Source organism: Micromonospora sp. WMMD734, assembly GCF_049178975.1.
GTDB classification, from domain to species: domain Bacteria; phylum Actinomycetota; class Actinomycetes; order Mycobacteriales; family Micromonosporaceae; genus Micromonospora; species Micromonospora wenchangensis.
Map to the genome: position 1 here is coordinate 5121260 of NZ_JBMHMK010000001.1, position 112656 is coordinate 5233915.

At 73.3% G+C, this 112656-nt stretch carries 109 protein-coding genes, 1 pseudogene and 1 riboswitch (2 of these 111 only partly in view); of the genes and pseudogenes, 44 read left to right on the forward strand and 66 right to left on the reverse strand.

The genetic code is table 11. The annotated features are described in order from the left end of the window. Both ACN267_RS21895 and ACN267_RS21900 read right to left on the reverse strand, forming a co-directional pair. Positions 1-923, reverse strand: partial view of a hypothetical protein gene (locus tag ACN267_RS21895; protein ID WP_421489547.1) — the 5' portion only. The gene continues 319 nt to the left of window position 1, outside the view; 923 of the gene's 1242 nt are visible here — the first part of the coding sequence; it begins with the start codon at positions 921-923; its stop codon lies beyond the left edge, outside the window. Further along, on the reverse strand, positions 910-1443 hold the full coding sequence (locus ACN267_RS21900) for a SigE family RNA polymerase sigma factor (RefSeq protein WP_204958876.1): 534 nt from the start codon (positions 1441-1443) through the stop codon (positions 910-912). The genes ACN267_RS21895 and ACN267_RS21900 overlap by 14 nt, the downstream gene beginning before the upstream one ends. 182 nt (positions 1444-1625) lie before the next feature. On the opposite strand from ACN267_RS21900, the gene ACN267_RS21905 reads away from it, so the two are divergent. Together ACN267_RS21905 and ACN267_RS21910 are read left to right on the forward strand one after the other, a co-directional pair. Next, the gene (locus tag ACN267_RS21905) at positions 1626-2915 is read left to right on the forward strand and encodes a sensor histidine kinase (RefSeq protein WP_281900874.1); all 1290 of its coding nucleotides are present in this window, start codon (positions 1626-1628) and stop codon (positions 2913-2915) included. Next, positions 2903-3568 (forward strand): response regulator transcription factor, encoded by a 666-nt coding sequence (locus tag ACN267_RS21910; RefSeq protein ID WP_204958874.1) that lies wholly within the window; start codon positions 2903-2905, stop codon positions 3566-3568. The genes ACN267_RS21905 and ACN267_RS21910 overlap by 13 nt, the downstream gene beginning before the upstream one ends. Here ACN267_RS21910 and ACN267_RS21915 read toward each other — a convergent pair. The 11 genes from ACN267_RS21915 to ACN267_RS21965 form a co-directional block, all read right to left on the reverse strand. Further along, complete coding sequence (locus tag ACN267_RS21915; protein ID WP_204958873.1) at positions 3537-4277, reverse strand: ABC transporter ATP-binding protein; 741 nt, start codon at positions 4275-4277, stop codon at positions 3537-3539. The two genes, ACN267_RS21910 and ACN267_RS21915, sit on opposite strands and share 32 nt — an antisense overlap. After that, on the reverse strand, positions 4274-5281 hold the full coding sequence (locus ACN267_RS21920; RefSeq protein WP_421489548.1) for an ABC transporter ATP-binding protein: 1008 nt from the start codon (positions 5279-5281) through the stop codon (positions 4274-4276). The genes ACN267_RS21915 and ACN267_RS21920 overlap by 4 nt, the downstream gene beginning before the upstream one ends. Further along, the gene (locus tag ACN267_RS21925; protein ID WP_421489549.1) at positions 5278-6177 is read right to left on the reverse strand and encodes an ABC transporter permease; all 900 of its coding nucleotides are present in this window, start codon (positions 6175-6177) and stop codon (positions 5278-5280) included. Before ACN267_RS21925 ends, ACN267_RS21920 begins: the two co-directional genes overlap by 4 nt. Then, positions 6170-7171, reverse strand: a complete 1002-nt coding sequence (locus tag ACN267_RS21930) for an ABC transporter permease (protein ID WP_421489550.1) — start codon at positions 7169-7171, stop codon at positions 6170-6172. Before ACN267_RS21930 ends, ACN267_RS21925 begins: the two co-directional genes overlap by 8 nt. Next, the gene (locus ACN267_RS21935; protein ID WP_421489551.1) at positions 7168-8763 is read right to left on the reverse strand and encodes an ABC transporter substrate-binding protein; all 1596 of its coding nucleotides are present in this window, start codon (positions 8761-8763) and stop codon (positions 7168-7170) included. The genes ACN267_RS21930 and ACN267_RS21935 overlap by 4 nt, the downstream gene beginning before the upstream one ends. A gap of 77 nt (positions 8764-8840) precedes the next feature. Next, positions 8841-9101 carry a superoxide dismutase gene (locus tag ACN267_RS21940; protein ID WP_204958870.1) on the reverse strand — a complete coding sequence of 87 codons (261 nt, stop codon included), beginning with the start codon at positions 9099-9101 and terminating at the stop codon, positions 8841-8843. Between the two features lie 5 nt (positions 9102-9106). Further along, positions 9107-9721: a superoxide dismutase gene (locus tag ACN267_RS21945; RefSeq protein ID WP_204958983.1), complete on the reverse strand. Its 615-nt coding sequence runs from the start codon at positions 9719-9721 to the stop codon at positions 9107-9109. Between the two features lie 225 nt (positions 9722-9946). After that, complete coding sequence (locus ACN267_RS21950; protein ID WP_239485294.1) at positions 9947-11266, reverse strand: cellulose binding domain-containing protein; 1320 nt, start codon at positions 11264-11266, stop codon at positions 9947-9949. A gap of 726 nt (positions 11267-11992) precedes the next feature. Further along, positions 11993-13252 (reverse strand): ABC transporter permease, encoded by a 1260-nt coding sequence (locus tag ACN267_RS21955; protein WP_421489552.1) that lies wholly within the window; start codon positions 13250-13252, stop codon positions 11993-11995. Next, entirely contained in the window at positions 13249-13905 is a 657-nt protein-coding gene (locus tag ACN267_RS21960) for an ABC transporter ATP-binding protein (protein WP_088643779.1), read from the reverse strand. Before ACN267_RS21960 ends, ACN267_RS21955 begins: the two co-directional genes overlap by 4 nt. Positions 13906-13931: 26 nt before the next feature. Continuing rightward, positions 13932-15176, reverse strand: a complete 1245-nt coding sequence (locus ACN267_RS21965) for a hypothetical protein (protein WP_421489553.1) — start codon at positions 15174-15176, stop codon at positions 13932-13934. Positions 15177-15265: 89 nt separating this feature from the next. Between ACN267_RS21965 and ACN267_RS21970 the strand changes: the two genes are divergently transcribed. The 3 genes from ACN267_RS21970 (at position 15266) to ACN267_RS21980 (ending at position 17830) form a co-directional block, all read left to right on the forward strand. Continuing rightward, the gene (locus tag ACN267_RS21970; protein WP_204958866.1) at positions 15266-15832 is read left to right on the forward strand and encodes a hypothetical protein; all 567 of its coding nucleotides are present in this window, start codon (positions 15266-15268) and stop codon (positions 15830-15832) included. An 85-nt stretch (positions 15833-15917) separates the two neighbouring features. Continuing rightward, positions 15918-16469 (forward strand): hypothetical protein, encoded by a 552-nt coding sequence (locus tag ACN267_RS21975; RefSeq protein ID WP_281900894.1) that lies wholly within the window; start codon positions 15918-15920, stop codon positions 16467-16469. A 113-nt stretch (positions 16470-16582) separates the two neighbouring features. Then, on the forward strand, positions 16583-17830 hold the full coding sequence (locus ACN267_RS21980; RefSeq protein WP_421489554.1) for a PP2C family protein-serine/threonine phosphatase: 1248 nt from the start codon (positions 16583-16585) through the stop codon (positions 17828-17830). Positions 17831-17837: 7 nt separating this feature from the next. On the opposite strand, the gene ACN267_RS21985 is transcribed toward ACN267_RS21980, so the two are convergent. Then, positions 17838-18185, reverse strand: coding sequence for an STAS domain-containing protein (locus tag ACN267_RS21985; RefSeq protein WP_204958863.1), 348 nt, complete (start codon positions 18183-18185; stop codon positions 17838-17840). A gap of 339 nt (positions 18186-18524) precedes the next feature. On the opposite strand from ACN267_RS21985, the gene ACN267_RS21990 reads away from it, so the two are divergent. Further along, positions 18525-21074, forward strand: a complete 2550-nt coding sequence (locus ACN267_RS21990) for an FIMAH domain-containing protein (RefSeq protein WP_421489555.1) — start codon at positions 18525-18527, stop codon at positions 21072-21074. Positions 21075-21233: 159 nt separating this feature from the next. Here ACN267_RS21990 and ACN267_RS21995 read toward each other — a convergent pair whose 3' ends face one another. Then, positions 21234-21905: a DUF305 domain-containing protein gene (locus ACN267_RS21995; protein ID WP_421489556.1), complete on the reverse strand. Its 672-nt coding sequence runs from the start codon at positions 21903-21905 to the stop codon at positions 21234-21236. 260 nt (positions 21906-22165) lie between these two features. Here ACN267_RS21995 and ACN267_RS22000 point away from each other — a divergent pair, with 260 nt between their 5' ends. Next, positions 22166-25162, forward strand: coding sequence for a family 16 glycoside hydrolase (locus tag ACN267_RS22000; RefSeq protein ID WP_421489557.1), 2997 nt, complete (start codon positions 22166-22168; stop codon positions 25160-25162). A gap of 251 nt (positions 25163-25413) precedes the next feature. Next, positions 25414-26193, forward strand: coding sequence for a hypothetical protein (locus tag ACN267_RS22005; RefSeq protein WP_421489558.1), 780 nt, complete (start codon positions 25414-25416; stop codon positions 26191-26193). Positions 26194-26233: 40 nt separating this feature from the next. Here the strand turns inward: ACN267_RS22005 and ACN267_RS22010 are convergent, their stop codons facing one another. Beyond that, positions 26234-27448 (reverse strand): PP2C family protein-serine/threonine phosphatase, encoded by a 1215-nt coding sequence (locus tag ACN267_RS22010; RefSeq protein ID WP_281900909.1) that lies wholly within the window; start codon positions 27446-27448, stop codon positions 26234-26236. A 93-nt stretch (positions 27449-27541) separates the two neighbouring features. Between ACN267_RS22010 and ACN267_RS22015 the strand changes: the two genes are divergently transcribed. Next, entirely contained in the window at positions 27542-27973 is a 432-nt protein-coding gene (locus ACN267_RS22015) for a DUF1304 domain-containing protein (RefSeq protein ID WP_281900911.1), read from the forward strand. 47 nt (positions 27974-28020) lie between these two features. On the opposite strand, the gene ACN267_RS22020 is transcribed toward ACN267_RS22015, so the two are convergent. The 3 genes from ACN267_RS22020 to ACN267_RS22030 form a co-directional block, all read right to left on the reverse strand. Continuing rightward, positions 28021-28704, reverse strand: coding sequence for a response regulator (locus ACN267_RS22020; protein ID WP_204958859.1), 684 nt, complete (start codon positions 28702-28704; stop codon positions 28021-28023). Next, positions 28701-31241 (reverse strand): DUF4118 domain-containing protein, encoded by a 2541-nt coding sequence (locus tag ACN267_RS22025; RefSeq protein WP_421489559.1) that lies wholly within the window; start codon positions 31239-31241, stop codon positions 28701-28703. Before ACN267_RS22025 ends, ACN267_RS22020 begins: the two co-directional genes overlap by 4 nt. Before the next feature lie 134 nt (positions 31242-31375). Next, entirely contained in the window at positions 31376-32911 is a 1536-nt protein-coding gene (locus ACN267_RS22030; protein WP_281900917.1) for a glycosyltransferase family A protein, read from the reverse strand. A gap of 358 nt (positions 32912-33269) precedes the next feature. Here ACN267_RS22030 and ACN267_RS22035 point away from each other — a divergent pair, with 358 nt between their 5' ends. After that, the gene (locus ACN267_RS22035) at positions 33270-33698 is read left to right on the forward strand and encodes an ATP-binding protein (protein ID WP_204958856.1); all 429 of its coding nucleotides are present in this window, start codon (positions 33270-33272) and stop codon (positions 33696-33698) included. Positions 33699-33823: 125 nt separating this feature from the next. On the opposite strand, the gene ACN267_RS22040 is transcribed toward ACN267_RS22035, so the two are convergent. Further along, the gene (locus ACN267_RS22040) at positions 33824-34711 is read right to left on the reverse strand and encodes a DUF3152 domain-containing protein (RefSeq protein WP_281900919.1); all 888 of its coding nucleotides are present in this window, start codon (positions 34709-34711) and stop codon (positions 33824-33826) included. A gap of 165 nt (positions 34712-34876) precedes the next feature. Between ACN267_RS22040 and ACN267_RS22045 the strand changes: the two genes are divergently transcribed. Next, a complete protein-coding gene (locus ACN267_RS22045) occupies positions 34877-36154 on the forward strand; it encodes a DUF2786 domain-containing protein (protein WP_421489560.1) in 1278 nt (425 codons plus the stop codon). 26 nt (positions 36155-36180) lie between these two features. On the opposite strand, the gene ACN267_RS22050 is transcribed toward ACN267_RS22045, so the two are convergent. The 5 genes from ACN267_RS22050 to ACN267_RS22070 form a co-directional block, all read right to left on the reverse strand. Next, a complete protein-coding gene (locus tag ACN267_RS22050) occupies positions 36181-36690 on the reverse strand; it encodes a hypothetical protein (RefSeq protein ID WP_421489561.1) in 510 nt (169 codons plus the stop codon). A gap of 133 nt (positions 36691-36823) precedes the next feature. Further along, positions 36824-36997, reverse strand: coding sequence for a CsbD family protein (locus ACN267_RS22055; protein WP_088643694.1), 174 nt, complete (start codon positions 36995-36997; stop codon positions 36824-36826). Between the two features lie 144 nt (positions 36998-37141). Further along, positions 37142-39430, reverse strand: a complete 2289-nt coding sequence (locus tag ACN267_RS22060) for a heavy metal translocating P-type ATPase (RefSeq protein ID WP_421489562.1) — start codon at positions 39428-39430, stop codon at positions 37142-37144. A 14-nt stretch (positions 39431-39444) separates the two neighbouring features. Beyond that, complete coding sequence (locus ACN267_RS22065; protein WP_204958998.1) at positions 39445-39654, reverse strand: hypothetical protein; 210 nt, start codon at positions 39652-39654, stop codon at positions 39445-39447. A 16-nt stretch (positions 39655-39670) separates the two neighbouring features. Beyond that, positions 39671-39877: a heavy-metal-associated domain-containing protein gene (locus ACN267_RS22070; RefSeq protein ID WP_204958852.1), complete on the reverse strand. Its 207-nt coding sequence runs from the start codon at positions 39875-39877 to the stop codon at positions 39671-39673. Positions 39878-39971: 94 nt separating this feature from the next. Here ACN267_RS22070 and ACN267_RS22075 point away from each other — a divergent pair, with 94 nt between their 5' ends. Further along, positions 39972-40271, forward strand: coding sequence for a metal-sensitive transcriptional regulator (locus tag ACN267_RS22075; RefSeq protein WP_091244878.1), 300 nt, complete (start codon positions 39972-39974; stop codon positions 40269-40271). A 111-nt stretch (positions 40272-40382) separates the two neighbouring features. On the opposite strand, the gene ACN267_RS22080 is transcribed toward ACN267_RS22075, so the two are convergent. From ACN267_RS22080 to ACN267_RS22090, 3 genes are all read right to left on the reverse strand, one after another. After that, positions 40383-41003, reverse strand: coding sequence for a DUF305 domain-containing protein (locus ACN267_RS22080; RefSeq protein WP_281900934.1), 621 nt, complete (start codon positions 41001-41003; stop codon positions 40383-40385). A 69-nt stretch (positions 41004-41072) separates the two neighbouring features. Continuing rightward, positions 41073-41618, reverse strand: a complete 546-nt coding sequence (locus tag ACN267_RS22085) for a hypothetical protein (protein ID WP_421489563.1) — start codon at positions 41616-41618, stop codon at positions 41073-41075. A 44-nt stretch (positions 41619-41662) separates the two neighbouring features. Then, entirely contained in the window at positions 41663-43783 is a 2121-nt protein-coding gene (locus tag ACN267_RS22090; protein WP_421489564.1) for a heavy metal translocating P-type ATPase, read from the reverse strand. 161 nt (positions 43784-43944) lie between these two features. Between ACN267_RS22090 and ACN267_RS22095 the strand changes: the two genes are divergently transcribed. Next, entirely contained in the window at positions 43945-45288 is a 1344-nt protein-coding gene (locus ACN267_RS22095; RefSeq protein WP_204958848.1) for a YibE/F family protein, read from the forward strand. Between the two features lie 166 nt (positions 45289-45454). Then, positions 45455-45586, forward strand: a riboswitch (cyclic di-AMP (ydaO/yuaA leader). A 3-nt stretch (positions 45587-45589) separates the two neighbouring features. Continuing rightward, entirely contained in the window at positions 45590-46615 is a 1026-nt protein-coding gene (locus ACN267_RS22100; protein WP_204958847.1) for a coiled-coil domain-containing protein, read from the forward strand. A gap of 131 nt (positions 46616-46746) precedes the next feature. Here the strand turns inward: ACN267_RS22100 and ACN267_RS22105 are convergent, their stop codons facing one another. Next, the gene (locus tag ACN267_RS22105; RefSeq protein ID WP_204958846.1) at positions 46747-47421 is read right to left on the reverse strand and encodes a carbonic anhydrase; all 675 of its coding nucleotides are present in this window, start codon (positions 47419-47421) and stop codon (positions 46747-46749) included. Between the two features lie 256 nt (positions 47422-47677). On the opposite strand from ACN267_RS22105, the gene ACN267_RS22110 reads away from it, so the two are divergent. After that, positions 47678-48004, forward strand: coding sequence for a helix-turn-helix transcriptional regulator (locus tag ACN267_RS22110; protein WP_372444599.1), 327 nt, complete (start codon positions 47678-47680; stop codon positions 48002-48004). Between the two features lie 103 nt (positions 48005-48107). Here the strand turns inward: ACN267_RS22110 and ACN267_RS22115 are convergent, their stop codons facing one another. Next, positions 48108-48710 carry a lipocalin family protein gene (locus ACN267_RS22115; RefSeq protein ID WP_421489565.1) on the reverse strand — a complete coding sequence of 201 codons (603 nt, stop codon included), beginning with the start codon at positions 48708-48710 and terminating at the stop codon, positions 48108-48110. A 239-nt stretch (positions 48711-48949) separates the two neighbouring features. On the opposite strand from ACN267_RS22115, the gene ACN267_RS22120 reads away from it, so the two are divergent. The 5 genes and pseudogenes from ACN267_RS22120 to ACN267_RS22140 all read left to right on the forward strand — a co-directional run bounded on the left by ACN267_RS22120 (position 48950) and on the right by ACN267_RS22140 (position 52086). Next, positions 48950-49321 carry a hypothetical protein gene (locus tag ACN267_RS22120; RefSeq protein ID WP_421489566.1) on the forward strand — a complete coding sequence of 124 codons (372 nt, stop codon included), beginning with the start codon at positions 48950-48952 and terminating at the stop codon, positions 49319-49321. Positions 49322-49567: 246 nt separating this feature from the next. Then, positions 49568-50365 (forward strand): hypothetical protein, encoded by a 798-nt coding sequence (locus ACN267_RS22125; RefSeq protein WP_421489567.1) that lies wholly within the window; start codon positions 49568-49570, stop codon positions 50363-50365. A gap of 82 nt (positions 50366-50447) precedes the next feature. Then, complete coding sequence (locus ACN267_RS22130) at positions 50448-50798, forward strand: YkvA family protein (RefSeq protein WP_204958842.1); 351 nt, start codon at positions 50448-50450, stop codon at positions 50796-50798. Positions 50799-50844: 46 nt separating this feature from the next. Continuing rightward, positions 50845-51252, forward strand: a pseudogene (locus tag ACN267_RS22135) (TIGR03618 family F420-dependent PPOX class oxidoreductase); the annotation flags it as partial. Between the two features lie 231 nt (positions 51253-51483). Then, on the forward strand, positions 51484-52086 hold the full coding sequence (locus ACN267_RS22140) for a hemerythrin domain-containing protein (protein WP_204958840.1): 603 nt from the start codon (positions 51484-51486) through the stop codon (positions 52084-52086). A 44-nt stretch (positions 52087-52130) separates the two neighbouring features. Here ACN267_RS22140 and ACN267_RS22145 read toward each other — a convergent pair whose 3' ends face one another. Together ACN267_RS22145 and ACN267_RS22150 are read right to left on the reverse strand one after the other, a co-directional pair. Then, positions 52131-52361 (reverse strand): ferredoxin, encoded by a 231-nt coding sequence (locus tag ACN267_RS22145; protein WP_204958839.1) that lies wholly within the window; start codon positions 52359-52361, stop codon positions 52131-52133. Positions 52362-52382: 21 nt separating this feature from the next. Further along, positions 52383-53591: a cytochrome P450 gene (locus ACN267_RS22150; RefSeq protein ID WP_281900953.1), complete on the reverse strand. Its 1209-nt coding sequence runs from the start codon at positions 53589-53591 to the stop codon at positions 52383-52385. Between the two features lie 329 nt (positions 53592-53920). Between ACN267_RS22150 and ACN267_RS22155 the strand changes: the two genes are divergently transcribed. Continuing rightward, positions 53921-55087: an AI-2E family transporter gene (locus ACN267_RS22155; RefSeq protein WP_421489568.1), complete on the forward strand. Its 1167-nt coding sequence runs from the start codon at positions 53921-53923 to the stop codon at positions 55085-55087. Positions 55088-55205: 118 nt separating this feature from the next. Here ACN267_RS22155 and ACN267_RS22160 read toward each other — a convergent pair whose 3' ends face one another. Then, positions 55206-55862 carry a dienelactone hydrolase family protein gene (locus tag ACN267_RS22160; RefSeq protein WP_204958837.1) on the reverse strand — a complete coding sequence of 219 codons (657 nt, stop codon included), beginning with the start codon at positions 55860-55862 and terminating at the stop codon, positions 55206-55208. Positions 55863-55987: 125 nt separating this feature from the next. Between ACN267_RS22160 and ACN267_RS22165 the strand changes: the two genes are divergently transcribed. The 3 genes from ACN267_RS22165 to ACN267_RS22175 all read left to right on the forward strand — a co-directional run bounded on the left by ACN267_RS22165 (position 55988) and on the right by ACN267_RS22175 (position 56973). Continuing rightward, on the forward strand, positions 55988-56380 hold the full coding sequence (locus ACN267_RS22165; protein ID WP_204958836.1) for a MerR family transcriptional regulator: 393 nt from the start codon (positions 55988-55990) through the stop codon (positions 56378-56380). After that, entirely contained in the window at positions 56350-56697 is a 348-nt protein-coding gene (locus ACN267_RS22170) for a thioredoxin family protein (RefSeq protein WP_281900958.1), read from the forward strand. The genes ACN267_RS22165 and ACN267_RS22170 overlap by 31 nt, the downstream gene beginning before the upstream one ends. A gap of 96 nt (positions 56698-56793) precedes the next feature. Further along, positions 56794-56973: a hypothetical protein gene (locus ACN267_RS22175; protein ID WP_204958835.1), complete on the forward strand. Its 180-nt coding sequence runs from the start codon at positions 56794-56796 to the stop codon at positions 56971-56973. 56 nt (positions 56974-57029) lie between these two features. On the opposite strand, the gene ACN267_RS22180 is transcribed toward ACN267_RS22175, so the two are convergent. From ACN267_RS22180 to ACN267_RS22220, 9 genes are all read right to left on the reverse strand, one after another. Continuing rightward, positions 57030-59402, reverse strand: coding sequence for a glycoside hydrolase family 65 protein (locus tag ACN267_RS22180; RefSeq protein ID WP_204958834.1), 2373 nt, complete (start codon positions 59400-59402; stop codon positions 57030-57032). Next, on the reverse strand, positions 59399-60148 hold the full coding sequence (locus ACN267_RS22185; protein ID WP_421489569.1) for a beta-phosphoglucomutase family hydrolase: 750 nt from the start codon (positions 60146-60148) through the stop codon (positions 59399-59401). The genes ACN267_RS22180 and ACN267_RS22185 overlap by 4 nt, the downstream gene beginning before the upstream one ends. Before the next feature lie 48 nt (positions 60149-60196). Then, on the reverse strand, positions 60197-60664 hold the full coding sequence (locus tag ACN267_RS22190; protein ID WP_204958832.1) for a DUF4442 domain-containing protein: 468 nt from the start codon (positions 60662-60664) through the stop codon (positions 60197-60199). 142 nt (positions 60665-60806) lie between these two features. Then, the gene (locus tag ACN267_RS22195) at positions 60807-62111 is read right to left on the reverse strand and encodes an ABC transporter ATP-binding protein (RefSeq protein WP_204958831.1); all 1305 of its coding nucleotides are present in this window, start codon (positions 62109-62111) and stop codon (positions 60807-60809) included. A gap of 134 nt (positions 62112-62245) precedes the next feature. Next, positions 62246-64420 carry a bifunctional glycosyltransferase/CDP-glycerol:glycerophosphate glycerophosphotransferase gene (locus ACN267_RS22200; RefSeq protein WP_421489570.1) on the reverse strand — a complete coding sequence of 725 codons (2175 nt, stop codon included), beginning with the start codon at positions 64418-64420 and terminating at the stop codon, positions 62246-62248. A 17-nt stretch (positions 64421-64437) separates the two neighbouring features. Next, positions 64438-66402: a DUF5941 domain-containing protein gene (locus tag ACN267_RS22205; protein WP_281900969.1), complete on the reverse strand. Its 1965-nt coding sequence runs from the start codon at positions 66400-66402 to the stop codon at positions 64438-64440. Next, positions 66399-67139, reverse strand: a complete 741-nt coding sequence (locus ACN267_RS22210; protein WP_204958828.1) for an ABC transporter ATP-binding protein — start codon at positions 67137-67139, stop codon at positions 66399-66401. The genes ACN267_RS22205 and ACN267_RS22210 overlap by 4 nt, the downstream gene beginning before the upstream one ends. Next, entirely contained in the window at positions 67140-67967 is an 828-nt protein-coding gene (locus ACN267_RS22215) for an ABC transporter permease (RefSeq protein WP_204958827.1), read from the reverse strand. It lies immediately after the preceding gene. A gap of 59 nt (positions 67968-68026) precedes the next feature. Continuing rightward, positions 68027-69397 (reverse strand): L-serine ammonia-lyase, encoded by a 1371-nt coding sequence (locus ACN267_RS22220; RefSeq protein ID WP_421489571.1) that lies wholly within the window; start codon positions 69395-69397, stop codon positions 68027-68029. Positions 69398-69706: 309 nt separating this feature from the next. On the opposite strand from ACN267_RS22220, the gene ACN267_RS22225 reads away from it, so the two are divergent. After that, positions 69707-69913, forward strand: a complete 207-nt coding sequence (locus ACN267_RS22225; RefSeq protein ID WP_204958825.1) for a PspC domain-containing protein — start codon at positions 69707-69709, stop codon at positions 69911-69913. Between the two features lie 123 nt (positions 69914-70036). Here ACN267_RS22225 and ACN267_RS22230 read toward each other — a convergent pair whose 3' ends face one another. The 7 genes from ACN267_RS22230 to pdxH all read right to left on the reverse strand — a co-directional run bounded on the left by ACN267_RS22230 (position 70037) and on the right by pdxH (position 76108). After that, a complete protein-coding gene (locus tag ACN267_RS22230) occupies positions 70037-70804 on the reverse strand; it encodes a DUF4230 domain-containing protein (RefSeq protein ID WP_204958824.1) in 768 nt (255 codons plus the stop codon). A gap of 101 nt (positions 70805-70905) precedes the next feature. Beyond that, positions 70906-72069 (reverse strand): acyl-CoA dehydrogenase family protein, encoded by a 1164-nt coding sequence (locus ACN267_RS22235; protein ID WP_204958823.1) that lies wholly within the window; start codon positions 72067-72069, stop codon positions 70906-70908. 32 nt (positions 72070-72101) lie between these two features. Then, positions 72102-72407 (reverse strand): type II toxin-antitoxin system VapB family antitoxin, encoded by a 306-nt coding sequence (locus tag ACN267_RS22240; protein ID WP_145917627.1) that lies wholly within the window; start codon positions 72405-72407, stop codon positions 72102-72104. Between the two features lie 179 nt (positions 72408-72586). Then, a complete protein-coding gene (locus ACN267_RS22245) occupies positions 72587-73189 on the reverse strand; it encodes a nitroreductase family protein (RefSeq protein ID WP_204958822.1) in 603 nt (200 codons plus the stop codon). Positions 73190-73191: 2 nt separating this feature from the next. Further along, on the reverse strand, positions 73192-74121 hold the full coding sequence (locus ACN267_RS22250) for an aldose 1-epimerase family protein (RefSeq protein WP_281900982.1): 930 nt from the start codon (positions 74119-74121) through the stop codon (positions 73192-73194). A gap of 68 nt (positions 74122-74189) precedes the next feature. After that, positions 74190-75482: an MFS transporter gene (locus tag ACN267_RS22255; protein ID WP_421489572.1), complete on the reverse strand. Its 1293-nt coding sequence runs from the start codon at positions 75480-75482 to the stop codon at positions 74190-74192. After that, a complete protein-coding gene (pdxH, locus tag ACN267_RS22260) occupies positions 75479-76108 on the reverse strand; it encodes a pyridoxamine 5'-phosphate oxidase (protein WP_204958976.1) in 630 nt (209 codons plus the stop codon). Before pdxH ends, ACN267_RS22255 begins: the two co-directional genes overlap by 4 nt. Before the next feature lie 271 nt (positions 76109-76379). On the opposite strand from pdxH, the gene ACN267_RS22265 reads away from it, so the two are divergent. From ACN267_RS22265 to ACN267_RS22280, 4 genes are all read left to right on the forward strand, one after another. Further along, a complete protein-coding gene (locus ACN267_RS22265; protein WP_204958819.1) occupies positions 76380-77486 on the forward strand; it encodes a citrate synthase 2 in 1107 nt (368 codons plus the stop codon). A 263-nt stretch (positions 77487-77749) separates the two neighbouring features. After that, a complete protein-coding gene (serC, locus tag ACN267_RS22270) occupies positions 77750-78877 on the forward strand; it encodes a phosphoserine transaminase (protein WP_204958818.1) in 1128 nt (375 codons plus the stop codon). Between the two features lie 188 nt (positions 78878-79065). Then, complete coding sequence (gene sepH, locus ACN267_RS22275) at positions 79066-80148, forward strand: septation protein SepH (RefSeq protein WP_204958817.1); 1083 nt, start codon at positions 79066-79068, stop codon at positions 80146-80148. A 60-nt stretch (positions 80149-80208) separates the two neighbouring features. Then, positions 80209-81195, forward strand: a complete 987-nt coding sequence (locus ACN267_RS22280; protein WP_204958816.1) for an aldo/keto reductase — start codon at positions 80209-80211, stop codon at positions 81193-81195. 120 nt (positions 81196-81315) lie between these two features. Here the strand turns inward: ACN267_RS22280 and thpR are convergent, their stop codons facing one another. The 5 genes from thpR to ACN267_RS22305 all read right to left on the reverse strand — a co-directional run bounded on the left by thpR (position 81316) and on the right by ACN267_RS22305 (position 85916). Further along, the gene (gene thpR / locus ACN267_RS22285) at positions 81316-81888 is read right to left on the reverse strand and encodes an RNA 2',3'-cyclic phosphodiesterase (protein WP_281900987.1); all 573 of its coding nucleotides are present in this window, start codon (positions 81886-81888) and stop codon (positions 81316-81318) included. Further along, positions 81885-82400, reverse strand: coding sequence for a hypothetical protein (locus ACN267_RS22290; RefSeq protein ID WP_372445978.1), 516 nt, complete (start codon positions 82398-82400; stop codon positions 81885-81887). The genes thpR and ACN267_RS22290 overlap by 4 nt, the downstream gene beginning before the upstream one ends. Positions 82401-82490: 90 nt before the next feature. After that, positions 82491-83795, reverse strand: a complete 1305-nt coding sequence (locus tag ACN267_RS22295; RefSeq protein ID WP_204958814.1) for an MFS transporter — start codon at positions 83793-83795, stop codon at positions 82491-82493. A 66-nt stretch (positions 83796-83861) separates the two neighbouring features. After that, complete coding sequence (locus tag ACN267_RS22300; RefSeq protein ID WP_204958813.1) at positions 83862-84311, reverse strand: MarR family winged helix-turn-helix transcriptional regulator; 450 nt, start codon at positions 84309-84311, stop codon at positions 83862-83864. Between the two features lie 126 nt (positions 84312-84437). Then, positions 84438-85916 (reverse strand): NCS2 family permease, encoded by a 1479-nt coding sequence (locus ACN267_RS22305; protein WP_204958812.1) that lies wholly within the window; start codon positions 85914-85916, stop codon positions 84438-84440. An 89-nt stretch (positions 85917-86005) separates the two neighbouring features. Here ACN267_RS22305 and ACN267_RS22310 point away from each other — a divergent pair, with 89 nt between their 5' ends. Then, positions 86006-86269 (forward strand): DUF2530 domain-containing protein, encoded by a 264-nt coding sequence (locus tag ACN267_RS22310; RefSeq protein ID WP_204958811.1) that lies wholly within the window; start codon positions 86006-86008, stop codon positions 86267-86269. A gap of 4 nt (positions 86270-86273) precedes the next feature. On the opposite strand, the gene ACN267_RS22315 is transcribed toward ACN267_RS22310, so the two are convergent. Beyond that, a complete protein-coding gene (locus tag ACN267_RS22315; RefSeq protein ID WP_204958810.1) occupies positions 86274-87110 on the reverse strand; it encodes a DUF3027 domain-containing protein in 837 nt (278 codons plus the stop codon). A gap of 85 nt (positions 87111-87195) precedes the next feature. Between ACN267_RS22315 and ACN267_RS22320 the strand changes: the two genes are divergently transcribed. Further along, positions 87196-88884, forward strand: coding sequence for an MFS transporter (locus ACN267_RS22320; protein WP_421489573.1), 1689 nt, complete (start codon positions 87196-87198; stop codon positions 88882-88884). Beyond that, entirely contained in the window at positions 88881-89531 is a 651-nt protein-coding gene (locus ACN267_RS22325) for a futalosine hydrolase (protein WP_204958808.1), read from the forward strand. The genes ACN267_RS22320 and ACN267_RS22325 overlap by 4 nt, the downstream gene beginning before the upstream one ends. Positions 89532-89596: 65 nt before the next feature. Here the strand turns inward: ACN267_RS22325 and ACN267_RS22330 are convergent, their stop codons facing one another. Next, positions 89597-90559 carry a GNAT family N-acetyltransferase gene (locus tag ACN267_RS22330; RefSeq protein ID WP_421489574.1) on the reverse strand — a complete coding sequence of 321 codons (963 nt, stop codon included), beginning with the start codon at positions 90557-90559 and terminating at the stop codon, positions 89597-89599. Positions 90560-91209: 650 nt separating this feature from the next. Between ACN267_RS22330 and ACN267_RS22335 the strand changes: the two genes are divergently transcribed. Next, the gene (locus ACN267_RS22335; protein ID WP_281900997.1) at positions 91210-92046 is read left to right on the forward strand and encodes a 1,4-dihydroxy-6-naphthoate synthase; all 837 of its coding nucleotides are present in this window, start codon (positions 91210-91212) and stop codon (positions 92044-92046) included. Here the strand turns inward: ACN267_RS22335 and ACN267_RS22340 are convergent. Together ACN267_RS22340 and ACN267_RS22345 are read right to left on the reverse strand one after the other, a co-directional pair. After that, the gene (locus ACN267_RS22340) at positions 92007-92393 is read right to left on the reverse strand and encodes a cold-shock protein (protein WP_088643517.1); all 387 of its coding nucleotides are present in this window, start codon (positions 92391-92393) and stop codon (positions 92007-92009) included. The genes ACN267_RS22335 and ACN267_RS22340 overlap by 40 nt on opposite strands. A 29-nt stretch (positions 92394-92422) precedes the next feature. After that, positions 92423-93046 (reverse strand): HAD family hydrolase, encoded by a 624-nt coding sequence (locus ACN267_RS22345; RefSeq protein WP_421489575.1) that lies wholly within the window; start codon positions 93044-93046, stop codon positions 92423-92425. An 83-nt stretch (positions 93047-93129) separates the two neighbouring features. Here ACN267_RS22345 and ACN267_RS22350 point away from each other — a divergent pair, with 83 nt between their 5' ends. Further along, positions 93130-95595 carry a helicase-associated domain-containing protein gene (locus ACN267_RS22350; RefSeq protein WP_421489576.1) on the forward strand — a complete coding sequence of 822 codons (2466 nt, stop codon included), beginning with the start codon at positions 93130-93132 and terminating at the stop codon, positions 95593-95595. Positions 95596-95625: 30 nt separating this feature from the next. Here ACN267_RS22350 and ACN267_RS22355 read toward each other — a convergent pair whose 3' ends face one another. After that, the gene (locus ACN267_RS22355; protein ID WP_204958804.1) at positions 95626-95877 is read right to left on the reverse strand and encodes a hypothetical protein; all 252 of its coding nucleotides are present in this window, start codon (positions 95875-95877) and stop codon (positions 95626-95628) included. A gap of 153 nt (positions 95878-96030) precedes the next feature. After that, entirely contained in the window at positions 96031-96918 is an 888-nt protein-coding gene (locus tag ACN267_RS22360) for a L,D-transpeptidase family protein (RefSeq protein ID WP_204958803.1), read from the reverse strand. Positions 96919-97089: 171 nt separating this feature from the next. On the opposite strand from ACN267_RS22360, the gene ACN267_RS22365 reads away from it, so the two are divergent. Beyond that, positions 97090-98769, forward strand: coding sequence for a DNA repair helicase XPB (locus ACN267_RS22365; protein WP_204958802.1), 1680 nt, complete (start codon positions 97090-97092; stop codon positions 98767-98769). 309 nt (positions 98770-99078) lie between these two features. Next, positions 99079-99375 (forward strand): hypothetical protein, encoded by a 297-nt coding sequence (locus ACN267_RS22370; protein WP_204925850.1) that lies wholly within the window; start codon positions 99079-99081, stop codon positions 99373-99375. A gap of 151 nt (positions 99376-99526) precedes the next feature. Here ACN267_RS22370 and ACN267_RS22375 read toward each other — a convergent pair whose 3' ends face one another. Beyond that, complete coding sequence (locus ACN267_RS22375) at positions 99527-100282, reverse strand: TIGR03089 family protein (RefSeq protein ID WP_421489577.1); 756 nt, start codon at positions 100280-100282, stop codon at positions 99527-99529. Positions 100283-100382: 100 nt separating this feature from the next. Here ACN267_RS22375 and ACN267_RS22380 point away from each other — a divergent pair, with 100 nt between their 5' ends. Further along, on the forward strand, positions 100383-100664 hold the full coding sequence (locus tag ACN267_RS22380) for an SCO0607 family lipoprotein (RefSeq protein ID WP_281901013.1): 282 nt from the start codon (positions 100383-100385) through the stop codon (positions 100662-100664). A 248-nt stretch (positions 100665-100912) separates the two neighbouring features. Then, positions 100913-103222, forward strand: coding sequence for an esterase-like activity of phytase family protein (locus ACN267_RS22385; RefSeq protein ID WP_421489578.1), 2310 nt, complete (start codon positions 100913-100915; stop codon positions 103220-103222). A gap of 73 nt (positions 103223-103295) precedes the next feature. Here ACN267_RS22385 and ACN267_RS22390 read toward each other — a convergent pair whose 3' ends face one another. Both ACN267_RS22390 and ACN267_RS22395 read right to left on the reverse strand, forming a co-directional pair. After that, positions 103296-103490, reverse strand: coding sequence for a hypothetical protein (locus tag ACN267_RS22390; protein WP_357925653.1), 195 nt, complete (start codon positions 103488-103490; stop codon positions 103296-103298). A gap of 7 nt (positions 103491-103497) precedes the next feature. Further along, positions 103498-103833 carry a hypothetical protein gene (locus ACN267_RS22395; RefSeq protein WP_421489579.1) on the reverse strand — a complete coding sequence of 112 codons (336 nt, stop codon included), beginning with the start codon at positions 103831-103833 and terminating at the stop codon, positions 103498-103500. Positions 103834-104260: 427 nt separating this feature from the next. On the opposite strand from ACN267_RS22395, the gene ACN267_RS22400 reads away from it, so the two are divergent. Next, positions 104261-104461 (forward strand): helix-turn-helix transcriptional regulator, encoded by a 201-nt coding sequence (locus ACN267_RS22400; RefSeq protein ID WP_357925647.1) that lies wholly within the window; start codon positions 104261-104263, stop codon positions 104459-104461. A 30-nt stretch (positions 104462-104491) separates the two neighbouring features. On the opposite strand, the gene ligD (ACN267_RS22405) is transcribed toward ACN267_RS22400, so the two are convergent. After that, positions 104492-105412, reverse strand: a complete 921-nt coding sequence (gene ligD / locus ACN267_RS22405; RefSeq protein WP_421489580.1) for a non-homologous end-joining DNA ligase — start codon at positions 105410-105412, stop codon at positions 104492-104494. Continuing rightward, a complete protein-coding gene (ligD, locus tag ACN267_RS22410; RefSeq protein WP_421489581.1) occupies positions 105405-106343 on the reverse strand; it encodes a non-homologous end-joining DNA ligase in 939 nt (312 codons plus the stop codon). The genes ligD (ACN267_RS22405) and ligD (ACN267_RS22410) overlap by 8 nt, the downstream gene beginning before the upstream one ends. Before the next feature lie 86 nt (positions 106344-106429). On the opposite strand from ligD (ACN267_RS22410), the gene ACN267_RS22415 reads away from it, so the two are divergent. Further along, positions 106430-107431 (forward strand): Ku protein, encoded by a 1002-nt coding sequence (locus ACN267_RS22415; RefSeq protein ID WP_204958796.1) that lies wholly within the window; start codon positions 106430-106432, stop codon positions 107429-107431. Positions 107432-107492: 61 nt separating this feature from the next. Here the strand turns inward: ACN267_RS22415 and ACN267_RS22420 are convergent, their stop codons facing one another. Then, a complete protein-coding gene (locus ACN267_RS22420) occupies positions 107493-107885 on the reverse strand; it encodes a PPOX class F420-dependent oxidoreductase (RefSeq protein ID WP_204958795.1) in 393 nt (130 codons plus the stop codon). A gap of 189 nt (positions 107886-108074) precedes the next feature. Here ACN267_RS22420 and ACN267_RS22425 point away from each other — a divergent pair, with 189 nt between their 5' ends. The 4 genes from ACN267_RS22425 to ACN267_RS22440 all read left to right on the forward strand — a co-directional run. Beyond that, a complete protein-coding gene (locus tag ACN267_RS22425) occupies positions 108075-108722 on the forward strand; it encodes an FKBP-type peptidyl-prolyl cis-trans isomerase (protein ID WP_421489582.1) in 648 nt (215 codons plus the stop codon). 140 nt (positions 108723-108862) lie between these two features. Next, positions 108863-109687 (forward strand): SCO6745 family protein, encoded by an 825-nt coding sequence (locus ACN267_RS22430; protein ID WP_204958973.1) that lies wholly within the window; start codon positions 108863-108865, stop codon positions 109685-109687. 314 nt (positions 109688-110001) lie between these two features. Then, positions 110002-111795, forward strand: a complete 1794-nt coding sequence (locus ACN267_RS22435; RefSeq protein WP_421489583.1) for a hypothetical protein — start codon at positions 110002-110004, stop codon at positions 111793-111795. Next, a protein-coding gene (locus tag ACN267_RS22440) for an AMP-binding protein (RefSeq protein ID WP_421489584.1) crosses the window boundary here: on the forward strand, positions 111792-112656 show its start. It continues 2618 nt past the right edge of the window; the window shows 865 of its 3483 coding nt (coding positions 1-865); the start codon lies at positions 111792-111794; its stop codon lies off the right edge, out of view. The genes ACN267_RS22435 and ACN267_RS22440 overlap by 4 nt, the downstream gene beginning before the upstream one ends.

Consider the following 112656-nt stretch of genomic DNA (forward strand, 5'->3'; position numbering starts at 1 on the left):
TAGGGCGCGGTCAGGCCCGAGGTGGGCGCGGCCGGCCGGGTGTACGTCGCGCCGCCGAAGTCACCGGCGCGGGCCGCGGCGATGCCGCTGAGGCCGGGCATGGCGTGCGTGCCGGACTGCAACGGCCGGTAGCCGGCCGGCACGTAGCCCACGGTGAACGGCACCGTGGCCGGCTTCGGCCGGCTGGGCTTCAGACCGCCGACCAGGCCGCCGAGGTCCTGGAAGCTGGGCGAGGCCACGGAGCTGGAGATCGACGTCACCGCCGCCCACGCGTTGGGCGCGTACTCCCAGGCGAGCAGCTTGTTGCCCTCGTCGACCGGCTTGCTCGGGTCGAGGCCGACCGGCAGGGTCGCCTGCACGGCCCGGTGCCCGGCCACGGTGACCTTCCTGCCGTTCTTGATCCCGGCCGGGTCGAAGACGCCCGGCCGGTAGACGGTCAGGTACGCCCACAGGCTGGGCTTGCCCCCGGCCGCCCGCTTCTTCTGCTCGATGGGGTCGCCGCCCGCCTCGATCTCGTCGGCGGTGACCGGCTTGTCGTTCGAGATGTGGCCGTCGGAGTAGACCGAGGCGATCTGGTAACCGACCGACGCGACGATCGGGTCCTGCACGTGCAGCGGGCCCGCGTCGTACCCCTGGAAGGTGAAGGTGAACGGCGGGGCGTCGGCCCAGCGGGCCTCGGTGGGTGCGGCGGCCGCCGCACCCACCGGGGGCGGCGCGGCGGTGGTGTCCCGCCCGGCGCCCAGGGTCGGCAGCGCGAACGCGCCGGCGACCGCGACCACGACCAGGCCGGCCGCACCGGCCGAGGCGAACCCGGCCCGGCGTCGCCGCTGCGCCCGGCGTCCCGCCGCGACGATGTCGTCGGCGGTACGGGTCATCGGTGGCTCCTGACCGGTCACCGCGTCCACCAATTCATGCAACTGCACTGGTCAACTCCTCGATCGAATTCCCGGTGAGATTGATGCGTTCGGCAGCGAGCGACTCGCGCAGCTTGGCCAGACCGCGGGATACCTGACTCTTGGCGGTGCCCACCGTGCAGTCGAGGACGCCTGCCGTGTCCTCCAGGCTCAGGCCCAGGTAGTGCCGGAGCACGACGGCGGCCCGCTGCCGGGCCGGTACGGCGTCGAGCGCGGCCCGCAGCCGCATCCGCTCGTCGGTCGCGTCGGCCGGGTCGCGCAGCGCGACGTCCGGCATGGCGTCACCGGACGACCGCTCCCGCCGCCACGGCCGCCGGGTCTCGTCGACCGCCGCCCGGTAGACCATGGTCTTGACGTAGAGATCGGGCCGTTCCAGCTTCCGCCAGCGGGGATAGAGCTTGACCAGGGCGTTGGCCACGGCGTCCTCGGCCGCGTGCCAGTCACCGCAGGTCATGTACGCCAGCTTGCGCAGCGACGCCATCTGGGACGTCACGAACTCGCGGAACGCCTGTTCGTCTTCGGCTCTCACGTCGGCTGCCTCCTTGTGCCGGAGGTAGAACGGAGGCACCGGCCCGGGGAGTTGCACGGCCCTGTCAAGTAGTTGCCGGATCACTGTGCGCGACGACCTCCCAGCCGGGTAGGGCCAGGCATACCCGCAACGCTACGACCAGTGGGCTGGGTCGGGCGGCGTCGCCCTGACAGGGTTCGACCATGACCCCGGACGTACCCCTGCACCTGGCGGCGGCGCTGCGCCGACGCGACCACCTGCTCTCCCCGTGGCCGTGGCGGGCGCTGGCCTACCTCGCCACCACCCTGCCGGTCGCCGCACCCCTGTCGATCGGGCTGCTCGTCGTCGGCGCGCCCCTGATGGCCGTGCTCAACACGGTGCGGCAGGACCGCCCGGTCGAGCTGCCCATCGTCGTGTTCCTCACCGTCGTCGCCCTGCTGGTGCTCGCGTCGGCTCCGGTCGTCAGCCTCGCGGTGGCCGTGGTCGAGCGGTGGCGGCTGCGCCTGGTCGACCCGCGACCGCTGCACCGCCCCCGGTATACGGGTCTGGTGGCCCGCTACACCAGCGCCGCGGCCTGGCGGGAGGTCGGTCACACCTTCCTGCTGGGCGGGCTCGTGCCGCTGGCGTACTGGCTGCTGTTCATGCTCGTGCTGCTCGACGCGACGCTGATCGCCAGCCCCTGGCTGGCCAGCGGCAACGACCCGGTCATCGTGGTCTGGACCACGATCGACACCCCCCGCCAGGCGATCCCGTACGCGGCCGTGGGCGTCCTCTGTGTCCCGGCGCTGCTGTACCTGGCGGTCCTGCTCGCCGCCGGCCAGGCGACGGCGGCCCGTTGGCTACTCGACGGGTCCGTCGACACCACGGCGCTGCGGGAGGTCACCCGCTCCCGGGCCCGACTGGTCGACGCGTACGAGGCTGAACGTCGCCGCATCGAGCGGGACGTGCACGACGGCGCGCAGCCCCGGCTGACCAGTCTCACCCTCCAGCTCGGCCTGGCCCGGCTGGACGTGCCCGACGACTCCCCCGCCGCCCGGCCGCTGGCCGTCGCGCACGAGCAGGCGAAGGGGCTGATGGTCACGCTCCGGCAGATCGTGCAGGGCATCCGCCCGCAGAACCTCACCGAGCTCGGCCTGGCCGGCGCTGTCCGGGAACTGGCCGGGGCGGCCACCATCCCGGTCGGCGTCCGGGCCGACCTCGGGCAGCCGCTGCCGGAGGTGGTCGAGACCACCGCCTACTTCGTGGTGTCCGAGTCCCTGGGCAACGTGGCCCGGCACGCCCGCGCGGGCCGGGCCGAGGTACGCCTGACCAGGTCCGCCGGCCGTCTCGTCGTCGAGATCGAGGACGACGGGTGCGGCGACGCCGACCCGGCCCGGGGCAGCGGACTGACCGGGCTCGCCGACCGGGTCGCCGCCGTCGACGGCCGGCTGCTGCTGTCCAGCCCGCCCGGCGGGCCTACCCTGGTGCGGGTGGAGCTGCCGTGCCCCCGGTGACCCGGGTCGTGCTCGCCGAGGACGAGGTGCTCCTGCGGGAGGGCATGGTCGGCCTGCTGACCCGGTTCGACTTCGCGGTGGTCGCCGCCGTCGGCTCCGCCCCGGAGCTGCTGGACGCGGTCGACGCGCACGAACCGGACCTGGTGGTGACCGACATCCGGATGCCGCCGCAGCACCGCGACGACGGGCTACGGGCCGCCGTCACCGCCCGCGCCGCCCGCCCGCACCTCGCGGTGGTGGTGCTCAGCCAGCACGTGCAGGCCGGGTACGCCGCGGCGCTGCTCGACAGCGGTGACCGCCGTCGGGTCGGTTACCTGCTCAAGGACCGGGTCGCCGACGTCGCCGAGTTCGCCGCGACCCTGCGTCGGGTCACCGACGGCGGCACGGCCATCGACCCCGACGTGGTGCGGCACCTGCTGCACCGCCCCCGCGACCCGCTCGCCGTCCTGTCCGCCCGGGAGCGGGAGGTGCTGGTGCTGCTGGCCGAGGGACACTCCAACGCGGCGATCGCGGCCCGGCTGTACGTCACCGAGGCGGCGATCGGTAAGCACGTCGGCAACATCCTGGCCAAGCTCGACCTGCCGCCCAGCGACGACACCAACCGCCGGGTGCTCGCCGTCCTCACCTACCTGCGGACCGGCCCCGTCCGGTAGCCGTCGCGGGGTCGGGCACCGCCGCCACCGACGGCCCCGGCAGGTCCACCACCCGGGTCGCCCAGCGGGCCAGCAGCGCCGGATCGTGGGTGATCAGCAGCACGCCCGCCCGGTGCCGGCGCTGGTAGTCGGTCACGACTGCCGCCACGTGGGCCTGGGTGGAGGCGTCGAGCATGGCGGTGGCCTCGTCGCAGAGCAGGTGGTCGGGGCGGTGCACGAGGGCGCGGGCCAGGCATGCGCGTTGCAACTGCCCGTCGCTGACCGCGTGCGGACGCCGGGTGAGCAGGTCGGGGGTGAGCCCGACCAGGTCGGCCAGCTCGGCCGTGCGGGCGCTCACCTGCCCGGCCGGTGTTCCGGTGGCGCGTAACGGTTCGGCGATCAGGTCGGCCAGGCTCAACCGGGGGTCACTGGCGGCGCGGGGGCTCTGGAACAGGATCGCCACCCGGGTCCGGACGGCGGCGGGCAGCCGGTGCCGGACCCCGGCGACGGGTTCGCCGTCGAGGGTGATCCGGCCGCCGTCCGGGGCGTGCAGGAAGGCCAGCACCCGGGCGAGGGTGGACTTGCCGCTGCCGGAGGGGCCGCGCAGGCCGACCGTCTCCCCGGGTGCGACGTGCAGGTCGACCCGGTCGAGCACGCGCTGCCGTCCGTAGTGGACGGTGACCTGGTGCGCGGCGAGCCCGGCGGGCGGATGGTCGGCCGTGGTCGTCATGCCGCTGCTCCGGGGGTGATCGGGTGGTGGCAGGCGACCTGCCCGGTGCCGTCGGCCGTCGGGCGGGGCGGGGTACGGCAGGTGTCGGTGGCCCGGTGGCAGCGCGGAGCGAACGCACAGCCGGCGGGCAGGTCGGTGAGCATCGGCGGGTGACCGGGCACCGGGGTGAACGCCCGGTCGGGCAGGGCGTCGAGCAGCCCGGCGGTGTAGGGGTGGGCGGGCCGGTCGAACAGGTCCGGGGTGGGCCGGTGTTCCACGACGCGGCTGGCGTACATGACGGCGACGGTGTCGGCGACGCGGCGGGCGGCGGCCAGGTCGTGGGTGATGAGCAGGACGGCGGCCCCGGCGTCGCAGCGGCGGCGCAGCAGGTCCAGGGTGTGCTCCACCAGCGGCCGGTCGAGGCCGCTGGTGGGTTCGTCGGCGAGCAGCAGCGGCGGGTCGGGGGCCAGCGCCAGGGCGGTGGCCAGCCGCTGGGCCATCCCCCCGGACAGCTCGTGCGGATACCTGTCGAGGTCGGCGGGGTGCAGGCCGACGTCGTCGGCGGCCCGTTCGGCGGCGTCGGCGGCGGCCCGGCGGGGGTGGCCGTGGGCGCGCAGGGTCTCCTCCAGCAGCCGCCGGCCGGTGCGCACCGGGGTCAGGGCGGTGGCCGGGCTCTGCGGGACGAGGCCGACGACCCGGCCCCGGACGTGCCGGGCGAGGTGCCGTTCACCCGCCGCGACCAGGTCGACCGGGGCGCCGTCCGCCGGGTGCAGGTGGGCGTGCCCGGTGACGGTGGCGTTGCGGGGCAGCAGGCCGAGCAGGGCGTGCGCGAGCACGGACTTGCCGCAGCCCGACTCGCCGACCACGGCCAGCAGTTCACCGGGGTGCAGGTCGAGGCGCAGGTCGGTGACGGCGTGCACGACGGCGTCGGGAAGCCGGAACCGGACGGTCAGCCCGTCGACGGTCAGTAGCGCCGGCCGGGGGCCGGCGTCGGTGGGCACGGTGCCGGTTGCGCTCGCGGTCACAGCTGCAACTCCGCCCGTACGCGGGGGTCGAGGCGGTCCCGCCAGCGGCCGGTGAGCACGGCCAGGGCGAGGGTGACGGCGACCAGAGCCAGGCCGGGAACGATGCTGGCCCACCACGCGCCGGTGAGCAGGGACCGCTGACCGTCGTTGATCATGTTGCCGATCGAGGCGAGATGCGGCGGCAGGCCCAGGCCGAGGAAGGACAGCGCGGTCTCGTGCCAGACGGCGTGCGGCACCATCAGCGTGGTCGCCAGCGCGAGCCGGGGCAGCACGTGCGGCAGCAGGTGCCGGGTGAGCACCCGGGCCCGGCTCGCCCCGCCGGCGATCGCGGCGTCGACGAACGGGCGGGACCGCAGGCTGAGCAGTTCGGAGCGGACGATCCGGGCGGTGGAGAGCCAGTGCGTCAACGCGATCGAGGCGACGACCGCGCCGAGGCTCGGCCGCAGCATCGCCACGATGAAGATGCCCAGCAGCAGGTGCGGCAGGGCGGCGACGGTGTCGACGACCCGCATCAGCACCCGGTCGACGCGCCCGCCGACGCTGCCGGCGACCGCGCCGACGAGACCACCGATGACGGTGGCGACGAGCGCGGCGACCACCCCGACGAGCAGCGAGACGCGCAGCCCGTAGAGGCTGCGCAGGGCCACGTCCCGACCCAGGTCGTCGGTGCCGGCCAGGTGTTCGGGCGAGGGCGCGAGCCGGGTCCGGGCGAGGTCGACCGCGCTCTGGTCCAGCGGCCACAATAGTGGTGCGAGCAGGCAGGCGAGGACCGCGACGACGAGCACGGCGGCGGCCACCCCCGCGCCGGCCCGCCCGCCCCGCAGCAGGATGGCCGGCCGGCGCGGCGGCAGGCGTCGGGCGGGCGGGGCGGCCGGTGGTGGGGCGAGGTCAGTCATCGAGGCGTACCCGGGGGTCGGCGGCGGCGTAGCCGAGGTCGGTGGCCAGGTTCGCGGCCAGCACCACGACGGTGGTGGCCAGGGTGGTGGCGGCCAGCAGCGGGAAGTCGGCGCCCAGCGCGGCCTGCACGGTGACCGCGCCGAGACCGGGCAGCGAGAAGACGGTCTCCACCAGCACCGCGCCGCCGACGAGTTCGGGCAGGTGCGTGCCGACCAGGGTGAGGAAGGGCAGCAGCGCCGTCCGCAGCGCGTGGCCGAACAGGACGGTACGGCCGGGCAGCCCCCGGGCGCGGGCGGCCAGCACGTGGTCGTCGCGCAGGCTCTCGGCGACCGCGTCCCGGACGAACAGCACGAACCACGGGGCCTGGGAGATCGCCAGCACGGTCACCGGCAGCACCAGGTGCCGGGCCACGTCGGCCGGGTCGGTGCCGGTCGCGGTGAGGTCGGTGAGCCCACCGGCGGGCAGCCAGCCCAGGGTGAGGGCGAACACGGCGATCGCGGCCAGCCCGATCCAGAACACCGGCATCGACTGCACGGCGTACGCGACGGTGCGCAGGGCGCGGTCGAAGACGCCACCGCGCCGGTACGCGGCCAGGGTGCCCAGCAGCACGCTGGCCACCAGGACGAGGGCGAGGGCCAGGCCGACCAGCAGCAGGGTCCAGCCGGCGCGGGCGGCGAGCACCGAGGTGACCGGTTCGTGGCGGCTGGTGGACCAGCCGAGGTCGCCGCGCAGCAGGTTGCCCACCCAGCGGGCGTACTGCACCGGCAGCGGGTCGTCGACGCCCCAGTTCGCGCGGAGCTGCGCGAGGTTCTCCTCGGTGGTGGTGAAGGCCGCCGCGCCCGCGTACTGCTGGGCCGGGTCGATCGGGGAGGCCGCGCCGAGGGCGAACATGCCCATGCTGGTCGCGGCGAGCACCGGTACGGCGACCAGCAGCCGGCGGCGGATCATGACCCCGGCCCCGGCCAGCTGGCGACGTCGGCCGGGCGGCGTCACGCCTTCTTCTCCCAGGTGTGCACGTTCCACCAGAGGCTGTTGGCGACGTCGTGCTCGTGCGGCTCGACCCGGGGGGTCACCCCGGTCACGCTGTCGCGCACCACGTAGGTGTGTTGCAGGTAGGTGAGGAACACCCACGGCACGTCGGCGGCGAGCTGCTTCTGGAAGGTGGCGTACGCGGCCCGTCGGGCGGCCGGGTCGGTGCTGTCCCGGCCGGTCTGCAGGGCGGCGTCGACGGTGGCGGACCGGTAGGAGCCGGGGTTGAAGAAGCCCTGTCCGGCGAAGGCGGAACCGAACAGCTTGAACGACACGAAGTCCGGGTCGTACGGGGTGCCGTACCCCATGATCAGCGCGTCGGTCTTCATCCGGGGGGTGATCGCGTCCCAGGTGAGGCCCTGCGGGGTGACCGCGATGCCGATCTTCTTGGCGTCGGCGGTGACCGCCAGGGCCAGTTCCTTGCGCAGGCTGTCGGTCGCCGGGTACATCAGCGTGAACGCGGCCTGCCGTCCACCCTTGGCGCGGATGCCGTCCGGGCCGGGGGTCCAGCCGGCGGCGTCGAGGATCGCGGCGGCGGCGGCCCGGTCGGCGGCGGCCCGGCCGGCGATCGACGGCTCGGCGAACTCGGAGGTGGGCGGCACCGGGCCGAACGCCGGCTCCCCCGCCCCGCCGAGCACCCCGGTCACCATGGCCTGCCGGTCCACCGCAGTGCTCAGCGCCCGGCGGACCGCCAGGTCGCCCAGGACGGGGTTGCCCATGGGCAGCATCACGCCCCGGTAGTCGGCGGTGGGGACCTTGTGCACCTGCTGGCCGGCCTGGCCGTCGAACCCGGTCGCCAGCTTCGGCGGCAGCTCGGCCGCGTCGAACTCGCCGGCCCGCATCCGCTGGGCGCGGACGTTGTCGTCGGCGACGAACGCCACCACCACGCCCGGGTTCGCCGGCTTACCGCCCCAGTACCGCTCGTTCGCCGCCAGCACCAGCCGGTCCCCCGGCGTCCACGACGTCATCCGGTACGGCCCGGTGCCGATCGGCAGGCGGTTGAACTCCGCCTTGTTGACGTCCTGCCCCTCGAACGCCTTCGCCGGCACGATGCCCAGCGCCAGCCGCTGCACGAACGGCGCGTACGGGTGCTTGAGGGTGAAGACCACGGTGGACGGGTCGGGGGCGGCGACGGAGGCGAGCATGTCGAGGTCCGAGCGGAGCGTCGAGTCGACATTCGGGTCCAGCACCGCCTGGTAGGTGAAGACGACGTCTCCGGCGGTGAGCGGGCTGCCGTCGTGGAAGAGCACCCCCTCGCGCAGCGTCGCCGTCACCGTCCGGCCGTCCGCCGACACCGTCGGCAGTTCCCGGGCCAGGGCCGGCACGAGCTGGTTGCGGGCGTCCCGGGCGACCAGCCCGTCGAAGATGAGCGACGCGCCGTCGGGGCCGTAGTTGAGCACCGGGTTGAGGGTCTCCGGCTCACCCGCCGTGGCCACCACGACCGGACCGCCTGCGGCTCCGCCGGTGGACGACGGCGTCGGGGACGTGCAGCCGGCGACGACGGCCAGGGCGATGCCGAGCAATGCCGGCACGCGTACGGAGCGGGGCTTGACCATGACGTACTCCTGGGATGTCGCGGTGGAGCACCGCCGCGTCGACGCTCGACGCAGCGGTGCTCCAGGAGGCCGGTGGATCAGGGGGCGGGCGGCGGAGAGGTGTCGGCCACCAGCAGCGTGAGCTGCCGGACCAGGTCGTCCAGCGACTCTCCGGTCTGCGCGCGGACCAGCCCGAGGGCGAGGTCGGCGAGCAGGTAGAAGCCGAGGGTGCGGGCCTGCTCGGTGTCGAACGAGGCCAGCAGCGCCTCCGCCCCGGCGAGGTCACCGCGACGGCGGGCGGCGATGACCCCGGCGGCACGCTGGACGAGGTCGGCGGCGACCGGAACGGGGCCGGTCACGCCGGTCAGAGCTTCGGGGCGGTCGCGCGGGCGGCGTCGAAGCGGGCGGTCACGTCGGCCCAGTCGACGAGGTTCCACAGCCGGTCGACGTAGTCCGGACGGACGTTGCGGTACTGCAGGTAGTAGGCGTGCTCCCAGGCGTCGAACACCAGCAGCGGGGTGGAGCCCTGCCCGACGTTGCCATGGTGGTCGTAGACCTGTTCCACGATCAGCCGCTGCCCCAGCGGTTCCCAGGCCAGGACGCCCCAGCCGGAGCCCTGCACGCTCTTGGTCGCCGCCGACAGCTGCCCGGCGAAGCCGTCGAACGAGCCGAAGTGCTCGTCGATCGCCGCCGCCAACTCCCCGTCGGGCCGGTCACCGCCGTCCGGGGAGAGGTTGTTCCAGAAGATCGAGTGCAGCACGTGCCCGGACAGGTTGAACGCGAACGTCTTCTCCAACCCGACCAGCGCCGCGAAGTCGCCCTTGTCCCGGGCCTCGGCGAGCTGTTCCAGGGCGTCGTTGCTGCCCTTGACGTACGCCGCATGGTGCTTGCTGTGGTGCAGCTCCAGGATCTCGCCGGACATGGCCGGCTCCAGTGCACCGTAGTCGTACGGCATGTCGGGCAGCGAGTAGAGGCCCACCAGCAGCTCCTTGAATCGTGGGTCGACAGCGGGGCGGGCACTCGGGCCAGGTCGGATCATCGCAGGCCCGGGTACCCGCCACTGCTGCCACTATCGCGTAGTTGCCAGTTATTGGCAATAAGACCCGCCGCGCCCACCCGTTCGGCAGACCCGCGACACCGACCGGGCCCGGAACGGACGGCGGGCCCGGAGCCGGGTGGCTCCGGGCCCTGAGGGCGTCCGTGATCAGGAGATGGCGCAGGTGATGTTGCCGGGCGGCGGGGTGCCGTTGCCGGTGGCGGTGAACCCGAACGTGGTCGAGCCGTTGGGGGCCAGCGCGCCGTTGTAGGCGGCGTTGCGGACGGTGACGTTGCCGGTGGTGCCGGTGTTGACGCCGTTCCAGACGCTGCTGAGCGCCTGGCCGCTGCCCAGGCTCAGACCCACGGCCCAGCCGGTGATCGCGCCGGAGCTGGTGTTGGCCACGGTGACCTCACCCTGGAAACCGCCGGGCCAACTGTTGACCGCCTTGTAGGTGGCGGTGCAGCCGCCCGGTCCGCTGGTGGGCGGCGGGGTGGTCGGCGGAGGCGTGGTCGGCGGGGCGGTGGTGGGCGGCGGAGTCGTCGGCGGAGCGGTGGTCGGCGGGGGCGTGGTCGGCGGCGTGGTGGACTGGAACTGGCTGAAGAAGCGCCAGATCTCCCCCGAAGTCCAGGTCCGCGAGTCGTTGGGGGTGCCCGACCCGTCGACCGGGCTGGGGGTGTGGTCACCGTCGAACGCGGCCCACTGCACCGGGAAGCCGGAACGGCAGCCCGAGTAGACGGTCGTGATGTGGGTGAAGGTGTTCAGGCCCGGCTCACGCGGGCTCTGCGCGGTGCACCCGTTGTTCCGGACGAACGTGTCACGCAGCGACCGGCCCATCGAGATGTTGAGCACGCTGTCGTGGGTGCCGTGGATGCCGAAGTACGGCACCGGCTGGGTTCCGCCGCTGCAGCCGCTGAGCTGGGCGCCGGACAGCACCGCGACCGCGCGCACGACGGTGGGCCGGGCGCAGGCCACCGCGTAGCTCATCGCGCCGCCGTAGCTCCAGCCCAGCACGAAACGCTGGGTGGTGTCCACGCACAGGTCGTTCTCGACCTGCCGGAGGATGTCGTCGAAGAGGGTCAGGTCCCGGCCGTTGGTGTTGGCCCAGCCGGCGTCGATACCCTGCGGGGCGACGAAGATCGTGCTGTTGTTGGACAGCGGCAGCAGGCCGTAGTAGCCGGCCGAGGAGACGTTCTGCGCCGAGCCGTTCAACCAGTGGAAGCCGACGACCAGCCGGTACTGGCGGTTGCGGTCGTAGCCGTCCGGAATCCGCAGGATGTAGCTGCGGTTCTGCCCGCTGCTGGTGATCGTGCGCGTCCCGTTGCTCAATGTGGGGGCCTTGCCGCAGCCGGCCGTCGCCGCGAGGGTGCCGTTCGTCGCCGCCTCCGCCGTCGCGGAGAGGCCGCCGTTCAGCGCGCCGCCGACGGTCGCCGCGAGCAGGACGGCTGCGGCGGCGATGGTCGGGAGTAGGTGTCTGTGTCTGACCATTGCTTGGCTCCTTGCCATGGGTCTGGTGTCCCGGTGGTGATACGCGAGTCGACCCGGCGATGGCCGGTGGACGGCAGGATGCGGTGAACGACCCGCACCCCGTCTCCCGCCTGGGCAGGGCGACTCGGGTGGGCGGACGCGCCCGTTCGGCGCGGACGGCACAACGGCTCGGTGGAGCGGCCCGGACGTGGTCGTCGACCGGCAGGGCGGCGCGAGGGGTGCCCTCGGGTTCCGCTGCCGACGGACTGCGACGACGGGAAGCGTGCCCTTCGCTCCCGGCCGAAAGATAGCAGGTTATCGATAACATACTCAACCGGACGAGCGACGCCGGCCGCCGGAGCGGGTGCGTCGCGGCACCGTGACGCCACCCGTGTCCCCCCGGCCGGGCGGCCCGGCACGCCGGGGCATGTCCACCCGCGACGACCCGGCCACCGCCGACCCGACCACACCGTCCCTGCTGGTCAGCGGCCTTACCGTAAGCGGATCCGCGAGCACCGTGCACCCCTCGGCCGAGCCGCCGAGGACCGTGGACCGGCCGGCACCGGGACGGGCCGGCCGGTCCGGGGACCGGGAGCCGTTCTCGAAACTATCGGTCCGGGCGGCTCGCAACTTTTCGGGATCCGGCCCCGTCGGCGTATGTGACCGTTAACTGCGGCGGTCGGGCCGCGACCCGGCCGCGGCCGGCGGCACCTACCGGTCGGGACGGACGCCCGGTCGGCGGCCGGCTCAGATGCTGGCCAGCGCCTCCGTCGGCGGCAGGGCGGCGGCCCGCATCGACGGGTAGACGCCGGCCACCACGCCCACCACCGCCGCACCGCCCAGCCCGGCCAGCGTCGAGGCCAACGGGATCACCACCGGCCACTGGTGGTACGCGGCGTAGCCGGCGGTCACGGCCAGCCCGAGCAGCGTCCCGACGATCCCGCCCAACGACGCCAGGGCCACCGACTCAGTGAGGAACTGGCCACGGATCTGCCCCCGGTGCGCGCCCAGCGCACGCCGCAGGCCGATCTCGGCCCGTCGTTCCAGCACCGAGATGACCATCGTGTTGGCCACCCCGATTCCGCCGACCAGCAGCGCCACCGCGGCCAGGGCCAAAAACAGCGACGAGAAGGCGTTCTCGGTGGCGCGCTTCGCGGCCAGCGCGTCGGAGGGGCGGCTGACCAGCACGTCGGCCGGGCTCTGCGGGTTGACCGTCTCGGGCAGCACCGCCCGCACCTGCTCGACCGCCGGCTCCAGCGACCGGACGTAGAGCACCGTGGGATGCCCGTCGAAGCCCAGCTCGGACTGCGCGGCCGGCCAGCCGACCAGCACCGACCGGTCGATGTCCGGCAGCAGCGGTACGGCGGCCAGGATGCCGACCACGGTGAACCACCTGTCGCCGATCATCACCTGCTGGCCGGGGCCACCCCCGGCGGGCACGTCGCGGACGCCGAGCCGGACCGCCGCGACCGCGCCGAGCACCACGGTGGGGAAACGCGCCGTCGCCGGAGTGAGCCAGCTTCCGTGCTGTACCCGGGCGTTGATGATCGGGAGCAGGTCGAGTTGGCTGGCCAGCACCGTCAGACCCGAGCCGTCGTCAGGATCGGTACGGTCGGAGCGGCGGACCAGCAGGTGCGTGTTGGCGACCGCGCTGACACTGGTCACCGGCCCCACCCGCCGGACCATGGCGGTCGACTCCGTCGGCAGCAGCGCCGGTGGGTCCTGGTCGGGCAGCGCCCGCACCTCAAGCATGTTCGTGCCGAGCGCGGAGAGTTCCCGCATCAGCTGGGCCTGGCTGGAGGCGGGGATGCCGGTGACCACGATCATCGTGGCGATCCCGATGGCGATGCCGAGCGCCGACAGCGCGGCCCGGGTGCGCCGGGTACGGATGCCGAGCAGCCCCAGACCGAGCAGGTCGGTCACGGCCAGCCGGACCGGCCGGGCGGCCTCACGGGCCGTACCCGGATGCGCCCGGTGCGGCGTACCCCCGGTGGTGGATGTGTTCATCGGGGCGTCACCACCCGGCCGGAGTCGGCGACCAGGTGGCCGTCGCGCAGTTCCACTCGGCGGGGCAGGCGGGCGGCGATGTCCCGGTCGTGGGTGATCACGGCGATGGTGGTGCCCTCCGCGTGCAGTCGGTACAGCAACTCCAGGACGGCCTGGCCGGTACGGGTGTCCAGCGCGCCGGTGGGTTCGTCGGCGAGCAGCAGCGCGGGTTGGTGGACCAGGGCGCGGGCGATCGCCACCCGCTGCCGTTCCCCGCCGGAGAGCTGGTGCGGCAGGTGGGTGACGCGGTGCGCCAGGCCGACCCGGTCCAGCGCCGCGAGGGCCAGCGGCCGGCGGTCCCGGCGGGGCACCCCGGCGTAGAGCAGGCCGGTGGCGACGTTCTCGGCGGCGGTGAGCCCGGCGGTGAGGTGGAACTGCTGGAAGACGAAGCCCAGCCAGCGCCCGCGCAGCGCGGACAACTGCCGGTCGGAGAGCCCGGCGACGTCGAGGCCGCCGAGGTGCACCGTGCCGGAGGTCGGCCGGTCCAGCGTGCCCATGATGTGCAGCAGGGTCGACTTGCCGGAACCGGACGGGCCGACGATGGCCAGCATCTCACCCTCGGTGATGTCGAGCGAGACGCCGGCGAGGGCGGTGACCCCGCCCGGGTAGCGCATGGCGGCGTCGCGTACGGCCAGCACGGTCACGAGGCGGTCACCACCGCGAGATCCTCGATGATCCCGTCGCCGGAGACCTCGACCATGCCCTTGGCGAACATGCCGGTGGTGACGGCGACGAACCGTCCCCCGTCGGCCAGTTGCAGCGCGTAGCCACCCTCGCTGAGCGCCACCAGCGCGCCAACCGGTACGGCGAGGACGCCCTCCCGGGTCTCGCCGGCCAGGTCGACCTGCACGTCGGCGGCGTCGATCCCGGTCAGGTCGTCGTCCACGGTCACCGTGACGGCCCGCTTCGGCGTGGCGGTCGGGCCGGCGTCGTCCTGGGTGACGGCGGTGGCGACCGCCGATACGGTTCCGTCGACGGTCTTGTCGCCCGGCAGCGTCACCGTCACCCGGTCGCCCCGCTGGATCGTGCCGGCCTCGGCCACCTCGGCCTGCACGGTGATCACCTTCGCGGTCGGCGTGACGGTCAACAGCGGCGTCTCGGCAGGGTCGCCGCGCAGCGCGGTGACGGCGTCGACCCGGACCGCACCGGGCAGCACGGCCACGTCGCCGACGGCGATCCGGCCGGTCACCGGCAGTTCGGCGTCCTGCTGCCAGCGCTTGATGGCCCGCATCAGCGAGCCGGTCAGCACCCCCTCGCCCTTGCGGACGACGACCCGGGCCGGGGCGGAAGCCGTCGGCGTGGGTGCCGCCGCGCCCTGCCCGGACGTACCCCTACCCGGTTCCCCTGCCGCGTTCTGCTGCCCGGCAGGCGACGCGGCGGCGGCCTTCACCGGTCGGGAGACCTTCTCCCCCGGTACCGGCTGGTAGCCGATCTCGTACCCCAGCGCCTTGAGGTTGGTGGCGACGACCCGCACGTCGCGGCCGACCGTGCCGGGTTCGGCCAGGTCGCGGTAGAGCGGCAGGCCGCCGTAGAACAGCGGCACCGGCTGGTCGTCGATCCGGTAGAGCTGCCCGCCCCGGGTGACCGTCGCGCCGGCCGGCGGCAGCCAGGTGACCGTCCCGCTCCGGCCGCCCTTCACCGGCTCCGCCCGCCCGTACCCGAGGGTGCCGGTCAGCGACACGGTGCTGGCGAGGTCGGTCCGCACGACGGTGGTGGTCTGCACCGGGACCGGCGGGTCCCCGCCGGCCGTGGCCGGGCCGCGGTGGACCGACCAGACGACGCCGCTGACGACGACCGCCAGCACCAGGATCAGCACCGCCGGGACGACGACGCGGCGACCGGTACGGCGCGGTGGGCTCTGCGCTGGGGATTGTTCTGTTGACACACCGCGAGCATGGCGACGGCTTTTCAGAAACCTGTCAGGTCCGGGGAATCCACACGGGTTCCTGACATCGCGCCCCGATCGTGGGCAGCATGTCGCACACGTTCCGCACCACGGCCCGTCGCTTCGCCGCACCGGCGCTGGTGGTCGGTTGCCTGCTCGTCGGTTGTTCCGCCGCCCCGACCGACGACCGGGCCGACCGCCCACCGGTGGCCTCGGTGCAGAGCCCCACCGCCCGCGCCGCCGGTCCCGCCGACGTCGAGGACCGGCGTCCGCTGATCCCCCTCGACGCCACCAACGACGAGATCGAGGCCCTGCGCGCGGCCTGGGGGCGGTGTGTGGCGAAGGAGGGCGGCCCCGGCTACGAGGACGGCCGGATGGTGATCTGGAAGGAGAGCCAGAACGACCCGAAGGCGAAGCGGGTACGGGCGGCGTGCCGGTCGACGGAGCCGGAGTTCTTCGAGGAGCGTCAGAAGCGTACGGACAACGCGGCGTTCCGCGACAACCAGCGCGAGTGGTACCAGTGCGCCAAGAAGGCCGGTTACCGGTTGACCGCGCCCGACGAGGACGGCGAGTTCGGCATCACCGAGGTCGGCCCGAACGGTGACTTCCAGTCGCCCAAGATGACGGCCTGCCGGCGGGAGGCGTTCAGCAGGTGACCCGCCCGGCCGGTCGCCGGCCACGCGGCGCGACCGGGCCGCCGCGAGGGTGAGTACGGCCGGCGACCACGGGTAATCCGCGCCCATGGCGCGCTACACGAAACCCGAGCTGCGCGAGCAGCTCAAGGAGGAGATCCGGGCCGGCGACCGGGGCGGACGACCGGGGCAGTGGTCGGCCCGCAAGTCGCAACTGCTGACCCGCGAGTACCAGCAGCGCGGCGGCGGCTACCAGGGGCCGAGGGACGAGCGGCAGCAGTCCCTGCGCCGCTGGGGCGACCAGAAGTGGCGGACCAGGCAGGGCACCACCCGGGCCCGGCACGACGGTGAGACCGACAGGTACCTGCCCGACAGGGCGTGGAAGCAGCTCTCCCCGCAGCAGCAACGGGCCACCGACGCGCGCAAGCGCCGGGCGTCGACCTCCGGCCGGCAGTACGTGGCCAACACCGGCCCGGCCAGACGCGCCCGCCGCAACGTCACCTCGGGCGGCTCGCTGACCGAGCTGACCGTCGCCGAGGCGACGAAGCACGTCCGCGATCTCGACACCGCACAGCTCCGGGCCGCCCTGCGGGCCGAACGCCGGGGCAGGGACCGCAAGACGCTGATCCGTCGGCTGGAGTCCGCGCTGAACCGCCGCTGACCGGACCGTCCGGCCGCGGCGGTCGGGCCACGGCCCGGACGACGACTGGGCGGGGCCGCCGCCGCGCCGCTCGTCGTGAGGCGGCCGGCATCGGGAGTGCATATGCTCCACAGATGGAGGACAGCGAGCAGATCGTGCTGGCCGAGATGCTGCAGTCGGCCGAGGACGCCGCGCCGGTCGAGGCGGTCGAGGCGGTCACCGGGGCGATCGCCACGGCGTTGAACGCGCTCGGTGTCTCCCTACTGATCGCCGATCTCAGCGGCCGGGCCCTGGTCCGGCTGACCCACCAGCCGGGCAGCGTCGGCCCCGGACGCCTGCAGGGCGAGGAACGCGCCGAGGTGCTGCCCTTCGACGGCGGCCCCTACGAGCAGGCGGTCCGCCACCAGGTCCCCCGGATGCTGGCCGGCGACGGGCGGTGGACGCTGCTCGCCCCGGTCACCGAGCGTGGTGAGGCCATCGGCCTGCTGGAGATCGACCTGCCCGACGAGCCGGACGCCGAGGTGATCGAGCGGGTCGCCCGTACGGCGCACGCGTTGGCGTTCGTGGTGATCGCCAACCGGCGGCACACCGACCTGTTCGAGTGGGGGCAGCGCAGCACCCCGTTCACCCTCTCCGCCGAGATCCAGCGTCGGCTGCTGCCCGCCTCGTTCACCTGCGAGGCCGGGGCGTTCGCCCTGTCCGGCTGGTTGGAGCCGGCAGCCAGCGTGGGCGGGGACACCTTCGACTACAGCGTGGCCCGGGACGCGCTGCACCTCAGCGTCACCGACGCGATGGGCCACGGGGTCGCCAGCGCGTTGACCGCCACCCTGGGGGTGGGCAGCCTGCGCAACACCCGTCGCCGGGGGTTGGCCCTCACCGAGCAGGCCGAGGAGGCCAACCGCGCCATCGCGACACACGCCAACGTCCGCGGCGCGTACGTGACGGCGGTGCTGGGGCGCATCGAGCTGGCCACCGGGCGCTGCGAACTGCTCAACGCCGGGCACGTCCCGCCGATGCTGGTCCGCGACGGCCGGACCACGATGCTGGAGCTGCCCGGCAACTTTCCGCTGGGCATGTTCCCCGAGGCGGGCTTCCGCAGCGGGGAGGTCGTCCTGCGGCCCGGCGACCGGCTGGTCGTGGTCACCGACGGGATGCGCGAACGCAACGCCGCCGATCTCGACCTGCCCGCCGCCCTGCACGACATCGCGTCGTTGCACCCCCGCGAGGCGGTCCGGGCGCTGTCGGACGCGGCGCTGGCCACCGCCGGCCCCGAGTTGGCCGACGACGCCACGCTGATGATCATCGACTGGTACGGCGACCACGGGCCGCGCCGCAGCACCGCCGGTGCGGACACCGACCGGGCCAGCGCCCCGTCCCGGTGAAGGACGTTCACGCCGCCCGGGCCGCCGCCTCGGCGTCGTGCACCGTGTCGAAGATGTCGATGACCTGGTCGACCGAGGTGATCGACAACACCGTGCGGACCGACCGGCGTACCCCGGCCAGCCCCAGCCAGCCGCCGCGTTCCCGCAGCTCACGATAGGCGACAACCAGCGCGCCGAGGCCGCTGGAGTCCATGAACCCGACGCCGGCCAGGTCGACCACCACCACCCGGGCGCCGCCCTCGACCACTTCGCGTAACCGTTCCCGCAGCTGGGGGGTGGTGCTCATATCGAGGTCACCAGCGACTTCGACCACCGTGCCGGCCCCCTCCCGGCGGGTCGACAGCGTGAATTCCACCTGAACCCCCTTCGTCAAGGCGTACCGGACATCCGGTGACGCCATGCGTCGTACCCACGGTGCCAGATTCCGAACGGGGGCGCTCGGGGACGTCCGCCGGTGTCGGAGGGATGCGGGCGCGTTTCGACGAGTGGCGCAGGGAGCGCGGCGGCTGCTCCTACGACTGTCGTGAGCTGCGTGACCGCCCGGGAGCAATTGCGTACGGCTTGGCGCGCAAACATGTACATAACTCACATGGGCATCTTGACCAGCACTTGATCGTCGGTACGGTCCTTACTCACGCGGCGCGTTTTCCCCCGATGTGGACGTCGCGGCTGGTCTTCGATCGGAAGGCGACACATGACAACTCCCCCAACCACCAGGGCACGCCGGGGTCGACGGGCCCTCGGCCTGATAGCCGCGGGGCTGCTGCTGGCCGGCGTGCTCCCCGGCACCGCGTCGGCGGCGGAGCCCGATCCGCGCGTCGGCCTCGGCGGCGGCTGGCTCGACGCGCAGTCCGCGATCAGCAACCTGGAACACGTCGCGCACCGCGACAAGCCCGCCGGGTTCGTCGACCCGACGAACCCGGGCAACGGCGGGTACTACAACTCGGATCTCGCCTTCGGCGGCCGGTACGCCTTCCAGGGCAACTACAACGGGTTCACCATCACCGACGTCGCCGACCCGGCCGAGCCGACGCTGGTCACCAGCGTGGTGTGCCCCGGCGGGCAGGGCGACCTCTCCGTGCACGGCAACCTGCTGTTCATGTCGGTCGAGGAGAGCCGGGGCCGGGTCGACTGCGGCACCAACCCCAACGTCGGCACCCGGTTCCAGGGGGTGCGGGTCTTCGACATCAGCGACGTCCGCAGCCCGGTACAGGTCGCGGCCGTCCAACTCTGCCGTGGCTCGCACACGCACTCCGTGGTGACCGACCCCCGCGACGCCGACAACATCTACGTGTACGTCTCCGGCACCACCTCGGTACGGCCGGCGACCACGATGGAGGGTTGCAACAACAACGCGGCTGACGGGGAGAACCCGTCGCGGTGGCGGATCGACGTCATCAAGGTGCCGCTGGCCGCGCCGCAGGACGCCGCCGTGGTGAACCAGCCGAGGCTGTTCCAGGACCCGGTCACCGGCCGGGTCGACGGCCTCCAGAACGGCCCGGTCACGCCCCGGCACCCGTCCGGGTCGACCTGGTCGCCGACGCCGAACACCAACGCCTGCCACGACATCACCGCGTACCCGGAGATCGGGCTGGCGGCCGGCGCGTGCCAGGGCAACGGCATCCTGATCGACATCTCGGACCCGGCGAACCCGAAGCGGATCGACGAGGTGGCCGACCCGAACTTCGCGTACTGGCACTCGGCGACGTTCAACAACGACGGCACCAAGGTGATCTTCACCGACGAGTGGGGCGGTGGCAGCGGCGCACGTTGCCGGGACACCGACCTGCCGCAGTGGGGCGCCAACGCCATCTTCGACATCGTCGACCGGAAGATGACCTTCGCCAGCTACTACAAGCTGCCGGTGCCGCAGTCGTTGCAGGAGAACTGCGTCGCGCACAACGGCTCGCTGATCCCGGTGCCCGGCCGCGACGTCATGATGCAGGCCTGGTACCAGGGTGGCATCTCGGTGTTCGACTTCACCGACTCGAAGAACCCGCACGAGATCGCGTACTTCGACCGGGGCCCGGTCAACCCGAACGCGCTCGTGCTGGGTGGTTTCTGGTCGGCGTACTGGTACAACGGCAACCTGTACGGCAACGAGATCGCCCGGGGCTTCGACGTGTTCGCACTGAAGCCCAGCGCCCACCTGTCGGCGGCCGAGATCGAGGCCGCCACCCAGGTCAAGCTCGCCGGGTTCAACGCACAGGGGCAACCGAAGATCAGTTGGACGCCGAGCTTCGCGCTCGTCCGCGCCTACCACGACCAGGGGGTACGGGCCGGCGCGATCGACGAGGCGTTGAGCGCGGAGGTCGACACGGCCCTGGGCCGGGCCAGCGGGTTCGCCGCCGAGGGCAGGCGGTTCGCCGCCGAGGCGCAACTGCGGACGCTCGCCGACCGGCTGGACGGCGCAGCGTACGGGACGCTCCGCCAGGCCGTGGTGGACCTCGCGGACACCTTCAACCCCCGGGTCTCCGCCACGGTGGGCCCGGCCGAGCCGACCGGTAACAACGGCTGGTACACCGATGCCGTCACGCTCACCCTGGCCGGCCTGATCCCCGGCATGTGGACCGGCCAGTACTCCGTCGACGACGGCGTGACCTGGGTGGACGTTCCTGCCAGCGGCGTCGCGACGATCAGTGCCGAGGTCAAGGGGTCGGTGCGGTACCGGGCGGTCGACGCGGCCGGCAACACCTCCCGGCAGGGCAGCCAGTGGCTCAAGATCGACCGGACCGCCCCCGAGGTGCAGGTGTCCGGGCTGACCGAGGGCACCGCGTACGGCGACTCCGGCACGGTGACGGTGGACTGGACGGTCACCGACACCGGCTCCGGGCCCGGCATCAACCCGGACAGCGCGCTGCTGGACGGCAAGCGGGTCGCCCGGGGGGCGACGGTCACCCTGTCCGGCCTCCCGCTGGGCAGCCACACCCTGACGGTGACCGCGAAGGACAAGGCGGGTAACACCACCGACCGGTCCGTCACGTTCACCACCACGACGTCCATCGCCGACCTGCAGGCCCTCGTCAACGGTTACCGGTCGGCCGGCACCGTCAGCGCGGGCAACGCCGACAAGCTGACCACCAGCCTCGGCAAGGCCGGCGCGGCGGCCTCCGCAGGCCAGCCGGCGGAGGCGGTCGGGCACCTGACCACCTTCCTCGACCAGGCCCGCGCACTCAACGCCATCGGGGCGCGCAACCTGCTGGTCCGCGACGCCCAGGCGCTGATCGACCAGTTCGACAGGTGACCCGCCCGGCCCGACCGGGCCGACGGACCGCCTGAACCCGGGGCCTGCCCAGTGATGCTGGGCAGGCCCCGGCCGTTCCCCGGCCGCTCCGGCACCAGCCTGCGGGCCTGGACCAGCGACCGGGCCTGCACCGGCGACCGGACGCGGTCGGCGACCCGGTCAGCCGAGCTTGGCCAGCATCTGCTGCATGCGCTGGATCTCGATGCCCTGGTCGGCGTTGACCTCCCGGGCGAACTGGTCGCTCGCCGGTTCCAGGCCACCACCGGCGGCGTACAGCTGCTCCACCATGGTCAGTGCGCCCTGGTGGTGGCGGATCATCGCGGTGAGGAAGAGCCTGTCGAACTCCGTCCCGCGTGCCTGCTTGAGCTGCTCGAACTGGGCGGCGGTGAGCATCCCCGGCATGAGCGCGTCGTGCGCCGCCCCGTCGTGCGGGCCGGCGGCCGGCACGTTGCGCTCGGCGAGCCAGGTGCGCATCCGGGCGATCTCGTCGCCCTGCGACACCTCGATCCGCTTGGCCAGCAGCGTCACGTCCGGGCTGGTGGTGCGCCCGGCCAGCAGCGCGGTCATCGCCAGGGCCTGGGTGTGGTGCGGGATCATGCCCTGCACGAACCGACTGTCGGCGGCGGTGAACCCGGGCGGTGAGACCTGCGCCAGGTCGGTGCCGGACAGTTGCCGGCCCGGTTGGCCGGGTGCGCCGGGCTGCACCACCCGCGACGTCGGCGGTTGGTACGCCGGATCGTCCCGGCCGGCCCAGACGGCGACGCCCACCGCCGTGCCGAGGACGGCCGTGGCGACCACACCGGAAACGACCACGCGACGGGGCAGCGGCACGGTTCACCTACCAGTCCTGGCTTGAGCTGCGCGGATTCCATGGGCATAGTGCCTCACCCCCGACCCCGCCCACCAGCCCACGAGCCGGTGGATCCGACCCGCACACCTCGACTTTTGTTCAAACATCGAAAAGTTTCCCCAATTCGATTCAAAGTGCTAGTGTCTGCGATCAATCTTCGGTGTGACGCGTGCCATACCGAACCGCCATCGGGAGAAAGTGGCGCGGTCCCCCGGCCGGGCCCACCACCACTGGAGGCACCATGACCACCCCGCACCGGCGGCGACACAGATCCGCGCTCGTGGCCGCCGGCACCGCCCTGGCGACCGTCCTCGCCACCGGGTCCGTCACCCCGGCCACCGCCGCGCCCGTCGCCGACCTCCCGCCGCAGGAACCCGGCGTCACCCTGCGCACGTACGACATGGGCACCCCGCTGTCGGCGCTGTGCACCCTCAAGCCCGCCCAGACGCCGAACGTCGACAAGCTGATGCCGCAGGTCAACTGGAGTAGCACCGACGACTTCGGACTCGCCGACCGGTTCGTCAGCCACGTCACCGGCAACCTGGCCGCCCCCGTCGACGGCAGCTACGCCTTCCGCCTCACCAGCGACGACGGCTCCCGGCTGAGCATCGGCGACACCGTCGTCGTCGACCACGACGGGCTGCACGGGGAAACCGCCAAGGAGGGGACGGCCACCCTCACCGCCGGCCGGCACCCGCTGCGCATCGAGCACTTCGACGACGGCGGCGGCCAGGTGCTCCGGCTGGAGTGGCGTCCACCGGGCAGCGCCGACTTCACCCTCGTCCCGACCTCCGCGCTGAGCACCGACGCCGGGGTGGTCCGGGTCACCGCGCCCGGCTGGAAATACTGCGAGGGGGCCACCGACTCGGCTGGCGACGGCCTGCCGCTCGACCGGGTGCACCCCGGCTACACCCTCACCGACCTGCGCCCCGACGGGTTCCGGCCGCAGGTCACCGGGATGGCGTTCCGGCCCGACGGCGCGCTGGTGCTGAGCACCTGGGGCGGCACCGACAACGCCACCGGCGAGATCTGGGTGGCCACGGGCGTCACCGGCGCGACCGGCCCCGACCAGGTGACGTACCGCCGGTTCGCCGACGGGCTACGCGAGCCGCAGGGCGTCGCCGTGGTCGACGGCACCGTCTACGTCAGCCAGAAGCACGAACTGACCGCGCTGCGCGACACCGACGACGACGGCGTCGCCGACGACCGGCGTACGGTCGCCACCTGGCCGTGGGGCGGCAACTTCCACGAGTTCGCGTTCGGCCTGCTCTACCGGGACGGGTTCTTCCACCTCAACCTGTCGGTCGCGATCAACCAGGGCGGCGCCACCACCGTGCCGCAGCCCGCACCGAATCGGGGCACCTCGATCAGGGTCAACGCCCGGACCGGCAAGATCACGTACGTGGCCGGCGGGCTGCGTACCCCGAACGGGATCGGCTGGGGGCCGCGCGGCGAGGTTTTCGTCACCGACAACCAGGGTGGCTGGCTGCCCGCGTCCAAGCTGGTCCAGATCCAGCAGGGGGCGTTTTTCAACCACTACACCAGCCCCGACGGGCCGTACGACGACAAACCGGTGACCCGGCCGATCGCCTGGCTCCCGCAGAACGAGATCGGCAACTCCCCGTCCAGCCCGGTGCTGTTGACCCAGGGCCCGTACGCCGGGCAGGTCGTCGTCGGCGACGTCACCTACGGCGGCCTGCAGCGGGTGTACCTCGACGAGGTCGAGGGGCAGTACCAGGGGGCGGTGTTCCGGCACACGCAGGGCCTGGAGGCCGGCGTCAACGAGGTCACCCTCGGCCCCGACGGCGCGCTCTACGTGGGCGGCGTGGGTGCCGGCGGCAACTGGGGCCAGGAGGGCAAACTCAGCTACGGCCTCCAGAAGCTCACTCCCAACGGCACCTCGACCTTCGAGGTCAAGCAGATGCGGGCCACCGCCAACGGGTTCGACCTGGAGTACACCGAGAAGCTGTCGCCGGAGACCGCGCAACGGCTCGCCGAGGCGTACCAGGTGACGCAGTGGCGCTACGGGGCGACCAGCCAGTACGGCGGTCCCAAGCTCGACCTGGAGAAACTCACCGTGACCAGGGCGGTGCTGGCGGCCAACGGGCGGACCGTCCGGCTGCGCATCCCCGGTCTCAAGGAGAACCGGGTGGTGCACGTCCGCTCGCCGCGCCCGTTCTCCGCCGTCGACGGTGAGCAGCTGTGGAACACCGAAGCCTGGTACACGCTCAACGAGATCCCCGGCCGGGTGGCTCAGCCGCAGACGTTCTTCGAGGCCGAGGAGGGCCGCACCGTCGGCGTCGGGATGGCCACCGACCACGCCGCCTACTCCGGTGCCGGGTTCGCCGCCGGCTTCGCCGACGACGGCGCGTCCACCCGGATCTCCGTCGACGTGGCCGAGGCCGGCACCCACGACCTGGCGATGCGCTACAGCAACGGCCCGAACCCGTTCTCCGGCCCCAAGCAACTCAGCCTGTACGTCAACGGCAAACGGATCGGACAGACGGTCTTCCCGTCCACCGTCACCTGGGAGGAGTGGGGCACCGTCACCACCAAGGCGCACCTGCGCCGGGGCCGCAACATCGTCGAGTACCGCAAGGAGAGCGCCGACTCCGGCCACGTCAACCTCGACGTGCTCGCCGTCCGGCCACGCGGGGAACGGATCACCCTGTTCGACGGCGGTGACCTCACCGAGTGGCAGCACACCGACGGGCGCGAACCGGAGTGGACGCTCGACGGCAACACCATGACCGTACGCGGCGGCGACCTGCGTACCGTGCAGGCCTTCGGCGACTTCCGGCTGCACGTCGAGTTCAACCTGCCGCTCTACCCACCGGAGGTGACCGGCCAGCAGCGCGCCAACAGCGGCGTCTACCTCCAGGACCGCTACGAGATCCAGGTGCTCGACTCGTTCGGCATCGACCCGCCGCAGAACAACGACGCCGCCGCCATCTACACCCAGAAGGCGCCCGACGTGAACGCGGCCCGCCCGCCGCAGACCTGGCAGACGTACGTCATCGAGTACCGCCAGGCCCGCTACGACGCGGCCGGCGTCAAGGTGGCGAACCCCCGGGTCACCGTGGTGTGGAACGGCGTCACCGTGCACGACGACGTGGAGATCCTCGGCCCGACCGGCGGCAGCCGGCCCGAGGGCCCGGCGGCCGGCGCCATCCGGCTCCAGGATCACGGCAACCCGGTCCAGTACCGCAACATCTGGATCAAACCGCTGGACGGGTGACCGCACCGCCGGCCGGGATGCGGCCGGGGCCGCCACGGCGGTCCCGGCCGCTCCGCGTTCTGGGTCGGCCGGCCGTCGCCGTTGCGCGGACCGCCCGCCGCTGACGGGAGGCCCGCAGCAGCGGTACCGTCCTGATCGGACAGTGGGACGGTCGAGGGGGGCGAGCCATGACCTCGGCGTGGCCACCCGCCCCCGTCGGTATCGATGCCGACCGCTGGGTGACCCGGTCGGGCTGCCACACCGTGCTCGTCGTGACCCACACCCTCGCGAGCTGCCACCGGTTGCTCGACGTCATCGGGTACGTCGAGAGCGACCCCCGGGTGCAGGTGGTCTTCACCATCGCCCCGGACGTCTTCAACCACCGGGTGGAACAACTCCTCGACGGGCTCGGCGCACTCGTCCTGCCCTGGCAGCAGGGCGAACACCAGGAACTCGTGGTGGTCGCCTCCACCTGGGGCCCGGAGGGTAGCTTCGGACGTTGGCCCGACCTGCTACCGCAGGTGATGGCACAGCTCCCGGCCGAGCGCTACCGGGTCGCCGCGCTGCTACACCCGGCAATCTGGGCCGCTCACGGGCACCGCCAGATCCGCGCCTGGCTCCGGAACTGCCTCGACGCCGGGCTGCTGCTGCCCGAGCCGACCGAGGACTGGCGGGCCCCGGTGGTCGCCGCCGACCACGTCATCGGTGACCACGGCTCCGTCACCGCCTACGCCGCGGCCGTCGGACGTCCGACCCTGGTGCTCCCCGCCCCGGAACCGGCACCCGCCCCCGGTACGCCGCAACACCTGCTCGCCCTGCACGCGCCCCGGCTGGACCTGCACCGGCCCCTGCTGCCCCAGCTCGCTCTCACCGGCCGGATCGACCCGGCAGCGGTGCTGGGCGCGTTGACCGCCCGCCCGGGCGACGCCGCGGAGCTGCTGCGGCGCACCATGTACCGCCTGCTCCAGCTCACCGAGCCCGACCGGCCCGCACGGACCGACCCGGTCCCGGTGCCCCGCCCCGATCACCGGGACACCGACCCGAACGGATGACCCGTCGTCCCGGCACCGCCGGCTGCCCCATGCGGGTCGCTCAGCGACCAGGCGTCGGGCCCCCGGGCAGGTCGGGCAGGTGGGTACGCGGTGGACGCCACTCCAGCAGCAGCGCCGTAGCGTCGTCGTCGAGCTGCCCCTCCTGGTACGCGACCACCGCGCGCACCAGCCGGCGCATCGTCTCCGGGGTGGCCAACCGGTCGTTGAGTGCCCGGTTGACGAAGTCGACGAGCCGCGTCAACCCGAACCGTTCCCCGTCGACGCCGCGCGCGTCGGTGATGCCGTCGGTGTAGGCGAGGATGCGGTCCCCGGGGTGCAGCTCCTCCTCGTACACCCCGGGGCGCTGGGTCGCCAGGTGGCCCAGGCCGAGCGGGAGCGCGGTCGGGCCCGGCAGTTCCCGGATCGCCTTGCCGTCGCGCAGCAGCAGGGCGCCCGGGTGGCCGGCGTTGATCATCCGGAGCCGGCCGGTGCTCGGCTCCAGCTCGACGAGGAGCGCGGTGGCGAACAGGTGCGGGTGCTCGGAGCGTATCCATTTGTCGATGCTGAGGGCCGTGTCGACCAGGTCGAGGCCGCAGCGGCGGGCGTTGCGGTAGGCGCTGACCGCGAGTGAGGCCAGGGTGCTCGCCTTGATGCCGTGCCCGCAGGTGTCGAAGAGCCCGACGCTGAGCACGTCGCCGTTGAGCGCGTAGTCGAAGACGTCGCCGCCGACGTCGTAGCACGGTTCGAGGATGGTGGTGAGCACCATGTCGTCGGTGGCGAAGGTCAGCGGCGGCAGCAGCCCCCAGAGGATCTCGGCGGCGACCTGCATGGGCAGCCGCCGTCGCAGCCGTTCGACCACGTCACCGTACGGCCGGCGGTTCACCACCAGCTGACCGACGCAGGTCGCCAACTCCCGGGCGGGCCCGTCCAGGGCGCGGTCACCGGCGACCGGCGAGACGATCTCCAGGACGCCCATCCGCTCGCACCCGACCAGCAGCGGCACCCAGATCCGGTCCGGATTGTCGGCTGCCCGTTGCACGTCGAGACCGGTGAACGCCCTGCCCGCGAGGGTCGTCTCGATCGACAGGCTCTCCCGGCCCGGCCCGACGCCGAGCAGTGGCACCAGGCTCGCCTGCTGGTAGTCCGCCAGGTAGATCACGATCTCGGTGGCGTCCACGGCCGGCGCGACCCGGTTCACCAGTAGCGGCAGGTCGTCCGGCCCGCCCCGGGGTGCGGCGAGCTGGAGCCAACGCACCGCGTCACCCGCGTCGAACAACCTGAGCCTCCCCCACGTCTCCCCCACCGTAGGAGGCCGACGGCAAACAGCCAACACCCGACTCGGCGAGCGTGGCGGGCAGGGAGAATGATGGTGGCGGACATCTCCGTCCGCGCGAACGAAGGAGGCAGCGGCGTGGTCGTCGCGGGACTCGTCCTGGCCGGCATCGCCGGCCTCATCCACGCCTACATCTTCTACCTGGAGTCGGTGGTCTGGACCAGCGCCCGCGCCCGCGCGGTCTTCGGCACCAGCCGGGAGGAGGCGGAGGTGACCCGGCAGCTCGCCTTCAACCAGGGCTTCTACAACCTGTTCCTGGCCGTCGCGATCGTCGTCGGCATCGTCGCGTACGCCGTGGGCGCACACGCCGTCGGCGCGACGCTGGTCTTCGTCGGCGCCGGGTCGATGGTCGCCGCCGGTCTGGTGCTCCTGGTCTCGTCACCGTCGAAGGCGAGCGCCGCGCTCAAGCAGCTCGTTCCTCCGCTTCTCGCCGTCGTCGCCCTGGCGATCGGCCTCAGCCTCGGCTGAGCTGGCGGGCCACGACCCGGCGCGGACGCCAGGTCGGACCGTGCCGGTCAGGGGCGGTAGCGGTAGCCCATGCCGGGTTCGGTGATGAGGTGCCGGGGGCGGGCGGGGTCGTCTTCGAGCTTGCGTCGCAGCTGGGCCAGGTACTGCCGCAGGTAGTTGGTCTCCTGCTGGTATTCCGGGCCCCACACGTCGTGTAGGAGCTGACGCTGGCTGATCAGTTTGCCGGGGTGGCGCAGCAGTCGTTCGAGCACGGCCCACTGGGTGGGGGTCAGCCGGGTGTCGGTGCCGTCGTCGCTGGTGACGGTGTGGGTGGCGAGGTTGACGGTGTGTCGTCCCACCCGCGCCGTGGCGGTGGCGTCGGCAGGTGCGGCGGTGAGGCGGCGGGTGACGGCGCGGATGCGGGCGAGCAGTTCGTCGACCCCGAACGGTTTGGTGACGTAGTCGTCGGCGCCGGCGTCGAGGGCGGCGACTTTGTCGGCGCTGCCGGCTCGCCCGGACAGCACGATGATCGGCACGGTGGTCCAGCCGCGTAGGCCCCGGATGACGTCCACACCGTCGAGGTCGGGCAGGCCGAGGTCGAGCACCACCAGGTCCGGGGGGTGGCCGGCGGCGGCCTTCAGCGCGGCCGTGCCGGTGTCGGCGACCTCGACGTCGTAGCCGCGGGCGCGCAGGTTGATCCGCAGCGCGCGCAGGATCTGTGGTTCGTCGTCGACGACCAGGATGCGGGTCACCGGTCCGGCCTCTCGTCGGCGGCGGGTAGCCGCAGCACCATGGTCAGCCCTCCGCCGGGGGTGGTCTCCGGGGTGATGCTGCCACCCATCGCCTCGACCAGCCCCCGGGACAGGGCCAGCCCGAGCCCCACCCCGGTCCGGTTGTCCCGGTCGCCGAGCCGCTGGAACGGCAGGAAGACGTGCTCCCACCGGTCCTCGGGGATACCCGGCCCGGTGTCGATGACCCGCAGCTCCACCTGCCCGGCGTGGGCGCTGGCGGTGATCGTGGGCGGCCGGCCGGCCGGGCTGTGCCGCAACGCGTTCGCCACGACGTTGACCAGCACCCGTTCCAGCAGGCCCGGGTCGGCGTCGACCGCCGGCAGGTCGGCCGGGATGTCGGTGCGCACCCCGGCGGCGGCCGGCCCCAGCTCGTCCAGGGCCAGCGGTACGGCATCCTCCAACCCGACCGCGGTACGGGCGACGCCCAACACGCCGGCCTGCAACCGGCTCATGTCCAGCAGGTTCGCCACCAGCCGACCCAGCCGGTCCAACGACTCGTCGGCGGTGGCCAACAACTCGGCCCGGTCCTCCGGGTCGAACTCGACGTCAGGGCTGCGCAGACTGCTCACCGCCGCCTTCGCCGACGCCAACGGCGTACGCAGGTCATGGCTGACGGCGGCGAGCAACGCGGTGCGCAACCGGTCGGCCTCGGCGAGCGGCCGGGCGGTGGCGGCCTCCTCGGCGAGCCGTTCCTGGCGCAGCGCGACAGCGGCCTGCGCGGCGAACGCCTCCACGATGCGCCGATCCGCGGCTTCCAACCGACGACCGGAGAGCACCACGGTCAACCGCTCGTCGACCGGCACCGTGGTCTCCCCCGCGCCGGGGCTGCCGGCCGGGTCCACCCCGACGCTGGCGACCCGACGCCACACGCCCTCCTCGTGGGCCCGGCCGGGCCGCCCCTGCGCCTCGGGGGCGAGTTCGAGCACGCTGACCGCGCGCAGCCCGAAGGTCTCCCGCAACCGGTCCAACAGCGCCGGCAACGGCCGCTCGCCGCGCAGCACGCTGCCGGCGACCACCGCCAGGGTCTGCGCATCGGCGGCGGCACGGGCCGCCTCCCGGGTACGCCGGGCCGCCACATCCACCACCCCACTCACCGCGACCGCCACCGCCACGAAGACACCCAACGCGAGCAGATTGTCCGCCTCGGCGATGGTCAACGTGCGGTACGGCGGGGTGAAGAACCAGTTCAACAACAGCGACCCACCGAGCGCAGCGACCAGCGCCGGCCACAGCCCACCGACCAGCGCCACCCCGACCACCCCGGCCAGGAAGATCAGAATGTCGTTGGTCAGGGTGAGGTCCGGCAACACCGACAGCAGCAGGGTGAGCAGCGGCAGGCCCAGCCCGGCGAGCGCGAAGCCGAGCAGCCGACGCCGCCGGGACAGCGCCGCCGGCACCCCCGGCCCGCGCCGACCCCGACCGGCCTCCGGATGGGTGACCAGGTGTACGTCGATCGCCCCGGAGCGGGCCGTGGTCGTCACGCCGACGCCTCGGGCGAACAGCTGGGCGAACCGGCCGCGCCGGCTCGCCCCGAGCACCAGTTGGGTGGCGTTGACCCCCCGGGCGAAGTCGAGCAGCGCCCGCGGCACGTCCGCGCCGAGCACCTGGTGGTAACTGCCGCCGAGGCTCTCCACCAGGACCCGCTGCCGGGCGAGCTGGGCCGGGTCCGCCCCGGCCAGTCCGTCGTCGCGGGCCACGTGCACGGCGAGCAGGTCGGCACCCTTGCTCCGGGCGGCGATCCGGGCGGCCCGACGGATCAGCGTCTCCCCCTCGGGGCCGCCGGTGAGGGCGACGACGACCCGTTCCCGGGCCTCCCAGGTGTCGGAGATACCCTGCTGGGCCCGGTACCGGTCGAGCTGGTCGTCGACCTTGTCGGCCAGCCAGAGCAGGGCCAGCTCGCGCAGCGCGGTGAGGTTGCCGACCCGGAAGTAGTTACCCAGCGCCGCGTCGATCTTGTCGGGGCCGTAAATGTTGCCGTGCGCCATTCGCCGGCGCAGCGCCTCCGGGGTCATGTCGACCAGTTCGACCTGCTCGGCGGCGCGGACCACGGCGTCCGGGACGGTCTCCCGCTGGGTGGTGCCGGTGATCTGCGTGACGACGTCGTTGAGCGACTCCAGGTGCTGCACGTTGACCGTCGACAGTACCGAGATGCCCGCGTCAAGCAGTTCCTGGACGTCCTGCCAGCGTTTCTGGTGCCGGGAGCCGGGCACGTTGGTGTGGGCCAACTCGTCGACCACCACCACCTCGGGCCGGCGTTCAAGGACGGCGTCCAGGTCCAGCTCGGTGAAATCGACGCCCCGGTAGCGCAGCGGGCGGCGGGGCAGCACCTCCAGGTCGCCGATCATCGCGGCGGTCTGCGCCCGGCCGTGCGTCTCCACCAGGCCGACCACCACGTCGGTGCCCCGTTCGGCCCGCCGCCTGGCCTCCTCCAGCATCGCGTACGTCTTGCCGACGCCGGGGGCGGCGCCCAGGTAGATGCGCAGTTCACCTCGTGACACGCGTCCATCCTCCCGCTGTGCGTGCCGCCCCGGGCGCGACCGCCTGATGGAGGTGTCGGCGTCGGGGTCAGCGGGTGGGCAGGCTGCGGTCCAGGACCAGGTTGAGTTCCAGCACGTTCACCGTGGGGACTGCGTCAGCGACGGATGGCCCGCCGGATCGACTCGGGCACCCGGCGCGCCACCGCCCGCCGCAGCCGGAAACGCAGGCTGCCCAGGTACGGCACGGAGACCGGCCGGGCCCCGTCGGTCGCGCAACGGAACGCCACCGGGAGCCTGGCGTCCTCGGTCCAACCGCAGCAGGTGACCCGGGCCTTGAGGTCCCAGGTGCCCCTGCTCCGGCCGCCGTTGAGCGCACCGACGTCGAGGCGGGCGGTGCCCCGCTGGACCAGCCGCAGCATGCCGTCGGCCGCCGGGACCAGCTCGACGGTGCCGGTGACCGGTACGAAGAACTCCTCCCGGGTGTCCCGCCGCCTGGCGATCACGTCGAGCTTGGACTGCTTGATCCGGGCGGTGGCGTCCCGCAGGTCGGCCGGGAGGTCGTCCACCGGCACCACCAGCAGCCGCTGCTCGCCGTCGGCGGTGAGGGTGAGCGGCTGGTCGCCGAAGAACAGCTCGGCGGTGAGCCTGACGGTCAGGGTGGTGGCGTCCCGCTCGACCCGCTGCACGGTGGGCGCGGCCCGTACGGCCGCCTCCCACCCGGCGAGCCGGCGCAGGTCCGGGGTGCGCCCCTGCTCGATGAGCCTGGTGATGATCCGTTGCAGCGGCGGCAGGCCGGCGGCGACGCCCGGGGCGAACCGGTCCCGGATCGTCCGCTGCGCCTCGCCGACCAACTGGTCCACCCAGTCGGCGGGCGCGTCGAGCAGTCGTCGGCCGCGCAACCGGGACACCATCTCGTTGCGCAGCCACCGCCGGTGCAGCCGGTCGCGCAGCGGGCCGGGCTCGGTGTGCTCGTCGACGATGTCGAGCGCCTCGCGCAGGTTGACGAAGTAGCCGGCCGGCTCCAGCGCGGTGGCCGTGACGTTGCCGGCGTCGACCCGCCGCTGGTGGTGGTAGCAGACGTAGTCGGCCAGCACGCAGGTGCGCCGGGACAGGAAATACGCCCGGGTGACGAAGACGTGGTCCTCCAGCCGACGCTTGCCCTCGGGGAACCGCAGGCCGTGCTCGACGAGGAAGGAGCGTCGGAACAGCTTGTGCGCGGTGAGGCTGTCGATCAGGGGAGCGTTCTCCAGGGTGGCGTCGAACCGGTTGCGCCGGAACAGCTCACGCGGCACCGACCGGCGGTGTCCGGCCATCTTGCCGATCACCAGGTCCGCGTCGTGCGCGGTCGCGCAGGCGTACAGGCGTTCGAGGGCCTCCTCGCCGAACCAGTCGTCGTCGTCGGCGAAGAAGACGTACTCGCCCCGGGCGTGCTCGACACCGAGGTTGCGGGGCCGCGACGGCCAGCCGGAGTTGTCGATGTGCAGCACCCGGAAGTGCGGGTGGGCGGCGGCCAGTTCGTCGAGCCGGGCACCGGTCGAGTCGGTCGAGCCGTCGTCGACGAACATCGCCTCGAACTCGCTGGCCGGCAGTGACTGCCGCAGCAGCGAGGTGACGAGCTTCTCGATGTGCGGTCCGGAGTTGTACGCCGGGACCACGACGGTCACCTTGGGGGTATTCGTACTGGCGGTCATGGCTCTTCCTGAGGCGGTCCGCGAGCCGGCGCGGGGATGCGCCCAACCGTGCGGACGGGCACCCGTTAGCGGGGCGTTCCGTCGCCGACATGGCCCGTTCAGTTTGCGGACTTTACGCGACCGCACGGGCTCACGCAGGCCCCGAATCGGATGGTTTCTGCGATTGCCGGCGTGCCGGCGGACCCCCACCCGTCCCGGCCTGGCACACCACCCTGGACAGTGGCCCGAAGCACACCCGACCGGACTGCGCGGGGCGGGGAACGGGCCGGCGCGCGGGGCCGGTACGACGGGTGGCATGCGACGAATCCCCGACAGCCGGGATGGCATGGTGGGCCGCTACGTAGGGTAAACCGGGATCATGGCACAGCTTCTCACCTCGCCGCCCCCGCCGCAGGCCACCGAATTGCGCCGGTGGGAACTGGCCGATCCCGCCGACCTGCGCGCCCTGCGTGCCTCCCTGCACGAGGCCCTCACCGGTGAGCAGCTCCTCGACGGTCAGCGGATGGAAGAGATTCCCGAGTTGATCGTCCTGGTTGCCACCGAACTCGCCACGAATGCCCTCAAACATGGCATTCCACCGACCATTGTCCGGTTGCTGACGGTCGACGACTCGCTCATCCTCGACGTGGCCGACCACGACCTCAGCACCATCCCCGAGTTGGCCGACACCCGCCCGATGGGGGCCGGGGGCCGGGGCCTCCAGATCGCCATGGCCGTCTCGCTCAAGGTCGGCTGGTACGCCACCGACCGCACCAAGAACATCTGGGCGTCCTTCCCCCGCCGGTGACCGGGCAGCGCGACGGGCGACGCGCGACTGGTCACCTCAACGGGACCGACAATCCGCCTTCACTCCGGCCGGGCAGCGCATCGTCGCCCATCTCGGGTAGGTCAACGCCCGCCCGCAGGCCGGGGTCAGTCGTCGGAGGGGATCGGGTCGTCGTACTCGCCGGCCGGGCCGGTGAGCAGGGCACCGCCCACCATCGGCCAGGCGTTCGGCCGGCAGCCGTGCAGGCCCAGGGTCTGCTGCTGCATCACCGGGGCCGGCCCGCCCGCGGCCGGACACCGTTCGTGCCCCCGGCCCAGCCGGTGCCCCACCTCGTGGTTGAGCACGTACGCCCGGTAGGTGCCGAGGTCGCCCCGGAAGTCGGGCACGCCCCGGGCCCAACGCGCCACGTTGACCACCACCCGGTCGCCGTTGCGGCAGGAGGTGTACCGGTCGGAGGTGTCCCCGCACAACTCGCCCCGGGTGACCGGGGTGGTCAGCATCACGGTGAAGTCGGCCGGGGTGTCGCCGCCGACCCGTTGCAGCCGCCACCTGCCGTCGGCGGTCCAGCCCCGGCGGTCGGCGAGCACCACCGCCACCTCCCGACCGAACCGTTCCGGGTCGACGTCGTCGATGCCGCCCTCCACCGCCACCCGGTAGCGCAGGAGCTGCCCGCCGCGCCCGGCCACCGCCCCCTGCGCGGTCGCCGTCCGCCAGGTGCCGGTCCCCCGTTGCGGATAGCGCAGCGCCGGAGCGGGCGCGGCGGCGGAAGGCACGGCGGAGGAGAGCGGGGCGGGAGCCTGCGCCCCGGGGGGCACCGGCGGCACCGCCGCGTTGGCCGGCCGCAGCGGTTCCCGCCGTACGTCGCCGACGAGGGCACCCAGGTCGATGCCCTGCCGCTGGGCCACCACCGCGCCACCGGCGACCAGTCCCGCCACCACCAGCACCACCGTCAGGACGCCGGCCGGGGTCACGCCCCGCCGTCGCCCCCGGTGCCGGCCACGGTCGACGGACTCGCTCACCGTCAGGGTGCTCACCGTTCGCCTCCCGTCCACCCGGATCCACTCCGGGCAGGAGTACGGACCCGGGAGGCGAACGGATGAGTGCCGGGGAGGGGCAATCCGGGTGCGGGTACCGTTGCCGGGCAGACACTCCCGACGATCCGGACACCGTCCGGCCGTCGTCCCCGAGGAAGGACCCCCGTGCCGGACGCCGACGCCCTGATCACCGCCGCGGTCACGGCGGTGCGCGGCACCGACGTACGCGACGCGGAGCGGAAGCTGGACCGGCTGGTGGTCGGCAGCGCCCCGGCGCGGCCCGGCGACGACGGCGGCCGGGGTGCCGACGACGGGGCCGCCGGGCCGACGGCGGTGGACGCCGCCCTGCTGCGCCGGCTCGTCGCCGCGGTGCACCGGCTGTGGCCACGGGGCTGGCAGCCGGTCGACGTGGCCCGGATCGTGACCCGCCGGCTCGGCGCGCGCCCCGGGCGGCTGGTCGTCGACGCGCTCGCCGCCGACCGGGCGGCCGAGCCCGGCCCGGTGCCGCAGTGGTGGGACGACCAGTTGGCCGACCTGGACGCCCGGGTCCGCTGGGACGGCGACGCGGGCTGGCTGGGCGGGTGGGCGGTCCGTGAGGGCACGGACCGGATCGCCGCCCTGCGGGACGCCGTCGAGGTGCTGGCGCTGCTGGCCGGGCTGCCGCCGATCGCGGTGCTGCGCCCACCGCCCGGCGGCCACGGTGCCGTGACGGTGACCGGGCCGCGCGGTCCGTCCGGCTCCCGCGTCCTGGACCGGGTACGGGCGCTGCTGGCCAAGGCCGAGTCCACCACCTTCCCCGCCGAGGCGGAGGCGTTCACCGGGAAGGCGCAGGAACTGATCGCCCGGCACAGCCTGGAACGGGCGCTGGTCGAGTCGGCCGCGATCCACCCGGACCATCCCGGCGGGGTGCGGATCGGCACCGACGCCCCCTACGCGGGCGCGAAGGCGCTGCTGGTGCAGGAGGTGGCGACGGCGAACCGGTGCGAGTCGGTCTGGTCCGACGACCTCGGTTTCGCCACCGTGCTCGGCTTCCCGGCCGATCTGGAGGCGGTCGAACTGCTGCACACCTCGCTGCTGGTGCAGGCCACCGCCGCGATGCTGCGCGGCCGGCGGGAACGACGCGGCGGCGGCCGGCGGACCAAGGCGTACGACGAGGCTTTCCTGTACGCCTTCGCGCTGCGCATCGGTGAGCGGCTGCGGGCGGCGACCGAATCGGCGGACCGGCAGGCGGCGCAGGACACCGGGGCGGACCGGCTGCTGCCGGTGCTCGCGGCCCGCTCAGGCGCGGTGCGGGAGCGGATGGACACCCTCTTCCCCGGGGTCACCCGGGCCCGGCTGACCGTGCGGGACGCCGAGGGCTGGCAGTCCGGCACCTCCGCCGCCGACCGGGCCTCGCTCGCCGGTAGCGCGCCGCCGTCCTGCCCGCTGACCGGTCGACGCTGAGCTGTCGCCTGAGCCGTAGCGCCGGCTCAGACGTGGCAGTCGCGGGTGAGCCGGGGCGGGATGTCGACGAAGTCGGTGCCCATCCAGCTCGCCGGGCTCTTGGCCGACGCCCCGGCGTCGATCTTCGTGGCGGTCTCCTCCACCAGCTTCCTGATCCGATCGTCCCGGGCCTTGCGGGCCTGCGCGCGGACGTCGTCGGCGAGCCGGCTCAGCCGCCCCTTGAGCTTGCCGTTGAGCTGCTCCGGGGTGAGTTCCTCGCGGGTGGCGTCGGCCGAGTCGGCGGTGATCTGCCGGCTGCCGTCGATGATCAGCTGGTCGACCGCGCGGCAGACCTGGGCGGTGTTCGCGGCGGTGCCGGCGGGCGGTCCGGTGCTCTCCGGGGCGGTGGTGGTCGCCGTCTGGGGTGTGGGTTCCCCGGTGGTGGCGGTGGCCGACGGGCCGGGTGCGGCGTCGGTGCCGGTGCCGCCGTCCGAGCAGCCGGCGGCGATGACGGCGAGGACGGCGAGGGTGAGTGCGGTGGTGGAGCGGCGATGCATCGACTTTCCCCGTTCGGTGTGACGGCCGTACCGCGACACGATGCCGCACGACCCGGCGGGAAATCGAATCGGCGGACCCGGACACGCGTCACGCCGGCCCGACGGGGTCGGTCCGGCGTGACGGTGGTGCGGTTCAGCTCTTGAAGGCGTCCTTGACCTTCTCGGCGGCCTGCTTGAGGCTGGACTTGGCCTGGTCGTTGCGGCCCTCGGCCTCAAGGCGCTCGTTGTCGGTCGCCCGGCCGACGCCTTCCTTGATCTTGCCGGCGGTGTTCTCGGTCGTGTTGCCGATCTTGTCGTCGAACCCCATGAGAGCCTCCCGAATAAAGCATTTCTTCCAACGACACCCAGATACCCCCACCCCTCGTCCCCAAAACGCACCGCCACCGGCCCCCGCCCGTTGATCAAGAGGTTTGCGTCACCAGCGAGCCGGCGGGTGACGCGAACCTCTTGATCAACCCGGCTGCCCGGATCGCGCTCGTGCGGGGTGCGGGGTGGTCGGGAAGCGGCGGAGGCGGAGGCTGTTGGCCACCACGAAGACCGACGAGAAGGCCATCGCCGCGCCCGCGATCATCGGGTTGAGCAGGCCGGCGGCGGCCAGCGGGAGGGCGGCCACGTTGTAGGCGAACGCCCAGAACAGATTGCCCTTGATCACCGCGAGGGTGCGCCGGGAGAGCCGGATCGCGTCCACCGCGGCGGTCAGGTCGCCCCGGACCAGGGTCAGGTCGGACGCCTCGATCGCCACGTCGGTGCCGGTGCCCATGGCCAGTCCCAGGTCGGCCTGGGCCAGGGCCGGCGCGTCGTTGATCCCGTCGCCGATCATGGCGACCGTGTGACCCTGCGCCTGGAGCCGGCGGACCACGTCGACCTTGTCGGCCGGCAGCACCTCGGCGGCCACCTGGTCGATGCCCACCTCGGCGGCCACCGCCTGCGCGACTGTCGCGTTGTCCCCGGTGAGCAGCACCGGGGTCAGGCCCAGGGCGCGCAGGCCGGCGATCGCCGCCCGGCTGGTGGGCCGGACCACGTCGGCGACCGCGAGGACGCCCCGGGCCCGCCCGGACCAGCCCGCCACCACCGCCGTACGCCCGGCGGCCTCCGCCTCGGCCAGCGCCCGGACCACCTCCTCCGGTACGTCCAGACCCCGCTCGCGGAGCAGCCGTGGCCGCCCGACGACGAGGTCGTGGCCGTCGACGGTGCCGGTGACGCCGAGCCCTTCGGCGGCGGCGAACCGGGTGACCGACGGCAGCTCACCGGCCCCGGCGGCACCTGCCGCCACGGCGCGGGCGATCGGGTGCTCCGAGCCGGCCTCCACCGCCCCGGCGAGCCGGAGCAGTTCGGCCCGGTCCTGCCCCTCGACGGGACGGACGTCGACCAGGGTCATCCGGCCGGTGGTGACCGTGCCGGTCTTGTCCAGCACCACCGTGTCGACCTGCCGGGTGGACTCCAGCACCTCCGGCCCCTTGATCAGGATGCCGAGCTGGGCGCCGCGCCCGGTGCCGACCAGCAGCGCGGTCGGGGTGGCCAGGCCGAGGGCACACGGACAGGCGATGATCAGCACGGCCACCGCGGCGGTGAAGGCGGCGGTGGGGCCGGCTCCGGCACCCAGCCACCAGCCCAGGGTGCCGACGGCCAGCACGATGACGATCGGCACGAACACCCCGGAGATCCGGTCGGCGAGCCGCTGCACGGCGGCCTTGCCGGTCTGTGCCGCCTCCACCAGCCGGGCCATCTGGGCGAGTTGGGTGTCCGCGCCGACCCGGGTGGCGGTGACGACCAACCGGCCGCCCGCGTTGACGGTGGCACCGGCCACCTGGTCGCCGGGCCCGACCTCGACCGGCACCGATTCGCCGGTGAGCATGCTGGCGTCGACCGCCGAGGTGCCCTCCTCGACCCGCCCGTCGGTGGCGATCTTCTCGCCGGGCCGGACCACGAACCGGTCGCCCACCACGAGCCGGTCGACCGGGACCCGGGTCTCCGTGCCGCCGCGCAGTATGGCGACGTCGCGTGCGCCGAGTTCGAGCAGGGCCCGCAGGGCCGCCCCGGCGGTCCGCTTGGACCGCGCCTCGAAGTAGCGGCCGGCCAGCAGGAACACGGTCACCCCGGCGGCGGTCTCCAGATAGATGTTGCCGGCCCCGCCGGTGCGGACGATGTCCAGCCGGAACGGGTGGGTCATCCCGGGCATCCCGGCGTCGCCGAGGAAGAGCGCCCAGAGCGACCAGCCGAACGCGGCCAGGGTGCCGAGTGACACCAAGGTGTCCATGGTCGCCGCGCCGTGCCGCAGGTTGGTCCAGGCGGCCCGGTGGAACGGCAGCCCGCCGTACGCGACCACCGGGGCGGCCAGGGTCAGCGACAGCCACTGCCAGTAGGTGAACTGCCAGGCCGGGACCATCGCCAGCACGATCACCGGCACGGTGAGCAGTGCCGACACCCGCAGCCGGGTCCGCAGGGCACCCAGCTCGTCGACCGGCGCACCGGCCGGTTCCGTCCCGGCGGGGGTGGGCGGGGGCGGCACGACGGCGGTGTAGCCGGTCTTCTCGACGGTGGCGATCAGGTCGTCCGGGGTGACCCCGTCGGGGTACCGGACGGTGGCCTTCTCGGTGGCGTAGTTGACGCTCGCCTCGACGCCGTCGAGCCGGTTGAGCTTCTTCTCGATCCGGGCGGCGCAGGAGGCGCAGGTCATTCCGCCGATGGCCAGCTCGATCAGGTGGGGGGTGGTGGGCAGGTTCTGGGTGGTCGGGGTCATCGCGGCACCTCCGGTCAACCGTGGGTGTGACCGGCCCCGCCGGTGCCGGTGCCGGTCGGCGTCGGGTCGGTGGCAGGGTCGGGGCGGTGGACGGGTCGCGTGGGGTCGTGGCGGGTCTCGGCGGGCGGGGTACCGGGGCCGGTCAGCTGGCCGACCCCGTACGCCGCGCCGAACACCACCGCGAGGACCAGGGCGAAGCCGCCCAGCCTGGTCGGTGTGTTCATCGGTCGCCCTGGACCGTCACGCCTCGACGAGGTCGTAGCCGGCCTCGTCGACGGCGGCCCGCACGGACGCGGTGTCCAGCGGGCGGTCGCTGGTGACGGCGACCCGGCCGGAGGCCAGGTCGACCTGGACGTCGGTGACGCCGTCAAGGGCACCCACCTCGGCGCTGACCGCGCTGACGCAGTGCCCGCAGGTCATGCCCGTCACCTGGTAGTCCGTGATCATGCGACTCTCCCCTCCACTCGTCCAACATACCCCCCAGGGGTACGTCACCCCGCGACCGTAGCATACCCCCCAGGGGTACGCTATCGTGGTCCCCATGACCACACCGAGCACCCCGGTCCGGGGTTACACCGCCAGCAAGGACCAGCTGCTCGCGCGGCTGCGCCGGGTGGAGGGGCAGGTCCGGGGGATCGAGAAGATGGTCGACGACGACCGGTACTGCATCGACGTGCTCACCCAGATCTCCGCCGTGCAGGCCGCCCTGGACAAGGTCGCCCTCGGCCTGCTCGACGGCCACGCCCGGCACTGCATGCACGAGGGGGCCGCCGAGGGCCGCGCCGACGAGATGGCCGCCGAGATGATGGCCGCCGTCGGCCGCCTGATGAAACGCGGCTGACTCGACCCACCCGTCCGGCGACCGGCGGGGCAACGGCCGGGCGGGACCGGGCGGGAGACCGACGTCGCGGGGCCGGTGGGATCCGGCCCCGCGACGCGTCACGGGTGGCGGTCAGAGCCGGGCGAGGATCTTCCGCATGGTGTCGATCTCGCCCTGCTGGGTGGTGACGATCTGCTGCGCCATGGCCCGCGCCCCGGCGTGCCGGCCGTCCGCCAGCTCCTGGCGGGCCATGGTGATCGCCCCCTCGTGGTGGGCGATCATCATGCTGAGGAACCGGCGGTCGAAGTCCCGACCGGTCGCCCCCTCCAGCCGGGCCAGGTCGGCGTCGGACATCATCCCCGGCATCCCGTGGTCCATCCCTGGCAGATGGCCGTCGGCCGGGCCGTCGGACGGGACGGGCCGGCCCCAGGCGGTGAGCCAGCCGGTCATGGTGGCGATCTCCGGGGCCTGGGCGGCGCGGATCCGTTCGGCCAGCCGGGTGACCTCCGGATCGGCGGCCCGGCTCCCGGCCAGCTCCGACATGCGTACCGCCTGCTGGTGGTGCGGGATCATCATCTGGGCGAACATCACGTCGGCCGGATCCGCGGCGGCCGAGGAAGGGCCGGCCCCGGCGGCCGGGCGGCCGTGACCGCCGGCGGTGGAGTGGCCGCCGCCGCAGGCGGTCAGGGCGGACGCGGCGGCGAGAGCGACGCCGGCCAGGGCGACGCGACGGGCAAGGGTACGGGTGGACACGGGCATACCTTTCGGTGGACGGACACGTACGCGACGGACGGTGGACACGGCAAAGCCGCGCCGGGTGTCCTATCTGCGCAGTACCGACACCGTGGCGAGCCGCAGCCCGAGCGGGCGCGGTGGCGGGGCGCGCGGCTGGCGGGGCCGCGACGGCGGCCGGGACACCCCGGCCGGCCTGGTACGGACCACGAAGAGCAACACCAGCACCAGCACGGTGAGCGCCCCGAGCACCGCCAGGCAGACGCTCCACGCCGTCACGGGTGTGCCTGACGGGCCGGCGGGCAGCGCCACCGGGCACCCGTCTCCGCAGGACCGCACGGCCGGGTCCGGCACCGCGACGCCCCACCCCGGACCGACCGGCACCCCCCACACCGCCGGGATCAGGTGCATCAGGTCCGCCGCCGGCCCGGAGACGGACGACCTGTCGGTGTCGTGCCCGGCGGCGGGCCGGTGCGGGTCGTCGGTCGACGTGCCGTGGCCGGTGGGATGGTGGACGCCGCCGAGGTGCCCGTCGTGACCGAGGGTGTGCATCGCGGAGAGCCCCAGCAGCGTGCCGACGAGCAGCAGCAGCCGCAGCCACCGCCCGGTCGTCGTCGCCGTACTTGCCCGCCGCACGGCTCCACGCTAGCCGTACCGGTCGCCCGGCGGGCCGGTACGGGTCACCGGGCGTCGAGGCGTACCCGGCGCAGCAGTTGGGCGTTGAGCGCCACCACGATGGTGGAGGCGGACATCAGGACCGCGCCGACCGCCGGGCCGAGCGTGATCCCCACCCCGGCCAGTACCCCGGCGGCCAACGGCAACGCCACCACGTTGTAGCCGGCCGCCCAGGCCAGGTTCTGGAGCATCGTGCGGTACGCCGCCCGGGACAGCCGCAGCACACCGGCCACCCCGCGCGGGTCGGACGAGGCGAGCACCACCCCGGCCGACTCGACCGCCACGTCGGCACCCGCCCCGATGGCGATCCCGACGTCGGCTCTGGCCAGGGCCGGGGCGTCGTTCACCCCGTCACCGACCACCGCCACCCGCAGACCCCGCCGCTGCAACCCGGCCACCTGCCGGTCCTTGTCGGCCGGGAGCACCTCGGCGAACACCTCGTCCACCCCGGGTCGGAAGCCCAGGTCGGCGGCGACCGCCTCGGCCACCGGGCGGGCGTCCCCGGTGAGCATCGCGATCGTCCGGACACCCTCGGCACGTAGTGCGTCGACCGCCTCCCGCGCCTCCGGTCGCACCTGGTCGGCAAGGGCGAGCAGGCCGACGACGGTGTCGGGCAGGCGCACCAGGTACAGCACCACCGCCGCCCGGCCGGTCCACTCCCGCTGCGCCGCCGTCAGTTCGCCGGGCAGTTCCCGGCCCAGCTCGCGCAGCAGCGCCGGACCGCCGACGGCGTAGTCCGTACCGTCGATCCCGGCGCGGACTCCCCGGCCGGGCAACGCGCGGAACCCGGTGGCCGTACGTGCTCCGCCCCGGTCGGCGGCGGCGGTCACGATCGCGCGGGCCAGCGGGTGTTCGCTGTCGGCCTCCACGCCGGCCGCGAGCCGCAGCACCTCGTTCCCGTCGGTGCCGTCGGCGGCGGCCACCCCGACCAGCACGTGCTCGCCCCGGGTGAGGGTGCCGGTCTTGTCGAAGAGCACGGCGTCGACGGTCCGCATCCGCTCCAGCGCCAGCCGGTCGCGTACCAGCACCCCGGAGCGGGCGGCGAGCCCGGTGGAGAGCGCGACGACCAGCGGGATCGCCAAGCCCAGGGCGTGCGGGCAGGCGATCACCAGCACGGTGACGGTCCGCACCACCGCCTGGTCCGGCTCGCCGAGCGCGGTCCAGACCAGCGCGGTCAGCACGGCGGTGCCGGTGGCGACGTAGAACAGCCAGCCGGCGAAGCGGTCGGCGAGCGCCTGCGCCCGCCCGCCGGACCGCTGCGCCTGGGTGACCAGGCGGCGGATGCCGGCCAGCGTGGTCGCCTCGCCGACCGCCTCGACCCGCACCCGCACGGGCTGGTCGGTGGCGACGGTGCCGGCCACCACCCGGTCACCTGCCGACCGGGGCACCGGCCGGGACTCACCGGTGACCATCGACTCGTCCAGTTCCGCGGTGCCGGCCACGACGCGTCCGTCGGCGGGCACCCGACCGCCGGGGCGGACCAGCACCACGTCGCCCTCACGCAGCCCGGTCACCGGCACCCGTTCGACGTCGTCGTCCGCGCCGACGCGTTCGGCGTCGTCGGGCAGCAGCGCGGCCAGCGCGTCGAGTGCTCCTCGGGCCTGGCCGATCGCCTTCGTCTCCTGCCAGTGGCCGAGCAGCATGATGGTCACCAGCGCCGCCAGCTCCCACCAGAAGTCCAGGTCGAAGGCACCGAGGAAGGTCGACACCGAGGCGGTGTACGCGACGCTGATCGCCATCGCGACCAGCAGCATCATGCCCGGCGTACGGGCCCGGGCTTCCCGGAGCGCCCCGGTCAGGAACGGCCAGCCGCCCCACCAGAAGACCACCGAGCCGAGCACCGGCCCGACCAGGGGACGGCCGGGGAACTCCAGCGGGTGGCCGGCCCAGTCCAGCACCATCCGGTCGGTCGCCACCACCGGCAGGGTCAGTGCCAGGCAGACGAGGAACCGACGCCGGAACGTCGCCGGGTCGTGCCCGACGTGTTCGCCTCCGCTCCGGTCCGGGGTGCGGCCGGCGTGCCCGACCCGGCTCCGGTGCGGGGCGGGCCCCACCGGGTCGGTGTGGCCACCCCGCGCCGTCGGGCCGGGGTGCGGGGTGGCTGCCCGGTCGCGGTGCTGGTCCATGGCCACCACCATCCTCTTTCGGCAGGCCGTGGGCACGGTGAACCGGGCGGGCGGGTCGGGACGCTGGCTACCATCGTCCGACGATGACGCGCCGCCCGTGGGTGAACCGGCAGGTCGGCTGACACGTATCCCGTCCCGGACCGTTGGGAGAACTCGCAGACATGGGCGCCGACCACACCCGCCCCGCTCCGTCCACCCCGCCCCGGGTGCGACGGATCCTCGTCATGACGGTGGTGCCGCTCATCGTCGTCACGGTGATCGCCACGCTGCTGCTCTGGCCGGGGAAGACCTCGAAGATCGACCAGGGCGAGCAGGTGCCCCGCTACCACGGCACGGTGACCCGGGTGGTGACCGAGCCGTGCCCGCCCGCCCCGCAGACGCCCGACGGCCCGTCGGGGGTGGCCGACGGGCCGTGCGGGACGGTGACCGTCACCGTCGGGCAGGGGCCGGACAGCGGTGAGCAGGTCGAGACGCCCGTCCCGTCCGGGCCGGGGGCACCGACGGTGGCCGTCGGCGACGAGGTCGTGCTCGTCGCGTTGGCCGACCCCACCGATCCGTCGGTGAGCAGCTACCACATCGCCGAGCACCAGCGGGGCATGCCGCTGCTCTGGCTGGTCGCCCTGTTCGCGGCGGCGATCGTGGCGTTCGGCCGGCTGCGCGGGCTGGCCGCCCTGGCCGGGCTCGGGGCCAGCTTCGCCATCCTGTTGACCTTCGTGGTGCCGGGCATCTCCGCCGGGGGCGCGCCGCTGCCGATCGCGGTCACCGGCGCCGCGTTGATCATGTTCGTGGTGCTGTACCTGACCCACGGGATCACCGCGCAGACCTCGGTGGCGGTGCTGGGCACGCTGGGCAGTCTGGTGCTGACCGGCGTCCTGGGCACGCTGGCCACCGCCGCCACCCACCTGACCGGGTACGGCAGCGAGGAGGCCACCACGCTGTCGATGTACCAACGCGACGTCGACCTGCACGGCCTGCTGCTGGCCGGGATCATCATCGGGTCGCTCGGTGTCCTGGACGACGTCACGGTCACCCAGTCGGCCACCGTCACCGAGCTGGCGCACGCCAATCCGGGGCTGTCCCGGTTGCAGCTCTACCGGGCGGCGACCCGGGTCGGGCGGGCGCACATCGCGTCCACGGTCAACACGATCGTGCTGGCGTACGCGGGCGCGTCACTGCCGTTGCTGCTCCTGCTCACCGCCGACAGCCGCCCGGTAAGCCAGATCCTCACCAGCGAGTTCCTGGCCCAGGAGATCGTCCGCAGCGCGGTGGCGACCCTCGGCCTGGTGGCGGCGGTGCCGCTGACCACCGGGTTGGCCGCGCTGGTGGTCACCGCCGGACGAGGGCCGGCCGACGCCGGTACGGCCGGGCCGACGCCCGCCCCACGTCCCGCCCCCGACCGTGCCGAGGCGTGGGAGGCGTTGAGCGCGCCCCGGCACGGCGAACCGTCCACCCCGGCCCCCGCACGGTGGCCAGACCCGGAAAGGAGCACGGACACCGCATGGTGACACTGCGCTGCGTGACCGAAGGCGAGGTCGCGGCTGTCGGCCACGTCACTGATTACCACTCGCTATCGGGAAAATACTCATTTGGTCGGGTTACAGGCGTAGATCCCCGGTACGACTCTCGGGTAACCTCGCTGCCGGTCACCGCCGAAGGCGCCCACCGGAGCCAGCGGTGCCACCGCCCAATCGCCGTACGGCGAGCCGGGGAACCGAGCACCTGGGGTGAATCCGCGCCAGCGGTAGGGGCCACTTCCGTCCCGAACCCGTCAGCTAACCCGGTCGGCGGTCGACGGAAGGGACAACTGTGACGGCACCCCTACGCCACTGGTGGACTCCGGTGGTGGCCGTGCTCGCCGCTCTGGCGCTGGTCGCCGGCCCGGCCGCCGCCCCCGCGGCGGCAGCACCCAACGCGCCCACCCCCTCGGGGCACGAGGAGGACGAGGAGCCCAAGCTGCTCACCGACGTCATCGAGGCGACGAACCGGGAGTACTCGGCGGCGAAGACCCGACTGGAGAAGTCCAAGAAACGCCAACTCGAATACGCCATCGAGGTGGAGAAGGCGGAGCAGGAGCTGGCGGCGTTGGCTCCGCAGGTCACCGAGATCGCCGCCCAGTCGTACCGGACGGGTCGGGTCGGCGCGGTCGCCGCGCTGCTGGAGAGCGACGCCCCGGACGCCTTCGTCCGGCGGGCCGCCGCCCTGGACGAGCTGAACATGGTCAACGCCGGCAAGCTGGCCGAGGTCAACAAGGTCAAGACCCGGGCCGAGCAGGCCAAGCTCGCCGTCGACGCCGAGGTCCGTGAGCAGCAGAAGCAGGCCAACCTGATGGCCAAGAAGAAGACCGAGGCCGACAAGGCACTGGCCCTGGTCGGCGGTCGGGGCTTCACCGGCGGCCTGGTCGACGCGACGTCCCCGGTGGCCCGCGTCGCACCCGGCCAGACCGCCAACGGCGAGTGGCGCGGGGAGTCGTGCAGCGAGAACGACCCGACCACGTCCGGGTGCATCACCCCGCGCACGCTGCACATGTACAAGGAGGTCAAGCGGGCCGGATTCAACCGGTTCGTCGGCTGCTACCGCCCCGGTGGGCCGTGGGAGCACCCCAAGGGCAAGGCGTGCGACTGGTCGTTGCAGAAGAGCGGGTTCAGCCCGTGGCACAACAACGACACCCGGATGTACGGCAACAACCTCGCCGCGTTCCTGATCCGCAACTCGGACCGGCTGGGCATCTACTACGTGATCTGGAACCGGCAGATCTGGTTCCCGGCCAACGGCTGGAGTTCGTACTCGGGACCGTCCAACCACACCGACCACGTCCACGTGTCGCTGTTGTAGCGGGTGCAGCTGGGCCGAAGCTGCGGTGTCCGGCGTTCCGGACACCGCAGCACCGGCCCGGTGAGTTGATCGAGGCGCACGATGAGGGCCGCCCGGCTGAGCCGGGCGGCCCTCATCGTGACCGGTGCGGGTCAGGAGGCGACGGGTGCCGTCGCGGCACCGGCCGGCACGGCCGGTGCCGGCACCGCGGCGGCGGGCGCGGGCAGCTCGGGGGCTACCTGGCGCACCTCACCGGCGGCGAGCCGGTAGGACATCCCGACCACCGCGCACCGGCCGGCGGCCACCTCGGCGGCGATCACCGGGGAGTTGCCGAGCAGCACCTCGACGGTCTGCGCGATATGGATGTCGACGATCCCGTCGATGTCGTGCACCCCCTGCTGGGCCGCGCGACGCAGGCTCGGCCCGACGGCGGCGACCACCGAGTAGAGGTGTCCCGGGGGCTGGGTGCCGGTCCGGGCCGCGTCCCGGGCCGCCTGCACGGCACCACAGGAGTCGTGCCCGAGGACCACCACCAGCGGGGTGCCGAGCACCGTCACCGCGTACTCGACGCTGCCGAGCACCTCGGGCCCGGCGGTGTGCCCGGCGGTCCGGACCACGAAGAGGTCACCGAGACCCCGGTCGAAGATGATCTCGGCGGCGAGCCGGGAGTCGGAGCAGCCGACGATGACCGCGAAGGGATGCTGGCCGTCGGCGACGGCGGTGCGGTGGCCGGCATCCTGGTTGGGATGGTGGGGCACACCGGCGACGAAACGCCTGTTGCCGGCCTGCAACTCGGCCAGCGCCTGGGTCGGAGTGATCGGGGCCATTGCCTCACCTCGGTCCGGAATCGCACCTGGTCACGCCGGCCGGCGGCGACGACGGCCGTGTCCTCACGGTCACACGCAGCTAAAGGTACGTCAAGATTTCGTGATACACGTTTCAGGCATCGGTCGAAGCCGTGTCGACGGCGTGTCGGACCCGGCACCCACCGAGGTCGACGGGCGACCCACCGGGGGCCGACCGGCCGCTCCGGGGCAACCGTCGGGGCGGCCGACGACGGGTCTCCCAGGTACGGGCCATACCATGACCGGCATGGCGACAGGCGGCACCGGGAGCACCCGGAACTGGACGTTCCTCACCAACCATGGTCATGTGCTGCTCGCCATCGCCCGTAACCCCACCGCCCGCCTCCGCGACGTCGCCGACGAGGTCGGGGTGACCGAACGGGCCGCCCAGGCGATCGTCGCCGACCTGGAGGCCGGCGGCTACCTGCGGCGTACCCGGGTCGGCCGGCGCAACGAGTACACGCTCAACCCGAGCGGCCACTTCCGGCACCCCGCCGAGGCCGACCGCCAGGTCGGCGCCCTGCTCGCCCTCTTCAGCCCCGATCCGGCCGACGCCGGGTCCTGAGCCGCCGACCCGGAGGGCGACGGCCGGCCCCGGCCAGGACACCGCCGGACCGGCACACGTCGACGGCCCGCCCCGGTGGGGACGGGCCGTCGACGGTGGAGGGTCAGCAGAAGCTGCCCGCTCCGCCGCCACCGTCCTGCCGGGTGGTGCGGAAGTCGCACAGGTCGTAGCCGTTGGCGGTGAGCGCCGCCTTCGCCGCCGCCGTCTGCGCCCCGGTCAGCGCCGGCTCCCGGGAGAGGACGAAACCGCTGCTGCGGTCCGGGTCGCCGACGACCGCCCAGCGGTAGTCGGGGTCGAGCCCGATCACCACGTAGTTCGGCCCACCCAGATAGATCCACTTACCGCCGAGCTTGAGGAAGGACACGGTCAACGCCGAGTCGGCCGGCGGGTTCTCGCTGCGGGCCCGCCCGGTGACCGCGCTGGTGGTTCCCACGATGGTCCGGCAGCTGTTGCGGACCCCGATGGTGCCGTCGGGCTGGACGTCGTACCGCGCCGTCACGTTCTTGTAGCACTGGATCTCGAAGATCGCCGGGATGGCGGCGATCTGGTACCAGTCGCCCACGTAGCGCTCGACGTCGACGTCGGCCACCGGAGTGAGCGGTCCGGTGTCGACGGCGGTCGGCGCCGCCTGCGCGGGTACGGCGGTGGCCAGCACCGCCGCAGTGGCGACCGCGACGGCCGCAACGACCTGACGGCGTACTCCCATGGTGTCTCCTCCGGTCTGTCGGTCCGGCGCGGCGGGGCGTCGCGCCGTCGGCAGAGTTGCCCGGACCCGCCGGCCGGAAACTGTCGGCATTCTCATCGCCGTCGATGCATCCAGGCGCAGGTCAGTGGCCGTATTCCTGGTGGGAGCGGTCCGTCCACACGGCACACCGTGGCCCGGCTCACTCGTCCGGTCGGGCCACCGACCCTGCGCGGACGGCCGATCGGGGATAGGTTGGACAGGTGATCCGCGTAGCTTCCGCCCCGCCCGTCTGGGTGTCGAGGCTGCGCGATCTGACCCGGCTGGCCGTCACCGCGCTGGTGCTCGCCGTCGGCCTCGGCGGGTTCCTCGCCGTCACCGGCGGCCCGGCCGCCGCTGCCGCCCGACCGTCCGTGGTGACCTCGCGGGTGGCGACGCTGCCCACCGACGCCCGGCCTACCCTCGACCGGCCCGGCACCCGGCCCGACGACGAGCGGCCCGCCGACGGGTCCCTGCCGCCCCAGCCGCCGACGCCCGCCGACGGTGCCGCCACCCGGCCCGTCGCGCCGGTCGCCGGGGCCACGCCGGACCCGGCCCGGGACGCCACCGGCCGGCGCGGCCCGCCCCGGAGCTGAGCCGCGCGGCAGCTGCGCGCCCGTCCGGCCGCGACCGGGCCACCGCCACGGCCGGGCCACCGCCGACCGCGGACCGGCAGCTGTCGGTCCGACAGCGGTCCAGGCAGACCCGATCCGGGCAGACCCGATCCGGGCAGAACTGGGCCAGGCAGGTCCGGTCCGGCCGCCGCAGGGACGCGCGCACCGCTTCCGCCCACTGCCGGGCCCCCGTCCGTCCACATCGTTGTCCACCGTGAGGTGTTGGTGATGCAGACCGTCTTCTCCGCCGTCCTGCCCGATGTCCCCGCCGCCGCCGCGATCTGGCTGATCCTGCTCGCCCTCGCCGCCGTCGCCGTCGCGGCCCTGGTGGTCCGGCCCGGCCGGCTCCGGCCGGCGGTGGCCGGCCGGTTCCGCGACGCCGCCCTGCCCGACGACCCGGACCGGGCCGAGCAGGACCGGGAGCACACCCGGTACGCCGAGGAGGTCGCCGTGGCGGCCGACCGGGCCGGCACCACGGCGAGCCGGCTGCGGGCCGAGTGGCTCGCCGTCCAGGACGAGGTCGAGTCGGCCTGGACGGCCCTGGAGGCGGCCGAGGCGCACCTGCGTCGGCTCGCCGCCGCCGCGTCGATGCCCCTGCCGCACACCGGACGGACCCCCGCCGAGTACGCCGACCGGGAACGCTGGCTGCACCGGGCCGCCGACGAGGCCCACCGGCGGGGGGAGCTGTCGGACGCGCAACTCGCCGACGTCCTCGCCCACCGGGCCGGCTGGGACCCGCGCCGGCACCCGGTGGAGCAGGAACTGGTGCTGCGCCGCGCGATCCGGGACCACCTGGCGGCCCGGCACCGGGCGGCGGTGGCCCGGGAGCAGGCGGCCTGGCGGGCCGCCGACCTGGCCGGAGCGGCGGCGCGCAGCCTGCGCGACGAGGCGTTCGCGGCGCGGGAGCGCCGCCCGGAGCGGGCCGAGTCGGTGCTGCCGATGCCGGAGGCCCCCCGCCCGTCGGCGGACAGCACCCGGGAGAACCCGGTGGTGGCGCGCGGTCGGGCCGCCGTGGCCGCCTACTGACCCTCCCGCCGCGGCGACGGGCGGCGGCGCGGCGCCTCCCGGACGGCGGCGCGACGGGCTGCGCTGCACTAGCGTTGCGGGCATGTCCCGTCAGATGTGGGCGCTCGTCGTCGTCGGTGCGATCCTGGCCCTGGCTACGCTGGTCGGCGCGGTCCTGCTGGCGGTGCGGGTGGTCCGCACCCGCCGGCTGCTCGGCACGCTCGGCGTGAGCGGCAAGGTGGCGTTCTACGGCGCGCTGATCTACACGATCTCCCCGGTCGACCTCCTGCCCGACCCGATCTACCTGGACGACATGGGCGTGCTGGCCGGGGCGCTGATCTACCTGACCCGCCTGGTCCAGCGCCGCCGGGCCGCCGGTCGCAGCCTGCCCGGCCAACCCGGTCGGACGGGTGTCCCGCCCGGCCCGGGCCAGTCCCGCCAGATCGTGTCATGATCGGGGCCGGGTCGGGGCCACGCCGGCCCCGGGACGGGGGACGGACATGGCCGGCAGGCATCGGTTGGACCCGTACGACGAGCGGGTCCTCACGTTCTGCCGCGAGCGGCACCTGGCCACGCTGACCACCCTGCGGCCCGACGGCACGCCGCACGTCGTACCGGTCGGGTTGACCTACGATCCGGCGGCCGGGCTGGCCCGGGTGATCACGTCCGCCGGTTCGGCGAAGGCCCGGTACGTCGCCGCCGCCGGTGCGGCGGGGGTGCCGGTGGCCGCGTGCCACCTCGACGGCCGCTGGTGGCTGACCGTCGAGGGCCGGGCGGTGCTGCGGACCGACGCCGCCGCGGTGGCCGATGCCGAGCGCCGGTACGCCGAGCGCTACCGGCCGCCGCGCCCGAACCCGGAACGGGTGGTCATCGAGATCGGGGTGACCCGCCTGCTCGGCTCCCTCCCGCCGCTCGCGTCCGCACAGGACAGGCCGGTAGGCCAGGCCGACGCGGCAGGACCGGCCGACAGGACAGGACCGGCCGGCGGGGCGGGTCGCTGACTGCCGCCCGCTGACGGGCGTGCCGTCCGGCGGGGTCGACAGGTGGTGGCTCATCGACGGTGATGGGTTCGGGTGACCGGCGGTGGGTACAGGCCCCGCCAGGAGCCGATCCGTCCGCAACCGGTAAGGGGCACCGAGATGAGCGATCCACAGGCCACCACGGGCCGGGACGTGGTGGACGTCCTGACCGCCGACCACCACGAGATCGAGGCGATCTTCGTGGAGCTGGAGAACCCGCAGGGCACCGCCGGGCACCGCCGCCGGCTGGCCGACGTGCTGATCGCCGAACTGGTCCGGCACGCGGTGGCCGAGGAGATGTACGTCTACCCGACCGCCCGCCGGGCCCTGCCCGACGGTGACCAGCTCGCCGAACACGAGATCGCCGAACACGCCGCCGCCGAGCGCACGTTGAAGGAACTGGAGCCGCTGGACCCGTCCGACGCCCGCTTCGAGCCGTTGATCAGCCACCTGACGAAGAGCATCAGGCAGCACGTACGGGAGGAGGAGTCGGAGCTGTTCCCCAGGCTGCGGGCGGCGGTCGCCCACGAGGAGCTGGTGGAGCTGGCCGACCGGGTACGGGCGGCGAAGGGGCACCTGCCGACCCGCCCGCACCCCGGCACACCGGACCACCCACCGGCGAACCGGCTGCTCAACCCCGGTGCCGGGCTGGTCGACCGGATCAGGGACACGCTGAGCGGGCGGCCGACCACCCGGGCGGAGCTGCACGACGGGCAGGACTGACCGTCGACGGTGGTCACCTCGCCGGAGGTGACCACCGCGTCCGGTCACGACTCCGGGGCGACCCGGCTGCCGTCCGCCGCGTCGGACACCACGATCGCCTCCATCGGGCAGGACTCAGCGGCGTCCAGCACCGCGTCCGCCGGATCGATCCGTTCGGCCACCGGCCGGGACAACCCGTCCACCAGGACGAAGTGCGCCGGGGCGTAGCTCGCGCAGATCCCCGCCCCGATGCACCGGGTCGGGTCCACGTGCACCCGCCAGCCGCTGTCCCCCATCTGCCCCACCCTTCCTTTCGTTTACCAGCTCACGGGCAATGCCGTCAGGCCCCGGACCAGCAGGCCGCTCTTCCAGGTCAGCGCCGCCGGGGGCACCGCCAGCCGCAGGCCCGGGGTACGGGTCAGCAGCGTCTCCAGGACCACCTGGAGTTCCATCCGGGCCAGTTGGGCCCCGATGCAGTGGTGCGGACCGTGCCCGAAGGCGAGGTGCGGGTTCGTCTCCCGGTCGAGGTCGAGCCGGTCGGCGTCGGGAAAGACGGTCTCGTCCCGGTTGGCCGAGGGGATGGAGACCAGCACCGGCTCACCGGCGCGGACCAGCACCCCGCCGAGCTCGACGTCCTCCAGGGCGTACCTGGCGAACGCGGAGGTGGCACCGAGCGGGATGAACCGCAGCAGTTCCTCCACGGCGGACGGCACCAGGGACGGCTCGTCGAGCAGCCGCTGCCAGACGTCGGGCTCGGTGAGCAGGACGTAGACCAGGTTGGGGATCTGGTTCACGGTGGTTTCGTGACCGGCGGCCAGCAGACCCGCGGCCAGCCGCACCATCTCGTCCTCGGTGAGCCGGTCGGCGTTCTCGTCGCGGGCCCGAACCATCGCCCCGATCAGGTCGTCGGTGGGGGTCACCCGCCGCTTCGCGATCAGCCCCGCCATGTACGACAGCAGTCGGTCCAGGTAGCTCTCGGCCACCTCCGGCCGCAGCGAGGTGGTCGACACGATCGCCTCGGACCAGGTGTGGAACCGGTCCTGGTCGGCGACCGGCACCCCGAGCAGGTCGCAGATGACCCGGATCGGCAGCGGGGTGGCGACGTGGGCGACCAGGTCGGCCGGGGAGCCGGCGGCGGTCATGCCGGCGACGAGTTCGTCGGTCAGTTCCCGGGTACGCGGGCGCAGTTCCTCGACCCGCCGGGCGGTGAACGCCTTGGCCGCCAGCCGCCGCAGCCGGCTGTGCTCGGGCGGGTCCATCCCGAGGATGCCTGATTCCCGCTGGTAGGGGACGCTGCGGGGCTCGTCGCGCCCGACGGCGGCGGCCCGGCTGAACCGGGGATCACCCAGCACGGTCCGCACGTCCGCGTGCCGGGTGGCCAGCCAGGCCGGTTCCCCGAACGGGAGTCGCACCCGGATCAGCGGTTCGTCGCGGCGCAGTTCGGCGTAGCGGGGGTCGACGTCGAGCCGGTGCGGATCGCTGAACGGATACGGCCTGGCCTTCGTGGCGTGCGTTGTCTCGGTCACCGGGGATGCTCCCTCTCGTCGACGGCCCGCGGGCTCGCGCGCCGACCCACTCCACACGACTCCACGGTGAGTCATGCCCCGAATGCGGATAGTAGCGAGAGTCCTCGATGGTTACCAGAGGTGATCAGCCTTTGACATGACACTGCCGGACCACCGCGGCACCGCACGGCACGGCAGCAGTGGGCGGGCCGGGGCGTCGTCCCGCCGGCGGCACCGTCCGGGAACGACCGTCCTGAACGGAACCCGGTGGCCGGGACGGCGTTGAGCCACCGGGTGTCGCGGTCGACCCGGACGGGTATCGACCCCGCCGAGACCGAGGAGGAACCGACGTGGCCGAGGACGGTGCCGGGCGTACGCCCGAGGTGACGGCTGCGGGTGCCCGCCCCAGCCCGCGGCAGGCCTGGGGGGCGTTGCCCTGGCTGGTCCGCACGGCTGTGGTGTGGAGCGCCTGCCTGGTGGTCGTGGTGTTCGGCTGCTACCTGCTGGGCCAGGTGGCGGTGCTGCTCGCGCCGCTGGCGATCGCGGTGGCGGTCACCCTATTCCTCACCGCACTGCTCGACCCGGTGCTGCTGATCCTGCGCCGGCTGCGGGTGCCGGCCGCGCTCGCCGCGTTGCTGAGCGTCCTGCTGCTGCTCGGGGTGCTGGTCGGGGTGGGGGTGCTGGTGTGGAACCTGACGGCCGCCCAGTTCGGTGAGCTGAGCCAGCAGCTCGACGAGGGCCTGCAACGCTCCCGCGACTTCGTCACCGAGACCCTGCCGGTCAGCGATGCCCAACTCGACAAGCTGATCGGGCAGGTCCGCGACGGGCTGGGCGGCAGCGCCCCCGACCCGGTCGGCGGGGCCCGTACGGCGGCCGAGGCGCTCGGCTCCGCCCTGCTCGCCCTGGTGCTGCTGTTCTTCCTGCTCAAGGACGGCCGGTCGATGTGGCACTGGGTGCTGCGCCGGATGACCGGGCCGAACCGGACGGTGGCCGCCGAGGCGGGCCGGGTCGGCTGGCGCACCCTCGGCTCGTACAGCCGGGGCACGATGATCATCGCGGCCATCGACGCGATCGGGATCGGGCTGGCGCTGGTGCTGCTCGGGGTGCCGTTGGCACTGCCGCTGGCCCTGATCACCTTCCTCGGCGGGTTCGTGCCGATCATCGGGGCGACGGTGGCCGGCGCGGTCGCCGTCCTGGTGGCGTTGGCCGCGAACGGGCCGACCACGGCGCTGCTGGTGCTGGCGGCGGTGATCGCCGTCCAGCAGGTCGAGGGCAACCTGCTGGAGCCGTTGATCATGAAGCGGCAGGTGCAGTTGCACCCGGCGGTGATCCTGGTGGTGGTCACGGCGGGCACGCTGATCGCCGGCATCGCCGGCGCCTTCGTCTCGGTGCCGATCGCGGCGGTCGCCTACCGGGTGGTCGACACCGTCCAACGGCACCGGGAGCAGGTCGCCCCGACCCCGCCGGCCGACCGCCCGCACCACCGCCGCGACGAACCCCCCGCCGCCCCAGCCTGAGGCCCGCCCCGCCCCGTCCGCCCGTCCGCCGAGACCGTCGCAAGGGGGCGATGTTGCGGGGTCTGAGCGCTCGGATACCGCAACATCCCATCCCTTGCGCGTCGCCCTGCCGACCCGGTCAGGCCGGGACGGGGAGGTGCCGGGTGAACCAGTCGGCGGCGGCGTCGGCCACCTGGTCGAGCGTGCCGGGCTCCTCGAACAGGTGACCGGCACCGGGCACCACACGCACCTCGTGCGGGGCGGCGAGCACCGCGGCGGCCTGCTCGTTCACCGTGATCACCTGATCGTCGAGGCCACCGACCAGCAGCAGCGTCGCCGCGCGTACCCCGGACAGGGCGGGGCCGGCCAGATCCGGCCGGCCGCCCCGGGACACCACGGCGGCGACCCGCTGCGGGCGGGCCGCGGCGGCCACCAGGGCGGCGGCGGCCCCGGTGCTCGCCCCGAACAGGCCGACCGGCAGCCGGCCCAGCGTGGGTTCGGCGGCGAGCCAGTCGAGGGTGCCGGTGAGCCGGTCGGCCAGCAGGTCGATGTCGAAGCGCCACTGCGCGGTCCGGGCGTCGACCGCGTCCTCCTCGGCGGTGAGCAGGTCCACCAGCACGGTCACCAGCCGGCGACGCTGGAGCACCCGGGCCACCGCCACGTTGCGCGGGCTGTGCCGGGAACTGCCGCTGCCGTGGGCGAAGAGCACCACCCCCGTCGCGTCGTCCGGCCCGTCGACGTCCGCCGGCAGCCTGACCTCCCCCAGCGCCACCGTGGCCTCGGCACGTACCCCCATGGTGGTTGCCCCTTCCCACTCGCCGGCCGGTGGCGGTTACCCGCCCGGGGGCCGCTCTCACCCGTTGCCTTGACACCGGCGGCAAGGTCTAGCGTGACGCCGGGAACTGCGGCGAGGAGGTCGGGATGCTGATCGGCGAGCTGGCGCAACGGGCCGGCACGAGCACCCGCACGCTGCGGTACTACGAGACGCACGGGTTGGTCCGGCCGCGCCGCTCGGCCAACGGCTACCGGGTGTACGACGAGGCCGAACTGCGGGTGGTGCACGAGATCCGGGCGCTGCTGGCGGTCGGTTTCGGCCTCGACGACATCCGACCCTTCGTGGCCTGCCTGCGGGCCGGCCACGCCTCCGGGGACGTCTGCCCCGACTCGGTGGCGGTGCTGCGCCGCAAGCTGGCCGAGGTGGACGCCTACCTCGACCGGCTCGGCGCGGTCCGCAGCCAGCTGCACGACCAGCTCACCCAGGCCATTGCACAACGGGAGGAAACATGCCTCAGGACACGGCAGCGCACCGGTTGACCGCCGTCACCGACGCCACCTTCGCCGACACGGTGCTGGCCGCCGACCGGCCGGTGGTGGTCGACTTCTGGGCCGACTGGTGCCCGCCCTGCGTGGGCACCTCACGGCACCTCGCCGAGCTGGCCGAGGAGTTCGGCGACCGGCTGCGGGTGGTCACCCTGGACACCGACGCGAACCCCGAAACCACCAGGGCGTACGGGGTGATGTCGCTGCCCACCATGCTGGTCCTCGTCGGTGGGCAGGTGGCCGGCTCGATCGTCGGCGCCCGCCCCAAGAACCACCTGCGCCTCGCCTTCGCCCGCCACCTCGACACCTGACCGGCCCGCCCCCGGCGGCGGTTTGCGGGGGTTTCCGGCGGGAAGACGCGCGGCACACCGGCGCAGCCGCGCCCCGCACGGATCACGAGGTTCGCCATGGCCAAGCGGAAGGCACGTCAGCAGACCCGGACCATCGAACAGGACCGCCCCGAACCGGACGCCGGGCACGAGCCCGACTGGGCGGACGAGGCGGCGCAGGCGCGTACCCCGGAGGACCCGCGGGCGGTGGCCCCGCGTGACGCCGGTGGCCGGCCCTCCGACGGTCCCCAGTTCTGACCCCTGCCGGTCAGCTACGGGCGCAGGGTCGCCGTCGCGACCGCGACGGCGACCCCTCAGCCGGGGGATTCGGGCAGGCGCAGCAGCGGGGCCCGGCCGGGCGGCTGCTCCGGCGCCGGGCCGCTCTCGTGGCGCTGCGGCACCGGCACGGTCACCGGGGCGGCGGAGGTCACCCGGACGGTCTCACCGTGGTGCCGCAGCTCCATCACCGTGTCCGGGCCGCCGTTGCGCAGCGAGTACGTCGTCTGGTGCGGCCGGACGTCCACCCGCAGCCGCATCCCCCGCCACTGCAACGAGAACTCCAACCGGCTCAACCGGCTGGACAGCCGGGGGGCGAACGACAGCTCGCCGTCGTGGTCGCGCAGCCCGCCGAACCCGGCCACCAGCGCGATCCAGGCCCCCGCCAGCGACGCCATGTGTACGCCGTCGCGGGTGTTCTCGTTGAGGTCGTGCAGATCCATCAGCGCGGCTTCCCGCAGGTAGCTGTGGGCCAGCTCGGGGTGGCCCACCTCGGCGGCGAGCACCGCCTGGGTGCACGCCGACAGGGACGAGTCCCGTACGGTACGCCGCTCGTAGTAGAGGAAGTTGCGCAGCTTCTGCGCCTCGGTGAACGCGTCGCCCCGCCAGTGCATGGCCAGCACCAGGTCGGCCTGCTTGACCACCTGCTTGCGGTACAGGTCGAAGTACGGGTAGTGCAGCAGCAGCGGGTATTTTTCGGGCGGGGTGTGCGCGAAGTCCCACTCCTGGAGCCGGGTGAACCCCTCCACCTGCTCGTGCACGTCGAGGTCCTCGTCGTACGGGATGTGCATGGCGGTGGCGGCGTCGCGCCACTCGGCCGCCTCCTCCTCGGAGACCCCGAGGTCGAGGGCCTCGTCGCGCAGGCGCATCGCGCAGTCGGCGGCGGTGAGCAGGTTCCGCTGCGCCATCAGGTTGGTGTAGATGTTGTCGTTCTTGACGGCGGTGTACTCGTCGGGGCCGGTCACCCCGTCGAGGTGGAACCGGCCGTACCGGTCGTGGTGGCCCAGGGAACGCCACAGCCGGGCCGTCTCCACCAGCAGTTCCAGGCCGATGTCCCGTTCCAGCTGCTCGTCGCCGGTGACCAGGACGTAGCGGCGCAGCGCGTCGGCGATGTCGGCGGCGATGTGGAACGCGGCGGTGCCGGCCGGCCAGTACGCCGACGACTCCGGCCCCTCGATGGTGCGCCACGGGAAAGCCGCGCCGGCCAGGTTCAACGTCCGGGCCCGTTCGCGGGCCTGCTCCAGGGTGGCGTGCCGCCAGTACAGGGCGTCACGGACCGCGCCCGGCTGGGTGTACGTCAACACCGGCAGCACGAACATCTCGGTGTCCCAGAACGCGTGTCCGTCGTAGCCGGGACCGGTCAGTCCCTTGGCGGAGATCGGCCGCCGTTCGGCCCGCGCCCCGGCCTGGAGCACGTGGAACAGTCCGAACCTGACGGCCTGCTGCACCTCCGGGTCGCCCTCGACCCGGACGTCGGCGGCGTCCCAGAATCCGTCGAGGTAGCTGCGCTGCTCCCGGTGCAGCCCGTCCCAGCCGGCCAGCCGGGCGGCGGCCAGCGCCGCGCCGACCTGGTCGCGCAGCGCCGGCAGGGAACGCCGGCTGGACCAGCCATACGACAGGTACTTGACCACGCGGAGCGTCTCGCCGGGCTGGAGCACGCAGCCGATGGTGGTCCGGACCCAGTCCTCGTACCCCTCGGACTCCAGGGTGGTCTTGCCCGGGGCCTCCACGTCGTGGCCCATCCCGGCGGCCACCCGCAGCCCGCTGACCTTGGTGCGGTGGATGAGCAGGCCGCCGTCGCCCGTGGTCAGCTCCTCCTCGGCCTGCAACGGCGACTCCAGCACGGCGGCGACCCGGGGGTCGCGGCTCTGTGCCGGCAGGTTCTCGTTGGCGACCAGCTCGGACTGGAGGATCAGCCGCAGTGGGCCGCTGACCGCCTCCACCTCGTAGTGGATCGCGGCGACCGACCGTTGGGTGAAGGAGACCAGCCGGGTGCTGCGGACCTTCACCTCCCGGCCGGCGGGTGAGCGCCAGTGCATCTCCCGCTGCAGGGTGCCGGCCCGCAGGTCGAGGACCCGTTCGTGGCTGAGCAGCTCGCCGTAGCGCAGGTCGAGCGGTTCGTCGTCGACGAGCAGCCGGATCAGCTTGCCGTTGGTGACGTTGACGATGGTCTGCCCCGACTCGGGGAAGCCGAACCCGGCCTCCGCGTACGGCAGCGGACGCAGCTCGTAGAACGAGTTGAGGTAGGTGCCGGGCAGGCCGTGCGGTTCGCCCTCGTCGAGGTTGCCGCGCAGCCCGATGTGACCGTTGGACAGTGCGAACACCGACTCGGACTGGGCCAGCACGTCCATGTCGAGGCGGGTCTCCCGGATGTGCCACGGCTCGACCGGGTAGGCGCGTTCCCGGATCATGCGGTGGGCCCGCCCAGCAGCTCGGCGAGGTCGGTGACCACCACGTCGGCCCCGTGGGCGCGCAGCTCGTCGGCCTGGCCGACCCGGTCCACGCCGATCACGTGGCCGAAGCCGCCGGCCCGGCCGGCGGCCACCCCGGCCAGCGCGTCCTCGAACACGGCGGCCTCGGCGGGGGCCACCCCGAGCAGCTCGGCGGCGGCGAGGAAGGTGTCCGGGTGCGGTTTGCCGCGCAGCCCCTCGGCGCGGGCGACCAGCCCGTCGACCCGTACCTCCAGCAGCGGTTCCAGGCCGGCGGCGGCGACCACGTCGCGGCAGTTGGCGCTGGCCGAGACCACCGCGCGGCGCAGCCCGGCCTGTTCGGCCGCCTTCAGGTAGGCCACCGACCCGGGGTACGCCTGCACGCCGTCGTGGTGGATCCGGTCCAGCAGGACGACGTTCTTGCGGTTGCCGACCCCGTTGACGGTCTCCGCGTCGGGCGGGTCGTCGGGGCTGCCCTCGGGCAGGGTGATGCCCCGGGAGGCGAGGAAGGACCGCACCCCGTCGGCGCGCGGCTTCCCGTCGACGTAACGGTGGTAGTCCGGGCCGGGGTCGAACGGCCGGAACGGTTCGCCGTCGGCCTCGGCGTGCCGGCGCAACAGCTCGTCGAAGGTTTGTTTCCAGGCGGCGTTGTGCACCGTGGCGGTCGGCGTCAGCACGCCGTCGAGGTCGAAGAGGCAGGCGGTCACATGAGCAGGTAGGCCCAGCACGCTACGAATCTATCCAGCACCCCCACCGGGCAAACCCCGCCACGCGGGTCAGCGGTTCGGGCGCAGCGTCCACTGGACGGTCATGGTGGCGGTGACGGTGCCGTCGGGGGTGCCGATCTCCACCGCGACCGGGAACTCCGGGCGCTGCCCGGCGTCCAGTTCGGCGAGCACCTCGGCCGGGGGACGACCGAGCCGCGCGGTGGCCCGCACCTCCCCCATCGCCACCCGCCGGTACGCGATGTCGGCCCGTACGGCCAGCGGCGTGGCCCGGTCGAGCATCTGCCCGAACGCCGCCATCACCACCGCGCCGGAGGCGGTCTCGCCGAGGGTGAACAGGGCGCCGGCGTGCGGACCGCCGACGTGGTTGTGGGTGGCCGGCGAGTCGGGCAGCCGGACGACGGCCCGGACCCCACCCTCGGCCTCGGGCGCGACCTCGACGAACTCGAAGCCGAGCGTGCGGGCGAACGGGACGGCCCGGAGCACCCCGGCCGCCACCTCGCGGGAGTCAACGGTCATGACCCTGACGTTACCCGCGGGTAAATACCCCGCCAATACCGTGCGCGATTGTCGCCGACATTGCGTCAGGTGGACCTGCGGACACCGCCGTTCCAGCGGACCCGGCTGCATGGCGCGACCACACCGTGCACGCGGCGGCCCGTCAGCGCCAGCCGACGTCGATGCGGTCGCCGCGCTCGTCGAAGAAGTGCAGGGCGTCCATCCGGACCGCGACCGCCATCGGGTGTCCCGCCGCGATCGCCGGGTACGGGGCCAGCCGGACCGCCAGCTCGGCCGGGCGGCGGTGGTGCCGGCCCGGGTCGTTCAGCACGCTGGTGCGGTTGCCGCCGGGCGTCCGGTCGACCTCCTCCGGGTCGGTGGCCCGCCCGGTGAGCCGGGACATGACCTGGCCGAAGCGGCGCAGCCCGCGCTGGCCGGGGGCGGCGTCGTCGGCGGGGGCGCTCATCTCGTCGACCATGATGGCGGTGGCGCCGATGTCGAGGAAGGCAAGCGACTCGTGCCCGTGGTGCTCCAGGTAACGCACCCGGCCCTGGAGCACGTCACCGGGGGTGTCCGGGGCGACCGGGGTGAGCGCCTCGGCCCGCATCCCGACCACGATCCGCTCGCCGTGGTAGTGCGCCACCGCCCGGCTGCGGATGTCGTCCCACGGCAGGTAGAGCGCCTGGTCGCCGAGAGTCAGCGTGACGTACCGGTCGAGGTGGACGTAGACCGACGCCTCCAGCAGGTTCATCCGGGGGCTGCCGAGGAACGCCGCGACGTAGAGGGTCGCCGGGCGGCCGTACACCTGGGTGGGGGTGCCGACGTCCTGGAGCACGCCCTTGCGCATGATGGCCACCCGGTCGGCCATGGTCAGCGCCTCGGCCTGGTCGTGGGTGACGTAGATGGTGGTGACGCCCAGCTCGCGGGTCAGCGCGGAGATCTCGGCGCGCAGCTCGGCCCGCAGGCCGCTGTCCAGGTTGGACAGCGGCTCGTCCATCAGGAACAGCCCCGGCCGGCGGACGATCGCCCGGCCCATCGCGACCCGCTGCCGCTGGCCGCCGGAGAGCTGGCTCGGTTTGCGGCCGAGCACGTCGCCGATGCCGAGCGCGCTCGCCACGTCCTGCACCCGCTCGCCCCGGGGCACCGGCTCGACCCCGGACAGCTTCAGCGGGAAGCCGATGTTGTCGCCGACGGACATGTGCGGATAGAGCGCGAAGTCCTGGAAGACCATGGCGATCTTCCGGTCACGCGGCGGCAGGTCGTTGGCGACCTCGCCGTCGAGCATCACCGCGCCGGTGGTCGGCTCGGCCAGGCCCGCGATCATCCGCAACACGGTCGACTTCCCGCAGCCGGACGGGCCCAGTAGCACCATGAACTCCCCGTCGACGACGTCGAGACTGACGTTGTCGACGGCGATCGTCCCGTCCGGGAATACCTTTGTGACGTCCTTCAGCGCGACGGTGGTCACCGTCTCCTCCCCCAGCTTGGCCGAACCCCGGGTTGACTGTGACGAGCATCATCGGGTTAGCACATCGGGTAAACGTGCCATGTTCGGCTGATGACAGCCCTATTACGGGCCAGTACGGCGATCCGCCCGGATCCTCACCCCGGTTCACCGAGGAACACCCGCCGGACCACCCGTTCCGCCGCGTGTCCGTCGTCCCAGCCGCAGAACCGTTCCCGGAACGCCCGCCGGGCCCGCTCGGCCGGTGGAGCAGCCTCCGCGCCGGAACGGAAGACCTCCCGGAGTTCGTCGAAGGTCAGCGCGACCGCGCCCGGCGGCTCGGCGGTCACGTCGAAGTACACCCCCCGGGCCAGCCGGTAGGCGTCCCGGTCCGGCGCGTAGATCACGATCGGCCGGTCCAGCACCGCGTAGTCGAACATCGCCGACGAGTAGTCGGTGACCAGCACGTCGGCGGCCAGGTAGAGGTCCTCGACGGTGCCGACGTCACTGACGTCGACCACCCGCCCCCCGGCCCGCCGCCGGACCCGGCCCTCCCGGTCGTGGAAGTAGTGGCTGCGCACCAGCAACCGACCGGCCGGCCCGAGCACCTCCAGCAGCCGGTACGGGTCGAACGGCGGCCGGTAGCCGGGCAGGTGCTCGCGGTGGGTCGGCGCGTAGAGCACCACCCGCTCGTCCGGGGCGATCCCGAGCCCGGCCCGGACCGCGCGCACCTCCTCGGCGGTGGCGGTGACCAGCCGGTCGTTGCGCGGGTAGCCCACCTCCAGCCGGACGTAGTCCGCCGGGTAGGCGCGGTCCCACATCTGGGTGGAGAACGCGTTGGAGGTGATGCTGTAGTCCCACCGGTCCACCCGCCGCAGCAGCCCGGCGAAGTCCATTCCGACCGCGCCGAGCGGGTACCGCTGCTGGTCCAGGCCCATCACCTTGACCGGGGTGCCGTGGTGGGTCTGCACGTGCACCTGGCCGGGACGCTTGCGCACGAAGTCCGGGAAGTTGACGTTGTTGACCAGCCAGCGGGCCCGCGCCAGCACCCGCTGGGCGTCGCGGGTGCCGGCCACGACGTACTCGGTGCCGGGCGGCAGGGTGTCGACCCGGTCCCGGCGCACGATCCACACCCCCCGTACCTGCGGGGCGAGCCGGCGGGCGGCGGCGTGCACCGCCGCCGGGTTGCAGGCGTAGCCCCGGTACCAGTAGGCGGCGTAGACGGCGAGCGTCGGGTCGATCGGCCGGCGCAGCTCGGCCCGGTAGTACTCGTGCAGCAGGGCGTCCCGGGTCAGCCGGGCGGTCCGCCGGGCCACCGGCCGGACCCGCCGGCCGGTCACCCGCGCGGTCTCCCGGGCCTGGTTGACGGCGCGCAACGCGCTGAAGGTGTGCCACCGGCCGGCGGCGACCAGCCGGTGCTTGAGCCCGTCCCCGCCGTCCGGCACCGGGTAGCCGCCGGGCGGGCGGAAGCGCCGGTGGTCGGCGGTGATCCGCCGGAAGAACGCCTGCCGCAGCGCGGGGGCGATCCGGTCGCCGTTGCCGAGCACGGTGAGGTAGTGCCAGATCATCCGCTCGAACACCGCCGGGCGCAGGCCCGCCAGCTCGGGCCGGTCGTCGAGGAAGGCGAACACCCGGTGCCACTGGTCGAAGACCTCGAAGTGCCGGTCGTCGAGGGTCCGGGTGATCGCGCCCGCCCGACGCTGCCGGTAGTGCACGCAGACCCGGTCGAGCACGCCGATCCGCCCGGCGGCCAGCAGCACCGGGTAGCTGAACGCGACGTCCTCGTACCAGCCGGGGGCGAAGCGCAGCCCGAGGCCGGTCAGGAACTCCCGGCGGACCAGCCGGTTCCAGGCGGTGTGCAGCAGGCGCAGCGTCTCGGGCCGCTCCGCCAGCCGGAACGTCGCCGCGCCCGGCGGGTCGCCGAAGACCTCCGGCAGGGCGCTGCGGGTGGCGCTCTCGTCCCAGTGCACCCGGACGTGGTCGACCAGCAGCACGTCGGGGCGGGTGGCGGTGAGCCGGTCGGCGACCTCGGTCAGGCAGTCGGGGGCGAGCCGGTCGTCGCCGTCGAGGAACCAGACGTACTCGCCGGTGGCCCGGTCCAGCCCGGCGTTGCGGGCCGGACCGAGCCCGACGTTGCGCGGCAGGCGTACCGCGCGGACCCGGGGGTCACGGGCGGCGTACTCGTCGAGGATGTCGCCGCAGGCGTCCGGGGACCCGTCGTCGACCCCGATCACCTCGATGTCCCGGTACGGCTGCCCGAGCAGCGAGTCCAGGCACTCGCGCAGGTAGCCCTGCACCCGGAAGGCCGGTACGACGAAGCTGATCAGCGTCATCCGCCCCGCCCCCGTCGTCAGCCCGGCGAGGCACCCCGCACGGGTACGGCCGCCGCCCGGCCCGCGCGGGCCGGCAGGACCACCCAGGCCAGCACGACACTCGCCACGAAAACCACCAGAAGGTACGTACCGATTGTAGCCATGGCAGGGGCGGCAAATCCGGCGATCGCCGCCACCGCCAGCAGCACCGAACGCCCCTCCCAGCCCAGCGTCCAGGGGTGCAACGGTGGCGCCGCCTGCCGCTTCTCCAACCGGGCGGTCAGGTCGTAGTGGTGCACGGTCAGCACGAAGACGTACCCGAAGACCAGCCAGGCCGGCACCCCGCCGATCACCCCGACCACGGCGGCGAACAGGTACTCCCCGGCCCGCAGCGCCGCCGGCACCAGCCAGTCCAGCGGCCCGTTGTGCGCCGCGCCCGCACCCAGCCCGGCGACCAGCAGCACCACCAACGCCACCGGCAGCCACCAGCGCAGGCCGCCCGGGTCGCCGTCACCGGCCACCCGCAGCAGCCCCAGCACCAGCAGCACCGCCGGCCCGAGCGCCCCGAGCACCGCCAGGGTCAACGGGCCCATCGGCCGGACCACCGGCAGCCGGGCCGCCAGCGGACCATCGTCGCGGTGCAGCGTCGCGTCGACGGTGTCCAGCACCGGCACCCACATCCAACGCGCCCGCAGGGTCCGCAACGCGCCCGTGTAACCGAACGCCAGCACCCCCCACACCAGCACCGAGACCAGGCTGACCAGTGGCCCGAACAGCGCGGCGGTGACCGCGATCAACGCCCACCGCTCACCGATCGGGAAGACCACCGTGCGCTTCAACCAGTACGACACCGAGCCGGTGTCCGCCTGCACCCGGGTCGACGCGGCGTTCAGCTTCCCGCCGATCCCCCCGGCCGCCGGGCCGGCCGGGCGGGGACGCCGGGCCGCCTCGTCGTGCAGCACCCCGTACCAGGCGTCGGTCATGTGCCTGACGGTCTGCAGGGTCATCGCCGCGATGGCCAGCGCCCAGCCGTAGCGGAACCCGGCGTGCGTCGCGCCGTAGCCCAACCCGGCGTAGACCAGGTACTCCTTCGCCCGGTCGGCCATCGTGTCCAGCCAGCCGCCCCAGGCGCTGAAGTGCCTGGTGTAGCGGGCCAACTGCCCGTCCACGCAGTCCAGCACGAACCCCAGGTAGAGCAGGACCGCGCCGGCCACCAGGGCGGGCCGGCCACCGACGCCGAAGAGCACCGCCGCGACCACCGCGAACAGCACCGAGATCATGGTGACCCCGGTCGGCGTCAGGCCCAGCCGGGCACACGCCTTCGTCACGTACGGCGACCAGGTGCTGACGAAGTAGGTGGTGAAGAAGTCGTCGCGTTCCTTCACCGACAGCCGCAGCTGCGCCCGGTCCTCGTCCACCCCGGCCAGGGCCGTCTCGGCGGCGGCCAGCCCGACCGGATCGGCGACCCGGTGCGCCACCAGCAGGCGTACCCGGTGGGCGAAGGTCAGGGTGCCGAGGTCGGCCAGCGCGGCGAACAGCCGGTCCACGGCGACGCCTGACGCCGGGGCGACGGCCGCCGAGCGGGCGGCGGCGGCCAGCGCCGGCAGGTCGTCCGCGCCGACCCGCAGCGCGCCGCCGAAGACGCCGGTGGCGTCGGGCAGCTCCGGGCCGGCGTCGACCACCTGCCCGCGCTCCTCGCGCACCAGCGTCGCGCCGGCGGCCGGCGGGTCGGTGAGCACCAGGGCCACCGTCGGGCCGACCGGGCTGGTCGCCAGGTGCCGCAGTACGGCCGTGTGCGCGACCAGGTCGCCCCCGGTGACCAGGACCGGGCCGGTGACGGTGTCCACCAGGGCGGCAAGCGCCTGCAGGTCGGCGACGGTGTGCACCCGCTGTGCCCCGGCCCGGTGCAACTGCCCGGCGAGCCGGTCGGCAAGCGGTTCACCCGTGCCGGTGGGCAGGCCCGCGGCCGACGCACCGGCGGCGAGCACGATCGCCACGGTCATCGCGGCACCGCGGCGTGGTACGCGTCGAGCGCCTCGGCGACCGTCCCGTCCACGGTCAGCCGCCCGCCGTCGAGATAGAGCCCCCGACGGCAGAACCGGGTCAGGTCCTTCTCGTTGTGTGACACCAGCACCAAGGTGCGCCCCTCCGCGAGCAGTCGGTCGATCGTCGAGTAACACTTCTGGCGGAACTCCGCGTCGCCCACCGCGGTCACCTCGTCCATCAGCAGGATCGGGTGCGGCAGGTGCGAGATGATCGCGAACCCGAGCCGCACCTTCATCCCCGACGAGTAGTGCCGTACCGAGGTGTCGATGGCCCGTTCCACCTGCTCACCGGCGAACCCGACGATGTCGTCGAAGTGCCGCCGCAGGTAGCCGGTGGAGAGCCCGTGCAGCCCGCCGACCAGGTAGAGGTTCTCCCGGCCGGTCAGGTCGTTGGAGAAGCCGGCCGACAGTTCCAGCAGCGGCGCGACGTCACCGGAGACGGTGATCCGCCCCTCGTCGGGGATGAGCACCCCGGCGATCAGCCGCAGCAGGGTGCTCTTGCCGGTGCCGTTGCGCCCGATCACGCCCAGCGTGTCACCCGGCGCGACGGTGAACGAGACGTCCCGCAGCGGCCAGAACTGGCCGGAGGCGGCCCGGCCGCCCCGGTGGATGAACAGCTCCCGCAGCCGCAGCTGCCGACGCCGGTTGCGGACGAAGCGGATGCCGAGACCCTGCGCCTCGATGATCGGCGGCACCTACAGTTCCTTCAGCACGGCCGGTTCGAGCCGGCGGAACGCCCACCAGCCGGCCGCCAGCACCAGCAGGCTGCCGGCGATCGTGGTGGTCAGCAGCCGGGCGTCGGGGAACTCGTCCGGGTACCAGATGGCGTGCTGGAGCTGGAAGATGCCGACCAGCGGGTTCAGCTCGTACGCCACCTTCACCCAGCCCGGCATGCCCGACTCCCGGACCAGGCTGAGCGGGTAGATGATCGGGGTGGCGTAGAACAGCACCCGGATGACCAGCCGCATGAGCCGTTCCACGTCGCGCATCAGCACGTTCGCCGCGGACAGCAGCAGGGCCAGCCCGATCAGCAGGGTGCCCTGCACGGCGACGGCCAGCGGCAAACTCAGCAGCGACCAGCCCAGCTCGATCCGGCCGTTGGCGGCGTAGACGACGGCGACGGCCAGCAGGATCGGCAGGCCGGCGACGTACTCGGCGAACCGGCCGGTGACCCGGCCGATCGGGAAGACCTGCCGGGGCACGTTCATGGTGGTGATCAGGCGGGACTGCCCGGTCAGCGCGTTGGTCGCCTCGCTCAGCGCCGAGCTGGTCCACATCCAGGCGAAGATGCCGGTGACCAGAAACAGCGGGTACGACCCGGCGGCCTCGCCGAGGTGCCTGTTGGTCGGCCCGGAATAGAGCACCCCGAAGACGAAGAAGTAGATCGCGCCCATCCCCAGCGGCTCGATCAGCGACCAGAGGTAACCGAGCACGGATTGCTGGTACTTCACCGCGAGGTCGCGTCTGACCAGGATGCGCAGCGAGTTGCGGTGCGACCACAACGCCGTGACGCCTGCGGTCACCGTCGCCTCCCGCCTGACAACAACGGACGACAGGTTAGCAGCCGGTGAACGAACGCCCCTCAGCACTCGATCACGTTGACGGCCAGGCCGCCGCGTGCCGTCTCCTTGTACTTGACCTTCATGTCCGCCCCGGTCTCGCGCATGGTCTTGATGACCTTGTCGAGCGAGACGTGGTGCACCCCGTCGCCGCGCAGCGCGAGCCGGGCCGCCGTGATCGCCTTGATGCTAGCCACCGCGTTGCGTTCGATGCAGGGGATCTGCACCAGCCCCCCGACCGGGTCGCAGGTCAACCCGAGGTTGTGCTCCATGCCGATCTCGGCGGCGTTCTCCACCTGCTCGGGGGTGCCGCCGAGCGCCTCGGCCAGCCCGGCGGCGGCCATCGAGCACGCCGACCCGACCTCGCCCTGGCAGCCCACCTCGGCCCCGGAGATCGAGGCGTTCTCCTTGAACAGCACCCCGATCGCCCCGGCGGCCAGCAGGAACCGCACCACCCCCTCGTCGGAGGCGTCGGGCACGAACCGGGTGTAGTAGTGCAGCACCGCCGGGATGATCCCGGCCGCACCGTTCGTCGGGGCGGTCACCACCCGGCCACCGGCGGCGTTCTCCTCGTTGACCGCGAGCGCGAACAGGGTCACCCAGTCCATCACGCGCAGCGGGTCGGTCGCGCCCGCGTCGGCCTCCAGGCTGCGGCGCAACTCGGCGGCGCGCCGCCGGACCCGCAACCCGCCCGGCAGTACGCCGTCGCGGGTGCCGCCCCGGGCCACGCACTCCCGCATCACCCGCCAGATGTCCAGCAGCCCGGCCCGCACGTCCGCCTCGCTGCGCCAGGACAGCTCGTTGGCGAGCATCACCCCGCTGATCGACAGGCCGGTGCCGGCGGTGACGTCGAGTAGTTCGGCACCGGTCGAGAAGGGGTGCCGCACGGCGGTGGTGTCGGCGGTGATCCGGTCCGCCCCGGCCGCCGCCTCGTCCACCACGAACCCGCCACCGACCGAGTAGTACGTCCGGGTGCGCAGCTGTGCGCCCGCCGCGTCCCAGGCCGAGAAGACCATCCCGTTCGGGTGGTACGGCAGCGACCGGCGGCGGTGCAGCACCAGGTCCCGGTCCGGTTCGAAGTCGATCTCCTGGCTGCCGAGCAGGGCGAGCCGGCGACGGGCGCGGATCTCGGCGACCCGGGGGCCGACGCTGTCGGTGTCCACCGTCTCCGGGCTCTCGCCGGCCAACCCGAGCAGCACCGCCCGGTCGCTGCCGTGGCCGTGGCCGGTCGCGCCCAGCGAGCCGAACAGTTCGGCCCCGACCCGGGTGACGGTGTGCAGCAGCCCGTCGGCCTTCAGCCCGGCGACGAAGGTGCGCCCGGCCCGCATCGGGCCCACCGTGTGGGAGCTGGACGGGCCGATGCCGACACTGAAGAGGTCGAAGACACTGATCATCGCTGCGCTTCCTCGCCGCCGCCCGGTGGTGCCGGGTCCGGCCGGGTCCGTGGCCGCCGGGGTCCCCGGTGACCTGCTGATCCCGCCCGGGGTGGGGCGGTGTCGATCGGCGAGCCTACCCGCCCCGGCCCACCGCACCCCGTCGTCCGCACCCCGTCGTCGCGTCGGCAGGCGTCGGCCGGGGTCGACTCGGGTAACCACCTACGGGTACCGGGTCACCGGATCACCCTCGGGACGGAGGGCACGGTGGCCGCCCCTTCCTACCGTGGAACGCAGCGCGGCGGATCGCCGCAGAGTGGGAGTACGACGATGAGTCGCAAACTGGTCCGACCCCGCGAGGGGCGCATGCTCGCCGGTGTCTGTGCCGGCCTGGCCCGCCGGTTCAACACCTCGGCCACCCTGGTCCGGCTGCTGTTCCTGCTGTCGCTGCTGCTGCCCGGCACGCAGGTGATCATCTACCTGGTGCTGTGGATCCTGATGCCCAACGAGGACCGCTACGCCACCACCAGCCACTGACCGCCCCGGCGCGGTCGCGCCCGGCAGGATCGCGCCCGGTGATCAAGAGGTTTGCGTCAACTTGGAGATCAACGCTGACGCAAACCTCTTGATCACGAAGACCGCGGTCGAACCCGCTTCGGGTCAGGGGGCCGTATAGGTGATGGTGATCTTCTCGTAGCCGAGCGAGCGGAGCAGGCCCTCCAGCATCTTGCGGGTGTTCTCCTCGGCGCGCTTGGCCAGGCCGCTGTCCCGGGCCGCCGCGGTGATCCGCTCCTCGGCCATCCGGTAGACCTGCTGCTGCCGGTTGGGGTCGCCCTTGACCAGGTCACCGATCCGGTTGAACAGGCCGCGCTCCTCGGCGAAGACGTAGCTCTTGTCCATGTCGAGGTTGGTCTCGCCGAGCTGCGGCGCGGGCAGCTTGATTTCGACGGACTTGCCGTCGGCGGACGGCACCACCGCGCCCTCGCCGATCTTGCCGAAGTCGACGTACGCCTCGACGCTGCCCGCCCCGACGAACAGCGTCCGCTGGTTGAGCAGGAACTCCGGCACGTTGTCGCGGTCGTTCTGGAGGTCGACCACGACCTGGAAGTTGCCCTCGGCCGCCACGTAACGGCTCAGATCCTGGATCGACTTGAGCAGCGGCGGCTGGCTGCGGTCGGTCTGTTCCTTGGCGAACGGGTTGCGGAACTCCGGGAAGATCCCGGTCACCTGTGTGCCGAGCAGCACCACCACGACCAACGCCGCCGCGCCGAGCACCCAGAGCAGGCCCCGGGCCGGGCCGCCACCGGTGCGGGGCGGGTCGGCCGGTGGGGTGTCGGGGTCGACCGGGTCGCCCGACCGGGTGCGCAGTGTGTCGGCGGTCGGGTAGCCGGGGAACTCACTCTGGGGGGTTTCACCGTCGCGGGCCATCGCCCTCACCGTCCTCGTCAGACACGTGCTTCTGTCGATGACGGTACGGCCACCGTACGACGCGCGCGCGGCGAGCGACCCGAACGGGTGACGGGAGGACGTCAGCCGAAGGCGGACAAGCCGGTGAGCCGCTGCCCGACGACCAGCTGGTGGATCTCGGAGGTGCCCTCGTAGGTGAGCACGCTCTCCAGGTTGTTGGCGTGCCGCATCACCGGGTACTCGCCGGAGACCCCGTTCGCGCCGAGGATCGTCCGGCACTGCCGGGCGATCGCCAGCGCCTCCCGCACGTTGTTCAGCTTGCCCACGCTGACCTGGTCCGGTCGCAGCGTGCCCGCGTCGGCCAGCCGGCCCAGGTGCAGGGCGAGCAGCAGGCCCTTGTTCCACTCCACCGCCATGTCGGCGAGCTTGGCCTGGGTGAGCTGGAAGCCGGCCAGCGGCCGACCGAACTGGGTCCGGGTGCCGGCGTACGACAGCGCCGTCTCCAGACAGTCCCGGGCCGCGCCGAGCGCGCCCCAGACGATGCCCTGCCGGGCCTCGGTCAGGCAGCTCAGCGGCGCCTTGAGCCCGACCGCGCCGGGCAGCAGGGCGTCCGCCGGCAGCCGCACCCCGTCGAGGGCGATCTCGCCGGTCACCGAGGCCCGCAGCGACATCTTGCGGCGGATCTCGCGCGCCGTCACCCCGGGGGTGTCCATCGGTACGAGGAAACCCCGCACCCCCTCGTCGGTGCGCGCCCAGATCACCCCGACGTCGGCGACCGGCGCATTGGTGATCCACATCTTCGCGCCGTCGAGGATCCAGTCGTCGCCGTCGCGGCGGGCCCGGGTGGTCATCGAGGCCGGGTCGGAGCCGTGGTCGGGCTCGGTCAGGCCGAAGCAGCCGATCGCCTCGCCGGCGGCCATCGCGGGCAGCCAGCGCTGCTTGTGCTCCTCGTCGCCGAAGCGCCAGACGGCGTACATGGCCAGCGAACCCTGCACCGACACCAGGGAGCGGACGCCGGAGTCGCCGGCCTCCAGCTCCAGGCAGGCCAACCCGTACGCGACCATCGAGGCGCCGGCGCAGCCGTACCCGGTCAGGTGCATGCCGAGCAGGCCGAGGCGGCCGAACTCGCGGGCCAGGTCGCGGGCCGGGACGTCGCCGTCCTCGTACCAGCCGGCGACGTGCGGGCGGACCCGGTCGTCGACGAGCCGGCGGACGACGGCCCGGATCTGACGTTCCTCCTCGCTGAGCGAGGCGTCCACGTCCAGCAGGTCCAGCGGGGTGCCCATGGCCGCCACCTTAACGACTGCTCAGGCGGGCGTCACTCGGGCTGGCCGTTGTAGACCAGCACCCGGGCGTGGATCTGGTTGCGCTGCTGCAACGCCGCGCGCAACGCCCGGTGCAGGCCGTCCTCCAGATAGAGGCCACCGTTCCACTGCACCACGTGCGGAAACAGGTCGCCGTAGAAGGTGGAGTCCTCGGCGAGGAGCTTGTCCAGCGCCAACTCGCGCTTGGTCGTGATGAGCTGGTCCAACCGCAACGGGCGGGGCGGGATCTCCGCCCACTGCTTCAACGTCAGGTTGTGCTCCGGATAGGGACGCCCGTCCCGGACCGCCTTGAAGATCACGGCACGCTCCCCTCCCCGTGGTCGGGCCGACCCTCGGCGTGGTGCCGGGTCACGCCGAGCTGCCGCACCGTGCGGCACCGATCACGGTGCCAGCCTATCCGTCCCCGCCACACGGCGTTCCGCTCCCCGTTGTCGGTTTCCGTGAGCCCGGCACCCGCTGCGGATGGTACGAACCGGCATCAACTCCACCGGCCGCGCCGGACCACCTCGTCCACCGGCCGACGCCCGCGCCGCAGCGACGGCGACCGATGGTCGACTGCCCGATAACCTACCGTGACCGCGCCGATCGGGTGGTACTCCCCCGGCACCCCGAACGCCTCCCGGTACGCCGGCAACCGGTCCGGTGGAATGCCGAAGAAGCACGCCCCCAGCCCCTCGTCCACGGCGGTGAGCAGCATCAGCAGCGCGGCGAAGCCGGTGTCGACGTACCAGTAGGGCACCGGCCAGCGGTCCTCCGAGCGGTCCACCCAGCCCTTGTCCGGCTCGGCGTAGCGCTCCAGGTAGGCCGAGCGGTTGGCGTGCGGCACCACGATCAGCGGGGCCCGGCGCATCCCGGCCAGCCACCGGTCCCGCCCCCCACCGCCGGGCGTGGCCGCCGTCCAGAACCGCTCCCGGTCCGCCGGCTCCTCCAGCACCAGGAAACCCCAGCCCTGGGCGAAGCCGGCCGACGGCGCCCGGACCGCGTGGTCCAGCAGCCGCTGCACCACCTCCGGCGGGACCGGACGGTCCGGGTCGTAGTTGCGCACCATCCGGCGACGCCTGACCACCTCGCCGAACTCCATGCTCAGACCCCGGGCCGGATGCCCCAGGTGCCCCGCCAGGTCTCCCCCGGGGCCAGCGCGATGACGTCCCGGCCGGACCGGAACGCGTCCGGCGGGCAGGTCATCGGCTCCACCGCCACCGACCGACGGTGCCGCTCGCCGGTCAACGCGTCCCCGGTGAAGACCTGCCACCAGCCGAACTGGTGGTCGGCCCACAGGCGCACCCCGTCCGCGTCGTCCGGGGCGGTCAGGGTCACCGACGAACCACCGTCGTCGTCCCGGATCACGTCGCCGAAGCAGAGGTCGAGCTGCGCGTCGCCGATCGGCCGGGCGGTGGTCCAGTCGTACTCGGTGCCGGCCACCGGGGTCGCCCCGATCGGCAGCAGCCGGGCGTCGACCTGGAGCCGGCTACGGGCCGGCAACCGCATCGTCAGGTCGTCCACCGCCACCCCGGCCAGCCGCAGGTACGGGTGCACCGAGAACCCGAACGGTGCGGCTTCGGCCCCGGTGTTGGTCACCTCGTGCTCGCCGCGCAACCCGTCCACCCCCACACTCCACCGGGTCCGCAGCCGCAGCGACCACGGGTAGCCGGGGGTCGGCGGCAGATCGTAACCGAGGGTCACCGCGTCGGCCGATTCCTCGACCGGCTGCCAGCGCACCCAGTTGACCAGGCCGTGCAGGGCGACCCCCCGGGCCGGCTCGGTCAGGTCCAGCTGCAACGACCGGCCGCCGAAGGAGTATTGCCCGTCCCTGATCCGGTTCGGCCAGGGCGCCAGCACGTGCCCGGCGCTACCGGGGCTGATCTCGTCCTCGGCGTACCCGTCGAGGTAGTCGACCCCGTCCCGCCGGTAGGTCCGTACCCCGCCGCCGACCTCGACGATGACGGCCTCGTGGCCGTCGGCGGCGATGGTCCACTGTGTCCCCGAGGGCGGGCGGTGCGCAGCGTTGTCCATGTCGTGACCTTAGTCGGTGCCCGGCCCGGCCCGCCGGACCCGGCGCACCCGTCCCACCGGGCGCGCGGTCAGCTGCGGTCCTCCGTCACCGTGCCGGCCCGGTAGCGCAGCAGGGCCGGGAAGCACGCCACCAGCAGCACCGCCAACCCGGCCGAGAGCAGCCCGCCGGCGACCCAGGCGACCGAGCCACCGAACCCGGCGGCCATCGCCCCGGCCCGCAGGTCGCCCAGTCGGGGCCCGCCGGCCACCACCACCGTGTTCACCCCCTGGAGCCGGCCGCGCATCCGGTCCGGCGCGTAGACCAGCAGCATCGACTGCCGCAGCACCGCGCTGACCAGGTCCGCCGCCCCGGCCACCGCGAGCAGCAGCACCACCAGCCACAGCTGCCGGGCCAGCCCGGCCGCCGCGATGGCCAGCCCCCAGCCGACCACCGCCACCACCAGGGCGAGCCCCTGCCGCCGCAGCCGGCCGATCCAGCCGGAGGTCAGGCCGCCCAGCATCGCGCCGATCGCGATGGCGCTGTAGAGCCAGCCCACCGCCGCCCCGCCGCCGAACCGTTCCTGTGCCACCTCGGGGAAGAGCGCCCGGGGCATGGCCAGGATCATCGCGATCAGGTCGATGGCGAACGAGGAGAGCAGCACCGGCGTGGTGGCCAGGTAGCGGAACCCGTCGAGGATGCCGGCCAGGCCACCCCGGCGCACCTCCCCCTCGGTCGGTGGGGCCGGGGGCATCGCGGGCAGCCGTACCGTCGCCACCACCAGCGCGGTGAACAGCAGCGCGTCGGCGGCGTAGGCGACCGGCAGCCCGGCGTCGGTGCCGAAGGTGGCGAAGACCAGGCCGGCGGCGAGCGGGCCGGCCACCGACGCGGCGGTGAAGGTGGTGTAGTTCAGGGTGCTGCCCGCCGGGACCAGCTCGGGCGGGAGCAGCCGGGGCAGGATCGCCGACCGGGCCGGCGAGCTGATCGCGAACGCGATCGAGTGCACGGTCACCAGCGCCAGCAGCAGCACCGGGCTGCCGATCCCGGACAGCGCGTGCCCGAGCAGGCCGAGCATCGACACCCAGAGCAGCGCCGAGCCGACCAGCAGCACCCGCCGCCGGTCCCGGGCGTCGGCCACCGCCCCGCCCCACAGGCCGAAGACCAGCAGCGGCAGGAAACCCGCCACCCCGAGCAGCCCGACCCAGAACGAGTCCCGGGTCAGCGCGTACATCTCCACCGGCACGGCGACCGCGGTGAACTGGAACCCGAACATCGCCACCGTGTTGCCGAGCCACATCCGGCGGTACGCGGGAACCCGCAGCGGACGCAGGTCGATGGCCAACCGGCGGGCCCGACCCGTCCGGGCCGGTGTGACCGCGGTCACGGGGCCAGCCGCTCGACGACCCAGTCGCCCCCCTCGGCCCGACGGAACCGCAGCCGGTCGTGCAGCCGCCCGGCCCGGCCCTGCCAGAACTCCACCGTCTCCGGCCGGACCCGGAACCCACCCCAGTACGGAGGCGTCGGGACCGGCGTGCCGGCCGGGAACCGCTCCGCCACCTCCCGGTACGCCTCCTCGAGCGCGGCCCGGTCCGGCACCACCGCCGACTGGGTGCTCGCCCAGGCCCCGAGCTGGGAGCCGCGCGGCCGGGAGGCGAAGTACGCCTCGGTCCCGGGCCGGTCGACGTGCTCCACCCGACCGCTCACCACCACCTGCCGCTGCATCGCGAACCAGGGGAAGACCAGGCTGGCCCACGGGTTGTCGGCCAGCTCGGTGCCCTTGCGCGAGCCGTGGTTGGTGAAGAAGACGAACCCCTGCGGGTCGTACTCCTTGAGCAGCACGGTACGGCCGCTGGGCCGGCCGGCGGCGTCGGCGGTGCCGAGGACCATCGCGTTCGGCTCGGGCAGGCCGGCGGTGACCGCGTCGGCGAGCCAGCGGCCGAACTGGGTGGGCCAGTCGGCGGCCAGATCCGGCTCGGAAAGTCCCAGGTCGGCGGCGTATTCGTGCCGCATGGCCGCCAGCGCGGGTGTGTCGCCCGTCACGTCGTCCTCCTCATGCCGGCCGTCCCGCGTCCCGGCGACGCCGGTCGGCCCACCGATCAGTCTCACGGAGCGGACCCCGGCGTCCAGCGGCGGGGATGTCGTGTGCAGCACAGTCGCAGCGGGTCGCGCGCTTGGTTACTCACCAGGCAAGATGACGAGAAGACATCCCTGAGGGTCGCCGTAGGTACCGGGCCGGACCAAGCCCGTAACGGGCGCACCGAGCCAGAAGCCAGGAGACGACATGGCCGACTTCAAACCGGGCCTCGAAGGCGTCGTGGCCTTCGAGACCGAGATCGCCGAACCGGACCGCGAGGGTGGCGCGCTGCGCTACCGGGGCGTGGACATCGAGGATCTGATCGGCCAGGTCTCCTTCGGCAACGTCTGGGCCCTGCTGGTCGACGGCCGCTTCGGCCCCGGCCTACCGCCCGCCGAGCCGTTCCCGGTGCCGGTGCACTCCGGCGACATCCGCGTCGACGTGCAGTCCGCGGTCGCCATGCTCGCGCCGTACTGGGGGCTCAGTCAGCTGCTCGACATCTCCGACGTCCAGGCCCGTGCCGACCTGGCCCGGGTCTCGGTCACCGCGCTGTCCTTCGTCGCCCAGTCCGCCCGTGGGCTGGGCCTGCCGGCGGTGCCGCAGAAGGAGATCGACAAGGCGGAGACGATCGTCGAGCGGTTCATGAAGCGCTGGCGCGGCGAGCCCGACCCGCGGCACGTCAAGGCCGTCGACGCGTACTTCATCTCGGCCGCCGAGCACGGCCTCAACGCCTCCACCTTCACCGCCCGGATCGTCGCCTCCACCGGGGCCGACGCGGCGGCCTGCATCTCCTCGGGCATCGGCGCGCTCTCCGGCCCGCTGCACGGCGGCGCACCGTCGCGGGTGCTCACCATGCTGGAGGCCGTCGAGCGCAGCGGCGACGCCGAGGGTTACGTCAAGGGCGTCCTCGACCGGGGCGAGCGGCTGATGGGCTTCGGTCACCGGGTCTACCGGGCCGAGGACCCGCGCGCCCGGGTGCTCCGGCGCACCGCCCGGGAGCTGGGCGCACCCCGTTTCGAGGTGGCCGAGGCGCTGGAGAAGGCCGCCCTGGCCGAGCTACAGGCCCGCCGCCCGGACCGGGTCCTCGCCACCAACGTCGAGTTCTGGTCGGCCGTGGTGCTCGACTTCGCCGAGGTGCCGGCGCACATGTTCACCTCGATGTTCACCTGCGCCCGGATGGGCGGCTGGTCGGCGCACATCCTGGAGCAGAAGAAGCTCCAGCGGCTCGTCCGGCCGTCGGCCCGCTACGTCGGGCCGGGCACCCGCAAGCCGCAGCAGGTCGAGGGCTGGGACGCTATCCCGCACGGCGTCTGAGCACACCCGCTCCGCGCAGGGGCGTCGACCGGCCGGTCGACGCCCCTGACGCGTCGCCGGCCACCGCCCCCGGTGTGTCCGACGCCTCAGCCCCGGGCCTGGGACCAGCCGGCATCCGGGCCGCCACGGGTGCGAGGATGAAGGCCGGCAGTGTCGCCGGACCAGGCCCGGATCCGGCCACGACGTGCGCCAGCGCACGTCCGGCGCGGCTCCGCGCCCGTTGAAGGGCCCGCCCTCGCCCATGCGGAAGGATCGAGAAAACCGTGGCTGACGCACCGACCATCCGGATTCCCGACGACATCAAGCCCGCCGACGGGCGGTTCGGCTGCGGGCCGTCCAAGGTACGTCCGGCGGCGGTCTCCGCGCTCGCCGACGTGGCGACCACCTTCCTGGGCACCTCGCACCGGCAGCAGACCGTCCGGGCCGAGGTCGCCCGGCTCCGCCGGGGCCTGGCCGAGTTCTTCTCCCTCCCCGAGGGCTACGAGGTGGTCCTCGGCAACGGCGGCACCACCGCCTTCTGGGAGGTCGCCACGTTCGGGCTGGTCCGCGACCGGGCCCAGTTCGCCAGCTTCGGCGAGTTCGGCGCGAAGTTCGCGAAGTCGGTCAAGGACGCGCCGTTCCTCGGCGAGCCGACCGTGCGCAAGGCCGAGCCGGGCAGCGCGCCGAGCCTGGTCGCCGAGGCCGGGGTGGACGTCTACGCCACCCCGCACAACGAGACCTCCACCGGTGTCGCGGTGCCGATCGGCCGGGTCGCCGACGCCGACCCGGGCTCGCTGCTGCTGGTCGACGCCACCTCCGGGGCCGGCGGTCTGGACGTCAACGTCGGCGAGACCGACGTCTACTACTTCGCCCCGCAGAAGTGCTTCGGCTCCGACGGCGGCCTCTGGCTGGCCCTGATGTCGCCGGCCGCGCTGGAGCGGGCCGCCGAGATCAAGGGCTCGGGCCGCTACATCCCGGCCTTCCTCGACCTGGTCACCGCGATCGACAACTCGCGGCTGGAGCAGACCTACAACACCCCGGCGCTGGCGACCATCTTCCTGGCCGCCGAGCAGACCGACTGGATGAACTCGCAGGGCGGCCTGAGCTGGGCGGCCAAGCGCACCGCCGAGAGCGCCGGGATCGTCTACGGCTGGGCCGAGCGGTCCGGGTTCGCCACCCCGTTCGTCACCGATCCGACGCTGCGCTCCAACGTGGTCGCCACCGTCGACTTCGCCGACGGGGTCGACGCCGCCGCGATCGCCAAGGTGCTGCGGGCCAACGGGATCGTCGACACCGAGCCGTACCGCAAGCTCGGCCGCAACCAGCTGCGGGTCGCCCTCTTCCCGGCGGTGGAGCCGTCCGACGTGGAGGCGCTCACCGCCGCGATCGACTACGTGGTCGAGCGGCTCTGATCACACCCGTCACGGTGGGTGGTCGCAGCGGCTGCTGCGGCCACCCACTGTGATCATTGCCGCAGCTCAGTCGCGACATGCGGATTCACCTCCCCCACCTGTGGGCAGATGGGCGTACGGTGGTGCGAGGACGCCCGGGTGGCCGGCTCGTGGCGTGACGGCCAGCGAAGCGGGACGGAGGCTACGCCATGCGCCCAGTACGCTTCGTCGCCCTCTCCGAGGACGGCCAGGCGCTGGTGCTCGCCGACGAGGTCGGGCGCCTGCTCGCCCTCCCCATCGACGAACGCATCGCGACCGTGCTGCACGCCGAGCCCGGCACGCCGCCGCTCGCCGTCGTCCCGGTCGGGGCCGACCCGACCCCGTCGCTGTCCCCCCGCGACATCCAGGCCCGCATCCGCTCCGGCGAGTCCGCCGAGGACGTCGCCCGGATCGCCGGCGTGCCCGTCGACCGGGTGCTGCGCTACGCCGGCCCGGTGCTCCAGGAACGGGCCATGCTCGCCCAGCACGCCCGGCGCACCCGGCTCAAGGGCGCCGAGAAGGCAACCCCGCTGGCCGAGGTGGTCAACGGCCGGCTGGCCCAGCACGGTATCGACACCGAGAAGATCTCCTGGGACGCCTTCCGGCGCGACGACGGCACCTGGCGGATCATCGCCACCTGGCCGTCGGGCAAGGCCACCGCGCAGGCCGTCTGGGACCTCGACAAGCTCCGGCAGAACGTCACCCCGCACGACGACATGGCGCAGTACCTGTGCGCCGAGCGTCCCATGCCGATCCTCGGCCAGGAGCCGGCACCGGAGCGGGGCGGTCACGCGCTGCCCGGCCCGTCGCGTGGTGAGCCGAGCCGGGGCGGGCACGGCCTGCCGGCCGCCAGCGAGCAGGCCCGACCGGGCCGGGACCCGATCCGGGCCGGCCGGGACGCGTTGCTGGCCTCGCTGGACCGTCCGCTCGGCGGCACCTCGGGGCGGGGTCTCGACCCGCGGTCCCCGGCCGCGCTGGCCGGTGCCGACGCCCCCCGGCAGCGGGCCGTCGGCGGTGGCGCCGCCGCGCTGCTCGGCGGTGGGCAGGGTTCCGCCTTCGACGACGATTCGGACGCGCCGAAGGAGGTCCCGGCCGTGCCGTCGCTGGCGGTGCTCCGGCCGCGTCGCACCGGCACGGCCGCAGCCGCCGCCGGTGGCGAGTCGACGGACGCCTCGGGCAAGCCGCGTAAGCGCCTGCCGAGCTGGGACGACGTCCTCTTCGGCAGCGGCCCGGCGGCCCGCGAGTCCTCCTGACCCGAGGCTCCACCCTGGCAGTGCCCGGCGGCGTCCCGCCGCGCGTGTCAGGGTGGGGTCATGGAGTACACGAATCTGGGACGCACCGGCCTGTCGGTGAGCCGGCTCTGCCTCGGCACGATGAACTTCGGGCCGCAGACGTCCGAGCCGGACAGTTTCGCCATCATGGACCGGGCGCTCGAACACGGCATCAACTTCTTCGACACCGCCAACGTGTACGGCTGGCAGACCGGCGAGGGGATCACCGAGCAGATCATCGGCCGCTGGTTCGCCCAGGGCGGCGGCCGGCGGGACCGGGTCGTCCTGGCCACCAAGGTCTACGGCAAGATGAGCGAGTGGCCCAACGACCAGGGCCTGAGCGCCCGGCACATCGTCCGGGCCTGTGAGGACTCGCTGCGTCGGCTCCAGACCGACGTGATCGACCTCTACCAGATGCACCACGTCTCGCGGAGCACCCCGTGGGAGGAGATCTGGCAGGCGATGGAGACCCTGGTCGCGCAGGGCAAGGTGATCTACGTCGGATCGTCCAACTTCGCCGGTTGGCACATCGCCCAGGCGCAGGCCGCCGCCGGGAAGCGCAACTTCCTCGGTCTGGTCGCCGAGCAGTCCATCTACAACCTGCTCACCCGACACGTCGAGCTGGAGGTGATCCCGGCCGCGCAGCACTACGGGCTGGGGGTCATCCCGTGGTCGCCGCTGCACGGCGGGCTGCTCTCCGGAGTGCTGCGCAAGATGGCCGAGGGCGGGGCCGCGCGGGGCACCGCCGGCCGCGCCGCCGACGGGCTCGCCGCGCACCGGCCGGCCATCGAGGCGTACGAGAAGTTCTGCGCGGAGTTGGGTCAGGACCCGGCCGACGTGGCGTTGGCCTGGCTGCTCTCCCGGCCCGGGGTGACCGCCCCGATCATCGGCCCGCGTACGGTGGCGCAGCTCGACAACACCCTGGGGGCGCTCTCGGTGCAGATCGACGAGGCGACGGAGCAGCGGCTCGACGAGCTGTTCCCACCGGTCGGCAACGGCGGCCCCGGCCCGGAGGCATGGGCCTGGTGACCCTGGTCTGACGGGCCGCCGGCCCGACCCGTGATCAACTCAACGGGGGCGGCGTGGCGGGGTCCGGGTGACTCGGACACCGCTGTGTCGCCCCCGGTTGCGCGCGGGCGTCCGGGCAGGTCAGAGCGGCCAGCTGGTCAGGTGGGTGTGGTGGGGGCCGGGGCGGCTGTGGACCAGCACCAGGTCGGTGGCGGGCCAGGGCGGGCCGAGGTGGGCGTCGAGGGCGAGCCGGTCGGCCTCCACCTCGGACGGGGTGAGCCGGTCCCCGGGGCGGGCCACCGTCAGGTGCGGGCGGAACGGCTTCCCGTCGTACGGCAGGCCGGCCCGGTCCAGCTCGGCGCGGATCAGCCGGGCCAGGGTACGCAGCGCCGACACCTCCCCCAGCACGTCCACCCAGAGCACCGTGGAGCGGCCCTGGCCGAAGCAGCCCCCACCGCCCAGCCGCAACCGGGGCGGGCCGTCCCAGCCGGCCCGGGCGGTCCCGGCCGCCGCTGCGAGGGCACCCTGGACCTCGGGCAGTCGACCGGGTGCCACCTCACCGAGGAAGGCCAGCGTGACGTGCAGGTGCGCCGGCTGCGCCAGGCGTATGTCGAGGCCGGCGGCGGTGGCCGCACCCACCCGCAGCCGGGCCACCCGGGCGGTCACGTCGGCGACGACGGACGGCGGCGGGTAGACCGCGACGAAGAGTCTCACGCCCGCCGGTCGCGGGGGCGGCGGTCGGCGCGGGTGGCCGGCAACGCGAGGCCCGCCCCGGCGAGCAGCCCTTCGACCCGGACCCGTTCGATCTCCCGGTCGACCCCGGTCAGCTCGGCCAGGTGCTCGGGGATCCCCAGTGCCCGGCAGGCCGCGCGGAGCCGGTCGTCGTACGCCTCGATCACCGAGCTGTGCCAGACCACCGAACGGCCGCCTGCGGCGAGCCGGTGGCGGCCGAGCCGGCGCAGGTCGGCGGCGAGGAGTTCGAGGGGACGGCGGTCGGCCCGGTCCAGCTCGGTCAGGTCGAGGTCGCGGGTGACCGGGTCGGTGGCGAGGGCCCGGTCGAGCCGGGCGATGGTGCGGCGTTCCCGGCGGCGTTCCCGCCACTCGGCCCACCCGCAGGCCACCCGGTCGAGGATCTCGTCATAGCAGAAGACCAGGGCGAACGCCGCCGGCAGGCATGCCATGGCGAGGAACGCCATTACCAGCGTCAGCGCGCTCCCGCCTGCCACACCTCGACGCTAAGGCCCGGCGGGCCCGCGCGCCACCGCTTTGTTGCTATCTGAACGCTGTGCGTGTCCGCCACCGGGCGGCGGCACCGCTCACCGCCCGCCGGGGGTGAGCAGACGGGGGCCGGGCACCACGTAGAAACGCGGCATCGGCAGCACCCGGAAGCGCAGCCGAGCACCGGAGCGCCGCAGTTGCCAGGTGAGCGCGAGCAGGGCGGTGGCCAGGGAGATGAGCCCACCCATCCAGATGCTCGCCCCGGCGCCGAAGGTCTCGGCGACCCAGCCGATGATCGGCGCGCCGACCGGGTTGGTGCCCAGGAACACCAGCACCCACAGCGCCATCACCCGGCCCCGGAAGGCGGCGTCGGTGCCGAGCTGCACCCGCTGGTTGGCCGCCTGGGCGAAGAAGACCATGAAGAAGCCGGTCGGCAGGAGCAGGGTCACCACCAGCCAGTACGCCGGGGCGAGGCCGACCAGGGTGCCGAAGGCCGCGCAGCCGACGGCCGCGCCGAGCACCAGCCAGACCGAGGGACGGCTGCGCCGACCGGTGCCGGCGAGCGCCCCGACCAGCGCGCCGACCGCCAGTGCGGTGCTGAACAGGCCGAACGAGGCGGCCCCGGTGTGGAACACCGTCTTGGCCAGCGCGGCGAGGGTGAGCTGGAAGTTGAACAGCGACATCCCGATCACCGACATGACCACCATCGGCAGCAGCAGGTCGGGGCGGCTACGGACGTAGCGCAGCCCGTCGACGACCTTCGCCGAGTCCCGCTCGCCGAGCGGCGGAAGTTCCTTGCGGTACAGCTCGGCCGGGCGCATCCGGACCACGTTGGCCAGCGGGGCGATGGAGCTGACGGCGGTGAACAGGAAGACCGGGCCGACGTCGAACGCGGCGATGGCCAGCCCGGCGACGGCGGGGCCGATGATCCGGGCCGAGTTGAACACGGCCGCGTTGAGGGAGAGCGCGTTGGGCAGCAGGGTGGTGCCGACGAGTTCGCTGACGAACGCCTGCCGGACCGGGGTCTCCACCGCGTTGGCGGTGCCGAGCAGGGCGGCGAACGCGAAGACGTGCCACAGCTCGACCAGGCCGGTGAGCACCAGGAGGCTCATCCCCAACGCCAGCACCGTCCAGACGGAGTTGGCGACGAAGAGCAGCATCCGCTTGTCGTACCGGTCGGCGAGGCGGCCGGAGAGCAGCGTGAGCAGCAGCACCGGGGTGAACTGCAGGGCGGTCACCACGCCGAGCGCGGTGGCCGAGTTGTCCGAAAGCTCAAGGACGAGCCAGTCCTGGGCGATGAACATCATCCAGACGCCGATCAGTTTGACCAGCTGTCCGGTGGCGAAGAGTCGGTAGTTGCGGACTCGTAGGGACTGGAACATCGTGCTCAGCTTCGCCTGCACTCTTGGTGCGCCTCCTCGGGTCGCGTACGCGTCATCGACGGCGGACGGCGCGGACCCGGTGGGGCGTCAGGCGCGGGCGAGCTGCTGGAGGATCTCGGCGGCCCGCCGTAGCGTGTCGCGTTCGTCCTCCGTGAGCGCGGCCAGCCGGCTGGCCAGCCACTCGTTGCGGGCCCGTTCGAACTGGTCGAGCACGGCCCGGCCTGACTCGGTGGCCGCCAGGATGACCTGCCGGCCGTCGGTCGGGTGGGGGGTGCGCTGCACCAGGCCGCGCTCCTCCAGCTTCGCGACGATCTTGGTCATCGTCGGTGGCTGGACCCGTTCGACGTCGGCCAGCTCCCGGGGCGTCAGCGCGCCCGCCAGCCGGAGGCTGGTGAGCGCGGAGAGCTGGGTGACCGTCAGGTCGCCGACCGGGCGGGCCTGCCGGACCCGCCGGTTGAGTCGGGTGATCGCATCACGCAGCTGGGGTGCCAGCTGCGCCGGTGGCACGCGGTTCGCCGTCACCGTCCGCTCCGTCACAGTCGTTAGCCTAACTAATGAGCCTGGCTAATGACATGCCATATGACCATGCTCACGAGGGGGAATGCCGCCGCCCCGGGCCGGGCAACCCCGACGGGTCACCCGGCCCGGAGACCGACGCCGGGACTACAGCACCGCGGACTCGATCGGTCCACGCAGGAAGTAGAGCACGAAGAGCACCGCCACCGCGTAGAGCAGCGGATGGACCTCCCGCGCCTTCCCCTTGGCCAGCTTGAGCACCACGTAGCTGATGATGCCCGCGCCGATGCCGTTGGAGATCGAGTAGGTGAACGGCATCAGGGTGATGGTGAGGAACGCCGGGATCGCGATCTCGTAGTCGGTCCAGTCGATGGTCCGCACCGCGGTCATCATCAGGAACCCGACCACCACCAGCGCCGTCGAGGCCGCCTCGAACGGCACCACCGTCGCCAGCGGCGACAGGAACATCGCCAGCAGGAACAGGGCGCCGGCGACCAGGTTGGCCACCCCGGTCCGGGCACCCTCCGCGACCCCCGAGGCACTCTCGATGTACGACGTGTTGCTGGAGACGCTCGCCGCGCCACCCGCCGCCGCGGCGATCGAGTCGACCAGCAGGATCTCCTTCGCCCGGGGCGGGGTGCCCTGCTCGTCGAGCATGTCCCCCTCCTGGCCGATCGCGACCATCGTGCCCATCGTGTCGAAGAAGTCCGTGATCAACAGGGTGAAGACGAACATCAGCGGGATCAACCAACCCGCCCGGCTCCACGACCCCAGCACGTTGAAGTTGCCCAGCAACGACAGGTCGGGGATGTCCACGATCCGCTCGGGCAGCTTCGGCACGTTCAACGACCAGCCGTCCGGGTTGGGCTTGCCGTCGACGAACGACGGACCCACCTTGGCGACCGCCTCCACGATGATCGCCAGCACGGTCGAGGCCAGGATGCCGATCAGGATCGCGCCGCGCACCCGGCGCACCACCAGCACCAGCGTCACCAGCAGGCCGACCACGAAGACCAGCATCGGCCAGCTGACGATCTTGCCGTTGATGCCGAGCCCCACCGGCACGGTGGTGTTCGCCGCGTCCGGCACCCGCCTGACGAAACCGGCGTCGACCAGGCCGATGATGGTCAGGAACAACCCGATGCCGACCCCGATCGCGGTCTTGAGCTGCGTCGGGACCGAACGGAACACCGCCGTACGCAGGCCGGTGAGCACGAGGATCGCAATGAGCACACCCTCGATCACCACCAGCCCCATCGCGTCCGCCCAGGTCATCTGCGGGGCGATCTCGAACGCGACGAGCGCGTTCACCCCCAGACCGGCGGCCAACGCCATCGGGAACCGCCCGACGACCCCCATCAGGATCGTCATCAGGCCCGCCACCAGCGCGGTCGCGGCGGCCAGGGCGGGAATCGAGAGCTTCTTGCCGTCACCGTCGGCGGCCCCGCCCAGGATCAGCGGGTTCAGTACCACGATGTACGCCATCGTGAAGAAGGTCGCCAGGCCACCGCGTACCTCGCGGCTCATCGTCGAGCCACGGGCGGAGACCTCGAAGAACCGGTCGAAACCGTTCCGGGGTTGAGCGGGATCAGAGGGAATGCCGTTGTCCGGCGGCGCAATGGCCATCAGGTCCTCGCTAATGATCTACCGTTGTCGCGCGCATCGTCCCAGATCAGCGGCGGGCCGGGAAAGTACTTCGCGGTACGCTTCTGCCCGTGCCGCAGGAGCAACCACCCCGACCCGAGCCCCTCGACCCGCCGATGGTCCCGTTCGCGGTGGCCGGGCTGATCGCCTGGGCGGTTGCCGGCCTGTTCCTGCTGGTCTTCTTCCGTGACTGGCTCACCGAACACGGTCACCAGGACTGGCTCTGGACCTGCCTGGCCGGGTTCCTGTGGGGCTTTCCCGGTCTGGCCACGATGATGCGGCACGACGCCCACCGCCGCCGCCGACGGCAATCCACCCCCGGGGCTGACCGGTAGCTGGTCAGGCGGGGTCGGGCGACTCCACAGGCGCGGGCCCGTCGGCCGGGGACGCGCCGTCCACCGTCATCGACTCGACCGCGCTGTCGTCGTACACCGTCGGAAGCTCGTCGATCGCCGGCTCGGGAGTCTCCACCAGGGTCTCCGAGTGCGCGCCGCAACCGTGGTCGGCGCTGACCACCCGACCGTCGTCCGGGGCGTAGAAGTTGCCGCAGGCCCCGAACGCCAGCCGGAGCGCACCGGCGAGCGGCAGGTAGAAGCCGCAGGTGCCGCAGCGGGCCGACGCGGGGGCGGCGGTGGAGATCGCCGCCGACGGACCATGGTCGCCGTCGTACCAGCGTTGGGCCGCCTCGGCCCGGCCCTCCCGGGACAGCACCCGGGGGCGGCCCAGGCCCAGCTCCCAGGAGGTCTCCTCGACCGCCGGGTCGTCGGAGAGCAGGTAGCCGGGGGCGAGCCGGTCGTCGTCGGACGGGGTGGGCAGCAGGTCACCGGGGCCGAGGTCACCCGGCTGGAGCCGTTCCTGCCAGGGCAGCCAGCCCGGCGCGAGCAGCGCGTCGGAGCCGGGCAGCAGCACCGTCTCACAGACGGTGACCTGCCGGCTGCGCGGCACCCGGGTGACCGTCACCGCCCAACGCCAGCCCCGGTAGCCACCGAGCAGGCATTCGAAATAATGGGTGACGACCCGGTCGCCCTCGGCGACGGCCCGCAGGTGGTCGCCGACGTCGGTGGGCTCCACCTCGGTGATGGCGTCGCGGGCCACCTCGACGGCGGCGGCGCAGACCTGGTCGAGGCGGGCGGCACGGGCGGGAGCGGGCCTGGTCACCCGACCATTGTTCCCCATGCGCGCCGCGCACCGACAGGCACTCCCCGAGTGAGTCTTCCCCGTGGTGCGGCGTACCTGGAGCAGATGGGCAAGGATGGTGCACATGCCGCTGTTCTCCCGCTCCGGGTCGTCCGTACTGGGACGGACCGTCGGCACCGGCATCCGTGCCACCCGCCTGCTGCTGCGCGGCTCGGTCAGCGGCGGACGCTGGGTGACCCGCCGCGCCGGCTCGGCCCGCGCCCGGGGTGCCGGCGGCGAGGCCGGCATGGTCCGCCTGTTCGACCTGCACGCCGTCTCCTGCGCCGGCGACACGTTGATCGCCATCGGGCTGGCCGGGACCATCTTCTTCGACGTCCCGCTCGGCGAGGCCCGCAGCAAGGTCGCGCTCTACCTGCTGGTCACGATGGTGCCGTTCGCCATGCTGGCTCCCGTGGTCGGCCCGCTGCTCGACCACTTCCGACACGGCCGCCGGTACGCTCTCGCCACCACCATGCTCGGCCGGGCCTTCCTCGCCTGGCTGATCTCCGACTACCTCGGCAGCCTCGGGCTCTATCCGGCGGCGTTCGGCGTGCTGGCGCTCTCCCGGGCCTACGGGGTGGCCCGCTCCGCCGCCGTACCCCGGTTGCTGCCCGAAGGGCTCGGGTTGTCCCAGGTGGGGGCGCGGGCCAGCGTCTACGGCACGGTGGCCGGGGCACTGGTGGCCCCGCTGGGACTGGCGGCATTCTGGTTGGGGCCGCAGTGGCCGCTGCGGGTCGCCTCGGTCATCTTCCTGGTCGGCATGGTGATCGCGCTGCGGCTGCCACCCCGGGCGGACTCGGAGCCGCCCGAGCGGGTGCCCCGGCCGCTGCGGGCACTGCGCCGCAAGGGCGACCGTCCGCTGGGCCGGGGGCGGCCGGCGGGCCGGCTGGTGATCGCCACCCTGATCGGGGCGGCAGGGCTCCGCGCGCTCTACGGCTTCCTCCTGCTCTTCCTGGCGTTCGCGCTGAAGAAGGGGGACCTGACCAACGACCTGTTCGGCCGGGAGCTCAACGACCAGGCGGCGCTGGGTCTGATCGGTGGCGCGCTGGCGGTCGGCGGTTTCCTGGCCACCGCGGTCGGCACCCGGCTGCGCATCCACCGGCCGGCGGCGATCCAGTCCAGCACGATGATCATCGTGGCCGGGGTGGGCATCCTGACCGTGTTGAAGTTCTCACTGCCCATGGTGGCGCTGTTCTGCCTGGTCGCCGCCCTGTCCAGCGGGATAGCCAAGCTGGCCGTCGACGCCTCGATCCAGGAACGGATTCCCGAACGGCTGCGGGCCAGTTCCTTCGCCCACTCGGAAACCGTCCTGATGCTCGCCTTCGTCGCCGGAGGCGGGCTCGGTCTCGTCCCGTTCGAGGGCCGGATCGGCATCGCGGTCGCCGCCGGGGTGGGTGTCCTCGCCGCCGTCCGGGGGGTCGTCGTCGCCGGTCGGCTCCGCGCCCAGCGGCTGCTCGGCCGGCCGCTGACCGACGAGGAACTGGCCGCCCAGGACCAGGCCGACGATGCCGCCACCGCGGCCCGTCGCGCCCGCCGCGACCCCGCCGACCCGACCGACCCGGGCGACGGTACGGACGGGGCCGCCGACGACGCGGCGGCCGAGGCGGCGGCCCGTGCCGCACCGACCTCACCGGCACCGAGCGGAGCGGGCGACCCCGGGCGTTCCGGCGACGGGCTGGCCCCGCCCGGCTACCACATCTACCGGCCGTCGTCAGCCGTCCCGGGCAGCGGCGTCGACGACGAGCGGCGGCAGTCGCCGGGGTCGGTGCCGTGACGGGTCTGCTGGTGCTGACCGCCGTGCCGGCCGAGGCGGAGGCCGTCCGGGCCGGGCTGACCGACCCGACGGTCACCGTCCGGGCGCTGGGCGTCGGCCCCGCCGTGGCCGGCGCCACCACCGCCCGGATGCTGGCTCTGGCCGAGGCCGCCGGCCGCCCGTACCGAGCCGTGGTCAGCGCCGGGATCGCCGGCGGTTTCGCCGGCCGCGCCCCGGTCGGCGCCACGGTGCTCGCCTCCCGCAGCGTCGCCGCTGACCTCGGGGCCGAATCCCCGACGGGCTTCATCCCCGTCGACGAACTGGGCATGCCCCCGGAACTGCTCGGCGGCGGCCCCACCATCGACGTCGACCCGGCGCTGCTTCACGCGTTGCGCTCCGCCCTCCCGCAGGCGGTCGTCGGGGCGGTGCTGACGGTCAGCACGGTCACCGGCACCGCCGCGAGCACCGCCATCCTCGCCGACCGGCACCCCGACGCGGTGGCCGAGGCCATGGAGGGGTACGCCGTGGCGGTCGCCGCCACGCAGGCCGGCCTCCCCTTCGCCGAGCTGCGTACCGTCTCGAACCCGGTCGGTCCCCGGGACCGCGACGGGTGGCGGATGCGGGAGGCGTTCACCGCCCTGACCGAGGCGGCCCGCGCGCTGTCCTGAGGCGCACCCGGGGCGACGGCCGGGTGGCTACGGCGGTCGGGGCGGGCTATGGCCGACGGGGCGGGCTATAGCGGACGGGATGGCCGGGGCGCGGGGCCGGCCGGGCGTTCCAGGGTCATGGCGAGGGGACGAGCGGACGCGACCCGGAAACCGCAGGCCGACAGGAAGCGGATGGCGATGTGGTTCTCGACCACCGTGTGGACCAGGCCGATGCCCGTCTCGTCCATCCGCTGCGCCATGGCCACCATCAGCCGGGCACCGATGCCGATCCGGCGGTGCCCGGCCGCGACCAGCACCCCGTCGAGTACGAGTTCACGCGGCCAGTCCCAGTCGTCCCCATGGGCCAGGCGCAGGTCACGCTCGTGGGCGCGCAGCTCCCCCAGGAGGGTGCCGTCGGGCAACTCGGCCACGAACCGCCAGGCCGTCGCCGGCCGCCCGTCACCCTCCACCCACCGGACCCTGGTGTCCCGACGCACCCGCTCCGCCGCCCGCCGCCGGTCCCGGTACCCCCGGTTCCGTTCGTACGCCGCCGGCGGCAACCGCAGCGGCCAGAGCGGGGGCGGCAGGTTGTACCAGTCCGCCCACCAGGCACCCGGCCAGTCCTTCGGCTCCCGCACCGGCCAGACGTCGAGGTGGGCCGGATAGCGCCGCCCGGCGGTGTCCCGCAGATCATCGTGCGGCACCGGCGGGAGCGAGCAGGTCACCTCGGTGGCCGACGCCGTGATCGAGACTTCGTTCGGGGCTGCGGTCGGGGCAGCGGTCGGGGCAGCGGTCGGGATCGTGGTCGGGCCCGCCGTCGACGCTGGCCTGCCCGGCAGTGCGACCGTCAGGGTCCCGCCGACCGCCCGCACCAGTCGCTCGACCGTGTGGAACCGTGGGTCGGTCGCCCTGCCGGACTCGATCCGGGCAATGGTCGCCTGGGGCACCCCTGAACGCCGGGCCAGCTCCCGCTGGCTCAGGTCGGCCTCGCGGCGCAGTGCCCGAACCGTCCGGCCCAGGTCGGCCAGCGGGGCTTCCTCCGTCGTCACCCCGCCATGCTCCCGTTGCGTCGACACGGTTTCAACAGCCCCACCCGGGGCTGTGGATAACCCTGTGGAAACCCGCTGGAGCTGGGGACAAACTATCGAGGTCGCGTCCTTTCGAGCTGATGACCTCACCGAATCACCCGGACCACCGGGCCACCGGGCCACCGGGCCACCGGGCCACCGGGCCACCGGGCCACCGGGCCACCGGGCCACCGGGCCACCGGGCCACCGGGCCACCGGGCCACCGGGCCACCGGGCCACCGGGCCACCGGGCCACCGGGCCACCGGGCCACCGGGCCACCGGGCCACCGGGCCACCGGGCCACCGGGCCACCGGGCCACCGGGCCACCGGGCCACCGGGCCACCGGGCCACCGGGCCACCGGGCCACCGGGCCACCGGGAAGCCAACCACCCAGCGGGGCGGATGCCCAGACGCGCGAGCCGGCTTCTGAATCGCTGACGTCGTCAGATCGAAAGGACGCGTAGGAGTACTCCTCGCCCGCCCAGGGCTGCCCGGATCTCGATCCCGGGCGACGCGCGGAAGGGGGACGGAGCAGACATTAAGCGGCCCGCTCACCGCCCGCCGCTGGCCGCCACCGATCGCCGCAGACGGTGTGGATGTCGTCGGCAGAGGGCCGGGTTACCGTGGGGTCGTGGCGCTCTCCCTGGCGATCTCGCCCTGCCCCAACGACACGTTCGTCTTCGACGCACTGGTGCACGGCCGGGTACCGGGCGCGCCACCGGTCGAGGTGACCTTCGCCGATGTCGACGTCACCAACACCGCCGCCGAACGCGGCGCCTTCGATCTGGTGAAGGTCAGCTACGCCGCGCTCCCCTGGCTGCTCGACGACTATCACCTGCTGCCCTGCGGCGGTGCGCTCGGCCGTGGCTGCGGCCCCCTCGTGCTCACCCGTGCCGACGCCGACCGGGTCGACCTGGGCGGGGCCACGGTGGCGGTGCCCGGTGACCGGACCACTGCGTACCTGCTGTTCCGGCTCTGGTCGGCCGGGCAGCCGCCGGCCCGCATCGAAATCGTGCCGTTCCACGAGATCATGCCGGGCGTCGCAGCCGGTCGGTACGACGCCGGGCTGGTGATCCACGAGGCCCGGTTCACCTACCACCGGCACGGGCTGACCGCGCTGGTGGACCTGGGTGAGTGGTGGGAGTCCGACACGGGCCTGCCCATCCCGCTCGGGGCGATCCTGGCCCGCAAGGGCGCGGTCGACCCGGTGGCCGCCGCCGGCTGGATCCGCGAGTCGGTACGCCAGGCGTGGGCGGACCCTACGGCCAGCCGGGAGTACGTGCTCGCGCACGCGCAGGAGATGGAGCCCGACGTGGTGGACCGGCACATCGGCCTCTACGTCAACGAGTTCACCGCAGACCTGGGGGACGCGGGGTTCGCCGCCGTGGAGGCGCTGCTGGGCCGGGCCGCCGACGCCGGGCTGGTGCCTCAGACCTCCAGCTCGCGGGCCACCGCGTGGACCAGCTGAGCGATCTTCTGCGCGGTCTTCTTGTCGGGGAACCGGCCCCGGCGCAGATCCGGCTGGACCTTCGCCTCCAGCACCTTGATCATGTCTTCGACCAGGCCGTGCAGTTCCTCGGCCGGCCGACGGCGCAGCTCGGCCATGGACGGCGGCGCGTCCAGCAGCTTGACCCCCATCGCCTGGGCGCCGCGCCGGCTGTCCACCACGCTGAAGTCGACCCGTTGCCCACCCTTGAGGTCGGTGACACCTGCCGGCAGCGCGCCCTTCGGCAGGAACACGTCGCCACCCTCGTCACTGGTGACGAACCCGTATCCCTTGGCCGCGTCATACCACTTCACTCGCCCCGTCGGCACCTTGGAGACCCCTGCTTCACTCGATACGTCTACTGCTCCAAGGCTAGCCCGATGATCCGGTCGAGCGCCGCCGGGAATCCGGTGAGGTCGTCGAGCACCACCTGTGCACCGGCCGCGCGCAGGTCGTCCGCCCGGCAGGGGCCGGTGGCCACGCCCACGCCCGGGATGCCTGCCGCCCCGGCCGCCACCATGTCCGCCACGTGGTCACCGACGTAGAGCGCGGCCCCGTGCTCCCGCAACGAGGTCGCCTTCTGCTCGGCGAAGAGGTCGCCGGCCAACTCGTCGACCGCCAGCCCGAGGTGGTCCAGGTGCAGCCGGGCCAACCGGCCGATCTTGGAGGTGACGACCATCACCCGGCCGCCGTGCGCGTGCACCGCGTCGACCGCCTCCCGGGCGCCGGGCATCGGTACCGACGGGGTGATCGCGTACGCGGGGTACAGCTCCCGGTAGAGCGTCACCGCCTCCTCGACCCGTTCGGCCGGGAACCAGTGGGCGAGTTCGGTGCGCAGCGGCGGGCCGAGCCGGGACACCGCCAGCTCCGCGTCGACCGGCACCCCCGTACGGGCGGTGAGCTCCCGGTAGGCGGCGGCGATGCCGGGGCGGGAGTCGATCAGGGTCATGTCGAGGTCGAACCCGACCATCAGCGCGGACATGCTGCGAAGGTACCCGGACAGGTCGCCCGAGCCGGACGTCCGGGCGGCGGGATCGGGCGGCAGCGGGCTAGCGTGGAACGACGATGACCACCTCACTCGCCGACCAGCTGCGCGCGCTGCCCGACGAGGCGCTCGCCGCACTGCTCCAGTTGCGGCCCGACCTCGTCGTGCCGGTGCCGGCCGACGTCTCCGCGCTCGCCCTGCGGGCCGAGTCGCGGGTGTCGGTCGCCCGTGCCCTCGACGGGCTGGACCAGTTCACCCTCCAGATCCTCGACGCCGCCCGGTTGACCCGGCACGCCTCGGACGGCACCACCTCCACCGAGGCGGTCCTCGCCCTGGCCGCCGCCGGGCCGCACCCGCCCGCCCCGGCCACGGTCCGTGGCGCGCTCGACCGGCTCCGCGCCCGGTTCCTGCTGTACGGCCCGGAGCAGGCGCTCCAGGTCACCGGCAGCGTCGACGAGCTCGCCCCGTACCCGGCGGGCCTGGGCCGGCCGGCCGAGGAGCTGGACCTGCGGGCGGCGGCGCTCTGCGCGGACGCCGCGAAACTGCGCCGTACGCTGCTCGCCGCGCCCCCGTCGGCGCGGGCGATCCTGGACCGGCTCGCCGCCGGTCCACCGGTCGGCAGCGTGCCGCCCGGATCGCTGCAGGCGCCGGCGCTCGGCGCGGAGGACGACGTGCCGCCCGACCCGACCAACGGTGGCGCACCGACCGGGTCGCCGGTGCGCTGGCTGGTCGAGGCACGGCTGCTGGTGGCGGTCTCCGCCGGGACGGTCGAGCTGCCCCGCGAGGTGGGGCTGCTGCTGCGCCGGGACACCGGCCCGCTCGGGCCGCTGCGGATCGATCCGCCGCCGGTCGCGGCACCGCCCCGGGAGCCCAAAGCCGTCGACTCCGCCGGGGTCGGGCAGACCATGGAGGTGGTACGGCACACCGAGGCGCTGCTGGAGGCGCTGACCGCCGAGCCGGCACCGGTGCTGCGTTCCGGCGGGATCGGGGTACGCGACCTGCGCCGGCTGGCCCGTACGGTCTCCCTGGACGAATCGACGACCGCGCTGCTGGTCGAGGTGGCGTACGCGGCAGGTCTCCTCGGTGAGCTGGACCTGCCCGCCGCCGCCAGCCGGTACGGCGGCGAACAGCAGGTGCTGCCCACCGGCGCGTACGAGGTGTGGCGGGCGGTGTCGCTGGCCCACCGCTGGGAGCAGTTGGCCCGCGCCTGGTTGACGATGAGCCGGCAGGCAGGTCTGGTGGGGCAGCGTGACGACCGGGACCGGCCGATCAGCGTGCTCTCCGCCGAGGCGGAGCGGGCCGGTGCGCCGGCCGCCCGCCGGGCGGTGCTCGGGGTGCTGGCCGAGCTGGAACCGGCCACCGCCCCGACCGCCGAGGAGGTGCTGGCGCTGCTCGACTGGCGGGCCCCCCGGCGCAGCCGGGGTCGGGAGGCCGCGCACCGGGAGGTGTTGACCGAGGCGGCCCGGCTGGGGGTGACCGGCCTCGGCGCGCTCACCGCGTACGGGCGGCTGCTGCTCGCCGACGTGACGGACACCGACGAGCGGGGTGGCGACGACCCGCTGGGGTTGCGTGCCGACACCGACGGTGGTGACTCGTCGGGCACGGTCCGGGCGCTGGATGCCCTGCTCCCCGCCCCGGTCGACCACTTCCTGGTGCAGGCCGACCTGAGCGTAGTGGTGCCCGGCCCACCCGATCCGACGTTGGCCGCCGAACTGGAGACGGTGACCGAGCCGGAGTCGGCGGGTGGGGCCAGCGTGCACCGGGTCACCACGGCCAGCGTCCGGCGGGCCCTGGACTCCGGCTACACGGCCGACGACCTGCACGACCTGTTCCGGCGGCGGTCGCGGACCCCGATTCCGCAGGGGTTGACCTACCTGGTGGACGACGTGGCCCGTCAGCACGGTGGGTTGCGGGTCGGCTCCGCCGGCGGATACGTGCGCAGCGACGACGAGGCGCTGCTCGCGGAGGTGCTGGCCGACCGGCGGTTGACGGCGTTGGCGTTCCGCCGGCTGGCCCCGACGGTGCTGTGCACCCCGTACCAGGTGGGGCGGATGCTGACCGCGCTGCGTGACGCCGGGTACGCCCCGGTGCCGGAGGACGCCACCGGCACGACGGTGCTGGCCCGGCCCCGGGTGCGACGGGCCCCGACCCGGGTGCCGTTGACCGGGCGGGCGGTGGACCCGCTGGCCACGCCCCGGTTGGCGCTGCCCCGGCTGCTCGGTGTGGTGGAGCAGATCCGGCGGGGCGAGGCGGCGGCGCGGGCGGCCCGGCGGGCCCCGGCAGTGGTCCGTGGTGGTGCGGCCCGCGCGGCGGCCGGCCCGCTGCCCGCGCACGGTCACGCCGAGGCGCTGGCGGTGCTCCAGCAGGCCGTCCGGGACAAGGCGCTGGTCTGGGTCGGCTATGTCGACGCGCACGGGGCGACGCTGTCCCGGCTGCTGCGCCCGGTGTCGATCGGTGCCGGCTACCTGCGTGCCGAGGACGAGCGGACCGAGATGCTGCACACCTTCGCCCTGCACCGGATCACCGCGGCCGTCCGGGAGGAGTGACCGTTCGGCAGCCCCGTCAGTCGTTGCGACTCAGCGGCGGCTGCGGCGTACGGTGCCGATGACCGAGACGATGAGCAGCAGGGCGAACCCCGTGCCGGCGGCCTCGCCGACCGAGTCGATGAAGCCCTGCCGTTGCACCAGCCAGCCGAAGAGGAACCAGCCGACGACGGCGATCCCGGCGACGGCGTACCCGACCATGGTGGCCGTGGACACCTCGTCGGTCGGTGTCACCCGGTCGCCGTTCGACGCGTCCTCGGCGATCATCTCGTGATCGACGGTCATCCCAGCCCTCCCACCCCGTCCGGCCCCCGACTTCCAGGGTGGCACCCGGTCGCCAGGACGGACAGGGGGAAATACCCCCGATCCGGCCCCTATGGACAACTACCGACGGGCCGACGGCGAGACGGGCAGGGTGGGACGGATGGGACGGACGGCTCAGGTGCCGGGGCGGCGGCCGACCAGGACCACCCGGGAGCCGACCTTGCCCAGTTCCCACCAGCGCACCGCGTCGGTGTGCAGCAGGTTGACGCAACCGTGCGAGCCGATCCCCGCGTTGTGCAGGTAGGTGGTGGTCTCGTGGAAGCCGATCCCGCCGTTGAAGCGCTGCCAGTAGGGCAGCCACACCTCGTACGGGTTGGACCATTCCTTCAGGTTGCGCAGGTTCACCTTGTACGTGCCGGCGGGGGTGGCGTACCCGGCCATCCCGGTCCGGGTGACGGTGGGCTTGGCGACGACCTTGCCGTCGCGCATCACCCAGGTGGTCTGCCGGGTCAGGTCCACACAGAAGGTGGTGCCGGAGCCGGCGGAGCAGCGCTTGACGTCGGTGGTGGCCAGTCGCTTCGCCACGTCGAGCGTCAACGGGCCGGCGCGACCCTCGGCCGGGCGGATGTCGTACCGCTGCTGGAACTTCTTGATCGCGGCGCAGTCGGCGTCGGTCTGCCGGCCGTCCACGGTGACGGTGCCGAACCCACCCAGCCGGGCCAGGTACGTCTCCACCTCACGTTGGTGTTCACCCTGCTGGCAGCGGGTCAGGTTGGACTTCTGCGGGACGCGCGGCCGGTGCCCGGTCGACGCCTTCGGGGTCTTGGTGGCGCGGACCTCCGGTTGTGGCTTCTTCCGGGGCCGGGGCTTCGTGTCGGACCCGGTCAGCTGGTCGGGCAGGGAGGAGGCACCCGCCCCCGTTACCTGTTCCGCACTGCCGACCGGGGCGAGCCCTCCTCCTGTGCCACCCGGATCGGCCTGCGGCACGGACGCACATCCACCGGCGCCGACCAGCATGACCATGGCCAGGGCGACGACCCGGGCTCTGTGGCGGACCTGCATCGTGTGCCTCCCCGGGTTGGTCGTCCCACTGGTAGACGCGTGCGCTCTGGGAAACGTTGCACCCATTGCGAAGATTTTCTGGCAGTCTCCCACCCCCGTGCAACACTGGATGGTCGACCTGCGGCGGGATTCGCCGCCGGTCGGGGAATCCGGCCGAGGAGGGGACCTGGCGTGAGCGGTGGACCACTGATCGTGCAGTCCGACAAGACGCTGCTGCTGGAGATCGACCACCCGGACGCGCAGTCCTGCCGGATGGCGATCGCCCCCTTCGCCGAGTTGGAGCGTTCCCCGGAGCACGTGCACACCTACCGGCTCACCCCGTTGGGGCTGTGGAACGCCCGCGCCGCCGGCCACGACGCCGAGGCCGTGGTCGACGCGCTGCTGAAGTTCTCCCGCTATCCGGTGCCGCACGCCCTGCTGGTCGACGTGGCCGACACGATGGACCGGTACGGCCGGCTCCAGCTCGCCAACGACCCGGCGTACGGCCTGGTGCTGCGGGGGCTGGACCGGATGGTGCTGATCGAGGTCGCCAAGAGCAAGAAGCTCGCCGGCATGCTCGGCGACAGGATCGACGACGACACGATCCGGGTGCACCCGTCGGAGCGGGGTCGGCTCAAGCAGGCGCTGCTCAAGCTGGGCTGGCCGGCGGAGGACCTGGCCGGGTACGTCGACGGTGAGGCGCACCCGATCGAGCTGACCGAGGCCGGCAAGGACGGCGGCAAGCCGTGGACGCTGCGGTCGTACCAGCGGGAGGCGGCGGAGGCGTTCTGGGCCGGCGGGTCCGGGGTGGTGGTGCTGCCGTGCGGGGCGGGCAAGACCATGGTCGGCGCGGCGGCGATGGCCGAGGCGAAGGCGACCACGCTGATCCTGGTCACCAACACGGTCGCCGGCCGGCAGTGGAAGCGGGAGCTGATCGCCCGTACCTCGCTCACCGAGGAGGAGATCGGGGAATACTCCGGCGAGCGCAAGGAGATCCGTCCGGTCACCATCGCCACGTACCAGGTGCTCACCTCGCGGCGCGGCGGCGCGTTCACCCACCTGGACCTGTTCGGGGCCCGCGACTGGGGCCTGGTCGTCTATGACGAGGTGCACCTGCTGCCCGCGCCGATCTTCCGGTTCACCGCCGACCTCCAGGCCCGCCGCCGGTTGGGCCTGACCGCCACCCTGGTCCGCGAGGACGGCCGGGAGGGCGACGTGTTCAGCCTGATCGGCCCCAAGCGGTACGACGCGCCGTGGAAGGACATCGAGTCGCAGGGTTGGATCGCCCCGGCCGAGTGCACCGAGGTCAGGGTCACCCTGACCGACGCGGAGCGGATGTCGTACGCGACGGCGGAGGCCGAGGAGCGTTACCGGATGGCGGCGACCGCCCGGACGAAGCTGCCGGTGGTGAAGGCGCTGGTCGGCCGGCACCCCGACGACCAGGTGCTGGTGATCGGGGCGTACATCGACCAGTTGCACCAGCTCGGGGAGTACCTGGACGCGCCGATCATCCAGGGTTCCACCACCAACAAGGAGCGGGAGCGGCTGTTCGACGCGTTCCGCTCGGGGGAGCTGCGCACGCTGGTCATCTCGAAGGTCGGCAACTTCTCCATCGACCTGCCGGAGGCGGCGGTGGCGATCCAGGTGTCCGGCACGTTCGGCTCCCGGCAGGAGGAGGCGCAGCGGCTGGGCCGGGTGCTCCGGCCGAAGGCCGACGGCCGGCAGGCGCACTTCTACACGGTGGTCTCCCGGGACACCATCGACACCGAGTACGCCGCGCACCGGCAACGCTTCCTCGCCGAGCAGGGGTACGCGTACACGATCGTGGACGCCGACGACGTCCTCGGCCCGAGGCTCCCCACGGTCGACTGACCTGCGCCGGCGGGGTGCCGGCAGCCGGTCGCGGCAGGCGTGCCCCACGCGCGGGGCGGCTGCGGCCGGTCCGGGGTGCGCTGGTCCCTCGCGCGCCCGGGTCTGGTTGCGTCGCTCCTCTCGTTCTGCGTGCGGCGGGGGGTGGGTGGTCCCTCGTGCGTCCTTTAGAGCTGATGACGTCAGCGATTCGGCCGGCGTTTCCGCGACTCGCCCAGCCGGGGCTCGTCCCGCCCGACAGGCGGTCGTCTCCCCCGGCGGGTACGGTGTCCACAGTCGACAGTTGACACCGGCACGTCGAAGGGGATCCGAGTGAAGCGCCGAATTCTGCACGTCCTGACGATCGCGGTCGTCGCCGTCCCGGGGACCGCCGTGGCCGCCGCCCCGGCCTCGGCCAGCGACGCGCCCGGTTTCCTCTGCAACCTCACCCAGAACACCTGGCTGCGCACGGCACCGCACGGCCAGGTGTTGCGCACCCTGACCGCCGGGCGTGGGTTCCGCTGGCACGGCCAGGGCTGGTCCGAGGACAACGACACCTGGATCTACGGCCACGGTGCCGAGGACCCGTCCCTGGACGGCTGGGTCCCCGCCGGCAACACCACCTGCTGACCGAACCGCCGAGCAATCCCCTGGGTCAACCCCGGGACAGCGGCCAACCCAGGCCCGGTGATCAAGAGGTTTGCGTCAATCTGAAGATCAAAGTTGACGCAAACCTCTTGATCACCGGGGGAAACGGGGTCGGCGGCGGGTGCGGGCGGGGTTAGAGGGTGCGGGTTATGTGTTCGGTGGAGATGCGGGCAGCCGACCTGGTGGGGTCGGGGTTGGCGCAGATGACCACGGAGGCGCCGGCTGCCAGCGGGGCGAGCAGCCACTTCACCGGCTGCTCGTGTTCGGCGGCGTCGACCAGCAGGCGGTCGCCGGGACGCAGGTCGAGTTGGGTGGCGACCTCCTTCGCCAGGCGTCCCCAGACGGCGTAGCTCGTGCCGTCGGGGGTGGCCGGGGCGGCGGGGTGGACGGCCGCATAGTCGGGCGGGGTGTCGGTGTGCCGCAGCACCTCGGCGGACCAGTCGAGCCACCCCACCGGCACGTCGGTCAACGCCCCGGGGCGGGTGCCGACGAGGTAGCGGTGCACCCCGTCGGGCACGTCCTCCAGCCAGTCGTCGAGGCGTTCCGGGGTGACGAACACCGCGTCGTACGCCAGATCGCCGCCCGGTTCGAGGACCGGCAGGCCGGCGGTGGCGCGCGGCCGGAACGACACCGCCATGCCCACCGACCAGGCCCCGAGCAACACCGCAGCGGTACGCCAGTGCGGCGGCAGCAGCACCGCGACCCGGCTGCCCGGCCCCAGCCCGCACCCGTCGCGCAGCAGACCGGCGGTACGCGCCGCCCAGCCACCGAGCTGACTCGCGGTCAGCGCGGTCCGCTCGCCCGTCGCGTCGTCGTAGTAGGTCAGCAGTGGCAGGTCGACCTGTTCGGGCGCATCGGTCGACGGGGTGACGGCGAGGTGGGCAGCCATCGGTCCTCCTGTCCGGACGGAACGCCCCACCCTACCGATCCGGGAAGAGTTGAGTACGCGTGCGCATGACAGCGCCGCCCGCCGCGACAAGACTCGACCCATGCGAACGAGGGTCATGATCATCCTTGCCGGAGTGGGCCTGGGCGGGCTGCTGTTGACCAGCGGCTGCGGCTACCGGGAGAGCATCTGCAGCGACGGCGAGTACCCGGCGATCGCGGTGGGCGGGCAGGGCGGCAGCGCCTGCTTCCCCGACGGCCAGGAGCCGACCGCCCCCTACGTCCGCTACCCGCAGGGCAAGGTCCCGCAGCACGTCGACGACGAGTGGGACGTCTACTGGCGGGACCACGGCATCGACGCGAACGGCGTCATCATCGATCGGTGAACCGGTCGGCCTGTCATCGGGCGGTGACCCGGTCAGCCCATTGCCGCGTGGTGGCCGGGTGGACCGTCATCGATCGGCGACCGGGTCGGCCCCGCCCGGCCACCGCCTTGACCGGGGAAGACCGGCCGAAACGACGAGGCCCGCGAGCCAGCTCACCGCCGGCCCGTCGCCGGCCGTTAACCCGCTGGTCGACCTGCGCTCGGTCACGCCTGCCAGCCTCCGTCCGAATCGAAACGTTCGGAGGAGCAGTGACAGCGAGAAGAGTGTTCGCCTCGACAGTGGTGACCGGCCTGACGGTGGCCACCCTGACCGTGCCCGGCAGCGCCGTCGCCGCCCAGGGTTACCCGGACCGGAAGCTCAACTTCGACCGCACCGCCACCTACCCGGTGTTCCAGAACCGGCCCGAAGGCGAGGACCCGGCCACCGCCACGGTCGCCGAGATCTCCGCGGTCAGCCCGAACGGCCGTACCCTGGTCTACACCGACGCGGCGGCCCGGCGGATCGGCTTCCTCGACATCGGCCGGCCGGACCAGCCGCGCGGCCTCGGCACCCTCTCCCTGGCCCAGTTGGGCGACGCCGAGGACGAGCCGACCTCGGTGGCGGTCGTCGGCCGGTGGGTGCTGGTCGTGGTGAACACCAGCGCCGGCTACACCGCCCCCTCCGGCCGCCTCGACGTGATCGAGCTGGCCACCCGGCAGCGGGTACGCAGCATCGACCTCGGCGGGCAGCCCGATTCCATCGCGATCAGCCACGACGAGCGGTACGCGGCGATCGCCATCGAGAACGAGCGGGACGAGGACGCCACCCCACCCGGTCACAAGAAGGGTGACCTGCCACAGGCACCCGCCGGTTTCGTCCAGCTCATCGACCTCGACGGCAAGACGACGCCGCAGCGGTGGAAGCTGCGTACCGTCGCATTGACCGCGCCCGACGGCCGGGCGTTGCCGGTGCTGGCCGCCGCCGGGATCACCGAGCCCACCGACCCGGAACCCGAGTACGTCTCGATCAACGGGCGTAACCAGCTCGCGGTCACCCTTCAGGAGAACAACGGCGTCGTGCTGGTGGACGTGCCGACCGGCCGGATCACCCGGGCGTTCAGCGCCGGCACCGCCTCGGTCAGCGGCATCGACACGGTCAAGGACGGCCGGATCGACCTGACCGGCTCGATCACCGACGTCCCCCGTGAGCCGGACGCGGTCGCCTGGATCAACGACCGTTACCTGGCCACCGCCAACGAGGGTGACTGGCGGGGCGGCACCCGGGGCTGGTCGGTCTTCGACAGCCGGACCGGCCAGGTGGTCTGGGACGCCGGCAACACCTTCGAACGGCTGGCCGTCCGCTACGGGTTGCACAACAACGACCGGGCCGCCAAGAAGGGCACCGAGCCGGAGGGCGTGGCGATCGCCGAGTACCACGGCGTGCGGTACGCGTTCGTCGGGTCGGAACGGAGCAACTTCGTCGCCGTCTACGACCTCACCCGGCCCACCGCCCCGGTGCTGCGCCAGGTGCTGCCCGCCACCAACGGCCCGGAGGGGCTGCTCCCCATCCCCTCCCGGGACCTGCTCGCGGTCTCCAGCGAGACCGACGACGCCTCGGTGAGCGTCCGCGCCTCGGTGTCGCTCTACCGGTTGGGTGCGGACAAGCCGGGCTTCCCGAGCATCGTCTCGGCCGACGACGCCTCGGGCGCGCCGATCGGCTGGGGGGCGCTCGGCGCGCTGTCCGCCGTGCCGGGCCAGCCACAGCAGCTCTACACCGTCACCGACGCCGCGTACACCCCGACCCAGATCCTGAGCGTCGACACCCGGAAGTCGCCGGCCGTGATCACCGGGTCGACGACCGTGACCGATGCCGCCGGCAAGCCGGTCGGATACGACACAGAGGGGATCTCCGCCCGACCGCAGGGCGGTTTCTGGCTGGCCGTCGAGGGCGCCAAGGGCAGCGAGAACAGGCTGGTCCGGCTGAACGGGGACGGGCGTACCGAGCAGACCGTGCCACTGCCGGCGGAGATCGCCGCCGGGCTGGGCAAGCAGGGCTTCGAGGGGGTCACCGCGAGCACCGACCGGCACGGCCGGGAGATCGTCTGGGCGGTGCTCCAGCGCGAGGTGGCCACCGACCCGACCGGTGTCGTCCGGATCGGCCGGTACGACGTGACCGCCGACAGTTGGAGCTGGTTCGGCTACCGGCTGGAGGGCACCACCGTCCCCGGTGACTGGATCGGGCTCTCCGAGATCACCGTGGTCGGCGACCGGCTCGCCGTGATCGAACGGGACAAGCTCAACGGGCCGGCCGCCGCCGTCAAGCGGATCTACACGGTGCCGCTGCCGACCGGTCCGGCCGCCGCCGGCCCGCTGACGGTGCTGCCCAAGACGCTCGCCGTGGACGTGCTGCCGGCGCTGCGGGCCACCAACGGCTGGACGCAGGAGAAGCTGGAAGGGCTGACCGTCGGCGGTGACGGTCAGGTCTACGCGATCACCGACAACGACGGCGTGGTGGACGCCACCGGGGAGACCGTGCTGCTGCGCCTCGGCACGTACCGGAAGGTCTTCGGGGCCCGCTGACCCGACGATCGGCCCGGCCGCCCGCCAGTCCGCTGGCTAAGGCCGGGCCGATCCGTCAAGGGCGTGAGCCGCGCTAGCCCTTGACGATCACCGTGATCTCTCGCCGCTCGGCGTACACGAACCGCGCGAGCATGACCTCCAGCATCCCGTAGTCGACCTTCGTCAGCTCCGGAAAGCCACACTTCATCAGCGCGGTCTGCACGTCACCGATCAGGTCGTCGTTCAGTCGCTGGTCATCGTCGTCATACGGGACCGGGTAGTTCGCCACGGCCGCCTCAGCTCGCGTGGTTCGGGTCGGAGTGGTCCGGGAGTATGCCGGTCGCGAGGAACCGGGCGATCTCGGTGTCTGACAAACCGCGCTGCGCCTGTGACAACTGACTGACGAACGACGTGTTGTCGCCGGTGGGCGGGTGGTCGACCCAGGTGGTGACCTCGGCGAGACGTAGCAGCCCTCTCATGCCGCGCAGCAGGTGTGACGCCTGACGGATCGACAGGGGGAAGATCCCGACCGGCTGTCGTGCCTCCGGGTCGGCGTCGTACGTCTCCAGGACGATGCGCTGAGGCTCCCCGGTCGACCCGTGTGCCATGTTCAACGCCGTCCGGACACTCACCGTCTCCCGGTCCTCCGCTGTCACGAGTACCGGCCGCGAGACGTGCGGCCTGTTCAGATGTGTTGTCCCCACCAGACAACCCGGGGCGCACCATCTTGGGTGCAAGGTACGTTTGCTCACTGGGTCCACTCCTCGTTAGTGGATCAAGGTCCGGGGCCGGAGTTGCGTGCTCCTACCCCGGACCGCCCTCACTTCTTCTCTGGCCCTCGTGCGGGTCCAGGTCGTGACCACTGGTTCGCCGTTGTCGCCCGGCCCAGTGGCGGCCTCCACTCCCCTGGACCTGGTTAACCGCCGTGCCCGTCGCGCGACACCCGCCGCAGGTCAACCTCGATCCAGGCGACGACCCCACCAGTCTCACTTGCCACTTCATCACCGTCAAGTAGGCAAGTGTCGAAGTGGCAACCCAGTTTGTGCTTACGTTCGCGACGTGAGACTTGCCGCGTTGGCCGATGTCGCCGAGATGCTCGGGGGCGTGTCACGTACGCGGGCGACGGAGCTCGTCAGACGGCCCGGGTTCCCCGAACCGGTCGATGTGGTCGGCAACGGACGCATGCGGATCTGGGACCGCGAGGCCGTCGAGGCGTGGATCAGGGAGAACCGACCACACCAGCAGGCCGAGGACCAGTAGCTACCACCAGTCGTCAAGCGCTGGCCCGACTTACTTCGCCCGCCCCGCCGGCAACTCGGGGCCGCCGTCGAGCAGCGGCGCGAGCAGGTCCCCCGACTTCTCGACCCGCCGCAGCACCTCCCCGGCGGTGTACGGCTTCGCCGCAGGCCGTTTCCCCGCCGCCCCCGACTCGACCTCGTCCCAGGTCAGCGGGGTGGACACCGCCGGCACCGCCTGCGCCCGCAGCGAGTACGGCGCGACTGTCGTCTTCGCCGCGTTGTTCTGACTCCAGTCGATGAAGACCTTCCCGGGCCGCAGGTTCTTCGCCATCCGCGACACGACCAGCTTCGGGTGTTCCTGCTCCAACTCCTGGGCGATCCGCTTCGCGTAGCCGGAGACGACGTCGGCGTCCTGGGTGGCGCTGATCGGGCAGCAGAGCTGCATGCCCTTCTTGCCGGAGGTCTTCGGGTACGCCGTGACCCCGTCGAGGGCGAGCCGGTCGCGCAGCAGGACCGCCACCCGGCAGCACTGCGGCAACCCCGCCGGCGGGCCGGGATCGAGGTCGACGACCATCAGGTCCGGGTGGTTGCCGATCCGCCACTGCGGGGTGTGCAGTTCGAGGGCGGCGAGATTCGCCAGCCAGACCAGGGTGGGCAGGTCGTCGGCGACCACGTAGTCGATGGTCTCCCGACCCTTGCTCGACCCGGGCACGGGCAGCGTCTCGGTGCGTACCCAGGCGGGGGTGGCGGCCGGGGCGTTCTTCTCGAAGAACGAGCCGCCGGTGACGCCGTTGGGGAAGCGGATCCTGGTCAACGCCCGGTCGGCCAGGTGCGGCAGCAGCACCGGGGCGATCCGGGTGTAGTAGTCGATCACCTCGCCCTTGGTGAAGCCGGCCTCCGGAAAGAGCACCTTGTCCAGGTTGGACAGCTCCAACGCCCGGCCGTCCACCTCCACCTTCACCCGCTCAGGCATCCTCCACCTCCCCGGGCGGCTTGTCGGGGCGCAGCCGCAGCACCCGGGGGAACCGTAGCCGCCCGTCCGGGGTGCGCTGGCCGTATCTGACCTCCACCACGATCCGGGGGGTCACCCAGATCGCGCCCCGGGCGTCCTCGCGCGGCAGGTCCCCGGCGAACGGCGACCCGGCGGCGCGCAGCGGTTCGAGCTGGCCCAGCAGGTCCCGTTCCAGGGCCGCGCCGATCCCGCCACCGACCCGCCCCCGGTAGGTGAGCCGCCCGTCGGGGCCGGGCACCCCGACCAGCAGCCCACCGATCCTGCGCGCGCCGGGCCGCCAGCCGCCGATCACGAAGTCGGCTGTCACCTCCAGTTTGACCTTGACCCAGTCCGGCGAACGCACCCCGGGCCGGTAGACCGAGTCGGCCCGCTTGGCCAGCACCCCCTCCAGGCCGTGTTCCCCGGCCGCCTGGTAGGTCGCGGCACCGTCGGCGAAGCAGGGGGGCACCGCCCACCGGGCCGCGCCGAGCCCCAGGCCGTCGAGCGCCGCCCGCCGTTCGTGGTACGGCCACCCGGTGAGATCCTCGCCCCGCAACCGCAACACATCGAAAATCATGTACGTGACCGGGATGGTGGCCGCCAGCCGGGCCGCCTTCGCCCGGTCCCGCACGTGCATCCGCTCGGCGAGGGCGGTGAACGAGGGCTGCCCGGCCGGGTCGAACAGGACCACCTCACCGTCGAGCAACGCATCGTCGACCTGCTCGGCCAGGGTGACCAGCTCCGGGTACGCGGCGGTGATCTCCACACCGGAGCGGGCGAACAGGTGCGGATGGCCGCCTGTCAGGTCGGCGAGCGCGCGGACCCCGTCCCACTTGAACTCGTACGCCCAGCCGGCACCCACCGGGAGCGGCCCGGTCATCGCGAGCATCGGCTTCAACGGAGCGCCGGGCACCTGTCCGACTGTAGTTGCGCACGGAAGCACGTGCGGGGGCTTCGATCGTTTGCGATCCTGGTCAGGTCGGGGAGAGGAGCATCGGGATGCGGGCGATCTGGAAGGGAGCCGTGTCGTTCGGGCTGGTCTCGATCGGGGTGAAGCTCTACTCGGCCACCGAGGAGAAGGACATCCGGTTCCACCAGGTGCACCGCGACGACGGCGGCCGGATCCGCTACAAGCGCACCTGCTCGGTCTGCGGCGAGGAGGTGAGCTACGACGACATCGCCAAGGGCTACGACCTGGGCGGCGGCGAGCTGGTGATCCTCACCGACGCCGACTTCGCCGACCTGCCGCTGACCAGTTCCCGGGCGATCGACGTGCTGGAGTTCGTCCCCGCCGAGCAGGTCGACCCGATCCTCTACAACAAGGCGTACTTCCTGGAGCCGGAGGGGACCGCCACCAAGCCGTACGTGCTGCTGCGCGACGCGCTGGCCGACTCGGAGCGGGTGGCGATCGTCAAGGTAGCGCTGCGCCAGCGGGAACAGTTGGCCACCCTGCGGGTCCGTGACGGGGTGCTGCTGCTCAACACGATGCTCTGGCCCGACGAGGTGCGTACCCCCGACTTCGGTTTCCTCGACGAGGACCTCAAGGTCCGCCCGCCGGAGCTGGCGATGGCCGCCTCGCTGATCGACTCGATGGCCGGGGAGTTCCGGCCGGACGCCTTCACCGACGACTACCGGGCGGCGTTGCAGGAGGTCATCGACGCCAAGGTGGAGGGCCGTGAGGTGGTCCAACCGGCGGAGGAGGAGGCGACGCCGGCCGCCGCGGTGGACCTGATGGCGGCGCTGAAGGCGTCCGTGGAGCGGGCCCGGGTGGCCCGGGGCGAGACCGGGGCCGGCGAGCCGACACCGATCTCGTCGGCCCGGTCGGCCAAGCAGGCGGCGAAGAAGACCACCGCCGGTAAGACCACCCCGAAGAAGACCCCGGCCACGAAGGCGGAGCCGGCGAAGAAGACCGCCGCGAAGAAGGCCACCGAGAAGAAGGCCACCAAGTCCCCTGCGAAGAAGACCACCGGGAAGAAGGCCGCCCCGCGCCGCAGCGCCTGAGCGGCGGACCCGCCCGACGCCCGGCGCGACGGTGGGCCGTCCGCCGGGCGTCGGGCGTCGGTCAGCCCCGGCCGAGCTTCTCGGTGGGGGTGATCCGGACGATCACCCGCTCCTCGTCGGGCTGCCGGAACGGGTAGGTGTCCTGCCCGAGGTACTTCTTCGCCAGCCGGTCGATGTGCGCGTCGGCACCCTCGGTGACGAACTCGGCGGTGCCCTTCACCCAGAGGGTGCGGAAGTCGTCGGCCCGGTCGACCACGGAGACCGCGACCACCGGGTTGCGGGCGATGTTGTGGTATTTCTGCCGCCCCTTGGCGGTGTTGAACAGGATGTGCTCGCCGTCGACGTCCACCCAGACCGGGGTGACGTGCGGGGTGCCGTCCGCCTCGATGGTCGCCACGTGGGCGAGCTGCGGCTCGGCGAGCAGGGCCTTGTCGTCGTCGGTGAGGATCGCCATGGTCGAGAACCTACCGCCGGTCGGCTCCCGGCACCCGGAAAGAACGGCATGTGCCGGCACGACCCGGCCCGTTCGGGGACACCACGGGCGGGCGACGGCCCACCCTCGGCATCGATCCGGGTACCGTGTGCGCTGGCCACGGAACCGGGTCGCCGGGCCGGCCACCCACATCAGCAGGGAGTCGAGGACGTGAGCGAGCGTACGGAGAACCGTTCGGCGGGCCAGGGTCAGGCCCCGGAGACGAAGGCACAGCGGCGACTCGCCGCCCAGTTGGCGGCGCAGAAGGCCGCCGAGAAGCGCAAGCGCCGCCAGGCGTGGCTGGGCGCCGTCGCCGGCGTGGCCGTCATCGCGGTGATCGTCGGGGTGTTCGTGGTGGTCCGCAACGGCGAGAAGGACGACCCGAAGCCGGCGGCGGCACCGGCCGGCTGCGCGGGTGACTTCCCCAAGCTGCCCGACGGGGCCGACCAGGCGCTGTGCACCAAGCCGCAGGCCACCAAGGGCGAGGGCGAGCTCACCGGGCTCAAGGCCACCCCGCTGATCCGGGGCACCGGCCCGGCCGCCCAGGCCGGCCAGCAGATCACCGTGAACTACGTGGGTGTGTCGTACAAGACCGGTGAGGAGTTCGACGCCTCCTGGAAGCGGTCCGAGCCGTTCACCTTCGGCCTCGGCCAGGGCAACGTCATCCCCGGCTGGGACCAGGGCATGCAGGGTCAGACCGTGGGCAGCCGGGTCCAGCTCGACATCCCCGCCGACCTGGCGTACGGCGACACGCCGCAGCGTCCCGGCGCGCCTTCCGGCCCGCTGCGGTTCATCGTCGACGTGCTGGCGGTGCAGTAGACCACACGGGTCTTCCGGCCGGCACCCACCGGCAGTAGGTTCGGGGTCACCGTGAGCGGCCGGTCCGCGCCACGGTGACCCCCACCGACCCGGAGGTGCGCGTGCCGCCGCTGGACGACCCCGGGCGGACCGCCCGGTTGATGTGGACGCACGTCGAACCCCTGCACGCGATCACCTACTTCCATCCCCGGGCCCGCGCCGCCTACGAGGCGATCGGGCTGCGCGGCTACTGGCGGGGTTACTTCGCGGGCCGGACCGCCCCGCTGGGGCCGGTCGACGCCGCCCCGGTGACCGCCGCCTTCTTCACCTTCGCCCCGCCGATGGTGAGCCGGGCGCTGCCGGCGGTGTGGCAGCTCGCCGCCCCCGAGGAGGCGTTGCGCGCCCGGCTCACCGGGGCCGTGCAGGCGCTCGCCGAGCTCACCTACGAACTTCCCGAGGCGCACCTGGCCGAGGCGGCCACGCTGCTGGAGGCCGCGGCCGTCGGGGCGGACACCGCCGGCCGGGTGCTCGGCGCGGCCAACGCCGCCCTGCCGCGCGGCGACTACCCGCTGGCCCGGCTCTGGCAGGCGGCCACCACGCTGCGCGAACACCGCGGGGACGGGCATGTGGCCGCGCTGGTCGCCGCCGGTCTGGACCCGATCGAGACGTTGGCGTTCCGGGTCGCCGTCAACCTGCCGGAGGAATACCTGCTCGGCCGGGGCTGGACCGGGGACGAGTGGGCGCGGGCGCGGGCCCGGCTGGTCGACCGGGGGTGGCTGACCGACGAGGGCGCCCCCACCGAGGCGGGGCGCACCGGCCTGCGGGCGGTCGAGGACGCGACCGACCTGGCCGCCGCCCGCCCCTGGCTGGCCCTCGGCCCGGACGGCACACAACGGCTCCGCGAGCTGCTGGTTCCGGTCGCGCGTGCCTGCCACACGGTCATCCCCCGGGACAACCCGATCGGGCTTCCCGCGCTCTCCTCCTGACCGCCCGGCCCGGACGACCCGAATCCGGACTACCGGTGTCGCACCGGGCAGTCACGTCCTAGCAGGTCGCCGGTGGCCGACACACATTGTTGACACATGTTTCATCGTCGGCGAGACTTCCTGATCGGGAGCGCTCCCACACCGGTGTGGAGTGTCGTCTCCTCCTCGCCGTGGCACTGCCACGGGAGCCTTCCACCCTCCAGGTCGGCTGCCGGCCGCCGCATGCCCTGTCGTCACCGCACGGCGGTGGCTGTCGTCGTACGAGCCGCATCGTGCGAACGCCGCAGCCTGCCCTGGTCGAGAAAGGCGGGACCGTGCGACGTACGAAATTCGACCAGTGGAGCCAGGAACTGCGCGACGTGCGTGATCCCGTCGAACTGTTCGGCGGCAGCGCCCAGACGGCCGTGCTGCGACTGCTCACCATGGCGGGCAAGGTGCCCTTCCGGTCCGCCTTCGACGGCCTGACCCTGCGCGAACAGGCGATCGTCAGGCACCTGCTCGGCCGGCAGCACCTCCGGCTGACCGCACCGGACGCCGACGCCTCCCCCGCCGGGTTCGTGCTGGCCCACTCGGCGTTGGGCAAGCTGACCATCCACGAACCGGCGCGCGGCGACGTGCCGGTCGAGGAGGTGGTGGCCGAACTCGCCCTGCCCGGGTGGATGGTCGAGATGATCGACGAGGAGTGGCTGCCGGCCCAGGCCGAGGAGGAGCACCAGCGCCGCGAACTCGACCGGATGCTGCGCACCTGGAACGCCGACGGCAGCCTGGCGGAGCGGCTGGAGGAGGTCATCGACTGGGTCGAACGGGTCGAGACCGTCCTGATCTTCGTCGAGCGTCGGGTGTTCTCCCGCTCCGACTCCGGCTCCAGCACCCTCATCCGCGACGGCGTGCTGCCCGCGTTGCGGGGTCGCCCACCGGCCGACTGGAGCCCGGAGGAGCGGCTCTTCGTCGCGTCCATCCAGTTGCTGTTCCGCACCGGCCGGGCGGTCCGGTTCGAGGAGTTCAACGGCCGCCAGCTCAACGCGGTCAGCCTCCGCAAGGTGCTGACCACCCGCTGTGCGGAGTACCTGCGCGCGCTCGACGGGCACACCACCGGGGAGCTGAGCACCGGGGAGTTGAGCACCGCGACCCTGGCCGAGTTGGCCACGCTCGCCGGTGAGCTGGTCGAACTCGTCGACGGCAGCGGTCACATCCGCTACCGGCGGATCAACGGCCTGACCTACGCCAAGGACGAGTACCTGCTGCCCTGGCAGGAGGGGCAGCGCAGCCAGGTCGAGCTGCCGCCGACCCTGACCGGCGTCCGGCCCGCGCCTGTCGACGGCGAGGACGCCGCCTCCTGGGTACGACGTGCCACCGCCGCCGCCCTGCACAGGGTGCACGCGGGCGGCGACGAGCGCGAGCTGACCGGCATCCTGGAGGGCATCGTGCTGGGCGCGGTCGTCGACAGCCGCGCCGACTATGGCATGTCCAGCGGCATCCGCGACCTGTCCCGCCTCGACGGTCCGGCCGGGCGGTACGACGAGGAGGTGGCGGGGCTGAAGAAGCCCGACTTCTTCTGCTGCGTGCTGCCCAGCCCTCAGATGGCAGCGGACCTGCCCGCCCCCGCCGTCACCGACATCCTGTGGCAGGTCGCCCAGCGGATGATGTACAACCGTTGGCACTTCGTGCCCGGCAACTTCGACCGGGTCGAGGTGCCCCGGCAGCGGCACTACTTCTTCCCGCCGCTGGTGCCCGACATCGCCGAGTGGGGCGACCTGCGCCACGGTGGACACAGCACCTCCCGCGTCCGCTACACCCTGCGGGCCCCCGGGGCGGCGATGTGGAAGCAACCGTTCACGGTCGGCGGCCGGCAGTACCGGGGCGCGTTCGACATCCGCCTGGTCCGCATGGACGGGCCGCCGTTCACCCTGGCCGACCTGCGGACCGCCTGCCGGTACTCGGCGCTGGTGGACGTGTTCTGGCGGGAGGTCGCCGGCTACGCCGACGCGCACGACGGCTGGACCCCGACGATCGACTCGTTCGGCGGCGACTGGTACACCAAGGAAGCCTGGCGGCACCCCGTCGACCGGCTCGACGCGGCACGGCAGACGGTCGGGGGGCCCGCGTGAGCGTCGACCCGCACCAGGTCGTCGTCAACGGCGAGGACCAGTACTCCCTCTGGCCGGCGGACCGGCCGCTGCCGGGCGGCTGGACGACGGTCTTCACCGGGCCGGTCGAGGCGTGCCTGGAGCACGTCGCGGCACACTGGACCGACCTGCGGCCCGCCTCGCTGCGTACCCCCGGGGGTGCCGACGGCGGCCCCGCCGCCCGGACCGGGCCGGCCACGGTGGACGCTGCGTCGTCGGTCGCCACCGGCCCCCGCCGCCCGTTCGGCGACACCCCGCTGCACGTCCTCGTCGACCGGGCGCTGGCCGCCGATCCGGAGCGCGTCGCGGTGCGCTGCGCCGGGGTCGCGGTCACCGCCGGGGAGCTGCGGGCCCGGGTCCGGCACGCCGCCCGGGTGCTGCGGGGCCACGGGGCCGGGCCGGAGACGCCGATCGCGGTGCTGCTCCCCCGCTCGGTGGACGCGGTGGTGGCGATCCTCGCGGTGCTGGCCGCCGGGTCGGCGTACCTGCCGCTGTCGGTGCACGACCCGGCGGACCGGCGGGCCCGGATCCTCGCCGACGCGGGCGATCCGGTGCTGCTGACCGGCCCGGAGCACCGGGGCCTCGTGGACGCCGGCTACCCGTCGACCGTGCTCGACGTGACCGACCTGCCGGAGCCGGTGGGTGACGACGGTGACGGCGGCTGCCGGATCGAGAACCTGGCGTTCATCATGTACACCTCCGGCACCAGCGGCGCCCCCAAGGGGGTGCTCGGCACCCACCGGCAGCTCGTCAACTACGTGCACTGGTGCGCCGGGGAGTTCGCGTTCCAGCCCGGGGAGCGGGCGGTGCTGCACGCCCCGCTGTACTTCGTCGGGTCGGTGA

What these genes read in the sequence shown, in the direction of transcription:
- ligD (WP_421489580.1), bottom strand. Translation starts at nt 105,412, where the DNA reads ATGCCTGAGCGGGTGAAGGTGGAGGTGGACGGCCGGGCGTTGGAGCTG.
- ACN267_RS22220 (WP_421489571.1), bottom strand. Translation starts at nt 69,397, where the DNA reads ATGATCAGTGTCTTCGACCTCTTCAGTGTCGGCATCGGCCCGTCCAGC.
- ACN267_RS21970 (WP_204958866.1), top strand. Translation starts at nt 15,266, where the DNA reads ATGTCGCACACGTTCCGCACCACGGCCCGTCGCTTCGCCGCACCGGCG.
- ACN267_RS22175 (WP_204958835.1), top strand. Translation starts at nt 56,794, where the DNA reads ATGGCCAAGCGGAAGGCACGTCAGCAGACCCGGACCATCGAACAGGAC.
- ACN267_RS21925 (WP_421489549.1), bottom strand. Translation starts at nt 6,177, where the DNA reads ATGACTGACCTCGCCCCACCACCGGCCGCCCCGCCCGCCCGACGCCTG.
- ACN267_RS22265 (WP_204958819.1), top strand. Translation starts at nt 76,380, where the DNA reads ATGGCCGACTTCAAACCGGGCCTCGAAGGCGTCGTGGCCTTCGAGACC.
- ACN267_RS22170 (WP_281900958.1), top strand. Translation starts at nt 56,350, where the DNA reads ATGCCTCAGGACACGGCAGCGCACCGGTTGACCGCCGTCACCGACGCC.
- ACN267_RS21960 (WP_088643779.1), bottom strand. Translation starts at nt 13,905, where the DNA reads ATGCGCTACCCGGGCGGGGTCACCGCCCTCGCCGGCGTCTCGCTCGAC.
- ACN267_RS22110 (WP_372444599.1), top strand. Translation starts at nt 47,678, where the DNA reads ATGACCGGCATGGCGACAGGCGGCACCGGGAGCACCCGGAACTGGACG.
- ACN267_RS22125 (WP_421489567.1), top strand. Translation starts at nt 49,568, where the DNA reads ATGCAGACCGTCTTCTCCGCCGTCCTGCCCGATGTCCCCGCCGCCGCC.
- ACN267_RS22355 (WP_204958804.1), bottom strand. Translation starts at nt 95,877, where the DNA reads ATGACCGTCGATCACGAGATGATCGCCGAGGACGCGTCGAACGGCGAC.
- ACN267_RS22250 (WP_281900982.1), bottom strand. Translation starts at nt 74,121, where the DNA reads ATGGACAACGCTGCGCACCGCCCGCCCTCGGGGACACAGTGGACCATC.
- ACN267_RS22280 (WP_204958816.1), top strand. Translation starts at nt 80,209, where the DNA reads ATGGAGTACACGAATCTGGGACGCACCGGCCTGTCGGTGAGCCGGCTC.
- ACN267_RS22415 (WP_204958796.1), top strand. Translation starts at nt 106,430, where the DNA reads ATGCGGGCGATCTGGAAGGGAGCCGTGTCGTTCGGGCTGGTCTCGATC.
- ACN267_RS21975 (WP_281900894.1), top strand. Translation starts at nt 15,918, where the DNA reads ATGGCGCGCTACACGAAACCCGAGCTGCGCGAGCAGCTCAAGGAGGAG.
- ACN267_RS21950 (WP_239485294.1), bottom strand. Translation starts at nt 11,266, where the DNA reads ATGGTCAGACACAGACACCTACTCCCGACCATCGCCGCCGCAGCCGTC.
- ACN267_RS22075 (WP_091244878.1), top strand. Translation starts at nt 39,972, where the DNA reads ATGACCACACCGAGCACCCCGGTCCGGGGTTACACCGCCAGCAAGGAC.
- ACN267_RS22420 (WP_204958795.1), bottom strand. Translation starts at nt 107,885, where the DNA reads ATGGCGATCCTCACCGACGACGACAAGGCCCTGCTCGCCGAGCCGCAG.
- ACN267_RS22050 (WP_421489561.1), bottom strand. Translation starts at nt 36,690, where the DNA reads ATGCATCGCCGCTCCACCACCGCACTCACCCTCGCCGTCCTCGCCGTC.
- ACN267_RS22360 (WP_204958803.1), bottom strand. Translation starts at nt 96,918, where the DNA reads ATGCAGGTCCGCCACAGAGCCCGGGTCGTCGCCCTGGCCATGGTCATG.
- ACN267_RS22030 (WP_281900917.1), bottom strand. Translation starts at nt 32,911, where the DNA reads ATGACCGCCAGTACGAATACCCCCAAGGTGACCGTCGTGGTCCCGGCG.
- ACN267_RS22130 (WP_204958842.1), top strand. Translation starts at nt 50,448, where the DNA reads ATGTCCCGTCAGATGTGGGCGCTCGTCGTCGTCGGTGCGATCCTGGCC.
- ACN267_RS22320 (WP_421489573.1), top strand. Translation starts at nt 87,196, where the DNA reads ATGCCGCTGTTCTCCCGCTCCGGGTCGTCCGTACTGGGACGGACCGTC.
- ACN267_RS22190 (WP_204958832.1), bottom strand. Translation starts at nt 60,664, where the DNA reads ATGACCGTTGACTCCCGCGAGGTGGCGGCCGGGGTGCTCCGGGCCGTC.
- pdxH (WP_204958976.1), bottom strand. Translation starts at nt 76,108, where the DNA reads ATGCGGCACGAATACGCCGCCGACCTGGGACTTTCCGAGCCGGATCTG.
- ACN267_RS22000 (WP_421489557.1), top strand. Translation starts at nt 22,166, where the DNA reads ATGACCACCCCGCACCGGCGGCGACACAGATCCGCGCTCGTGGCCGCC.
- ACN267_RS22060 (WP_421489562.1), bottom strand. Translation starts at nt 39,430, where the DNA reads ATGACCCCGACCACCCAGAACCTGCCCACCACCCCCCACCTGATCGAG.
- ACN267_RS22180 (WP_204958834.1), bottom strand. Translation starts at nt 59,402, where the DNA reads ATGATCCGGGAACGCGCCTACCCGGTCGAGCCGTGGCACATCCGGGAG.
- sepH (WP_204958817.1), top strand. Translation starts at nt 79,066, where the DNA reads ATGCGCCCAGTACGCTTCGTCGCCCTCTCCGAGGACGGCCAGGCGCTG.
- ACN267_RS22305 (WP_204958812.1), bottom strand. Translation starts at nt 85,916, where the DNA reads ATGGCCATTGCGCCGCCGGACAACGGCATTCCCTCTGATCCCGCTCAA.
- ACN267_RS22205 (WP_281900969.1), bottom strand. Translation starts at nt 66,402, where the DNA reads ATGACCGTGGCGATCGTGCTCGCCGCCGGTGCGTCGGCCGCGGGCCTG.
- ACN267_RS22380 (WP_281901013.1), top strand. Translation starts at nt 100,383, where the DNA reads ATGCGAACGAGGGTCATGATCATCCTTGCCGGAGTGGGCCTGGGCGGG.
- ACN267_RS22105 (WP_204958846.1), bottom strand. Translation starts at nt 47,421, where the DNA reads ATGGCCCCGATCACTCCGACCCAGGCGCTGGCCGAGTTGCAGGCCGGC.
- ACN267_RS22065 (WP_204958998.1), bottom strand. Translation starts at nt 39,654, where the DNA reads ATGAACACACCGACCAGGCTGGGCGGCTTCGCCCTGGTCCTCGCGGTG.
- ACN267_RS22145 (WP_204958839.1), bottom strand. Translation starts at nt 52,361, where the DNA reads ATGGGGGACAGCGGCTGGCGGGTGCACGTGGACCCGACCCGGTGCATC.
- ACN267_RS22165 (WP_204958836.1), top strand. Translation starts at nt 55,988, where the DNA reads ATGCTGATCGGCGAGCTGGCGCAACGGGCCGGCACGAGCACCCGCACG.
- ACN267_RS22230 (WP_204958824.1), bottom strand. Translation starts at nt 70,804, where the DNA reads ATGGCCCGCGACGGTGAAACCCCCCAGAGTGAGTTCCCCGGCTACCCG.
- ACN267_RS21935 (WP_421489551.1), bottom strand. Translation starts at nt 8,763, where the DNA reads ATGGTCAAGCCCCGCTCCGTACGCGTGCCGGCATTGCTCGGCATCGCC.
- ACN267_RS21980 (WP_421489554.1), top strand. Translation starts at nt 16,583, where the DNA reads ATGGAGGACAGCGAGCAGATCGTGCTGGCCGAGATGCTGCAGTCGGCC.
- ACN267_RS22315 (WP_204958810.1), bottom strand. Translation starts at nt 87,110, where the DNA reads ATGGGGAACAATGGTCGGGTGACCAGGCCCGCTCCCGCCCGTGCCGCC.
- ACN267_RS22090 (WP_421489564.1), bottom strand. Translation starts at nt 43,783, where the DNA reads ATGGACCAGCACCGCGACCGGGCAGCCACCCCGCACCCCGGCCCGACG.
- ACN267_RS22115 (WP_421489565.1), bottom strand. Translation starts at nt 48,710, where the DNA reads ATGGGAGTACGCCGTCAGGTCGTTGCGGCCGTCGCGGTCGCCACTGCG.
- ACN267_RS22200 (WP_421489570.1), bottom strand. Translation starts at nt 64,420, where the DNA reads ATGACGCTGATCAGCTTCGTCGTACCGGCCTTCCGGGTGCAGGGCTAC.
- ACN267_RS22375 (WP_421489577.1), bottom strand. Translation starts at nt 100,282, where the DNA reads ATGGCTGCCCACCTCGCCGTCACCCCGTCGACCGATGCGCCCGAACAG.
- ACN267_RS21955 (WP_421489552.1), bottom strand. Translation starts at nt 13,252, where the DNA reads ATGAACACATCCACCACCGGGGGTACGCCGCACCGGGCGCATCCGGGT.
- ACN267_RS22345 (WP_421489575.1), bottom strand. Translation starts at nt 93,046, where the DNA reads ATGTCCGCGCTGATGGTCGGGTTCGACCTCGACATGACCCTGATCGAC.
- ACN267_RS22140 (WP_204958840.1), top strand. Translation starts at nt 51,484, where the DNA reads ATGAGCGATCCACAGGCCACCACGGGCCGGGACGTGGTGGACGTCCTG.
- ACN267_RS21990 (WP_421489555.1), top strand. Translation starts at nt 18,525, where the DNA reads ATGACAACTCCCCCAACCACCAGGGCACGCCGGGGTCGACGGGCCCTC.
- ACN267_RS22245 (WP_204958822.1), bottom strand. Translation starts at nt 73,189, where the DNA reads ATGGAGTTCGGCGAGGTGGTCAGGCGTCGCCGGATGGTGCGCAACTAC.
- ACN267_RS21905 (WP_281900874.1), top strand. Translation starts at nt 1,626, where the DNA reads ATGACCCCGGACGTACCCCTGCACCTGGCGGCGGCGCTGCGCCGACGC.
- ACN267_RS22035 (WP_204958856.1), top strand. Translation starts at nt 33,270, where the DNA reads ATGGCACAGCTTCTCACCTCGCCGCCCCCGCCGCAGGCCACCGAATTG.
- ACN267_RS22235 (WP_204958823.1), bottom strand. Translation starts at nt 72,069, where the DNA reads ATGGGCACCCCGCTGGACCTGCTGGACGTGGACGCCTCGCTCAGCGAG.
- ACN267_RS22055 (WP_088643694.1), bottom strand. Translation starts at nt 36,997, where the DNA reads ATGGGGTTCGACGACAAGATCGGCAACACGACCGAGAACACCGCCGGC.
- ACN267_RS22160 (WP_204958837.1), bottom strand. Translation starts at nt 55,862, where the DNA reads ATGGGGGTACGTGCCGAGGCCACGGTGGCGCTGGGGGAGGTCAGGCTG.
- ACN267_RS22225 (WP_204958825.1), top strand. Translation starts at nt 69,707, where the DNA reads ATGAGTCGCAAACTGGTCCGACCCCGCGAGGGGCGCATGCTCGCCGGT.
- ACN267_RS22070 (WP_204958852.1), bottom strand. Translation starts at nt 39,877, where the DNA reads ATGATCACGGACTACCAGGTGACGGGCATGACCTGCGGGCACTGCGTC.
- ACN267_RS22095 (WP_204958848.1), top strand. Translation starts at nt 43,945, where the DNA reads ATGGGCGCCGACCACACCCGCCCCGCTCCGTCCACCCCGCCCCGGGTG.
- ACN267_RS22350 (WP_421489576.1), top strand. Translation starts at nt 93,130, where the DNA reads ATGACCACCTCACTCGCCGACCAGCTGCGCGCGCTGCCCGACGAGGCG.
- ACN267_RS22430 (WP_204958973.1), top strand. Translation starts at nt 108,863, where the DNA reads ATGTGGACGCACGTCGAACCCCTGCACGCGATCACCTACTTCCATCCC.
- ACN267_RS21915 (WP_204958873.1), bottom strand. Translation starts at nt 4,277, where the DNA reads ATGACGACCACGGCCGACCATCCGCCCGCCGGGCTCGCCGCGCACCAG.